The organism is Reichenbachiella sp. MSK19-1, from assembly GCF_003590315.1.
In the GTDB taxonomy this organism is placed as follows: Bacteria; Bacteroidota; Bacteroidia; order Cytophagales; family Cyclobacteriaceae; genus Reichenbachiella; species Reichenbachiella agariperforans.
Window position 1 is genome coordinate 1 of the sequence record NZ_MIER01000021.1, and the last position, 115343, is coordinate 115343.

Below are 115343 nucleotides of genomic sequence, written 5' to 3' on the forward strand. Positions count from 1 at the left end.
TATTTCATTAAGACATTATGGTGACTATTGCGAGGGTGTCCACCTCTTCCCATTCCGAACAGAGAAGTTAAGCCCCTCAGCGCCGATGGTACTCCGGTAATACGTGGGAGAGTAGGTCGTTGCCAGTTTTTATCAAAACCTTGATTACAGTGTAGTCAAGGTTTTTTTTCGTCTATACTTTTTGATCCATAAATATTAGCTCAAAGACTGGATCAGTCGGTAAAGTTGGAGGAATAAACTCGATAGACGGGTTCGATATTTTAGTCCAATCATTCAAATTAACCTCAAGGACTTATAAGAGATGGTTATTCACGAAAAAAATAATGAATTTCGAACAATGAATCTTGAATCACGAAGTGATCTACGACCTCTCCCCATGAATACGGAGAGATCTGTTTTATGTACGTTTATTAGCTATCTCATCAATGACATTCGTTAAATTTAAGCCCAAGTAACAATTATCATAATGGCAATAGATATTAAAACAGTTCAGAAGTTAGCTGATTTAGCTAGACTTGATTTGAACTCAGAGCAGGAAGAAAAGATGAGAGATCAGCTGGGTGACATATTGAATTGGGTGGAGCAACTGGATCAGATTGATACGAGTGAAGTAGCTCCGTTAGCTAGTGTAAACGAAGAAGTTTCTGAACTACGTGTGGATCGTGCGAGTAACTATTTTGAACAAGGAGAGGCAGTTGTAAATGCTCCTGAATCTGGTGATAACTACTTTATAGTTCCTAAGGTTTTAGGTTAGTTCTATGAGTGGGATTTTCTTTTGGAAGGGCTGGAGTTTTAGAGAAAGAGTTATTTTATTTGGTTGCTTTTCAGGCCTCCTATGTTTAATAATAGCAGTATTCGTTGTGGATTTCAACCAAGTGTCTTGGTTGTATGATTGGAATGTTACTGCGTTTTTGAATAAGATTCCAGAGGAAGTTTATTCAAAGCACTCAAATTTAATTGAGTCATCTGTGAATACCGATGTGCTTGTTTTGCTTCAAAAGGTTCACGGTACATTTTCGTCTTTGAATTCTATCTACACTGTTGTTTGGTCATTAGCAGTTTATTTTCTTTTGGCGGTTTGTGTTTCCGTTTTTACTTTTCTAAATCGTTTCTGGTTTATTGTATGCGCTGGCTTATTGATCCTTTTGGTGACTTTTAGTGGAGTCGGCAATGTTGCCTTGTTTGGGTTGTCTAGTCAGGTCATTATTTCATCTATAAGTATCATATTGATAAGCTTGGCTTACTATTGTCATGAAGTTAGGACTACAGTTTCTTTTTACCGACGCCTTTTACTTTTCTGCGCTGTTTTTTTTCTAATAGGAACGGTTATACACGTTTTTTCTATTCATGAATCAGCACTTTTAGAGGTTGCATATCAGAGTTATTGGCTTGGCATTATTCTGTCTGCTGTTTTTTCTCTATACGTAGGGCATGAGATAGTGTATGCTATTTTGGTGGTGTCAACAGGTACAGCTAGTGAAGGTTTATCTAAGGGAAATGGGCTTCATTTCATCGTATTTTCATTGCTATACTTGCTGAATGTCGCTTTGGTCTTTATGCGAAACTCGAATTACATCGATTGGGATATTTATTATTTTAATCCCTATTTGTTGTTGGGATTGTCAAGTGTTTTAGGTGTTTGGGGTTTGAGGGATAGAGAAGGGCTTTATCACCGGGTTATGCCTTTCAGACCCTTGGCGTTAGTGGTGTATTTGTCGATGGCAGTAGTGACATTTGGAACAATACTGTATTTGATGATTCAGAGTAATGACCCTGCTTTAGAGGCAATAGAAGATGCGATTGTCTTTGGGCATATAGGAATGGGAGGGTTGTTTTTTATTTATATTCTGATCAATTTCATTACCCTTTTACTCAAGGGACTTCCTATCTATCGCGTAGCATTTAAGGAAGATAATTTTCCGTATGCTACCTCCAAGTTGGCAGGAGTTATTGTTGTAGCTGCATTTTTCTTTGCTTCTAATTATGCTCCGTTTAACCAAGCGGTCTCTGGTTATTTCAATACTGTAGCAGACTTTAACCTCACGCAAGGGAATCGAGACGCTGCTAAGGAATATTACAGGAGAGGAGCGATATATGGAAATATATTAGCTCAGTCTAATACCAATCATCGATCCAATTATATGTATGCACAGCTGTTAGAAAAGGATGAGCAGAAGATGGTTTGGATGGAGAGTGCTACGAAGAAGAATCCCACAGAACAGTCTTATGCTAGTCTTGGCGTTTTGTATGAGCAAAGTAGTTTGTTCTTTGACGCAGTATTTACCTATCAGGCAGGATTGGAGCAGTTTCCGGACAGTTGGGCATTGAATAATAATCTTGGATTGTTGTATGAGCGTATTCAGTTATCTGATTCAGCGGATTATTATTTGAACCAGAACACTAATGCCGTGTTTTGGCAGAAGGATGTATTGATCGCGAATAAGCTTGCATTTCGGGCATTGAGTCCAGAGAGAAAGTCACAGGGCATGTTACAGAAAAGTGGTCGGTTGGATCATCAAGCGAATTGGATGGCTAATCAGGTAGATCGCGATTCGGTAGATGCTAGTATGGGGCTGATTGAGGAGATGAGTTTGCAGCTGAATATATTTTCTTATGCCTATTTGAAAAATTTAGGGTTGGTGTGTGCTAAAAACAGAACAACTGACTTTCTCAGTGTTATTGATCCTTTTTTAGAGTATTCAGGGAATGATGCTTTTAGGAATGAGTTATCTGTCACTAAGGCGATGAATCTATATGCTACTGGTGATGTGAGTAATGCATTTGTTTTGATGAATGATACTTTCGAAAAGTCATCTCAAGCTTTGCCAGATGTGAAGATGTTATTGGGGAAATGGTCGATGGAGCTTAATGCACCTAGATTAGCGGCGAGGTATTTTGAATCTGCCAGAGAATATGCGTATCCGCTGGCGACCGCAGATTTGGCTCAGGCATACGCTATGATTGGTCAACGGTCGGTTGCTCAATATTTGGTAGGGAAGGAATTAAATGAATTAGATTCGTCCAAGACGTCACTAAGGAGCCAGTTAGAGGTGTTGGTAGAGTCATTGGATAAAGAGCCAATTGTATGGAATCAGAATACTGAGGTTTTTGCGCAGGGGGAAGATTTGCTCAAGCATGCTGCTGAAGCTCAGAATAAAGGTCTAGTAGAAGATGCTACAATTTTATATGGGAGATTGGGAGTAAATAATCCTTTTTTCGAGAAGGGCGTTTTACAGGCAGCTAAATTCTTTAATCAGAAGGGAAATGATAAGGATCGAGCTTATGAAATCCTGCGACAGTCTATCGGGGTTAATGAGTATTCTCCTGAACTCATCATGGCGTATATAGACCAGTGTTTATCTATGGGCTTGATAAGTTATGCGGAAGGCACGGTCATTCGTTTGATAGATGTTCTGGATGCAGAAGCGTATCAGCGCTATGAATTAGATTTTGAAGCAAGAAAAAGCCAAGTTGAATCGGAGTTAAACTCCTGGGACTAGTTGATTTTCTTTTTCATAATCCTTTTCGCCTGCACGTACTTCGGTGTGGAGAAAATTTTCTTTTGGAGGTAGTGGGCAGGAGTATTCATGGTTGTAATTGCAGTATGGGTTATAGGCTAGGTTGAAGTCCAATGTGATTCTTTTGGCTCGGTTGAATTCTAAATCTAAATACCTACCTGCTCCATAGGTTTCTTCTGCACTGGTTTCATCAGCGAAAGCTGTGAACAGTTTTCCTTCTCCATCACTTAGATTTTTGAGCACTAGTAAACTATGTGTTTGGTCATTGAGGTCAAAAGTAAGAACGGCATATTTACGATAGGTGCTTGTACTCCCATCTGAATTGCCTAAGGTGACGACACGGTTTTCTTCGATGAGAGAGACCTTTGCGATGACCTTGTAGCTTTCGTCTATGGGGAAGTACTTGAGTTGTATGACGGTGTCTCCCCAGCTGTAGAATGGAGAATTCGATGAGGTACTCAGGAATTGGTCTTTGTCAATTCGCTCTTGGTTGATTTCTTCTATGTAGGCATCTTGAGATGGCGTCTTGTGGGAGTTACTTAGTAGATATATGAGAACAACACAAATGACCGCAATAGGGATAATTTTTTTCATGTCTACATCATGGCTTTATCTGAGAAGCTAAAATAATCATGATCAGTAAAGATCATGTGATCTAGTACAGGTATTTCTAGTGCATGCCCAGCAGTTTGAATTTTCTTAGTGAGTTTAATGTCTTCTTCACTGGGATTGAGGTTGCCAGATGGATGATTGTGTACCAGAATAATGGAACATGCGAGTTCTTCTAGAGCATGTTTAAAGATGATTTTGCTATCCACTACTGTGCCTGTGACTCCTCCAGTACTGATTCGTTCTTGTTTGATTACTTTGTTGGCTCGGTTGAGATATATAACCCAAAATTCCTCATGCATGAGATCCAACATGTGTGGTTTCATGAGTAGAAACAAATCTTCTGAGCAGGTGATTTTAGCTCTTTTCTCTGGTGCGGCTTCTTTTCTCCTTCTGCCTAGCTCCAGTGAGCTGATAATCGAAATTGCTTTGGCTTCCCCTATACCATTGAATTTCTTGAGTTCGTTGAGTGATAGTTTGGCAAGCTGATTAAGGTTATGGTTGACACTCGATAGTATATGCTGTGCCAACTCAACCGCAGAGGAATTTCTCGTGCCACTGCCTATCAAGATGGCTATTAACTCGGCATCTGATAATGCTGCTCTCCCTTTTAAAATTAATTTTTCTCTAGGCCTGTCTTCTTCTGCCCATTTTTTAATGGTCAGCTTGGTTGGATATTCCATAGAGATATGTTTTGCTGTCTCTAAAGATATCTTATTTGAGATCAATACAAAAGAGTAAACAAAAAAAGTCCTGACAGTTAAGCCAGGACTATAGTGTCTTGATAAGCGGAACTAATTAAAGTGCAGCGACAAATTTTGTCAACTGAGACTTTTGGTGAGCAGCTTTGTTTTTGTGAATGATATTGTTTTTAGACAATTTATCAATCATTCCAATCACCTTTTTTAGTAGTTCTTGCGCTTCAGCTTTATCAGTAGTGTTTTTCAACCTCTTTACAAAAGTACGAGTTGTTTTGTTCTGATATCTGTTTCTTAATCTCTTAGCCTCGTTGGACCTGATTCTTTTTAAAGCCGATTTGTGATTCGCCATTATATAAAGTTGTTATTTTCTAATTTCGGACTGCAAATGTAGGGATTCTATATATAAATAAAAATAGTACTTGCATTTATATTATTTATTAATCTAGCTGAATAGTAAGAAAATCAAGGGCTTATAAGCCAACTTTGACTTTCAAAAGTGAAGTGATATTTATGAAGAAATATTTTTTAATAGGATTGACTTTCTATTGCAATCTGATGTACGCACAAAATTTACCGACTATAGGGTTCGCTGATACATTGTCAATTATACATCCGGAGGTTCTGTGTATCGACTCGTTGGCTTTGTATCAAGGTATCGATTCGATTGCTACGGGTGCGATCGAGGCAGGGGCATTTCCGGGTTGTCAGATATTATTGGCTCAAAGAGGACAGGTGTTTTATCATCAATCCTTTGGTTTTCATACTTATGATAGTACTAGAATGGTCGCTAATTCAGATATATATGATCTGGCATCTGTTACCAAAATAACAGCTACGACGTTGGCTCTAATGAAAATGTATGATGAGGAACTGATTGATCTGGATCAGACATTAGGCTATTATTTTGCTGATTTGAAAAGGTCAAATAAGCGAGATCTTACTTTGAGAAAAGTCTTAGCACATCAAGCAGGTATAAAGAGCTGGATTCCATATTATCAGGTTTCTCAGCGGAGAAACGGGAGATACCGTCGAAGGACTATTAGTGCTGACTCCTCGGAGAATTATCCAAATCGCATCCCTGGCTCGGAGTTGTTTTTGTACAAGGATTATTATGATAAAAAAATTCGCCGTATGATCAAACGATCCAAATTGTATGAAGAAGAAGCTTATGTTTATTCTGGATTGTCTTTTTATTTGTTTCCTGAGTTGATAGAGCGAATTAGTGGATTGTCGTTTGATCAATATCTATCCTATACATTTTATAACCCAATAGGGGCAAGTACACTAGGCTTTGAACCCTTGGATAACTATCCTATAGATAAAATAGTCCCGACCGAAATAGATTCTTTTTTCAGAATGACCCCTCTACATGGAGTGGTGCATGACGAAGGAGCGGCTATGATGCAAGGAGTATCGGGAAACGCTGGTTTGTTTAGTAATTCGTGGGATCTCGCCAAAGTGATGCAGATGTGGCTAAATGGAGGCAGTTATGATGGCAAAGAATATCTGAGTGATTCGGTGATTGAAGAATTTACAAGATGCCAATATTGTGATTTGGATAACCGGAGAGGGTTGGGGTTTGATAAGCCGCTCATCACTTATGACTCTATCAAAAGCAGTGTGGCCAAAGCAGCTAGCCCGAGAAGTTATGGACACTCTGGGTATACGGGAACGTTTGTATGGATGGATCCTGAAAACGAGTTGTTGTTTATCTTTCTATCTAATAGAGTTTACCCTTCTAGAGACAATCGAAAAATATATGAACTGAATGTTAGGCCTAATATTCACACTTTGGTCTATGAATTGCTTGAAAAACAAAAATCCTGAACTGGCTTCAGGATTTTGCTTACTTGACTTCTGAGAAGTATTGTATAGGTAATTAATATGTCCGAATTAAAAGTAACTAAAAAAAGTGTAATAAAATAGTAAAGTGCAAAATTTCCTTCGAATAATTACAAAACAGAAAACTGTAACGGGGAGTCTAAATTGGAATTGATGAAAGAGAATGGCATTTTTACGGATTAACGGATTTGATTATGAGGAAAATTTTTGTTCTGGTGATAGGCATGATCCATGCGTTGATGAGTTCGGCTCAGATAGAAGTGTATAGTGATCAAATTTCTTTAGGTCCTATCTTGAACAGTTCCTATGATGAGTCATCAGTAGTCATGAGCCCCGACGAAAGCCAATTGTACTTTACGAGGAAAAATCACCCTGGAAATGTTGGAGGGATTGATGATCCAGGAGATGTTTGGGTGAGTGAACATCAGTTAGATGGGACCTGGTCCGAACCCGAAAATATTAGTGAGTTGAATACTTCAGGCCTGAACCAGATGATAGGCTTTTTGGATATTGAAAGACGTATTCTGTTGAATACCGATAAGGGGTTGATTTCTTATTTTAGGGTAAGTGGACGGTGGTTTGAGTCTGATCCTGTAGAGGTGGAGTATTTCAAGAATAATGGAGAAATATTTACAGCGAGCGTTTCTGATGACGCTAGGTATATGTTATTTGGGATGGAGTCTTTTGGAACGTATGGTGTTGAAGATTTGTACATCAGCCAACTGAAGTCTGACGGGAAGTGGTCATCTCCCAAAAACTTAGGTTCAGTACTTAATACCGCGAATCAAGAAATAACCCCATACTTAGCTTCTGATAACAAGACCCTTTTCTTTTCGTCCAACGGACACGGTGGAGAAGGGAGTTTTGATGTCTTTATGTCCAAGCGGCTAGACGATACCTGGCTCAACTGGTCAGCACCTGTAAATTTGGGCTCTCGTGTAAATACTGAAGGATGGGAAAGTTCTTTTGTGTTGCCTACTGAGAAGGAATACGCCTATTTGATCAGCACGCAGAACAGTGATGGGTACGGTGATTTAAAGCAGGTTCAAGTCGCTATGTCAATCGAAAAGGCTGCACCAGAAGAGAAAGAAGAAGCTCGAGTAATCGCAAAGGAAGAGAAAAGTATCCCGATCAAAGCTGAAGTGAGAGATGCGGTGACACGTCGAGTCATCGTGGGTGCAGAGATAGAAATCACGACTACTCCGATTAATGTGGTGAAAAAGGGTCGAACCAATCGCATGGGGCAGTATACCGCACATGCTCCAGAAGGTGAGCAGTATGATATCAAAGCGCGTGCGTTTCGATATATGACGGGGGAGTTGGAACTGAACATAACCGAGGCACTCAAGGAGGATACTTTGTATTCATTTTATTTACATCCAGTGATCGATGGAGCTACGGTCTCATTGGATCATGTATTGTTCAAACAGGGCAAGAGCGAACTCATTGAAGGCTCTGAAAAAGAGCTTGATCTCGTCGTAGAGATGATGAAATACAACCCTGAGATTACGATTTTCTTATCAGGACATACAGATAATCAAGGTAAAGCAGAGCTCAATTTGGAACTTAGTGAAGATCGTGTCAAGACTGTAGAGAAATACCTGATCGATCATGGCGTGTCAGTTGATCGTATCAGTGGAAAAGGGTTTGGAGGGATGCAGCCTAGAGCAAGTAATGCCAATGCAGAGTCGCGTAAACTTAACAGACGAGTAGAGTTTACGATCCATAAAAAGAATTAGTCCTGATCAGCTATTCGCTGGAATAGTTGATCTATATCACTAGTCTCCTGATATAGCCCAAACCCAAACCGCAATCGATCTTCCCGACTATCTGTGATGATATCTAGTTGTCTTAGTTTGTTTTGGATACTGAGTGCATCAGGTGTTCTAAAAGTTAAGAAATGTCCGTAGCTCGCACTTTTCTCTTGCACATGAATCAGAGCGTCAGTTGATAGACCAAACAAGCCCTGCTGTGTGACTTTCGACAAGAAGTACTCTTGTAACTGCTGAACGTAGGCATGAATTTGCGAAACCGAAAGTTGGTGTTCTTGCCAGAGGTTTAGGACACTGTGCATGCGGTAGAGCCCTGAGGGGTCAGTCGTAGCACCCAGAAACCTCCGTGCATCTGGGGCATAGTTGACGGATCGCTCGTGCTGATCTAGGGAATCAAACTCTGCGAACCAGCCAGTGTACAACGGTCGATATTGATTAGCGCTTCTCGGTACGGTCATGAAACAAACTCCTTCTCCAGATTGTAAGTATTTGTATCCTCCTGCTAGGTAGAAAATCCTGTCTTGGTAGAGAGATAGGTCGGTGGGGATTGCCCCAAAACCATGATAACCGTCCACGACTATCATGGTCTCCTCTGGACATGCCTCGATGATCTCTCCCAAAAAAAAGACTGCTAAACCTGAGTTGAAAAATACTTGACTGATATAGATCATGTTGTACCGCCGGTTTTGGATAGCGGCTAAGATTCGCTCTTTGAAGGACGCAAAGGGCAGCGTTGGGATTTCGGTAATATCGATATGTTCGTACTCCCCGAGACGCTGTGCTTGACGCGAGAAGCTATAGAACTCCGAATCGGTCGTCAGGATACGCAGTGGTGCTGTGAGGTCAAAGCAAGAGACCAAACGAAAAAACAGCGTATGTACATTCGGTGCAAAACAAATTTGGTTAGGAGAATCAATTGATAGTAGGTCTGCCAGTTGGGTTTGGAGTTTGGATTCCAATGGTGCTACAGCTTTACTCCACTTTTCGTCTGCCCATGTGAAGGCATCTAAAATATACTGGTTCTGAGCAGCCATTACACAGTCAGGCCATAGGTGATGACTGTGCGATGCAATATGCAGTTTAGCCCCTATGGCATCTAGGCTCTTGGAGTAAAGGTGTTTGTAGTTCATCGACTTGGGTTTGAACTCAAATTACTCAATGATCCTGTCATCTACCAGTCCTTGGTCAAGACTTTAATTGCAGGCCGTTAACCTGTCGAGGTAGTTTACTACGCAAACGCATTTTAGCCCTGTGATAGGATGGACAGCATGATGACAATGAGTGTACCTAGGATAATGATCTTTCTGAGCTCACGGAGCTCGTGTTCTTGTTGGGTCTTTGTTTTCATGGGCTTAGAAGTTGTATTTTAATCCAAAGGCAATGCCCAGGTTGGTAGGTTTGCCTTGGGTTGTGTTATTAGAGTTGGTGAAATTTGTTAGTGCCTGATTGTAATTCGGTTCTAGTGTGATTTGATACTTCCTAAAAACGACATAACCAAATTCGATACTGGTCATGAAGTTGAAATAGACCGATTCGTAGTTGCTACTGGTATCAAAATCGTTGCTTAATGCTTGGTCATTATTATGATCTCGCAGCGTTGCATCAATCAAGAAATTGGAAGACAGTCCTGTGTTCAGGATAATATTGAATCGCTGATCCAGTAGAATATAGCCCGCTTTGACAGGGATGCTCATGTATTGGTATGCGTTGCTCAACGAAGCTTCTTCTTCAGCTACATCTACGGCTTCCATACGAGACTGATCCAATAGCACAGCATCAGACTCACTGCCTGTCAGTGCATAGTAATCGCCCCCCTGTTGGAGTACTACTGTCTCTGCATCGGCTGTGTTAAAGGACTGGTAGTGAACCCCTGTACTAAGAATGATTCTATTTTTTAGGCGTTTGCCAACGTTCAGGCCAGCCGAGATGGAGTAGCCAGGGTCATACTGGAGCGGTGCTTTGCTGAGTGCGTTAGAGTTAAGTGCCGAAGAGGTGAATTGATTTTGACTATCCATAATAGGGCTGGACATGGCTTGGTTTGCAGTACTGCTAGATTTAAAGGCTGGGTCAAAACTGCCTGACGACATGCTCACTCCAGCCCAAAGCTGCTGCTTGGACTCTTCTTGCATAAATGCAGTGTTCGGTACGCCATAGAGATGTACAGGTAGTGCATTAGGTACTAGTGTAGGGTCCAGTTCCACTGGTATGTTGGTGAGCTGAACCATTTCATTTATATGGGCTGTTCGTGTTCTAAAACCGGCCTTCACTTCTGAACTAGGTATAGTTTCGTCTATGAGGGGCAATTGGATCGATGGGCTGATCGGCTTACTTGCTTTTGGGTTAGATTTTCCTCGTAAGGGTTCCAATACGAGTGGTTGCCCCACAGTGCGTGTGACACCTGTGGGTACAGGGTTTTCTGCTTGTGTAATGCTAGGGGTTGATCGAATAGCCGGGGTTGATTCTGGAGCGGGATCATGGGCTTGCATCGCTGCATTGTCCCAATCTCTTCCCCAGTAGCCTATACCTGATATGATTAGAAGGAGTACGGCTGCCGCTGCGGACCATTGGTAGACTACTAAGCGTTTCTTGTACTGGTTGGCTTCTGCATGGGCGAGCTGACCATCGATAGCCACCCATACGTGCTTAGGCGGTGTTTGTGCTGCTTGGTCAAAGGCAGCTCCCCACTGTTGCTCGAATGATTTATCAGCCTCGTCCATAGTTCTTTTTCGTTTCTTGCATTTTGTCTTGCAGGAGCTGTTTGGCTCGTGCATATTGGGATTTTGACGTCCCTTCGTTGATTTCTAGCATCTCTGCTATTTCTCTGTGTTTGTATCCCTCTATCGCATATAGGTTAAAAATTACCTGACTACTCTGAGGTAGTTCTTTTATCATCTGCAGCAATTCATCCATGCTGTATTCTGATAGATTGGTTGGAGTCGTTCTCGTCTGACTCAGATCCTCTATGTCCACCATGGGGTAGAGGTAGAGTTTGCTACGCTGATGATTCAGTGCAGTGTTGATGACGATTCTTTTGATCCAAAAAAAGAGAGACGAATTGCCTTTGAAATTCTTCAACTGTTTATACACTTTGATAAACGACTCCTGCAACACATCTTCTGCTTCTTGCTGAGCTTTGGTATAGCGCAGACAGATCACATACATCTGCGATGCAAACTGCTGATACAGGCTCTCCTGTGCATGTCGGTCACCTTTTAGGCAGCCTTTAATCAGTTGTTTTTCATCTAGCGTCATTCAAGCAGTCTTATGGATGTTTTTGGTTCGCTCTTAAGACACGACCATTTCTGTTTTGGTTGGAAGGACGACCTAGAAATAAATTTTTCTTCAGAATATTCCTCTTCAAGTCCAAGGCGTATTATCATTGGTGCATGATTCAGATTAGTAACCGAAGACATTTTACTCTTCATTTCGTACTGTTTTTGTGGTTCACCCTTCAGTGTTTTCATGGGGCAGCCCAAAATGGGGAAGTCTATGAAAATAAAAAATATGACAAAGCAGTAGGTGTCGTACAGCTCTACCCGATACTCAATGTCGGCAACCAGGAAATGCAACCTCCTATCGTTCATCTTCAGCAGACGACCGAACTGATGCTGCAGTTCGATATGCTCACAGAAGAGTATGACAATCTTCAAGCCAAAATTATCCATTGTAATGCAGACTGGACACAATCTGTTCTCAATGATATCGAGTTTCTGTACGATTATAACACTTTTGATCTTCGAGACTTTGACTACTCCGAAAATACGCTACAGCTCTATGTCAACTACTGGATGAAAATGCCAAAGGTGAAGGTCTCTGGTAATTATATAGTGCAGGTCTATCATGACAGCCGACCAGATGAGGTAGTTTTGACGAGACGGTTTATCGTCTATGAGCAGTTGGTCAATCTGGATCCAGGGCTACGTTCCTCGACAAGTGTCAGATACAGACAGACCAATCAGCAGATTGATTTTGCATTGTCTTATCCATCGTTACAGGTGAATAACCCTATGTCGGATTTCAAAATCGTACTGCTCCAAAACCACCGCTGGGACAATGCAGTCCAAGGCCTTCTGCCCACAAGTATCAATCAAGCAGCTTCTAAGTTAGAATACAGGCACTTCAATGCTGAGAATGATTTTCGTGGTGGCAATGAGTTCCGTTTTTTCGATATCCGAGTGTACAATTTTAGAGGAATGAATGTCGGGCGAGTAGACAAAGGGGCTCGTAGCATTGACGCTTATGTGATGAGGGACAAAAGCCGTAATCAGTCGGTGTATTCACACAGCATGGATATGAATGGGAGTTTTTATATCACCACCAATGAAGCAGCGGCGAGTTATCTGCAAGCGGACTATATCAATGTGCATTTTGATCTCGCAGTGCAAAAAATCCCAGAGGATATCTATGTGATTGGCGCGTTTAACAATTGGAGAAAGGATCAGTTCAGTCGCCTGACCTACAATGCACAATCGCAATCCTATCAAGCAGAGACACTACTAAAGCAGGGTTTTTATGACTATATGTATTGGGTGGATGGTGAGAATCCATACCGGTTTGAAGGGTCGTTTTACCAGACACAAAATGACTATGAAATCATCGTCTATTACCGTGGATTTACGGATTTGGCAGACCGTGTCGTTGGGTACACTTCCGTCGAAACCGAATTCTGATTGATCGGTTCGCGGTACTTTTGGAAGGGTATGGCGAGTAGGTTGCTTAGTTTTTCGTTTTCCTGAGGATCCATGTGTGTATCTATGCCGTAGCGTATCTGTGTCATCTCCTCTACATAGATGAATGTTCCGAATAACCTGTCCCAGATCGAAAAGATATTGCCATAGTTAGTATCTGTCCAAGGCTGCTGGTAATGGTGGTGAACCTTGTGCATGTTGGGTGTAACGAAAATGTAACTAAGTGCTTTGTCTATTTTAAGTCCGAATATCGGTGTGTTGGCATGTGTCAGGTGAGCAAATAAAACAGACAAGCTTTGGTAGAGCATCACCAACCCTATAGGTGCGCCGATAATCATGACAGCCAAAATAGTGAAAGAAACTCGGAAGACCGTCTCGCCCGGATGATGTCGTAGGCCAGATGTCACATCTATGGTCGTATCGCTATGATGTACGAGATGAAATTTCCACATCCATTTTACTTTGTGCTCTACTAGGTGTACCAGATAGGCACCTATTGCATCCATGAGTAGTATACCTACGATGACTTGTAGCCAGAGTGGCATGTCGAAGATATAGAGCAGCCCGATCTGTCGAGAAGCTACAAAATCAGCAGCCAAGAGTAACAGCCCAGCCATCCCGAACCCTACGATCATCGTTGTGAGTGTGAGGAAAAGATTGGTTCCAGCGTGTTTTATTTTTTGGTAGGGAAATTGAAAAAGAGGGAGAACTCCTTCGAGTATCCAAAATATCACTAGTCCTCCTATCAGAATAGAGGCTCTAAACCAGGTAGGGACCTGAGAGAAGAATTCCAATATTGCTTCCATATCAATGCTGTTTAGACAATAAATCTAACCATTTTTTGACTTGTTTTGTTAATGGGGATTTGATCTGGATGGATTTGTCTTTTCTGGGTTAATGCTTAACTTGAAATTTTCAAACCTCATGGTGTTAAAGCAATTTTTTTGAGGGAACAAACTTCTGTTTTGATCGTGAAAAGTATAGATGCAATAACTTCTATTTGAGGTTTTTGTGTCGAAATTGAATTATTAACCAGTTATTTTTAAACACCTGTAACATGTCAACTTTAAAAGTATACGCCCCGTATGATCAGTCATTGATCAAAGAAATTCCATTGAAATCTGCTGCTGAGATGCAAGCGGCCATTGACCGAGCGCATGACTTGTATGAAGACCGTTCGCAATGGCTCGCCAAGCATGAGCGAATTAAGATTTTAGAAGACATAGCTTTTCTGATGGAGGAGCGCTACGACGAAATCGTTTTTCAATCCGCGCAAGAGGGAGGTAAACCACTCAAGGATACAAAAGTGGAGATGGATCGAGCGATCAATGGCGTCAAGTTGGCGATAGAGAACTTGGGGCATCAGGGAGGACAAGAAGTGCCAATGGGACAGACTGCTGCATCGGTCAATCGAATGGCATACACCATGAGAGAACCGATTGGAGTAGTTGCTTCGGTTAGTGCTTTCAATCATCCCATCAATTTGTTTGTCCATCAGACGATTCCTGCGATAGCGGTAGGGTCACCTGTGATTATCAAACCTGCTTCTACCACACCGTTGAGTTGTCTGATGATGCAGGATATCTATGACGTAGCGGGGTTGCCTGCAGGATGGTGTACTACGATGGTTTGTGATCGTGAGGTTGCAGAACAGCTTGTGACGAGCCCAAAGGTGAATTTCTTTTCCTTCATCGGGTCAGCAAAAGTTGGTTGGGGCTTGCGCGCTCGGTTGGCACCAGGGACACGTTGTGCTCTGGAGCATGGTGGAGTAGCACCCGTGATTGTAGAGCCTGATACGGATGTTAAATCCATGATAACGGGCCTTACCAAAGGCAGTTTCTACCATGCGGGTCAGGTCTGTGTATCTGTTCAGCGCGTGTTTGTCCATGAGTCTATTATGGATGAGGTGGTCAACGAGATGGATACGCTTGCTAGAAGCTTGAAAATAGGTAACCCTGTGTCTGAGGAGACCGAAGTGGGGCCGTTGATTAAGCCTGAGGAAGTCGATCGTGTACATGAATGGGTCACGGAGGCCAAAAATGTGGGTGCAAAAGTAATCTGTGGTGGTGAGAAGATATCAGATACCTGCTATGCACCGACTATTTTGCTCAACCCTCCAGAGGACATAAGAGTTTCTACGGACGAAGTGTTTGGGCCTGTAGTATGTTTTTACAGTTATTCGAACCGAGAGGAGGCCATTGCTAGAGCCAATTCGCTCGATTATGCTTTTCAGGCATCGGTATATACTCAACATATCGATGTGGCATTAGATACAGTAAAGAAACTGAATGCAACCGCAGTGATGGTCAACGATCACACGGCATTTCGGGTAGATTGGATGCCTTTCGGGGGACGAGATAAGTCAGGGCTGGGGATAGGTAGCATACCACACTCCATGCATGACATGACTCGTGAAAAGCTAATGGTGATTAAAAGTGATGTACTATAATCTTTGGAAACTACCTAATCTGATACAGGATGAAACAGACCTTACTCATGATGTTACTATTGGTTTCTGTACTTTCCTTGGTAGCACAAGAGGACAATGTTCCAGAGCCTAACCTTCGGTATGGAGGGAAGGGGTGGGAGCTGAGCTATGGAGAAAACTACCTCATGACGCTGGAGTGGAGACTGCAGTTTCGTTTTGCTGGGATATCGGGACAGCAGACAGGTTTTTATGTCCAAGATGAAGATAACGTTAACAGTACGTTTGCATTGCAGCGGGCTCGTTTGAAAGTAGGAGGGCATGTCTATCAACCTTACTTGAAGTATTATTTAGAGTACGACTTCCCCTCTAATAATCTCATGAACTGGGTGATGACGATAGATAAGTACAAGGGGCTACAGGTCAAAATAGGCCAGTGGAAAATAAATTACAATACGGAACGATACGTGTCTTCAGGTAAACAGCAGTTTGTGGATCGTTCGATTGCCAACCGCTATTTTACATTCGATAGACAGATCGGTGCGATGATTCAGGGAGAGTTATTCGATGGACAGGTTGGTTCGAGCATGTATCACGTCGGGGTGTTTAACGGTACGGGTCGGGGAGCAGTCAACGAGAGCAACGATTACCTCTGGCTAGCACGTTATCAATGGAATTTTTCTAGGACACAGGCCAAGATGTCTTTTGGCGATTTGGAGCGGTCACAGGTGTCAAAGGGTTTTTTGGCAGTGTCTGCAGCGACTAATCAAAGCGCCTATACGAGCTTTTCCAGTTCTGGAGGTGGTGAGTTGCCAGGGTTTTCGCCGGGACTGTCTCGACAGTATCAGATCAATCAACTGGGTGTAGAACTGATGTACAAGTACAAGGGGTTTTCGCTGATGAACGAGAATCACATTAAGACTATCGATGATCAGGTCAATGGAGTACAGACGGATTTGTACGGAGGTTATCTGATGGCAGGGTATTTTTTGAGTGAGTTGATCTCGTTTGTGCCTGAGCCGCTCGAACTGATCGCACGGTATTCAATGGTGAGTTATAGTGACGCCTGGGAAGAAAAAACGACTGAATTGACTCTGGGGTGCAATTGGTTTTTTTCGGGACATAGAAACAAGCTGACCTTTGATTTTTCGTTCCTGAACAATATTGATTTCAATCCTAACGATGATGGACTCAGAGCTAGAGTACAATGGGATGTGTCTTTCTAGTTAGGCAGCTTCTCTTCGAAAAAATTGCGAAGCACTAGCTTCTGTTTTAATATCGCAAATCAATAGATAAGTAGAATCATGAGTGAACAAAAACTAACACACGTATTTTCGCATAGCGTATTATTTTGGTTAAAAGACCCAGAAAATCAAGAGGTCAGAACACAATTTGAGACGGAGGCCAAAAAACTAATTGCATCTTCTGAATATGCACATTTCGGGCATTTCGGTACACCAGCAGGGACAGACCGTCCAGTCGTGGACAATTCTTACACTTACTCGATGATCGTGACTTTTGAATCCAAAGAGGATCATGACAAGTATCAGGTAGAACCTGCTCACCTGCATTTTATCGATCAATGTAAGGTGCTCTGGACGAAGGTGCAGGTCTACGATGCGATTAGTCTGTAGATGCACGTATTTGATAAGAAATTATCGGAAGTAAAGCCTTGGGCAATATTGTGGTTACTAGCGGCTGTGTTTGGAAATCCCGTGTATAATGTGCTAGCCTATATGATTTGTGATGGTTTAGGTTACTCGGCGGAGGTTAGTACCAATGTGACCCAGGTTAGTACAGGGCTTTACATCGTGATATTGCTGATGATATTTGGTGTGCGTTATGTTGTGTACCGTATCGTCTATGTCGTTCGGTTCAAAGAGCAAATGACGACTCTATTTTTCATAGAAGCCTTCGCTGAGCGACATAAGTTTCAGCTCATCAGTTTGGTTACCTTCTTTATGTGGATGAGCGAAGTGGAAGGGAATGTTGCAGGGTTTTTCTATTTTCCGATCACGCTGGGATTGACTTTGACGGTGACTATTGTTACGATCAATCGACTCTTTAGAATGAGTAAATATCTGGCAAAAAATATCTAACGGAAGAGGTCATCAATTTTGTTGACAGGCTTGGTCAAGAACTTGGGTTCAGCAAAACGCATTCCGATGTATATTTTGAAATTATTGATGTTGCGTTGGACATAACTGTCTTCTTCTTTGAGGATCCCTGTGTAAGTGGTAAAAGCGGATATACCTGCAATATATTTTTTGCCATTGTAGCCTAACGCTACTTTTAGTGCTAAAAAATCATCGAGTGTTGTTTTGTTATACCCCTTTCGTAGGTCGGTAGCATGTGCTTTTTCTACCTCAGCGCCCAATCCTAGTGTAAGCGTAGAGGTTAGGAACATGTGTTTTAAAAAGACAAGGCTATACCCATAGCCGCCAGAGATCCCCATTGTGTAAAAATCAGAGTGTCTGAGGTCGTGACTGTAATCTTGGCCTACGAGTCTACTGGGTACAACTGTCGAGTCAGCGGAAAGAGAAAAGTAATTGAAATAGCCTCCTGTGACCCAGGATCCTGCATTTTTGATTTGTCGTTCGGTTTGGGTAAAGGCCGCTTTGTATGAAAATTTTTGATTGTTGAAAATGTATATTACCGCACCGCCCACGTTGACGCTATTGATGTCTGGGCGTTGTGGATAGTTGCGTGCGGAGTATCCAGGGATGTAGGTTTGGGGATTGCTGATATAAAATCCTTTGTAGTTCTGATAGACTAAGTCAAAGACATACTTTCGTAGAAAGAGATTGGACTGGATGCCAATACCGCTAGTTTTTCCATAGCGTTCCTCATCTTTGCTCAAAAATGGTAAGTTGAAAGCAAAGTTGAATAGGACACGATCTATGCTGAAAGCAAAGCCCATTTTTATGCTCTGGTTGGGTTTGTACTTGATGGACGCACCGGTCGAATCATCATGGAGTAGCATATATGCTGGCTGGAGAGTTGTGACCCATCTGAGAGAGACTTGATCAAAGTGATCCGTGATATAGTCAGGATTGTAGTTAAGCGCCGTAGTACTGCTGTCTTCTGCTGTTGATTGTCCCCACCCGATACACGGCACAAGGAGTAAGGGAAGCCATGCGATCAGCCGCCTCATATTATGTATATTGATGAGTTGAAACAAAGCCGGCACCTGATTATAGATACTGGGTCACGTCGACTACTTGCATCCCTGCAGTTTCGGCAGCTACCATGCCCGGTTTTCCATCTTCATATACTACACAGTCCACGGGATCGATACCGATCAGTTCGGCGCATCGGAGAAAGGTCTCAGGGTGCGGTTTGAACTGACTCACGTCGGTGGCTGTCACGACATGTTCGAAGTAGTCGCCTAGTCCGAACATCTTAAACATACGCGTGACGGTTTCCCTGTTGCTACCTGTACCTACAGCCATGGGGAGTTTGCTGTGGTAGGCACGGATGATGTTCATCATAGGCTCGATTAGCGTGATCTCATGGAGGTTGATGTCTACGTATTCACGCTTGCGCCGTAGTGCTGCTTCCACATCGAAATCCGTAATGCCATTTTCCTCTCCGATCATGTGCATAGTGTCTCTCGTCGGGATGCCTCCACGACTCAAGAAGACATCATGAGGATAGGTAATGTCCCAAGGTGCCAGACTATGGTTGTAGGCTTTGAAGTGAAGGGGCATGGAGTCAATGATGGTTCCGTCGAGATCAAAAATGAGACCTTTTACTCCAGCAGGTACTGGGATAGTCACTGTTTGCATATATTATTTCTTTGGAACAAAAATAGAGCTTTGCAGCAGTTTACAGATCGATCTGTTATTTTATTGAGCATAAATGATGAATTTTATCTTTCAAAGTTTAGTTATACTGTCATGTTAATCCTCAAAATACCCGTTGCGTTTCCCGAAAGAGCAAAATTAGAAGCACCTTTCAAAGAACTGTCCTTGGCATACCAAGTGGAGGAATCTCCTGGGCTTGTACAGCCCATGGCACTAAGCGGAAATAAAAGCTATGATGGTCAAGCAGGAATAGATACCCTGATCGCAGAGATGCAAGACTACTATGGGGATGACTACAACTGTAGCTGCGCTCGATGATGGGAAGCTATAGATATGAGGAAGGGTTAGAATCGAAGCGTTTAAGAACGAGGTTTTTGACCATAGAGGATGTGAAGTTATGGTCTGGATTTTATCTCCGAGACGGGAATTCCAAATACCTTTTGAATCTAGGTGGTGATACACCCGAAGACAATGCAAGATTGGCAGTGGAGCGGCAGCTCAAGCGATATGCAGACAATACTTACGGTCTACAGGGCATAATCGAAAAAGAAACAGGTCACTTGATAGGGCAATGTGGGTTGCTGCAACAGTCAGTACATGGCAAGACTGAACTGGAGATTGGTTATCAGCTGTTCAATGATTACTGGGGCCAGGGCTATGCGACTGAAGCTGCTATGCTGTTCAGAGATTACGGATTTAGTCAACTAGGGGCTAATTCGATTATTTCTATTATCGCTACGGATAATGTACCGTCACAGCGTGTAGCTGAGCGTAACGGTATGCAATGTCAGGAGCAAATTTCGTATATGGGTTTTGAGGTCTATATCTACCGCATCCAGCGAAAGGGTTGGGAGTTGCTGTAATAAACGAGCCCCACTCTGCACTAATGAGTCATGAGAACATTAGGAAATATTATTTGGTTCGTTTTTGGAGGTGTCTTTATCGCTATTGAGTATTTAGTGAGTAGTGTGGTTTTGATGGTGACGATAGTGGGAATACCTTTCGGGTTTCAGACTTTGAAAATGGCAGGGTTGGCACTCTGGCCCTTTGGTAGCGAAGTACGTGAGATACCGCAGGCTACTGGATGTCTATCTACACTGATGAATGTGATATGGTTTTTTATAGGTGGGGTATGGATTTGCTTGAGTCATCTAGGTTTTGGGATTTTGTTCGCAATCACGATTATAGGACTTCCTTTTGCCAAACAGCATTTTAAACTGGCCGCTTTGGCGCTGACCCCTTTTGGTAGAGAGGTAGTTGATAGGCGTATATGAGTAACCTGGATTACTTCTTCCAATTTCACGTTATGGTGGATCAGACCGTGACGTTGGGGCAAAAACCAACATCTGTCTGATTCGGAATCAATCCGTATTTCTGGGGGAGAGGTAGTAGATCACTTCGTGATTCAAGATTCATTGTTCGAAATTCATGATTGTTTTTTGTGAATAGCCATCTCTTATAAGTCCTTGAGGTTTTTTTGAATAAAAATATCGAACCTGTCTACCGAGTTTATCCCCCAACTTTACAGACTGATCCCTGATCCGAGACTATTGGTCCACGATGTAGAGTGATTCTAAATAGATTGGGGAGAAACAAATAAAGTATGCACGCATACTTTATTTGTTTGAAATCTTCTGTACTTTAGATGGTATAAAAAAAGGGTTTCTGTTAAGAAACCCTTCTGTTAATGATGTGGTGATGAGTGGGCTCGAACCACCGACTCACGGATTTTCAGTCCGATGCTCTACCAACTGAGCTACATCACCGCGTTAACGAGGCACAAAAGTAGAAAAGTTTAGCAATGCTGCAAACGTTTTGGATAATATTTGACAAGAAAAAACAACAAATTTTATGACCCTGATATCTCAGATCATCTTTGTGATCGTCTTGGCTGTTCCGACCTATTTGATAGTCAAGAGAATACGACAGATTCGTGCCAATATCCTGCGAGGGAAGGCACTCGATAGAAATGATAACTCTTCCCAAAGATGGAAGACCATGTTGCTGATCGCCTTTGGTCAGAAGAAAATGTTCAAGAAACCCATTCCTGCTTTTTTGCACTTACTCATCTATGTGGGCTTTCTTGTGATCAATCTAGAGGTACTGGAGTTTGTGATTGATGGACTCCTCGGGACACATCGTGTCTTTGCGCCTTATTTGGGTTCGTTTTACAATGTAGCGATGAATTTTTTTGAATTTTTAGCTTTGGGTGTTTTGGTGAGTTGTGTGATTTTTTTGATCCGAAGAAATGTGGTCAAAGTACCGCGCTTCACTATGCCAGAGATGAAAGGTTGGCCTGCCATGGATGGCAATTTGATTCTGATCATTGAGATCACCTTGATGATGGCTATTCTCAAAATGAATGCTGCGGATCAAGTCCTGCAAGCCAGAGAAGTAGCTGGCTATCATGAGACGGGCAAGTTGTGGATTTCATCCGCACTCGTACCGATCATGGAGATGTTCGATACGAGTTTATTGATCTTGACCGAGCGTGGAGCATGGTGGTTTCATATTGTTGGGATTATGGCTTTCGCGCTGTATGTGACCTATTCGAAGCACCTTCATATCTTTTTGGCCTTCCCCAATACCTATTATTCTAATTTGAATCCTAAAGGGAAAATTAACAATATGGATGCGGTGACTACCGAGGTGAAATCGATGCTCGGGATGCCTGTAGAAGCACCTACAGCGAGTCCTGATGAGATCGGGCGGTTTGGCGCGAAGGATGCGACCGACCTGAGTTGGAAGAGTTTGATGGAGTCCTATACCTGCACGGAGTGTGGACGCTGTACGTCAGAGTGCCCTGCAAACTTGACTGGAAAGACACTGTCCCCTCGCAAGATCATGATGGATACGCGAGACAGAATCGAAGAAATAGGCAAAGGTGAAGGAACTGAAAAAAGCTTGCTAGGTGACTACATCACCAAAGAAGAAATTAACGCCTGTACGAGCTGTAACGCCTGTACTGAGGCTTGCCCTATCAACATCGATCCGTTAGGGATCATCTTAGAGATGAAACGCTACGTCGCGATGGAGGAATCTGGCTCGCCTGCATCATGGAACGCCATGTTTGCTAATATAGAAACCAATTTTGCTCCATGGAAATTCGCGCCAAGCGACCGTTTCAACTGGGCAGATGATTTGAAAAACGACAAAAAATAAGACCATGAGTGATCAAACGATAAACGTGCCGACGGTAGCGGAGCTTCAAGCCAAGGGTGAAAGCCCAGAGATATTGTTTTGGGTAGGGTGTGCTGGATCCTTTGACGATAGGTACAAGCGTGTCACCGTTGCTTTTACCAAAATACTCCATCACCTCGGTGTGAACTATGCCGTGCTCGGCTCTGAGGAAAGTTGTACAGGAGACCCTGCCAGAAGAGCAGGCAATGAGTTTCTGTTTCAGATGCAGGCCATGTCCAATATCCAGTTACTGGATATGTACAACATCAAGAAAATTGTAACAGCTTGCCCGCATTGTTTCAATACCATCAAAAACGAATATCCTGATCTAGGAGGTAATTACGAAGTGGTACATCACACGACTTTCCTCCAAGGGATGCTCAACGAGGGCAAGCTTAAAATCACAGGAGGAGACTACAAAGGGCAGAAGATCACCTATCATGACTCGTGCTATCTCGGTCGTGCCAATGGCGTCTATGAAGCGCCACGTGAACTGCTACAGTCCCTAGATGCAGACCTGGTAGAGATGAAGAGATGCAAGACCAAAGGACTATGCTGTGGAGCAGGTGGAGGGCAGATGTTCAAAGACGCAGAGAAAGGAGACAAGGAGATCAATATCGACCGTACTGAAGAGGCGATAGGTACGGGAGCTAAGGTGATTGCATCGGCGTGTCCTTTCTGCATGACAATGATGTCCGATGGTGTCAAAAACAAAGAGAAAGAAACCGAGATGCAGGTCAAAGATATCGCGGAGATTATAGAGGAGTCCATGGGGCAGTAAGTTGACTCGCCTAGCCCTGTGAGGGTTAACAGTATTTTTAGTAGCTTCGGGTCTATGGGTTCGAAGCTACTTTTATTTTGTATGGGGAGTATCTGCTATGTGTGTTCAGGGTTTGCACAGAACTTGGATGCGGTTTTGGAACTGCACAGAGCTGCTGTGGGAGAGCAATCTCTGGCCGCTATGCGCTCGGTACAGGTAGAGATGATCGAGCGTGAAGGGGCTGCAACTCCACGAATCTACCATATCACCAAAAAGCGACCCAACAAAGTACGTAAAGAGACGGTATCAAAGGATCATCGCTTCGTCATGGTGTTTGATGGTGAGGAGGGACAAGTGCTGGAAAGTTGGAAGGAAGACTCGCTTCGGGAACTCACAGTCCAAGAACAGGCCTTGTTGGAGATAGAGTCTACGATTGGCTCGCCGCTACAGCTAGGTGAATTCGATGGACACGATTTGTTTTGGCTGGGGACAGAAACCATCGGGAGTCAAGAATTTGTAGTCATCAGGATGACTTTCTATGACAACTATTTCGTCGACTTCTATATCGATCGCGCAGATTACCTGCTGTACAAGTATGTCGTCTATGCAGACCTCAGTGCCAAGGTTGATTTTGAGTATTTCTACAAAGATTACAAGAAGCTCGGAGCTTTCGTTCTGCCCTACTCTTTTGAGAAACGCCGAAAAGGTGAGAATACCATCTACTATACGATCAAGGATATTGTATTCGGTGCAGGAGCCGCCGATACGCTATTCGTATTAGTCCGCTAGTGGTTCATAGCAATTGTATTCTTCGCCTCGTCATGCTCCGACGTAAGGTCGGGGTATCGTTGGATTTAAAAACAGAATAATACAATCCAAAAACAGATAAATCCTGAAATAGAATAGGGACCAGTGGTGTCATACAGATTTATCCAATTCGTAAAGAAGATACCTTTTATATATGGGAGGCTTTGCTTAATATTAACGTGCAGCACGAGAGGAACTAATTGTATAATCTTATAACTTAATTAACTAATTATTATGGCGACAATTCATGTTACCTTGGTCGTAGATACGGCTACTTTGACTTCTAACCCATCTGATGTACCAGGAGCTTGTTTATTGTATGATTCTACCGTGACTGATCCAGAAGGGTCGACAGATTTTCAGATCAATGCAAATGAAGGAGATGATATCATTTTTCACATCTCAGCCTATGACAATGCCACTCCTGTACTGTTAACAGGTATCACAGCCAAAGAAGGGCAAGCTAATTTGTTTAGAACCAACCCTGCTGCGCCGAGCTGGAAAGGAACGGTAGGCACGGCAAATGGCACAGAAGCATTTAATATTATGTTTTCGACTGGAGGCACTACTTATACTTTGGATCCAATTATTCGGGTTCCTGTATGACTCTTGTTAAAAAAAAAGCAATTTTAATAGCCTACATGTTAGGCTATTTTTTTTCTGGGGCTTTTGGTCAACAAAACTCCACCATTGCTGATAGTATAAAGAAGTATTTGGATTCTGATCAGATGATATCCGATTCTGTTAAATGTCACTGCTATAAACAGATCGCAAATAATTCATCAGCCCTAAAAGAGATCATTAAATATGGAAACAAGCTTGATACCTGTAGTAGGAAACTAGGGGTGAATAATCTTATCGGTGCAGCACAGATTGTGATGGGCGATGGTCAGAGGTTAAGTGGCAACCTAAAAACAGCTATTAGGCACTATGTGGATGCAGCAAAGTACTATCAGTTTGATGATGATTCTGTCGGTGTTTCAACGTGTTATTTAAGTTTGGGCGGAACCTATCACGTATTAGGAGATTATGATAAATCAATCGAGTACTATAAAAGGTCAATAGATATTTATTTGAGTTTAAATGATACTTTAAGACTGGCTTCTGCCTATCTAAATATAAGTGAGTCTTACAGAAAGGAAATGAATATTGATAGTGCTATAATCTATTTGGATGAAGCAAAATCATTCTATGATAAGATCAACTATACAATTGGTAGTGCATATGCATTGGGAAATAAGGGGTTAATTTATAAAAACATAAACGAGTCTAGCCTTGCAGTAAAATACTTGAGTGAAGCTATTCTTTTGCTTAAGGAAGTAGGTGATTCCTATTCAATATCTTATTTTTCGGTAGAGTTATCCCATGTTCTTGCCGAACAAGGTCATTTTAGAGAAGCTATAGAATTAGATATCGAAGCATTGAAATTGGCAAGGAAAGAAGGACTAAAAGAACAAATTCGAGACGCCAGTCTTCAGCTTTCGGAGCTATACAGCAGCCAGAGCAATTTTAAAAAAGCACATTATTTTCAAAGTCAGTACATCACCTATCGTGATAGCATCAACAACGAAGAAACGGTGCGTAAGATGGCAGACCTTCGTACGGAGTTTGAGGTGGGGCTGAAACAGGCCGAAGTAGATCTCAAACAAAAAGAAGTTGACCTCCTGCAAAAGGAAGCTTATATCAGCAGGGTGTTGCTCGCTGCGGGTGGGGTGTTTGTTATATTGCTGCTGGTGGTAGTGGTGGTGCTGTGGCAGCTCTACCACATGAAAGTACGTGCCGCGAATGTTGTTAGGCGTAAGCGACAAGTGATAGAAGGGCAGCACAGACGTGTCCTTCAGCTGAATGCCACCAAGGATAGGTTTTTCTCTATTATTTCACATGACCTACGCGGACCAATCTCCAATTTTAGTGGTGTGGCGGGGTTGATTCAGTTGTATATAGAGGACGGAGATTATGTGGAGTTGAAACGCATCGGTCGCATTTTGGAGAATTCTTCTCACGAGCTATCCACGCTACTAGACAATCTGCTAGACTGGGCGATGAACCAGCAGGGTGTGTTCCCGTATGATCCTGAGGAGGTTAGTGCCGAGGAGATTTGTAACCCAACCTTGCGTGTACTGAGCAACTCTGCCAATGCTAAAAATATCACGATGACGGAGGAGGTGCACTCCGAGTACATGGTGCACGTGGATGTGAATAGCGCGACCACCACCATTAGAAACCTCGTCAGCAATGCCCTAAAATTCACCCCAGAAGGTGGGACGGTTACGTTGACAGTAGAGCGAGAGGGAGACTATGCAGTATTCGTCGTAGAAGACAATGGAATCGGGATACCAGAAGACAAGATGAAGAACCTCTTTGGTTTTGATGGTGAGCGCAAGCGCTGGGGGACTGATGGAGAAAAGGGAGTTGGCCTAGGGCTTAACCTGGTCCGTGAGTTCGTAGAACTCAACAAAGGAAAAGTCACTGTGACCAGCAAGGAATCCCAAGGATCATGCTTTCGGGTGTACTTCCCGCTGTTTGTGGAAGAGTGATCTGATGTGTTTTAGGACTTCTTGATCTAAGTTCGATTTTAAATAGCAGTTTCTTCCTATGTTCACAGGTCAGTAGTCCTTTATATTTGACCGATCTTAGATTCTTAAAAAAAGCGTTATTACCTCTTTTCTCATTAATAGATATTGCACTTGGCGTTAACAAAATCGGTTCTCACCAATGGGGATAGCCCTGTCAAAGCAGGGCTATGACGGTGTGATTGAAGCCTATTCTTTCTCTAAGATTGCTTGGTGCAGCTTAAGGACTTGTGGGATAAGTAGGGATTTTTCGTCATTGGTGAGAGTGAAATCGGCGATTTGATTGCGCTCCTCGTCGGAGAGCTGCTTGTCTATGATACCTTGAATTTCCGTCTCGCTTCGAAAAGTGTCTCGGGTTTTGATGCGTTGGATGCGGAGGGTGATGGGAGCCGATACATTAACGACTACATCACAGGCTTGGTGAGATCCTGATTCGATCAGAATGGCAGCTTCTTTGATTACATAGGGGCTGGACTGTTCCTTGACCCACTGTTTGAAGTGTTTGGCTAGCGCTGGATGAACGATGCTGTTGAGTTGCTCTACTTTATTGCCATCTGAAAAAACCTGCTGCGCCATATAGTCACGGTTGAGTTGGTCGTTTAGATAGGCTTCTGTGCCGAATGTGGTTATAATCTGTTGCTTTACAGTATCTTCATGGATGAGTGCTTTCGCGTGGCTGTCCGCATCGTATATGGGGATGTTGAGGATTTGGAATATCCGACAAACAGTACTTTTGCCTGATCCTATTCCTCCGGTGATGCCTACGATTTTCATCTGAAGGATGCTGGAGGGAACTCTACGCTTAATTTGTCTAGTGCCAGTACGATATCTAGTGCTTTGTCGTGGGCATACATGAGTATGGGGGTAATGGTTGAATCACGATCATTCATCATCGTATAGTCTACGGTGACGCTAAAGTCCGATTCACTTACTTCGTCTTCGAAGTTTTCGTTGATCGTATAGTAGATTTTGATATCAGATTGACTGGCCACCGCAGAGGAGTCTTCAGGAAAATGCAGGAACTCAATGGGGATGGTGATGTCTTTGTAGAGGAAGCGTGCCACGTCGAATTTGACATTGGTTTCCTTCTGTGTAGACTTTACAATTTTGTCGAGTTGGTAGCCTAGTTCTTCGTCAAAGTTGCTGTCAATATTTTTGTCCGTGAATCGTATCAAGACTGACTGATCGAGACTGTCCATGTAGGACTTGGGGCCAGAGAAGGTTGCAGAGTCGTTGGCTATTCGAATGCGGGAGGTTAGACGATAGCTGTCCTTGAGCGGGATATTGATGCTGTCTACTTGTATGGCTAATTTTTTGGTAACTTTCTCTTGGATGTTGAAAAACAAGGTGTCCGTCACGACATAGGTGAGTTTGAGTCCGTCGAGCTGTTCAGAGATCATCGGTACTAAACTAGAACGGGTCAGAAAACGGATTTCTGTAGGATTGTCCAAGGGGACAAGTATAGGGGTGGCGTTGATACGGAGTGTTTTGCGCAGGAGGTTCCATCCACCACTGGTCACGACTATTTTTACGTTTTTGACGAGAGGGTCTACTACGACGACACTGTCTTGGTTGAACTCGTACGCAATGGGATAGTCCAGCCTAGTGCTGTAGCTTTTGTTCATGGCGTTAAAAAACCAGAAGGTAGTCGCTCCCAAGATTGAGAGTAAGACTACCTTCCAGTTTTCTTTTAGTCCAGGTGCAAAAAACCTAAATAAGCTCATTTACATGAATTATTTTTCGTTGGCTTTTTTGCTTAGCTCCATGGATAGCGAAGATTTTTCGATGACGATTTTAGTTCCTCTATCGATATCTAATGTCACAGTCGTATCAGTTACTTCTACGATTTTGCCATGTATACCACCGATAGTGATCGCTTGGTCACCTTTTTTTACCTCTTGGGTAAATTTCTTCTGATCCTTCTGCTTTTTTTGCTGGGGACGGATGAAAAAGATGAAGAACACTACGGCCATAACGCCGAGCATGATGAAGCTAGAATAGCCTCCCTCTCCACCTATTTGCAATAATATTTGATTGAACATCTAAAAGTATCTTATGAATGTTTGAATTAGCTATCGGTCGGCGCAGGCGTCACGTCAGCTTTGATTTTGATTCTTGTTTGTGTAGGGAACGTGTTCGCAGTGATGGTAACTGTTTTGTTCTGGATACCCGGCTTTTTACGGCTATTGAATTTCACTTTGATCACTCCTTTTTCGCCGATTCCGATTGGCTCTTTTGGCCACTCAGGTACAGTACATCCACATGATCCTTTGGCATCAGAGATGATCAATGGAGCATCACCTGTGTTCTCGAACTCAAATACATGCTCTACTACGTCACCTTCGTTGATGTTACCAAAGTCATGGTTCTCTTCTGCGAAAGCGAATGTTGGTAATGGGCCATCAGGCTTTACTTCTGGAGCAGCAGTAGTTGCTGGCTGTGCAGTAGCAGTAGCTCTAGAGTTGGCAGTTCCTTGTCCTTCGAGTTCAGCAACTCTACCTTCTAGTCTAGCAACTCTGCTTTCTAGGTCAGCACTAGAACAACCTACGATAGCTAGTCCGAATACAGCGACCATAGCAGATAATAATGTTATGTTTCTCATTTTTTAAAAATTGTTTGATTAATACATATACTGATTGTGTATAGAGTAGTCGTATATACACTACGCTATAACGGTAGCAAATGTAACAAAGACACTGGATTGATAAATATGCACTTGCTGGTTTAACAAGTCGTTAACAATCTGTGCTGAATTATGCTACTTCTTCGCCTTTGATTTGGTTGATGAGCCCGTTGACATCATCCAATAGTTTTTCGGCCTTTTCTTTGGCGTCATCTACGATTTTTTGTCCTTCGGTTTTGGCATCATTGGCTGAGAGCTCTTTTCCATCAACGAAATCTTGAATGGCTTCATCAAGTTTTTTTCGGTACTTGTCTAGGCGATAAGTAAGCTTGTCTCTGGTGTTCTCTCCCTTGTCAGGAGCGTAGAGAATTCCGAATAAGGCACCAGCTGCTGCGCCAGTCAAAAATGCTAAGAATGAATTTGAATTTTTACTCATGGTTATTTATTGTCTAGGAGTCCACGTCCACTTTTCTTAATGCGTCCTTGCTTCTGTAAATCTACAGAAAGTACGTCAAGCAATCCATTTACAAACTGTTTACTTTTTGGGGTACTGTATTGTTTTGACAGTTCGATGTATTCGTTGATCGTAACCTTGACAGGGATGGATGGGAAATGTGTCATCTCTGATAGTGCCATTTCGAGAATGATACGGTCGGTGATGGCCACACGGTCAATTTCCCAGTTTTTAGATTTTTCTTTGATCAGCCCCTCTAGGTCTGATTCATCGTCGATGGTCATGTCGTAGAGTTCTTTCAAGAAGGTGAGGTCCTCGTCCCAGTTTTTGGATAGTTCCATTAGTAGTGGTTCTGATCCAGTTTCGTCTATAGATTTGAGGGTTTTGAGTACCATGCTCTTTAGGATGGGTTTGTTCTCTTCCCAGCCTATATCTAATGCTTCGAAGTACTCATTGACTCGTTCGTTTTTGAAGATGATCGCCTTGTAGATCTTTAGACAGATCTCCTGATCGTCTTCGAACTTGGTAGGCGCCATGTTATCATACTCTTCATAAAACTCTTCAGGTTTCAAAAACTCCTTGTGCCATGACCGGATGAGGTCAGAGTCCCAGGCGATTTTCTTTTTGGATACTTCCACTTGAAACTCTTCACAGTTTTTGAGTGATTTGATTAGCGTGTTTTTGGCGAAGTTGTTATGCTCTATTCCTTTTTTGGATTTCTGCGCGCTAATTAGCTCTTCTATTTCTACGATGAGGTAGAGGAGCTTGATATAGTCGTCGTAGATAGTCGATAGGTCAGAGATCATTCTTTTGCGAAAGTGCTGTTTGTTTTCCTCCTGCTTGTTTTGCCACTCTCTTAGAAAGAATTTGGCTTCTTTGATGATTTCTGGCTTGATCCCTTCTTCTAGGCTATCTATGCCTGACTCGTGTATCTGATCGTAGGTTTTAGCCACCACCTCTCTGTCCTTAGCAAGCCCTTCTTTGTCTTGGACTTCCATGGAGTTGAGATCGGGCAAAAACTGATCTTGCGCTTTTTTCTTGCAGATGTTGTAGTCTGCTTCTTTGGTTGTATGGTATGCAAATATCGATTGCATTCCCTTGATACGTAAAGAACGTCTATTGAGCATTGTATCCTATCCTCTGTTTAATTGATTTATAAAGGCAATTTAATATTACCTATTGATTTAATTCTTTCTTCTGCGATTTTGATTGCTGCTTCGTGTGGTGTTTTTCCTGATTGTTGACTCAGGTCAAATACTCGACACGTCGTATCATAGATGAGTTCGGTCTGCTTCATGACGCGTTCTTGGCTATGGTTGCCAGCATATTCGTAGTATACGTTGGTAATCCCCCCTCCGTTGATTAAAAAGTCTGGGGCATACAAAATGCCTCTTTCGAGCAATTGGTTGCCATGTTTTAACTCATCGAGTAGCTGGTTGTTGGCTGCCCCTGCTACGATATCGCACTGTAGTTGGCTGATAGTCGTGTCGTTGAGTGTACCACCGAGTGCACAGGGGGCGTAGATATCTACGTTGGCATGAGCTACTTCATCAGCAGGTATGATGTCTACGGCGAATCTATCGGTGATTTTTTTTATTTTATCTTCGAATATATCGGAGACCGAAACTTTAGCCCCTTCTTTGGTGAGATAGTCTATCAGGTGTGTACCGACATTCCCAGTTCCCTGAACGAGGACTTTTTTACCACTGAGATCGTCCGAGCCGTAGGCTTTTTTGGCAGCCGCTTTCATACCCATATATACACCATAGGCAGTGTATGGAGATGGATCACCTGCTCCTCCCATGAACTCAGGTAGGCCAGTGACGTAGGGTGTTTCCATTCGGATGTATTCCATATCACGAGTCGTCATGTTGACATCTTCTGCGGTGTAGTACTTTCCCGCGACACTGTGTACGAACTTGCCAAAGCGACGCATCAGTGCTTCATTTTTGATTTTGCTAGCATCACCGATGATGACGGCTTTCCCGCCTCCAATATTCAACCCAGCGATAGCGTTTTTGAGTGTCATGCCACGAGAGAGTCTCAACGCATCAGTCATGGCCTCTTGTTCACTGGCGTAGTTCCACATCCGTGTACCGCCCATGGCAGGCCCTAGTACGGTATTGTGTATCGCAATGATGGCTTTCAATCCCGTCTCTTTGTCATGGCAGAGTACGACCTGCTCATGATTCATGTCTTCTATTTCAGAAAATAGGGAGACCACTTTCTCGTTCATTGTTTCTGTTAGTTCTATCATTTTTGGTGTCGAATTTTTATGGGTTAAAAATTACGGACGCAAATTTAGACGTTTTTTAATCACAATCTGCGTGGGAAAATGGTATTAATGTTATGCTTTTGTTTTGACTTAAGATAAGCAGTCAACTTTCCAAAAACAATGCCGTTTGAGTTGTAATATTGCATTTTGGACAAAAACGTTTTCAGTCTGCTGAATGAAGGAGCTCGCACATATCAATAAATACCTGTTTAAGTATAAGTATCATCTGCTATTGGGGACGGTTTTTATCATCATCGCCAATTTGTTCGGCGTGGTGCCTGCGGTGATCGTTCGTCATTCCTTTGACCTTATTCAGGAGAGCTTTCAGGTATATAATTTGTTTGATGGTATCTCATTGCAAAGCGATACTTATGACACCTTTGTTTGGAGTATTTTTGTTTTTGCGGCGATTATATTGTCTTCAGCTCTGTTGAGAGGGGTATTCATGTTTTTTATGCGTCAGACAATCATCGTAATGTCTAGACTGATAGAGTATGATCTCAAAAATGAAATATACGAACACTACCAAACTTTGCCGCTGAGTTTCTATCGTAAGAATAACACAGGAGACCTGATGAACAGAATCTCCGAGGATGTTAGTAAAGTTCGAATGTATGTAGGGCCAGCCATCATGTATGGTATCAACCTCGCGGCGATGTTCGTGATTGTGATTCCTTTCATGCTCTCGATCAATGTGGAGCTCACATTGTATTCTCTGATTCCGCTACCTTTTCTGTCCTTTAGTATTTACTACGTCAACAATATCATCAATCGCCGATCAGAGCAAATCCAAAGAAGTCAATCTAACCTTTCGACTTTCGTTCAAGAGGCATTTTCGGGTATCCGTGTGATTAAATCTTTCGTCAGAGAAAAGGACTATGATAAATCATTTACCGAAGCGAGTGATGATTACAAAACCAAGTCGCTCCGCTTGGCTTTTGTGCAGGCATTGTTTTTTCCGTTGATTATGAGTTTGATCGGGCTTAGCACGATATTGACGGTGTATATCGGGTCAGTAGGTGTACTGAGAGGCGAATTGTCTACGGGGAATATCGCGGAGTTCATCATCTATGTCAATATGCTGACCTGGCCGGTGACTTCACTGGGCTGGATTACGAGCATTATACAAAGCGCGGCTGCTTCTCAGAAGCGGGTCAATGAGTTTTTGAGTGTGAAAAATGATATTGTGTCAGAAAAAAATATTCGCCAAGACATTAAAGGAGAGCTGACTTTTGATAAAGTGAGCTTTACCTATCCAGATTCGGGTATCGAGGCGCTGAAGGATGTTTCCTTTCATGTAAAATCTGGGGATTCTATTGCCATCATCGGTACGACAGGCTCAGGCAAAAGCACCATAGCAAACCTGATCTGTCGAATGTATGATACCACGTCTGGAGGAGTGTCTCTGGATGGAGTGCCTATTAAGGATTTTGATTTGAAGTCTGTGAGGGGAGCGATAGGCTATGTGCCTCAGGACGTGTTTTTGTTTTCGGAGAGTATCCGTGACAACATCGCTTTTGGGAATGGACAGATGACTGATGCGCAAATCAAAGCAGCTGCCGACAATGCAGATTTGACTGAGAATATTGCCAAATTTCCAGAGGGGATGGCGACAGTCTTGGGTGAGCGAGGGATTACGCTATCAGGAGGACAAAAGCAACGGGTATCCATCGCCAGGGCTGTAGCTCGATCTCCGAAGATACTGATTTTGGATGACTGCCTTTCTGCGGTAGATACCAAAACGGAAAATAGTATTTTGAATAGTATGAAAAGAATCATGGTGGACAAAACGACCGTGATCATATCACATCGTGTTTCCAGTGCACAGTTGGCGGATCATATCATTGTTTTGGATGGAGGAACGATCCGCGAACAAGGCAGTCATCAGACACTGATCTCCCAAAAAGGTATCTACAAAAGCCTCTACGAGAAGCAAATTCAAGGAGAAGAAACTGTCTCATAAGACTCCTGTAAATGTTAAAAATGGTTTTTAACACTTTGTAATACATTGATAGTTAGCGCTTTGTGTTTCCGTTTCTTTTCAAGACCTAATTAGGGGCAACCAAAAAAATATTTAAGACATTCCCTTTCTGAACATAAACAATGCTTCGGATGAAAAAGGGGATGAGTAGATGCGCAGTAGTTAAACATGCGTTATTTGGCGTGGCGATTTTGGCTACCGTACTGGTGTCATGCACGGACAGTGAAACAGAGATAGGTTCAGATTTTTTTGATGATGTTTCGTTCGAGGTACTCTCATGGGATACACTGACGCTCAAAATGTCCACCGTACAGTTGGATAGTATTGTAACCAGTGATGCGGCTAGATTGCTAGTGGGGATCGCTGATCATAACCAGGCTGGCCGCTTGACCGCAGAGACATATTTCCAGGTTGGGAACGAGACCTATACCAACTTCCCATCAGGGGCAGATTTTTCCTTTACACATGCTAGTTTGATTCTGCATTATGACGGTTATTCTTTCGGGGATACCACGCAGTATATGGAGATAGAAGTACATGAACTAGCCGAAGATTTGGAATTAGATGATGACGATCAGTTGTACAATTTTTCATCTTTTACAATTAAAACGGAATCAGAGAATACACCATTCTTATTAGGAACACATACTTTCAGACCAGAGCCCTACACAGGCGACTCGATCGAAATAGATCTAGACCTGACCCGTGGACATGAGTTGTTTGATTTTCTGGGAGAGGACGAAGTGTTGATCGATGACTTTAAAGAATTTTTTAAAGGAGTTCATATTTCCCCGAGTACTGAGGGATGCATACTGGGTTTTGGTCTGTCTGCTGAGTTGCGTTTGTATTATAACGACTATGCGGATGAAGACCCAGAAGAACAATACCTAGGGTTTGAACTGGGGACAAGTGATTATTATTTTAATCACTTGTCAGCGGATCGTTCTGCAACCACTTTGGCTTCATTGAGCGGAGAGGAAATCTCTTCGGATGATGCTGGAGATCGAGTTTTTGTCCAATCTGGGTTGGGGTTAGCTATCCGAATTGACATCCCTTATATCAGAGATATATTGGCCAGAGATGATGAGTTGCTTATCAATAATGTAGAGCTGGAGTTAGCTGTAGGGAATGAACTGCCAGAAGAACTGTCCATGCTTCAAAACCTCGCCATCAATCGTGTGGATGATCACATGGATCTGCTTAGAAGTTATGAGATGCCAATTAGTCTGGACGTGAACTCAGAGTATGGCTATGACAGAAAATACACGCTGGATATCACCGATTTTATAGAAGAACAAATTGCCAACAATGTTGAGCTGAATGAAGACGGCTTACTGCTCCGGTTCGAAGACGAGTCATTTAGGAGTTCGGTCGATCACCTGATACTTTGGGATCAACATGGAGGGGATGAAAATAGCAAAATCAAGTTAAACGTAATTAGAATCAAACAATGAAAAGGAAATTAGAGATAGGGATGCTGGCACTGTTGCTAGGGCTGATTGCATCTTGTACTACGGATACAGACGATACAGTAGAGGATGGTAACTGGGTCAAGCGATCGTCCTTCGATGGTGTCGGGCGATCAGGCGCGGTATCCTTTGTGATAGGAGACAAAGCTTTTGTGGGATTAGGATTCGATGGAGATGACTACCTCACGGATTTTTGGACTTATGATGCAGAGAAGAATTTTTGGCAAAGGGTTAGTGACTTCCCAGGGCTTGGTCGATCGGGAGCAGTCGCTTTTAGCATCGGAGACAAAGGTTATGTCGGTACAGGCTACAATGATGACGAAATAGAAGAGGAGCTTGGTGATTTTTGGGAGTATGATAGCGGCACGGATACGTGGGCTCAGGTGTCTGATTTTGCAGGGCCAGCACGGTATCAAGCTGTTGGTTTTGCAGCGGGAGGCTATGGCTATGTCGGTACGGGTTATGATGGAGGACATTTGAAAGATTTTTGGCGATACAATGCTGAGAACGATGAGTGGGTACAGGTAGTGAGCCTGAAAGGAGAGAAACGCCGAAGTGCAGTGTCCTTTGTGATAGATGGCTATGGCTATGTGTGTACAGGTTCTAACAATGGGCTATATGAATCTGATTTTTGGGAGTTCGATCCGTTATCAGACGATTGGGCTCAGTTGACGGATATCGATGAAGATGATGACTATGATGATATTCTTAGAGAAAGTGCAGTAGCCTTTGTTCAAGGTGGAAAGGGGTATATCACCGTAGGCTCTTTGGGTTCTAACGTGAATACTACATGGGAGTATACACCAGGTTCTGATGTATGGGAGGAAAAAACCGCTTTCGAGGGGTCTGGTAGATCTGGTGCTGTAGGTTTCACTATCAACGGCAGATCCTATGTAGCACTTGGCCAGAGCGGCTCATATAGATATGATGATATATGGGAGTTTGAGCCTAATGAGACCTATGACGAGGATGATTGATCATAGTAGAGGTATTACTTATTGCATTCGAGGTGTGTTGGGGGGGATTCTCCTATTTCTATCCAGCCAAGTGAGTGGACAAAACGGAGCTGGTTCTGTTTATTCCATATTTGGTGTGGGGGAGTTGACTCCAGCATCCTCTGTGCAGTCTCGTGGTATGGGTTTTGCATCCATAGGACTTTCATCCCCATACTATCTCAATACCGTGAACCCTGCCGCCAATGATCTGGTGGGCAACTATTTTAATCATATAGGGAATGTCGGATTTTACTATGCCGCTACTCAGTATGAATCAGGGGATGCTACGGAGAGTGCAGGGCATGGAGGATTGTCTAGTTTGAGCTTTTGGTTCAAAATCAATGAGCGATGGAATAGTATGGTGGGGTTGAACCCCTACAGCAATGTAGGGTACAATATCAATGAGACCGATGTGAATTCGTTTCAGGAGGGAACCTATGATGTCCTCTACAAAGGGAGTGGAGGACTCAATGAATTCTATTTTTCTAATGGAGTGTCGCTGTTTAAGAACCTTTCAGTAGGGCTAAAGCTGGCATTTATATTTGGCAACATCGATCAGACCGAATACGTGACAAGTGATCAGAATATACAGCAGTTCTATATCCAAAATTCGGTTAATATCAAGGATGTATATGCAGAGTATAGTTTGAACTACCGGTTTCAGAGAGAGAAATATTACATCAATCTCGGCGCGGTGTATAAGCAAGCTAATTTGATGTCAGGCTCTACCCTGTCTCAGATTAGTGCGACGGATTTGAGTGATGGTACATCAGATGTGATTTTGGAAGAGGAGCTATATACTGATGACTACATGCTCCCACAGAAATTTGGCCTTGGGTTGTCCCTTAATACGGACAAACTCGTTTTGGCGGCAGATGTGGAATATAACCAGTGGAGTCAGGTCAGGTTGGACGGCTATGATAGTGACCTCAATGATACTTGGCGATATGCTGTAGGGATGGAAGTGACACCTGATCGATCCTCCTATAATTATATGTCTCGTATGAGTTATCGAGTAGGAGGTTACTATGAAAACTCTTATTTGACGATAGAGGGGGTGAGTTTTGGGAAAGTGGGCGTGACGGGAGGAGTTAGTATGCCTTTGCGGAGTGGTAGTGTGGTTAACATTGCATACTTACGCAAGTTTAATGGTACTAGAGAAAACAACCTGATCTATGAGTCAACGCATGAGGTGTCCGTCAATTTTAGTCTGCGCAACAAGTGGTTCAAGAAAAGACAGTATCAGTAATAATTATTTAGCAAATCGCTCTACCAATACAGAGTTGTCTGTGTAGTACACTTCTAAGCTTAAGTCTTGTAGACTGTCCTGTTGCAGCGCAGCATAGTCTACAAGTGCTTGTTTGACCTTGTCGGTGTTGGGCATGACGAGCGGATGCATGGTGAGCGCAGCTTTGTAGCTTCTAGCACTAGTGAGTGCGATGACTTGGAACTTACTAGGGATCGCAGTGATTTCATCGTCCAGCAGTACGCCGATAAATCGGTTGATCTCGTCCGATTCTAGTGTGTCAGATTCATAATCGATCATGCAGAGCTCTCCCTTTATTTTCTCGCTTTGGATCAGGTCACGCACTTCTTTGAAGATTTTACCTTCTTCGATATGCATGCGATGACCTTGGACATATTTGCCAGCGATGCTGTAAACATTATTGTTCGATTGTGCTAGTTGGATTTTGTCAAAACCGCCCAGTATAGCATATATGGAGATCAGTATCCCACCAATAAAGACGAGGGAAATGACCCAGTAGAGATATTTTTTGTTTACAGTTTTCAATGTTCTGACAACTATGTTGAGACCGCTAAATTAGCTAAGAATCCAATGGGAATGCTGTAGAGTTTAGAGTTTCTCTTCTTCTAGTAGCTTGTTGACTTTGGTGATGATGTGATCTAAATCTATCGCTTGCGAATGGACTTTGTCTAGGATGACTTGGAGATCTTCGGGAGTCATGTTGTTTTTTTGTGTCAGGTTGATAAGCCCTAGTAGGTTGGCTAGCGGTGCACGCACTTCATGCGAATTGGCAAAGGCATAGTCACGCAGTTTTTTGTTTTGCGTTTCTATTTTTTGAGTGCGTTCCTGAACCAAAACCTCCAGTGAACCATTCATGTGTTTCATTTCTGAATTGACTTTAGTGAGTTCTTCGGCCTGTGATGCGATTTGTTCTTTTTGCTGATTGATTTCAGAATTTAGAATCTGAAGTAGCTGAATTGTTTTAACTCTCCTGTTGTAGAAATAGTAGGAGAAACCCGCGACCACTACCGCAAAAATAAGGCAAGTAATGAGTGTCCATTGTATCGCATTTTGTCTTAGGATTTTAAGGTTTGAAGCCTCTAATTGTGTATCTCGTAGTTGATTCTCTTTGAGGAGGAGGAGGTTTTCTTGTTCGACTTTAGATATTTGATTTTGTGATTCTAATAGGGCGATGTATTCGACTTGCTCTTGATTAAAAAGACTGTCTTTCATAGAGATGTACCGTTGGGCATATTGATAAGTCCGCTCGCCATCCTCTAGCGTGCCGTATATTTGATATAGAAGTTCGTAAGCTTGGACGGCTTCTTTTAGTGCTCCTATTTGTTCAGCGATTGATAGCGCATTTTTGATGGACATGAGCGCCTCGTCAAATTGTTTTAGACCGAATTGACTTTGAGCCAATTCATGCCACGTCCTTGATGTTTCGAGTGGAGATTTAGTTTCTTTAAACGTTTTTTGAGCTTCTATGAGCAGTGGGATCGCATCAGAATAATGACCTCTTTTGTTTTGAGTTTTTCCCATAAGGGAGAGAATTACAGCCACATCTTTTTGAGCCTTGATTGTAGTAAAACCTTCGAGGGCTTGTTCGAAATAATGTTGGGCTTGATCATATTGTTGTTTTTCTAAATGTACCATACCAAGGTTTTCATAGGTATTGGCTTTTCCCCACCCGTCATTTTGTTCTAGGTCTAATTTTAGCGCAATGGCGAAATACTGTTCCGCTTCTTCGTAGTTTTTTAACAAAAGTTTGATCATCCCTAGGTTAGTATAGGATGAACCCAACGATTGGGGGTCTATTTTCTTTTTAATTTCTATCGATTTATAATAGTTGGTCATTGCGCTATCATACATGCCTACATGCTTGTAGAGGATCCCTAGGTTATTGTACACCATGGATTCTAATCTTTGGTTTTGACTCAATTTTGCAACCTGGATAGACTCTAGGTAGTGACTGAGTGCATGCGGGTACTGGCCGAGTCTTCTATATACACCGCCAATGTTGTTGTCTAACAGAGCCATTTCTGATGTTAAGCCGATCTGTTGGTAGATGCTCTTCGATTGTAGTAATAGTTCCAATGCTCGATTCGAATTTCCTTGGTTCTTGTATATGAGTCCCATTCTTCGATAACTCTCTGCTTCTCCTATTGCGTAATTAATTTGTTTGGCTATATGCAAAGCATGCTCCGCGTACCATAGTGCAGAATCAGTATCGTTACGATATGTGGCTTGAGCAAGGCCGTTTAGCCAGATGACCGTAGTAGAGTCCCCACTTATGTTTTTTAAGATGAGGTTTAGGCTGTCTGAGTTATTTGAAAAGGCACAGACACTGGATGTGATGACGCTGTACGATATCCAGGTTAGTAGGTGTTTGAGCATAGAACCTCATGAGTTAGATTTTACTAGTCAGTCAAAATGATGCTTGCTACTAGACTATGGGTAATATGATGTGGTGTTAAGTCTATTACTAGACAAGTTAGACAATATCAAGTAATAACTAAAAATATCAAATTATGAATAACCATATTTTGTTATTCATAATTTGATATGATTTGTGTTACGATTTTTTGATAGGTAAGAGTTTGAAAATGTAACCAGGCTGTTCGATTGCCACGTAGATATAGCCATCTGGCGCTACTTTGACATTGCGTATTCGTCCTATGTTATGGAGTAGGCGCTCTTCTTCTACCACTTTCTTTCCTTCGATTTTGCATAGATTTAGATATTTGAATCGCAAAGAAGCGGTCAGTAACTGTCCTTCCCATCCTGGGTATAGATCACTATCGACGAAATCCATGCCACATGGCGCAATAGAAGGTACCCAGTAGTGTACAGGTGATTGCATCCCCTGACGCGTGGTGTCACTGGTGAATATCGTACCGTCATAGTTGATGCCATACGACACTTCGGGCCAGCCGTAGTTTAGGCTAGCCTGGATGATGTTCAGCTCATCTCCACCACGTGGGCCGTGTTCGTGCTCCCAAAGGAGTCCATCCTGTGGGTTGAAAGCAATTCCTTGAGGATTGCGGTGGCCATAAGAATAGATACTAGGTACAGCAGTTGAGTCTCCAACAAATGGGTTGTTTTCTGGAATACTGCCATCGTCCAGAATCCGGTGGATTTTGCCACAGTGATTGTCTAGGTTTTGAGGATTGACGTCTCTGCTGCCCCTATCTCCCACGGAGAAGAATAAATATCCCGCGGCATCAAATTCGATGCGCGAGCCAAAGTGATAAGGTTTTTTGGAGTAGGGTGTTGCCACTATCAAGTCTTTCCCATCTGTCAGACTATCTCCAGCATATTTGTACCGAGCAATGGCTGTAGTGGCAAGGGTGTCGCTCCCCTCTATTTTGATTTTCGAATAGGAGATATATAAGATCTGATTAGCGTCGAAATCAGGATGTAGTTCAATATCCATAAGTCCTCCCTGCCCGAACTGTTGGGTACTAGGTACGCCTTTGATCTTTGTTTTTTCTTGTTTCGCATTGATTCTAAGTAGCTCGCCTTTTACCTCTGTGACTAGGAGATCTCCATTTGGCAAGAATACCATCCCCCATGGAACTTCACCTCCACTATATATTGTATCAAGCTTGAGATCAAAATCTACAGTAGCAGGAAAGGTGTCAGATCGTACGGTCTCTTCTTCAAATTCATATTGTCCAGTATTTTCTATCCCCGTACGGATGTAAGCCACCAAGTCATTAATTTCTTCGTCTGTGAAAGCTGCTTCAAAAGTTGGCATCCCTAAATCGCTTAATCCATACTTGATGGTTTTGAATAGGCTATCTGGCGCATTGCCGTGTTTCCATTTTCTATCAGTGAAAGCTTCCATTTGTGCGCCGTGGCAGCCGCTACAGTTTGTGGTGAAGCGCTCTTTGGCTGCACTAAAGTCTCTTTCTGGGCTTTTGTTAGACTGACAAGCTACCAACCATGCGCCCAAACATAGTATAGTGCCCCATAGTATTGTTTTTTTCATGGGATAAAAGTAAAGAAAGCAGTGCGAAAGATGGTACGTTGTGTGAATTTGGGACAGGAGTAATAGGGAATTGGTCTACTTGTCTATGTTTTTCAAGAGTGCTTTTACAATCAAGGGATGTATCGGACGGATGAAGGTAAAGTAGATTTTGCCGAAGAAGTTATTGATTTCTACTTGTGTGGTGACACTTATGTTTTGTGAGGAGGTGTTTTGATTGGTTATTAGTACTCGGAAGTTAAGATGGCTGTCATCTTCGCCTAAGATAATTTGATGATTAGAAAGTGAGAAGACTTTAAATAGTCCAATGGATGAGCCTACTTTTAGCTCTTGTGTTAGGTTTGGTGCTTTAGCTGTTTTGAGCCCAAAGAAGCTAACGATCTGGTTTCTCAGTTTAAATAGCAGGATGACCCATTTGGGACCAGACCCAAAGATGGCCTTGGCGATGGTTGAAAGAGAATCAAAGTGGTTAGTGATCCTGAAAGTGTCGGAGTAATCTATACGATCTAGTGATGGGTTCATTTTTTTTAGTGCAATTGTACTAATTAAAATTATATAGTGCAAGTGTACTATTTTGTATCTTTGATGAATGATCAATACAAAGGAGCGGATATTAGATACAGCCTTGGATATGTTCAATGAGTTGGGGATGTCGCAGGTAAGTCAGCGAATGATTACTGAATCAATGAAAATAAGCCCAGGAAATTTGACCTATCATTTTAAGAAAAAAGATGATATAGTGGTCGCACTCTACATGAGATTGGTGGATAGGTTTAGTGAATTGTTTGATCAGGTAGGTGTGGGAGAGGCATCTTTGCAGAAGATGTTTTTGCTATCCGAAGTGATGTATGATGTTATCTATTCGTACCGATTCTTTTTTGTGGATTTTGTTCAGCTGATGCGATTTGAAAAGATTGAACGGCATTATAGAGAGTTGCTTTTGATAAGAAAGGAACAATTTTCTATAGCAGTGGAAGCGTTGTGTCTGGAAGGAGTGTTGCGCAAAGAACAACTCTCGCAGGAGTATGATATGCTATTTGATCGCCTTAGATTGGTGACTGATTTTTTTCTCTTGACTTTGCCTCATCGTGTAGATGACTCTTTGTTGAAGCAGGATTTTTTGAGACAGATTAAATATACCATTTATCCATATTTATCACAGCGAGGTAGAGATGAGTTTCAAAAATGGATCTAAAACAACAAAGGCTACCGATGTGGTAGCCTTTGAGTGTGCACGCGGAAGGATTCGAACCCTCAACCCCCAGAGCCGAAATCTGGTATTCTATCCAGTTGAACTACGCATGCATTTTTTATATCAACAGTATGGTTCAGAAATTCTCTGCCTGTACCTGATTTAAAATACTTTTCTCTAGCCAGAGCTTCTTCTCTTGACTTTATTACCTCGTAATAGACAAGATCTAACGGTCTATAACCTTTTGTGGATCTTGTCTTTCCAGCATTGTGCTGTTTAATTCTAGATACTAAGTTCTGTGTTTGACCAATATAATGCCAATCACTTTTTTTACTTCTAAGAATGTAAACAAAAAACATTCTACAAATATAGCACACACAGGTAACAACTCGAACCCTCAACCCCCAGAGCCGAAATCTGGTATTCCCTGCCTGTCTGCAGACAGGTGTCCAGTTGAACTACGCATGCATTATTAGATAATAGTATTGAGCATCTAGTACTTAGACCAAAAGTCTCAATACTAGATGCTCAGTACTATTATATCAATTCCTTCACCTTAGCAGCAGCGTCTTTCAATACGATCGCTGAGTAGACTTTCAAGCCTGACTCTTCGATGATTTTGGCACCTTCTTCTGCGTTGGTTCCTTGTAGTCTTACAATGATCGGAATATTGATTTCTCCGATGTTTTTGTACGCTTCCACTACGCCGTTAGCTACTCTGTCACATCTCACGATACCACCGAAGATGTTGATCAAGATTGCCTTTACGTTTGGATCCTTCATGATGATACGGAAACCAGCTTCGACAGTTTGAGCGTTGGCTGACCCTCCTACATCGAGGAAGTTGGCAGGCTCTCCACCTGATAGTTTGATGATGTCCATAGTGGCCATCGCCAGTCCTGCACCGTTGACCATACAGCCTACGTTACCGTCTAGTTTGACGTAGTTGAGGCCTGATTGCGCGGCTTCTACTTCAGCAGGATCCTCTTCTGATAGATCTCTTAGCTCGGCTAGGTCTTTGTGTCTGAAGAGTGCGTTATCATCTAAATCTACTTTCGCATCTACAGCCAATATTTTGTTGTCAGATGTTTTCAACACAGGGTTGATTTCGAACATCGACGAGTCGGTACCGAGGTACGCTTTGTATAGAGAGAAGATGAATTTCACCATGCCTTTGAAAGCTTCGCCTTCTAGACCAAGTGCAAATGCTACTTTTCTAGCTTGGAAACCTTGTAGGCCAACAGCTGGATCGATCCATTCTTTGATTATTTTCTCTGGAGTATTTTCTGCTACCGTTTCGATATCCATACCGCCTTCAGTAGAGGCCATGATTACATTACATCCCTTGGCTCTGTCAAGAAGGATACTGAGATAAAATTCCTTCGGGTCAGATTCTCCTGGGTAGTATACATCTTGTGCGATCAAGACTTTGTTGACAGTTCTTCCTTCTGGCCCAGTTTGGTGTGTCACCAAAGTTCCGTTTAGGATATCTTTTGCTTTTGCAGGTACTTCGTCAAGGCTTTTTGCCAAAACTACTCCGTGAGAACCCGTTTCGTTTACGGTTCCTTTGCCTCTACCACCAGCGTGAATTTGCGCTTTGACCACATACCATTCCGTACCTGTCTTTGCGTTTAGTTCTTTGGCAGCTGCAGCAGCAGCTTCAGGAGTGTCAGCAACAATACCTTCTTGAATTGTTACACCGTATCCTTTTAATATTTCTTTAGATTGATATTCGTGAATGTTCATGTGCCTATAGTTTTTTGTTCCCTTTGGGATGCCTTCGGCGCGAATCTACTTCAATAGGATGGTATTTTCAAGAAACGAAATTCTAATATCCGATCTGAGCCCAAAAATCTCAACAACCATCAAGTAATGTGTGGCTCTCGGCGAGAAATATTGTGCATTGGCGAAAGCTTCATTATCTTTTCTCAAATTTTAGTTCCGACTTATTGATTTTATAAACCACACCCTTGCACTACAAAAAATTAAACATCCTACTGTTAGAAAGCTCTACCGAAGATGCCGAGCTCGCATTGTTTGAGCTAAATCGTGCAGGTTTAGAAAATGACTATTTGATTGTTAATAATCTAAAAGACTTCAAAGAGAAGCTATTTGATTTTTTGCCCCATGTGGTAATCTCGGACTATTATTTACCGACGTGTACGGCATTGGATGCTTATGAACTATTAGGGGATATTAATATACCTTTCATCATCATGTCAGGTGATGTGGGGGAGGAAAAGGCAGTCGAGGCACTTAAGTCTGGAGTGGCAGACTATGTCTCCAAGGCTCATATGTCTAGACTGCCGCTCGTAATCGAGCGTGCACTCAACGAGATGAAGGCGGGTCGTCATCGCAAAAGTGTCGAGCATGAGCTAGTACAGAGCAAGGAGCGACTAGAGCTGGCTTTGGAGGGGACTAATCTCGGCGTTTGGGATTTGGATTTCATGTCTAACACGATAGTGTATAATAAAAGGAGTCTCTCTATACTCGGATTGCCGCAGGAGGATGCGATCAAAGAGTTTGCTTACTTTCAGGGAGACGGTGTAGCAGCGCGTGATCACCTCAAAAGAGAGATGCAGGATCATATCGAGGGAAAGACGCCTATGTTTGATCAGGAATACCCAATCAAAAAGAGTGAATCGGGGGATCGGAAGTGGGTGTTGGTAAGGGGGAAAGTCATTCGCCGTGCTCCTGACGGTACACCGCTTCGCGCATCGGGTACGCTGCTGGATGTGACCGAAAAGAAAGAAAACGAAGAAAAACTAGCCAAGAACAAGGCAATATTAGAAAATGCGGAAGCGGTAGCGCAAATAGGTAGTTTTGAGTGGCAACCATTGTCTTCCCGCTTTATCTATTCGGATGGTTTTGCAGAGATATTTGAGATAGAAAAGGGGGATTATCGGCAGTCTATAGAGACACTATATAGGGAGAAGATGCATACTCAGGACCAACCCTACTTCAACGAAATCTTATTTGGTGGACGAGAGTTTTATGATATAGAGCACCGCGTGACACTTACGAATAGCGAAACACGGATTTTACGAAACTCTGGTAATATCAAACATGACGAAGAGGGTAAGATCATTTCTATTATGGGAATCGTACAGGATATCACTGAGCAGCGTGAGATCAGTAAGTCAATTTTTAACGCACAGCAGTATGAGCGAAGTAGAATGGCTCGTGATATCCATGATGGCATAGGGCAGATTTTGGTCGGGACTAAATTTAAAATTTCTTCTTTGGAGGCAGATGTGTCTGCGGAGGAATTCGAGCATAAAAAAGAAGAGATAGAGGACCTATTGGCCAGTACGCTAGAGGAGGTTCGGCGTGTGTCACGCAATATGTCTAACCGCCATCTGGAGGAGTTTGGTCTGCGCAAGACTATGGAGTATCTAGTAGAGCAGGTCAGTGATGCGGGAGATTTCGAAGTGAGCTCATCTATAGATATACCTGATGATTATAATATGGATCTGTCCAGTGCAATCTATCGTATCGCGCAAGAAGCCACCAGTAATATTGTAAAATATGCCAAGGCAAGTAATGTCTCGATAAAAGTGGAATCTACCAATCAAAATATTATCTTAGAAGTTACGGATGACGGAGTAGGATTTGATACAGAAAATAATTGGAATGGTATTAAAAATATGAAAGAAAGAACATCTTTGCAAAACGGGCATTTCGAGATTAGCTCGACCGTGGGCAAGGGTACTGTGATCAAATCTTGGTTTCCGCTCAATACTTAAGACCTCAAACCTATGTCAAAAATTAATATCCTAGTTGTCGATGACCATTCCCTTGTAAGAGAAGGGATCATTACCATGCTTTCCATCTATGAAGATTTTAATATCATAGGAGATGCAGAGAGTGGCGAGCAAGCACTCGAAAAAATAGCTGAAGAAAAACCAGATGTGATGTTACTGGACATTAATATGCCAGGGATGAATGGCATAGAGACTGCAAAGAAGGTGCTAGCTGACTATGAGGGCATTCGTATTATCATTCTATCTATGGAGGTGACACAGGATCATATTTCTGAGGCCATCAAGGCTGGGGTAGCAGGATATTTGGCGAAGGATACTAAAAAAGAAGTATTAGCCGAGGCGATCCGAAAAGTAATGGAGGGCGAGCAGTATTTTGGAGATAAAATATCTGAGGTGATTTTCAAAGGGTTCTACAAGCAAAGCAAAGGAGAGCAAGTAGCTAAGGAAAACAAGGATCTGAGCAAGCGGGAAGTCGAAGTACTGCGTCAGATCGCGTCAGGGCTTTCGAACCGTGAAATTGCGGATAAGTTATTCATCTCTATCCGTACGGTAGATGCACATCGTAATCATATCATGCAGAAACTGAGCATGAAGAGTACTGCTCAACTGGTAAAATATGCTATCAAAGAAAAGATTATCGATCTGGAATAGACTGATAGTCTGCATTTTCGTCTAAAAGCTAGGTAATTTTCTTAATACCTTTTCAGGCTTGGTTATATATGACTAAGCCTTTTCTATGTCTAGTGAGATAGCTTCAATCTTTCTTTTGTATAAGTTGTTTGTATTATTTTAATTAATATGTAAATAGTACAATTTTCAACCTCGTTTCTCATCTTTTTTCTTGTTTTTATTACTGATATTCCTAAAATATTTTTTACGAGTATCCTCTATTTTTTTAGGCTTGGTTTCCATCTACTTTTGAAATGTGGTTAAGATATAAACAAAGTCAAATCACAAACTCCAAACAAGATCTGGAGATTAGCTAGAAAGAATTACACTAGTCACAAAGGGGGCTTTTTATAAGATACGGGATAATACAGGTGGATTAAAAAGGGTCGTTGCAAAGCGATGACTCTTTTTTTACTCTTCCCTCATTATCAAAGACACGGGATAATACAGGTGGATTAAGAAGGGTTGTTGCAAAGCGACAACTCTTTTTTAAAACTCCTTGATTATCTATCCAAGATACGGGATAATACAGGTGGATTAAAAAGGGTTGTTCGATAGAATAGCCTTTTTTTATGTCCATACGCTAAAGTTCCTTGGCGATACATATATTTGTCCACTAACAAGTAACGCATGCTCCACGCCAAGAATATTCACAAATCTTACGGTGATCTGGAAGTCCTCAAGGGGATAGATCTACAAGTCAATACCAGCGAAATCATCTCCATCGTAGGAGCGTCTGGCGCGGGCAAAAGTACGCTGCTACAGATACTAGGGACACTAGATGTGCCAGATCAGGGCGTGGTGGAAATCAATGGCAAAAACGTAGTTGGATTGAAGCCCAAGGATTTGGCATCCTTTCGAAATACGCAAATTGGTTTTGTGTTTCAGTTTCATAATCTGCTACCTGAGTTCACGTTATTAGAAAATATTTGCATGCCTGCCTATATTCAAGGCAGGAGGAATCAGGAACTGGATGAGTACGCGGCGTACCTCATGAACTTGCTAGGAATACAAGGACGCAAATCTCACAAACCAGCACAAGTATCTGGAGGGGAACTACAGCGGGCAGCAGTAGCTCGTGCTTTGATCAACAAGCCTTCTTTGATTTTTGCTGATGAGCCGAGTGGGAATCTTGACTCTAAGAATGCCGAGGAGTTACACGGTCTTTTCTTCAAGCTACAAAAGGAATTTGGTCAAGCCTTCGTAATCGTGACGCATAATAAATCCCTTGCCGAAATGGCCGACCGAAAAATCACCATACAGGACGGTTCTATCCTCGGTTGATGCCCATGAAAATATCTAAGGGAGTTCAATATATGCTCATAGCAGCATTCGTCTTTTCGTTGATGAAGGTCTGTATCAAGCAGGTCTCACATATTCCAGCTGTGGAAGTGATCATGTTTCGTTCGGTGATTTCTCTGGTGTTAAGTGGTTTTTTCCTGTATCGGCAGAAGGTGTCATTTTGGGGAAACAATAAAAAGGTGCTGATCATGCGAGGAGCCTCTGGCGCGGTAGCCTTAGTGATGTTTTTTTCTCTAGTCCAACAGATACCACTTGCCGCAGCTGCCAGTATGCAATATCTCTCACCTGTGTTCGCTGCTATATTGGGTGTATTCATCGTCAAGGAAAAAGTCAGTTGGAAGCAATACCTCTATTTTGCCATATCGTTTGCTGGGGTGCTAGTGATACAAGGGGTCGATAGCAGGATCTCGGGGTTACATCTGGCGATGGGGTTGGGGGCTTCATTTTTTGCAGGATTGGCCTACAACTTCGTGCGAAAACTCAAGACCACCGAGCATCCTTTGGTGATTATCCTCTATTTCCCATTGGTCACGCTTCCGATGGCAATCGTCGCAAGCTACTTCGTTTGGGAAATGCCAGTGGGCTCTGATTGGTTTTATCTGCTGCTGGTCGGGGTGTTTACGCAGATTGCGCAGTATTATTTGACACGATCCTATCAGCTGGAGGAGATTTCCAAAGTCTCCATTATCAACTATACTGGGCTGTTGTATTCGATTGCATTTGGCTTCCTGCTTTTCGGGGAGACCTATAGCTGGATGAGCTACATCGGTATGTTACTCATTGTCATCGGAGTGGTGCTGAATGTTAGAGGGAGAGGGTAAGTAGGTTAGGGGGCTCTGGGGCTCTATATTTATCTAACCTTAAATCAGTTGCGTAATATTTCTCGTCAAAAAATGTAACGATTTACTTTTTGACGGACTAACATAGTATGCGAACTAGAACTACTTAAATTGGACAAGGAACCGAGGTTTAAGGAAATAGAGGCAGAGTTCAACGTCTTCTCAACTTATTATTTCAGGTATCTTCCTCTTTTTCCAAAATTCAGTATGAAAAAGTCCCCACCAGTTACTGAACCGATGGGGACTCTTATGAAAATGTCCTTTTTGCTTAAAATTCAGCGTTGCCTGGAGTCCTAGGGAACGGGATGACGTCTCTGATGTTGGTCATGCCTGTCACGAAGAGGATCATCCGCTCAAAGCCAAGGCCGAACCCACTGTGAGGTGCTGAACCGAATCTGCGGGTATCGAGATACCACCAGAGTTCTTCTTTGGGCACGCCCATCTCGTCCATGCGTTGCTCGAGTTTGTCGAGGCGTTCTTCTCGCTGCGAACCGCCTACGATCTCCCCGATGCCTGGGAAGAGGATGTCCATCGCTGCGACGGTCTTGCCGTCATCGTTTTGGCGCATGTAGAAGGCCTTGATGTCCTTAGGGTAGTCCGTCAGAATCACCGGCTTCTTGTAGTGCTTCTCGACCAAGTAGCGCTCGTGCTCTGACTGCAAGTCTGCTCCCCACTCATCGATCAGGTACTTGAATTTCTTCTTTTTGTTGGGCTTAGAATTGCGGAGCACTTGGATCGCCTCGGTGTAGGTGACTCTTTCGAAATCGTTTTCTACGACGAACTTTAATCTGTCCAAGAGGTACAACTCTGGACGCTCCGTTTCTTTCTTGTTTTTGTTCTCTTCGACTTCACGGTCGTGTAAAAACTGCAAGTCGTCCGCACAGTGCTCCAAAGCATAGCCGACGAGATACTGCAGCATTTCTTCGGCGAGATCAGCATCGTCATCGAGATCCGCAAAGGCCATCTCTGGTTCGATCATCCAAAACTCCGCTAGGTGTCGCGTGGTGTTTGAGTTCTCTGCTCGGAAAGTTGGTCCGAAAGTATAGATCTGTCCCAATGCCATCGCAGCAAGTTCGCCTTCTAGCTGACCGGATACGGTCAAGTTCGTTTCTTTCTCGAAGAAGTCCTGGCTGTGATCCACAGCACCTTCTTCGGTCTTCGGTACATTGTTGAGATCAAGGGTCGTGACTTTGAATGTTTCTCCAGCTCCCTCAGCATCCGAAGCGGTGATGATCGGCGTGTGCACGTTGACAAAACCTTTCTGGTTAAAGAAGTTGTGCACTGCAAAAATCATCGCATGACGAATGCGGAATATCGCTCCGAAGGTATTGGTACGGGGACGTAGATAGGCGATCTCACGGAGAAACTCCATCGAGTGCTTCTTGGGTTGTAGGGGGTATTTTTCTGGATCTGCCTCACCGAGTACTTCGAGCGTTTTGACGATGAGCTCGACGTTCTGTCCAGAGCCCTGAGATGCAACGAGTTCGCCCGTAGCAGCGAGACAGGCTCCTGTAGTGGAGGCTTTGAGGAGCGCCTCATCGATCAGGTTAGGATCCGCGACCAGCTGTAGATTATTGATGGTGGAGCCGTCATTCAAGGCAATGAATGCTACATTCTTGTTTTGCCTTTTGGTTCTTACCCATCCCTTTACAAGCGCACTGGTTCCAACCTCTCCCGATTGGAGTATGTCCAGTATTTTGGTGCGTTTTTCGCTGCTCACTGTGTTTGTTTTTTTGTTGAAATAAAAATTCTCTAAGACCTAGAGGAAGGCAAAAAAAAGGTTTTTTGCTCTGAATTATGCAATTCGGGAGTTAAAACTCAAAAGTTAATCCTAGATATGTAGGAAATGAGGAATTATAAGTGGGCCATCTGGTATTGAATGCAGTGAATCACTGCATTCAATACTCTGTCTCCCGGGCCTGTGACACAGACCAAAGCAAAAGAGGCTGCCCATAGTCGCAACTACTAGACAGCCTCAAAGGTGTTTTTTTATTCAATACGGCTACTTAGTCACAGTCGTAGGTGACGTCCGTAACATTCTTGCCTCCCTCATCGTCGGTTACTGTTATGATAATCGGAAGACCATCGTCATTGTACTCATATGAATAGTTGTACGTATAAGTCGCGTGATCATATATTTCTTTTTCTGATAGGATGTTGTTTTCATTGAAGTATTCATACCCCCCAATAAGTAGTGCTAATAATTCTCCTTTCATTGGATTGGTATTGGTGTCATAGGAATAGCTCACTTTTCCCACAGAGATGGATTCGTTCGTTCTGGCATTTATTACATGTTCCTTTTTGCCTAATTTCCTAGCATTGGCATTTTCTGATTCATAAAAGGATTCAACCATACTAATGTTGTTGCCAGAAAAAGTCACCTCATCATAACTATATATTGTAAGCTCGCTGGTTGACGAGTTGCTATAGTTGTCCCAGTTTTCAACTTTAGATAATTTGTCTCCAGAGTAGATGTATCGATATTCATCGATTTCTTTTTCTCCATTGTAAATTTCACTGGAGGTAATTTTTTCAAGCTTATCACCCGATATGAGAATTTCAATTTTTTCACCCTCATAGGAAGAGTTGGTTAATGTTATGACATCACCAGCATAAGATAAAAATATCTCGTTTTCATCCGTGCTTGTCTCACAATTGTTGTCGTAACACTCTGTTTCATTATCTACACTTAATATCGAGATTAGTTGATTGGCGTCATTGTACTCGAATGTGACGTCTGAAGCATAGCTGTACCCATAGTCATCCTCTGGATAACTAAAGACCATAGAAGTGATGTGACAGGAGTTGCTGTCGTCACCGTTGTCTGATTCTTCACACGAAGCTAGAGCGCCAAATACTAGGATCGCGGCGAATAATTTTGCATTTAATTTTAGCTGATTCATTATATATTAAGATTAGTGTTAACAAGGTTAAGGTAACCTTGTTTGATTTTTGAAGTTTTAAATTAGATAAAAAGAGACGGTTATTTACGAGCAATCGTGTGTTTATCATATTTTTCGTTCTCTTTGCTGAGTCAAAACAAAATCACTTTTTTGAATTATGAGTAAGTACGATATATACGGCATAGGCAATGCCCTAGTGGATTTAGTGTTCGAGGTAGATGAGAAATTTTTAACAGATAATCAGGTCGAAAAGGGGCTGATGACTCTAGTCGAAGAAGACCGTCAAAAGGAGCTAATAAGCCAAATAAAAGTTAGCGAGAATATGATGAAGGGTGGAGGCTCTGCCGCCAACACTGTCGTAGCTGCCAGTCAGTTCGGTGGATCTTCTTACTACGCGTGCAAAGTATCCAATGATGAGTTTGGTGCTTTCTATCTCAAAGACCTGGCAACCAATGGGGTCGACACCATACTGACAGAGGCTACTGCTCCTGAGGGACTTACTGGCAGGTGTCTCGTGATGACGACCCCTGATGCGGAGCGTACGATGAATACTTTTCTAGGGATCACGTCAGATTTTTCGGTAGCGGAGATCGACGAAGAGGCGATTAAGAATTCAACTTATCTCTATACTGAGGGCTACCTTGTCCCTTCTCAGTCGGGCAGAGATGCCATGAAGAAAGGAATGGAAATCGCCCGAGCCCATGGCGTGAAAGTATCCCTTTCTTTTTCTGACCCGAGTATGGTCAAGTTTTTCAACGACGAGATGAAAGAGGTCGTAGGAGAGGGAGTTGACTTGCTGTTCTGCAACGAGGAGGAAGCGATGCTCTATACTGCTACTGATAGTTTGCTGGATGCACGTGAGGCACTCAAAGCCATTGCTAAGAAATTCGTCATCACCCTGGGACAAAATGGTGCGATGATTTTTGATGGAGATACATTCGTAGACATAGAGCCTTATAAAGTCGAGGCGATTGACACCAATGGAGCAGGTGATATGTTTGCAGGGGCATTTCTGTATGGCATCACGCATGGTCACAGCTTTGCCGAGTCAGGCAAGTTGGCCAGTCTCGCTGCCTCCAAGGTCGTGTCTCAGTTTGGTCCAAGGTTGGAAAAAGCACAAGCACTAGAGGTTTTGAGCACTCTTTCTTAAAGTTAGTCATACAGAATCTACACTATGAAATTATCCATTTTAGTTACTGTTCTGCTTTGCCTTTTTTCAGTAGCAGTTTTTGGACAGTCTGATTTTCGTGAAGGGTATATTGTCAAAGTATCGAATGATACGATTTATGGTCTGCTAGACTATAAAAGTATAAAAGCTAGTACGAAAAAGTGTACGTTCAAGGCAAATCAAAAGGCATCCAAAGAGACATTTGGCTCTGACGAATTATTATCTTATCGGTTTATTGATGGCAAGTATTTCGTCTCGAAAACAATTGTTTTAAACAATGTCGAGGATCATTTGTTTTTAGAATACCTGATTGATGGTATTGTGGATATGTATTTTGTCAATGATGAATTTAGCAAGGATCATTATTTCTTTGACAATGGGGATGGTGTCTTGATGGAGCTTAAGAATGACAAAAAGGAGCTCTATAAGGATGGCGTTACATACAGACAAGAGTCCAAAGAATACATTGGACTCTTGAAGTACTCTTTTAAGGATAGTCCAGCCTTGGCCAGTCAAATGGATGACCTTAAACTGAACCATCAGTCTTTGATCAAAGTAGCAAGTGAATACCACGAGCAAGTTTGTTTGACCGAGGAGTGCATTGTTTTTGAAAAGAAGAGGAAAAAGGAAGGGCCAAAATTTGGGTTGATCGTAGGCTACAATACCGTTTCGGCGCGCTCTAAAAGTGAATATGTAAGATTCTTGGATGGTGTGAATTTTGAGACCTATACCTACCCACGTTTTGGGTTGTACCTAAAACAGAAACTCAGTTTTATTAATGAAAATATTTTTGTGCAATATGCGGGGACTTATAGCCAAACTAAGTTCGTATCAACAGACTCTGTGATTCATGTCACTACGAGAGTATATGGTTTGACTTTAGAGCAAAGTAGCCGATTCAATAATTCCCTTACTTTTAGATATGAATTTCCACAAGGAATAATTAGACCCACATTTCAGTTTGGAGGAATGTTCAACTATTTTGTCGAAACACATAATGTGAGAGGGCCTGAGTCTTTTTGGGATTTGTCTATTGGTCAAGAGGTGTATGAAATTGAAGAGTTTGCTAATCAAGAGGTCGGTTTTATGTGCGGAATAGGTCTATTGGGAGAGATCAAAGGGAAAGAAATATTTTTGGATTTCAAATACCAACGGGGTTTTATCAAAGGAGTCTTGTATTATGGATATCCACACCTGAATTACAATGTCATCACGGATACATTCCTAGTCAATCTTGGTTTTCAATTGTTTTAGTCTTTTTGTTACAAGCGGATAGCAATTTGCTGTTGGGTGAGATCTATGAACCGCTTGCATAATTGTTTCTTCTAAATTTCATCTGATGTCATATATTTGTTTGAAATGATATGACATTGCAGCGAATAGCTGTTGATTAAACTGATAAAGATGAAACAATTATTAACCATGCTACTTCTGATGCTAGGTGTGACTGCACTGGCACAGAAGAAAATTGCTGTCGAAGACTTTACCGAAAAGGGAACTTTTAGACAAGACTATCTATCGAGCCTCACTTGGATGAACAATGGGCTGTACTACTCAGCACTAGAAGACAACCAAATCCTACGCTACAACGTCACCACGGGAGCGTCAGATTCTATACTAGTAGACGGGGACGCACTCCATATCCGTATCTCAGACTATGAGTTTAGTAATGACGAAACAAAGATTTTGCTCCTGACTGAGCAAGAGTACATCTATCGCCGGTCGTATACTGCCGAGTATTATGTGTACACCTTCGAGGGGGAGCAGATGAGTAAGCTCTCGGATGGTGGTCGCCAGTCTTATGCGACCTTCTCTCCGGACAATTCCATGGTGGCTTTTGTTCGCGAAAATAATCTTTACTATGTCAAACTGGTCAACATGTCTGAGCATGCCGTCACGACTGACGGGGAGTTTGGTAGTATTATCAATGGTAGCACGGACTGGGTCTACGAAGAGGAACTGTACCTCACCAAGGCCTTTAACTGGTCTCCAGATAGCAAGAAGATTTCGTTTTTCCGTTTTGACGAAAGTCAAGTCAAAGAATACAATCTACAGTACTGGGATAATGGTGCGATCTATCCACGTGACTACCGATACAAGTACCCCAAAGCGGGACAAGACAATGCAGTGGTGGAGGTTTTCATTCATAACCTGCCTACCAACCGAAACGTGAAGGTTAAAACAGGTGAAGAAACGGATGTGTATTATCCTAAAATGCAATGGACACAGGATGCCAATACCCTGTCTCTGATGAAACTAAATCGTCTACAAAATAGACTGGATATCTACCATGTTAATGCAAAGACAGGCGGGATGGTACTGATCCTAACGGACAAGTCTAAGACCTACCTTGATGTGACCTATGCGCATGAGTTGATCTATCTGGATAACGGCACGCAGTTCCTCTACTCTACCGAGCGTGAAGGATACAAACACTATCACCTGCACCGCATCGATGGTCAGCTCAACAATCTCGTGACCAAGGGCAACTGGGAGGCAGAGGAGTTTGTCGGATTAGATCAAAGCGGTAGAACACCAGTACTCTACTATATTTCTACAGAGGGGTCTTCGATGGAGAGACATTTCTACAAGGTAGACCTGAAGGGAAAAGGAAAGACGAAGTTGAGCACCAAGGCTGGTATCAACTCAGTAGATATGAGCAAGGATTTCAAATACTATATTTCCTTTAATCACTCCGCGAATAGCCCTCGCGAGATCTCGCTGATGTCAACCAAGAAAAATGAGTTGGTCAAAGTCCTAAAAGATAGCAAGAAGCTCAAAGAGACTGCTGAGCAATATGGACTGAGCCAAAAGATATTTTTTGATATCGATGGAGCGGATAGCTATCAGCTAAATGCTTATATGCTACAGCCGATAGACATGGATAGTACTAAGCAGTACCCAGTTTTGATCTATCAGTATAGTGGGCCAGGTTCGCAGAACGTGACCAACGGATGGTCTGGTGGACACTACTATTTTCATCAGATGCTCGTACAGAAAGGCTACATCGTCGTATGTGTCGATACGCGTGGTACAGGAGGTCGTGGTGAGAAATTCAAGAAAATGACCTATATGAACTTAGGTAAAATGGAAGTGCAGGACCTGGTAGCAAGTGCAAAGTTCTTAGGTAAAATGAGTTTTGTGGATGCGGATAGAATCGGTGTCTGGGGCTGGAGCTATGGCGGACACATGTCGTCACTATCTATGATGACAGGCGATGGCGTTTTCAAAGCAGGTATCGCAGTGGCACCTGTCACCAACTGGAGATTCTATGATACGATCTATACGGAACGCTATATGAGAACTCCTCAGGAGAATCCAGAAGGGTATGATAGCAACTCTCCCAACACCTATGCGAATCAGTTGAAAGGAAATTTTCTACTGATTCACGGGACAGGCGATGACAATGTGCACTTCCAAAATGCGGTGACACTACAGGAGAGTTTGATTCAGGCCAACAAGCAATTCGATTCGTTTTACTATCCAGATAAGGCGCATAGTCTCTATGGAGGCAAGACCAGAACGCACCTCTATACGATGATGACCAATTGGATCATGGACAATTTGTAAAATCTAGCTACATTTGTAGTGCGAAAGCAATCCTTTGATGCTCAGGGGATTGCTTTTTTATTACCAATCTAACTCATGGACAGAAAGTTTTTTATCGTGGCGAACCCCTATTCTGGGGAAGGAAAAGCACAAGCTGCACTGATGCGTCTCAAAAAACGTCTAGATCAGCTTGATTTCTATTATGCGGTGTTCATCACGCCACAGAGCGAAATCCTAGATGAGTTCATAGAGGAAAACCTATTTACGGACACCACAGACCTGGTGGTGATAGGTGGTGATGGCACCATCAATGCCTCCCTGAATGCTATCCGAAAGTACCCCATGGTGATGAGTTTCATCCCTGTAGGGACAGGAAACGATTTCGTGAAAACGATCGATATTGGTAGCGATCTAGACGAGCAGATCGAAACGATCATACATGGCCGTGAGCGGCTCATCGACGTAGGTATCTGCAACAAACGCAAATTCATCAACGGAATAGGAATTGGCTTTGATGGACAGATGGTTTACGAAAATTTGCATACGAAGAGTATTTTTAGCGGTCATCTCAAGTTCTACATGCATGTTCTCAAAATTCTATGGACATACAGATCCAAATATTATGTGGTCAATATGGATGGACAAAGGTTGGAAATGAAACTCATCTTGATGGCAGTTCAGAATGGAACTACCTTCGGTGGAGGATTCAAACTCAATCCAGACGCTAAAATTGACGATGGGTTACTTAATATCTGTACGATAGGAAGAATGACCTCCTTTCGGCGATTTTTAAATATCGGTAGGCTTAATTTTGGAAAGCATGGTAAGCTGCCAGAGGTTAATTTTTTCCAGGCGAAAGAGCTAAGAGTAGAGCCTAATGATATGCTGCTTGCTCACCTAGATGGGGAGTACATTGGGTCTCCCCCCTTCAATATCTCGATTTCAGAGAAGTTTCTCAGGATTAGAGTCAAAAGCTAAGCCTAACTCAGGCAATGGCATTTAAACCAATATGCAGAAAACCCTTCAAGGGTTTAGCTATAAAATCAAGGCTATAGTTCGTACCCGTACTGAGCATTAAAAACACCTAGCCCTTGGAGGAGCTTACTTTTCTAGGTGGATTTATTTTTCCAAATATTATTTCGTCATGTGTGTTAATTTTTGTCCCTGAAAAATTTTATATCGTCCCGTTGCGCAGGAGTGCCCAAAAATGCTGCGGGAAGGGTGCTGTGTCTCGCAGGAAGGGCTATTGCAGCCGCAGGATGCCTGAAATCTTCGCGGAACAGAATAATGTTTTGCATGAGCTGATTAATTTTCACATGACAGAATATTATTCTTAATTCTGTGTATTGGCGATTATGGGGGCGTTCTAGAAAAAGTTGACAGAGTTTAGATATATACTAATATGAGTATACAATGATATCGTCTTAGGGTAGGGTATTGCCAGGCTTGTCCGTTTTATTTTCAGGGGAGGGATAGTTCTGTCCGATCTAACTTATAGATAATCAAAATATGGAAATGAGAAAAACGAAAAAAGGGTGGTGGCTGCCAGTAACGATGGGGCTAACTATCGGTATGATTAGCTGCGAGGCTGAAAAAGAAGATACTGGTACAGATGTGGAAGAGCCGATCACTTATACTCTGAGTATAGCGGCAGATCAGACGGCACTGACTGAGGGTAGCGACGAGGAGGTAGAGATTACGGTATCTATGGATCAAAGCAACCAAAGTGGAGAAGCCATTGCGGTGGCTCTCACGCTAAGAGGTAATGCCATAGAAGGGGAAGATTATGAAACAGTAGCGAACGAGGTAAGCATTGCTGATGGAGATGAGTCCGTATCTTTTGAGCTGAAACTGATAGATGATGAGGCAGTAGAAGAGGTCGAGCAGATTGAGATTATGATCAGTACCCAAGCAGCAAATGTGGAGGTGTCTAACGATAACAAAGTGACCTTGGTGTTGACAGACACGGATGAGGAAGATCCGAATGGAAGTACAGACAATGATATTTCTATACTGGCGAGCAAATTCTACCATACTGATGCGGTGACCGTGACCTATGATGAGGACTGGGTGACGATCACGACCAAAGATCTCCCTGATCATAAGAGTATGTACTACGGGGCGAACGATCCATTATACGAAGCATATAGAGAACCTAATAATCCTGACTTCAAAAAGAACCCAGGATCAATCGGTGAGCAAAATATCGTCTTCAAACTGCCGAGATACCCAGAAGAAGCGACTAACAAGGAATCTCCTGGACTCGGGCCGATGGGAGTCGCTATCAACAGTGTCGTGTTTTTCAATCAAGAGGCTGCACCTGGTGATGACATTTTTGAGGAGGTCAACACCTTTGATCAGTACGAAGGTCATCCAGCTGGAGACCAATATCATTATCATATCGAGCCCGTATGGCTGACCGAACTCAAGGGAAGTGATGCCTTCATGGGATTTCTCTTAGACGGATTTCCAGTATATGGCACGGTCGAAAATGGGGAAGAAATCACCAATGATGATTTGGATGACTACCATGGTCACTTTGGTGTCACAGCGGATTTCCCGAATGGGATTTATCACTATCACATCACCGAGGAGTATCCATGGATCAATGGAGATGGTTACTACGGCGTAGCAGGTAGCAAAACCCAATAATCTGAAGAATGCACAAATTATTTTTGATAGGGATGGGTCTGGTAGTCGCGTGTACGGCATGCACTACTCGGGTCAACAAACTTAGGTTACCAGACTTGTTTGTTTCAGAGACAGATTTGACTCACGATCACCGTGGGGTCTATTATTATGGGGAGAAGCCATTTAGTGGTTATGCTTTCGAACTCTATGAGAACGGAGAGATCAAAAAGGAATCGTCCTACTACGAAGGAAAGCTGGAGGGAAATATGATTGGCTACTACTCTACTGGAGATACGGCATACGTGCGCCCCTATCATCTTGGAGAGAAACAGGGGGATCATTTGTGTTTTTATCCCGACGGGAGACCCAAATTTTCTTATCAGTTTGAACAAGGGCTCAGCGAAGGGATACACAGAGCGTGGTACCCCACAGGTTTGCTCAAAATGGAACTCAATTATCAGAATGGTAAAGAGGCCGGTTTACAACGTGTTTGGCGAATGGATGGCAAGCTCAAATCTAACTATGTCGTCAAGGATAATGGTCGAAAGTATGGCATGTTAGGACTGAAACGCTGTTCCAAAATCGATAGTGAAACACAAAATATAGATCCATATCTCGGGGTACAGTTAACAGTGAGTAAATGATGAAGTATAGTATAATAATTAGCGTATGTACATGGCTGTTGGGCTGTAGTGCTCCTCAGCAGGAGCAGCGTATCAATGCTGAAATCGAGTTGCCATTTTATACTGAGGAGACTTTTACACCGACATGGATAGATGAGGACGATGATACTTATGATAGTATTCATCAGATTGCTCCTTTTTCGTTTATAGATCAAGAAGGCAACACGATCACTGATGAAACGATGAAAGGGAAGGTTTATGTGGCCAATTTCTTTTTTTCGATCTGTCCTGGCGTGTGTCCAAAGATGACGCATAACCTTCATCTCGTTCAGGAGAAGTATGCAACAGATGATCGTGTCAAAATTCTATCGCATACTGTGATGCCTTGGGTGGACTCAGTAGCACGGCTCCAAGAGTACGCTACGCTCAATCAGATCCATGCGGATCAGTGGCACCTGTTGACTGGAGATAAAACCAAGATCTACGAACTGGCGAGGAACTCTTATTTTGCTGACGAAGGGTTTGGCAAGACTGTCACGACCGAAGAAGATTTTCTCCATACGGAAAAATTGATTTTGATTGATAGTCAGCGTCGAATTAGAGGTGTGTATAATGGGACGCTCCCGTTAGATGTGAAACGCATGATGGAGGATATTTCGACACTATTGGATTAGCTTTGGGAGCATGAAAAGCTTCCAAAAAGAAATACAGCTTCGGGCTCGTTCTCGGGGCTTCCATCTGGTTACCGACGAAATCGTATCGCAGCTTACCGAATTGGCTGAGATCGAGATAGGAGTTCTTCAGGTATTCATTCAGCACACCTCGGCGAGTCTGACGATCAACGAAAATGCAGACCCAACCGTACGCTCAGATTTTGAATCTCATATCAACGAAATGGTGCCTGAGAACCAACCTTACTACCGACACACCTACGAAGGGGCGGACGACATGCCAGCACACATCAAGGCATCACTGATGGGTAGTTCGGTTTCTATCCCCATCACACGAGGTAGATTGAATCTGGGTACATGGCAGGGGGTTTATCTCTGCGAGCACCGAGATTATGGCGGATCACGCCGATTGATTCTGACGGCTATGGGGAGTTGACCAAGATTACTTTGGTTGGTATTGGTTTTCTTACATATATTTAGAGAAAAAATCATTCTAACCAATCTTATCACATGATTATCATTGGCATTTTTCTATTTCTCATAGGGGTTATTTTTTACTTTCTGCGCCCCCAACTATCAGAAGAAAATATCTTCGAAGGAGATCAAAAAGTACGGTCCAAAGCACCTCCATTTTTGCTCATGTTTACGCAGCGCCTAGCTGCAGCTATAGCAGCGATAGGCTTGTTCATTGCGTTGACGCCTTATTTATTCTTTTGGGCGGATGCCACGGAGCAATACTTTTTGGTATACCCCACGGGTAGCACCAGTGTCGTCACGACGCAGGGGATCAAGTTTAGAGGCTTTGCCAAAATTACACCTTGGCAAAAATACATCGATGTGAAAGTTATGGACGATGGGAAAAGAAATCAAGATATCGAGGGAGCCATGTCTCCGATCCCTATCCGGTTCATCGATCAGGTGACTGCCACCGTTTATATTTCGTGTCGATTTCAGTTGCCTTTGGATGAAAAAAGTTTTGAAACACTGGCGATTAAGTTTAGAAGCATGTCCAATCTAGTCAACAATACCCTCGTCCCAACAGTGCGAGAACAGACCAATAACACTGGTTATATGTTTGCAGCGCAGGATTATATCTCGGGGGAGGCACAGAGCTTTCGCCAGACACTCGACGAGCAACTCAAAGACGGTGCCTATGCCGTGGAGAAGCTAGAAAATAGAGACACGATCTATATGGATATCCAAAACGAAAAGGATCGTATGATCAAGGAAATACAGACGTCCTATACGGTAAACAAGATTTTGATCAATGGTGTCCCCAAAAGGATTTCTCATGAAATCACGGAAAATAACATCATCGTATCGCAGGTGATCGTCGATGATGTGGTGTTAGAAAGCACCTTTAAGAAAAGATTGGAAGCGCAGCGAGACGAATCGGCTAAGAGACAGCTCGAACAGCAAAAAATAGAAACAGCCAAGTCATCACAACAACGGATCATTGCCGAAGGCGAACGAGACAAGGCTGCCGAGCGCGTCACCCAAGAAAAAGAACAGGTCAAGCAACTCATCGCGATCGAGACGAAGCTAAAGCAGGAGAAAACTAATAAGGAGCTGGCGGCTATTGCGCTAGAGACCGAAAGGCTAAAATCTCAGCAAAGAAAAGTTGCAGCGGAAGCCATGGCTTATGAAAATGCCAAGTTGGTGTCAGCTGGACTCACGCCACAAGAAAAAGCCGAATGGCAGTACAAAACATCAGTAGGGGTAGCCAAAGAAATCGCTAACATTAAATTTCCAGCAACGATGATTACAGGAGGGGGGAGTAGCGGAGGTACTCCACTCGAGTCCTTGATTGGTGCGGCGATGGCCAAGCAACTTTTGGGGAATTCGAAGGAAAAAGGGTTCTAGTAGTTGGTGTTCAAATACAAAAAAAGGCGCAGTTAATGATTACTAACTGCGCCTTTTTTTGTTACTGGATTGTATTTAGTACAACCGAATTTTTTGGGTTGTGATGTTTTGTCCAAGCTGAATCTGAACGACATAGATACCAGGGCTTAGTCCTAGTTCTGAACTAGCAAATCTGATTTTGTTGCTTTCTCTCTCGGTACTGAGTTGGTATTGGAGATTGCCAGATAGGTCATAGATACGAGCATCTACCGTTTCGTTGGTCTCAGAATACTGCACATAGAAGTCCTGATTAGCCGCCAACGGAACAGGATAGACAGTTAGCTCAGTCGTTGACTTACCTATTTCTATTCTCTTGGTATCAAAGAATTCATTGACGCCATCATAGTCTACTTGCTGCAGCTTGTAGTAGTAAGTGCCAGCTACAGCTGGGTAATCAGTGTAGCTGTAGTTTTGAACTTCGTTGGTCGTGCCGTGTCCGTCTACCGTCGTGATGATCTCGAACGAGAGTCCATCGTCAGATCTATATAGATTGAAATAGTCGTTGTTGATTTCAGAAGCGGTCTGCCATGTGATGGATATATTGCTTTCGTCTGCAGCAAGATTGAAAGAGATGAGCTCTACGGGGAGGGCAGGACTCTCAGATACTTGAGGGGGACATCCTCCAGTACATGACCCTGCATTGATGGTGCCTCCACTATCTGTGTTTGAGCTGCCGTCAGTATTGTTGTACTCTCCGTCTACTTGAATTTCCCCGTTGTTAGTAGAACTAGTATTACCACCTCCAGTGTTGTTATAATCACCACCAACTGTTAGATTCCCATCGTCGACTGTTGTGCTTCCAGTACCTGAATTATCATAATCGCCATCCACTCTAAACACTCCTCCATTTGTTACATAAACATCTCCATCTCCTGCATTATCCAAATTACCATAAATGTGTAGTGTTGAGTTGTTTATATTTATTTCAGCACTATTTCCAGCATTAACGTTTCCATTTACATTCATCACTGCATTATTGATCATGTTGAGATCTGCACTACCACTCAACGTCATCGCCTGTGAAGTAGCGTCTGCATAACCTAACCCTACATTGAAAGTACTACCATCTAAGTAATGATCCTGTCCTCCAAAGGCTAAGTTTCCTTGAATATTAAACTCACTATTTATGTACTGATGATTGGACCCCTCACCACTTAAAGTTACATTTCCGCCAACATTTGCCGTAATTCCTTCAATGTTAACATTACCTGCTGTATTAAATACTCCAAACACATTATAAGTACCTCCGAATAACGTACTTTCAGCCCATTGTTCGGTGATTTGGTCTGCATTGATAGTACCTCCTGTTGCATTGACCGTTCCTCCGCTGATAGTCAAAGTACCTGTAATGGTAAGCGTTACTCCAGCACTTACATTCAAGGTGCCGCTACCCCCAACTGAGAGATTACCATTCACCGTACAGTCTGATGTTATATTAGTTGTACCTGATATGTATGCATTTGCACTTGGACATTGTCCAAACCCTAGATGTACTCCTGTAATCAGTAATAATATTGCAATAAGTAATTTTTTCATGATTGCTAAATGTTTATTGTTTTAAGAAGGATGCTCGACGCTCGAGTTCTACTTACGGGTTGGGAGTGCAAAGTAGATTCAAAAAAAGTAAAATATGGATAATATTTAGACGAATGAGTTGCTTTTCAAGGTGAATTCAGACAATGTTTCAGGGGTTAGGTGATTCTCTTATAGCTAACTATATGTCCGAAAGCGTATCAATTAAGTATAATTACCAATGGCGAGGGTGAAGTGAGGTTTATAGGGCACAACTATTTTCTTAAACACGTAAAATTAATGTTATTATAAATATTTTAAGAATTCTCTGCACTGTTTTAGGGTGGGCACTTAATGCGCTTCTAGCCAGTTGTCACCCACACCCATCCCGATCTCCATCGGGACGTCCAGTTGGATGGCGTTTTTCATGAACTCCTCCACTTTGGTTTTGAGCAGATCGAGCTCGTCGACGTGCGCATCGAAGACCAATTCATCATGTACCTGCATGGTCATCTTGGACTTGAGTTTTTCTTTTTTCATCCAATCGTGGATGTTGATCATTGCGACCTTGATGATGTCTGCCGCACTCCCTTGTATCGGGGCATTGATGGCGTTTCGCTCGGCATAGCCGCGCACTGTAGCATTGCGAGAGTTGATGTCTCTTAGGTAGCGTCTACGCCCCATGATCGTCTCGACGTACTCGTGTTCCTTGGCCTGATTGACGGTATCGTCCATGTAACGCTTGATCCCTGGAAACTCCGTGAAGTACGCATCGATGATCTCCGCAGCTTCTGTACGGCTGATGCCTATGTTTTGGGATAGCCCAAACGCAGAGATGCCGTAGATCAGGCCGAAGTTGATCTCCTTGGCCTTGCGGCGTACGTCGGGTGTCATCTCCTCCATTGGTACTTTGAATACCTTGGAGGCAGTCGTCGCATGAATGTCTCGACCGTTTTTGAACGCATCGATCATGCTTTCGTCTTTGGCGAATGCCGCAATGATACGCAACTCAATCTGTGAGTAATCCGCTGCGAATATTTTGTAGTCCTTGCTCCTCGGTACAAATGCCTTGCGGATTTCTTTGCCCTTGGTGGTTCGGATGGGGATGTTCTGCAGGTTGGGGTTGTTGGAGCTGAGGCGACCCGTCGCTGCGACTGCTTGGCGGTAGTCTGTATGGATCAAGCCATCCTTTTTGCTGATCAGCAGTGGCAATGCATCCACGTAGGTGGATTTGAGTTTTTGGTATTCTCTAAACTCCAAAATGCGCTCGGCGATCTCATGTTCGCTGGCGAGTTTGGACAGAATTTCTTCTCCTGTCGCATACTGTCCTGTCTTGGTCTTTTTGGGTTTCTCGACCAATTTCATTTTCTCAAACAATACTTCGCCCATCTGCTTGGGAGAGTTAATGTTGAACTCCTGCCCCGCCAACTCAAAAATCTTGTCTTGCGCATTGATGCTGAGTTCGTTGAGATCCTTGGACATCACGCCGAGTACTTCAGTATCGATCTTGACACCTGCATATTCCATGTCGGCAAGCACAATACTGAGCGGTTCTTCGACCTCATGCAGCAGTTTGCCCAAATTTTGCGCTTCTATGTCTGCTCCGAGTATTTGTCTGAGTTGCAGTGTGATATCAGCATCCTCTGCCGCATAGTCTACGACTTGCTCGACAGGAATGTCGCGCATGTTGAGCTGTGACTTGCCTTTGCCGATCAGTGCCTCGATCGGAATACAGGTATAATTTAGATAGTTCTCCGCCAGCACGTCCATCTTGTGTCGAGAGTCTGGGTCGATGAGATAGTGAGCAAGTAGGGTGTCAAACAATTTTCCCTTGACCTCCACGCCGTAGTTCTTCATCACCTGAATGTCGTACTTGAGGTTTTGTCCGATCTTGACGATGGATTCAGACTCTAGTGCTTCGCGCAGCTCCTCTACGATGGCTTGTGCTTCTTTTTGATCCGCTGGGAACGGCACGTAATATGCCTCATGGGCCTGATAGGCAAAAGCAATCCCCACGAGTTCGGCTTCTTCAGGATTGATACTGGTCGTCTCTGTGTCAAAACAAAACTCCTCCTGCATCAACAGGTATTTCGTGAGTGACTTTCTGAGGGCTGGCGTATCGATGAGGTGATAGTCATGCGCTACTGTGGTGATATCTTGCTTTTCGACGGGCAAGCTCTCCGCTACTGGGTCGGTTGTATTACTACTGTCCACCGCACCAAATAGCCCCAACTGTGCCGTCGGAGCAGCAGCTGCTTTCTTTTTGGGTGTGGTGGCAGGTGTAGGGGTCGATTGTCCATCGTCCCCGAAGAGCCGCTTGAGCATTGTACGAAACTCCAGTTCTTCAAATATCTTTTTGACGGCCTCCTCGTTGGGTTCGCAGTGTTTGAGGTCTTCTTCGTCAAAGGCTACTGGTACGTCGATTTTGATGGTGGCAAGCTCCTTGGACAATACCCCTTGCGCACCGAACTCATCGACTTTTTCTTTCATCTTGCCTTTGAGGTCCGCCGTATTTTCGAGTAAGCCCTCTACCGAACCGTATTGCTTGATGAATTTGATGGCGGTTTTCTTTCCGACCCCAGGGATGCCTGGAATGTTGTCTGCTGCGTCTCCTTCTAGTCCGAGCACATCGCGTACCTGATCTACGTTATCTATCTCGAACTTAGCGAGTACTTCGGGGATGCCGAGTACATCTACGGCATTGCCCATATAGGCGGGCTTGTAGAGATAGATATGCTCCTCTACCAGTTGCGCATAGTCCTTGTCAGGGGTCATCATGAACACTTCGAAATCCTGGCGCGCAGCTGCTTTGGCAATCGTACCAATGACATCATCCGCCTCAAATCCGTCCATCAGCAGGATCGGAATATTCATGGCTTTGAGTATGTCCTTGATCAGTGGAGTGGCCGTACGGATATCCTCTGGCGTCTCTTCGCGATGCGCCTTGTATTCGGGAAACTGAATGTGGCGAAAGGTCGGCGCACTCGTGTCAAATGCAACGCCAATGTGAGTAGGTTTTTCCTTTTTCAAAATCTCCAACAGAGAGTTCATGAAGCCAAAAACTGCACTGGTATTGACTCCCTTTGAGTTGATACGCGGGTTTTTGCTAAACGCAAAATGGGCACGATAGATCAGTGCATAGGCATCCAGCAGGAATAATTTCTTCTCAGGTTTACTCATGAGGTAAAAGTAAGCAACCTAGCCAATGCAAGTCGGCGGATACTGGAAAAAAGTTGTGTTTAATAGGAGCCCTTGATGTCCGTTATTTTAAGAAGTATTAATTATGAATGTTGATCTTGGGATTACTAGTGGTGCCTGAGAATATTTTAGTAGCGAAGAAGCAAGTAATGTTATACTAGGCCAACACGGTTTCAGGTGTTTTTTGAGCTACTTTGGTCTTTTTCTTTCCTCTGGCTCGTTTCTTTTTGAGTTTGTTGATCCAAATGATCGTGCCCGTCACGGGGAGTGAGGTTGCGATCAAACAAGAGATGAAATAAATGATCTTAGAGAAGGTGCCGAATATCTCACCTGTATGTATCGACCGGATCGAATGCATGATCTGGTGATTGAGCGGTTCGTCGGAGAACAGTTCCTTTTTCTTCACCGCTGCGGTCATTTTGTCAAGGGTCAATTCATCTCTGCCCGATACGGCAAAGAACCCTACTTTGGACTTGGCGATGGAGACAGTGGGCTTGTTGTCAGTAGGTAGGTTGATTCTCGTGTCGCCTTGGTAGTTTAGCTCGGCGTGGGCTACTTGTAGGTAGTCTTCTAAGGTTAAAGTGGTGACTTGTACAGGTTGCTTTTCTTTTTTCTTCTCACCACCACCTCTAGGTCCACGCGTAGGTCGTTCTACACCGAAGGTAGCATAGAGCCCATCTCGGTACCAGTCAAATGACCAGTAGAGTCCTGTCAGTGACATGATCAGCAGGATAAAAGCGGAGTAAAAACCAAGGGCATTGTGGAGGTCGTGATTGACCCGCTTCCAGCTGGCTGACCATTTGATTTTCAAGCCTTGCTTCCATGCCTTTACTTTTTGGGGTATCCAGATGATCAGACCTGTGAGCGTGAGCAGAGCAAAGATGACGGTAGACCAGCCGACAATCGGACGACCAATCTCAGTGTCTAGCATCAACCAGCGATGCAGTCTAAATATAACCATGAAAAATTCGCTCGAAGCAGTTTTGCTAGTACCTTGTACTGTTCCTGTGTAGGGGTTGATTAGGTAGTTGGTGCCGCGGCGTTCCCCTTCCTTGCGTACAGAGATGGCGTAGGCTTTTTCTGGATCAGCAGGGATGCTGATCGACGAGGCTTTTCCGTCCTCTACGGTTTTTTCGACGCTAGACACCAAGTCTTTTAAAAGTAAAGTAGAGGCTCCTTGTGGAACCTCTACTTGGTAAATGTCAGCGTTGATAGTCTCCTCGATCTCATGATAAAAGGTGTAGATCGTACCCGTGAGACATACCACGAACAGAACCAGACCAGCACCTATACCCAACCACAAATGAATGTCGTTGAAAAACTTTCTCGTCTTCTTCCAAGGGGTGTTTTGGCCTTTCGTCATGATCTGATGTTGTTTGTGGTCTTTTTGATACTTGTTTTACTTCTTAAAATACACCGATGTAGTGACTACCGTCGACGTTGACTAGTTCTGCACCTTTGGTTACATCACCCGTTTCAGTCTCTACGACGTATATGTTTCCGTTTTTCCCTACAGGAGCTTGAGTGAGGTAAATCTCCGTTCCGTCTACTACAAAGCCTTGGTACTGGAACAAGTAAAAGTCTGCTTCGTAAGGGATGTCTTCAATTTTTTCAGCTGTTTTTGCCTCTAAGTCTACCAAAGCAAAGAACCCTTGTGCTCCAGCCACACCTTCAGCAGAACTAGCATCTCGGTATGCCACTACGGCTTTTCCATTGGCAGCAGGCCTCCAAGCTAAGACATAAGCCTCTTCTACACCTAAAGCATCGTCCAAACTAAACACATAGGAATCGTCGTATTGGTTGTTTGCACCAATTTTCAAGATGTGAGAACCATTTGGGTCTCCTTGGTTCGCCTGGTACACATCTCCGTTGTATTCGAAAGAATTGATGCTACGGTAACCATTCGTGTTGCCGTATCCTACCCCAGATGAAATGACCGTTGGGTTCAACAAAGAAGGATAGTCTAGTACAATAGTTTTTGATCCCAATATTTCGAAATCGCTATCGGACTCTCCTGTGGCAGGGTCTACTTTGCTCAAGCGTGCGCCAATATATAGTTTGTCACCCGCGGTGTTCAAGGTAGGCATGTCTATTCTTGAAATATAGTAGCCATTAGCTTCTTCTTCTTCACTCAAAGGAATTGAGCTTTCCTTGAAACCCGTGATCCAAGAATTCTGCAAATTGATAGTCACCACACCCATGGTCGCTTCAGTATGGTAAATATCGTCTTTTACATCTTCTGGTGTGTCATTGTCATCAACAACACTTTCTGTATTTACATATACAGCAGCCCCTGTTTGATCCCCATCAAACAATTTAATCCATCTTGGTGCTGTGCCTACGTAAGGGGCTATATTGATACCAGAGCCATCTGGAGTGAAAGTTTGTCCACCTCCCACAGTGTATTTCGAATATTGCCCACCCGTATCACCAGCATAGCTGATGTTGAATATGGTGCTGCCATCTTCAGAAGACTGTAATCTGGCTGTCCTGTTAGATGGTACAATAAATCCATTGTCAAAAGGAGCTATAGATACCGTAGGGTCCTTGGCTTCTTCACTGGATAGGGAGTAAATCAATGTTCCTCCGTTACCGTCACCAGGATTGTCTCCCATTCTTGCTGCTGCTACAGTGATCCATCTATATTCAGTTGGTTCTGGTTCTGGCCCTGGATCTACGCCATTGTCGTCTGTAGTACAAGCTGTCGTTAGCCCAACTGTTAGCAGTGCAATGGAGCTCAACGTTTTATAATTCAAAAAGCTTCGTTTCATATGTAGATGTATTAATAGAGTTAAAATTTATTGATTCTGTAATTTATTTTTAGATAAAAGGCTCTACCTGGTTTTTGCACAGACAGGTTGTCGTATACGGGTTTGTCAAATATGTTTTTGATGTCAAAACTTGCCACAAGTTGGTTGCTTGGGAAGACATAACTCATCCCGAAATCTTGCGCCAATTGCACGGGGATATCAAAAAACTCATCTCCAACCGTATTTGCCCCTTGAGGCACCAAGTATGAAAATTCATCAGTGAAGTACACGGTGTAGAATAGATTTAACCTTGCGTTTTTCTGAATCAAATCCTTGAAAGAGTAGCGCAAGCTGCCATTCATGGTAAAGAAGGGCGTATTGGGTACGTCTATTTCTACACCTCTGTTGATTACTTTCAATTCGAAGTGAGAAACATTGAAATTGAGTCCAAAATTGTTGTTGTATTTGTACTCCAATTGTGCCTCTACTCCTTTGGATGTCCCATTGCCCTGGTTTTCGTAGAGGATGGTTTCATCGTTGATATTCGAAGATGTTTCAATAGGCAAGCCAATTCTGTCTTTAAGCTTTCGTGTAAAGAAATTGGTTGAGACAGTAAAATCATGCTTTTTGATTGTAAATGTTCCAAACCTAAACCCTAGGTTATAGTTGTTGCTTAGCTCGGGTCTGATACTGGGGTTGGCGACTACATTGTCACCATCGTTACCAAACACTTCACTTTCATTGGGTAACCTGACCGCTTTTTCTGCAGAAGTCAACAGAATTATATTTGGAAGGATAGCATAGGAAAGCGTAAACCCATAGCCTTGGTCTTTTGTGTGGGCACTTGTAATCTCATCTTCTATTTCCTTGGTATCTTCATTAATCTCAGGGTCTATATTTATCGTTTTTTGTTCGTAGTATTTTCCAAACACATTGGTTTTTAGCTTGTCATTAAAGGCATTGAATTCATAGGTCGCAGAAATTATGTTTTTATGCAAATCCCTTGTTCCCTTGAATGTATTTTCCAAAACTGATCGTAAAGCATCACTATCTTCCCTGTCAATACCGCTATACACATGGTTGAACAAAATTTTATGATGGGCGTTGATGGCATAGGACAATCCTGTTCTAATGGATGCTACGTTTCTCTTTATTTTTGCCAGAGTAGGGCCGCCTTCTTGTTGAGACCCCCAAGTATACTTGCGTTCATTGCCTTCAAAGTCTATAGCTCTTTCTCCATTCCAGCTATATGCCCAAGCCACTGTGTCGTTTACCATACGATTTCGTTTGCCATACAGTCCATGTATGTTTACATCCAGTCCTTTTACAAAGAGATCTTTCTTTTGGTAGGAGAGGCTTGCCAACATGGCATCTGATTCCATAAATCGACCCTTATAGGGCGTGATGGTCATAAAAGCGCCATGTTGAATCTCTTTGTAATCACTAGACCCTGTAAAGCCAATGAAAGCTTGGTCAGCCCATTTTACATTGGTATAGCCTATTTGTGCCATTCCTCCTGTCGATCTATAAGCATCGTTGAACCTCCTGGCAGTAATATATGTAGGCACGCCTCCTAGACCCGTAACGGCCACACTGCGCCCTGAAACCTTATAATCATTGTCAGAGTAATTATAAAAAGCAGATGCTTTGACGGTCAGTCCAGATTCCTTGTAACGGTACAAGCCATTGACACTGGCCTGAAAGGTGTTGAACGATCCGTAAGAAACCGAAGCGTTGAAATTGGTTTTGGTTTCTTTGTGCAGAACTATATTGATCGCACCACCCAAAGCATCGTCAGCCAGGTGTCCAGGAACTACGCCTTTATAGACCTCAATATTCTTAATCATTGAAGGGGGAATACTATTGAGGTTGAATGAATTGCCATACGTAGAGATAGGAATGCCATCGATAAATACGCGCACAGCGCTTCCTGACAATCCGTTGAGACTATAGCTGACATCAGAGCCTAAACCACCATTTTGGCGGATTTTAACACCCACAGTTGTGTTTAACAATTCGTTGGTTTGAATGTTTCGTAGGCTCGCTTCTTTTGTTTCGATCACGTTGACAGCAAAACCCTTTTCTTCGATAATTGTCGATTCTGACTTTCCATGAATGACAACTTCGTCCATCTCGGTAGCATCCTCTTTCATTAGGATATTTAGTTTGACCTTTTGATTGTCGGAGATGTGTTGTTGGATGATTTGCTTTTTGTATCCTAGCCCACTGATGTGAAAAGCATGGGTTCCTGGTTTTAGACCTTCGATTAGGAAATTCCCATCTATATCTGTAGCAGCACCCTTGCCACTATTTCCGAGTCGGATACTCACCCCTGGGATCGGGGAATTGTTTTCGTCTAGAACCTTTCCTTGTACACTTGCATGCTGTGCCAGTGTAGCATGTGTCAGCAATAGGAAGCTGCTGATAAGGAGAAGGTGAGACGTGAGTTTCAAAGCTTATTTAGACTTGTTAAAAATAACGAGCCGCAAACTTAAGTTTGAATAGTGATGAATACAATCACTACTAGTAGTGAATTTTATCGTGTTAAATGATCGTAAAAGCGCATCGAAGGGGCTTTTTCCTAGCGAGAACTTCGCTCTAACTGCACATGGTTTAACTCAAAAGTTACAACCACTTTTTTACCCGTTAATCCTTCGAAGAGGGGGACGAGAATGTCTTGGGCATTGTTACGAGTTTGGTCAAGAATGCCCATCTCCATGGCGGATTGATGGATGCTAGATTCTGCCTCTTGGTATAGCTGCTCCATAAACTTGGCCTTTTCTTCTTTGTTCATGTAGTCAATCTGGAGATCATAGATACGTGATTGATCTAGATCAATTTTGAAATAGCAGAGTTCTGGCTCGGGCAGACGAATGTACAAAGTATCGTTCTGCTGGTGAATGTGATCTTTGGTCAGCTGGACTAGGTTGATACAGCCTACGGCTGTACCGCTGCTGATGAGCACCGCTTTGGAGTCTGGTACAGGTTTGTACTTGAATAGTTTGAGATCGATGTAGTCTGCAACTTTTTTGATCTCAGTGACTTCTTGAAAGTTGTATTTGACCAGTTCCAGTTTGCCGATCTGTTCGGTTCTCGTGAGAATACTGGATTGATGAATCTCTAGCGTGTCATCCGTATGGTCCGTAAAGAATTTTTCCTCGACCAGCATCCAAGAGATAATCCCTAGTAGTAGAAGCCATGGCAATACGGTTAGTATACTTTTCAACAGTCGAATCATGGTGTCAAATTAGACATTTTCTCGAAAAGAACACCAATGAGGGGAGGATAGCGCAAAGAAGGTCTTATTTAAACAGAAGTCCTGTTTAAATAAGACCTTCTCAAGGAATGATTGTTGATTGAAATTTTTGTCAAACTATAGAGATACACCTCTTTTCCAAGGGATGAAATCCTCGTGACGCATCAGTACTGCTTTGGAGGCGACTGTACCACTGGCAATGTTGATGATGTACTCTAGCATTTCTTCACCCATTTCGGCGATGGACTTTTTCCCCTCGATCACTTCGCCAGCATTGAAATCAATGATGTCGGCCATACGTTCAGCGAGTTTGGTATTAGAAGATACTTTTAATATCGGAGCAATAGGGTTACCTGTAGGTGTACCCAGTCCTGTGGTGAATAGCACCACATTGGCACCTGACCCGACTAGACCCGTGGTAGATTCTACGTCATTGCCAGGAGTGCAGAGAAGACTGAGTCCAGACTGTTCGGCATACTCTGTATAGTCAAGTATATCCATGACGGGTGAAGTACCACCTTTTTTTGCTGCTCCTGCGGATTTCATCGCATCAGTGATTAGCCCATCTTTGATGTTGCCTGGTGACGGGTTCATGTCAAAGCCCGAACCTACATCTTCTGCTGCCTTGGCATAGGCGCGCATTAGTTGGATGAATTTTTTAGCATGCGCTGGGTTTTCAGTACGGTTGATTAGCTCTTGCTCTACCCCACATAATTCTGGGAATTCTGATAAAATCGCTTTGCCCCCCAATGCGGTGATCATATCAGAGACATGTCCCAGCGTAGGGTTGGCAGAGATACCAGAGAAGCCATCTGATCCACCGCATTCTAGCCCTATGGTCAACTTAGAAAGAGGAGCAGGCTTACGCTCTATTTTGTTGGCCTCTATCAGTGCTTTGAAGGTGTCTTTAAGTGCACTTTGAACGAGATCATATTCGGATCCCGTCTCTTGCTGATCAAAGATCAATAGCGGTTTGGTGAGTTCTCCGACACTGTTGGCGATGGCGTCTTGCAGGATGCTGACTTGTGCATTTTGACATCCTAAACTGAGGACAGTAGCGCCTGCTACGTTCGGGTTGCGGAGGTATCCAGCGAGTAGACGACATAGTGTATCGCTGTCTTCACGTGTCCCGCCACAGCCTGCTTGGTGTGTGATGAACTTAATTTCTACGTTCTCAAATAGTCTTTTATTTGACTGTTGTGATGACTGTCCGAGGGTCGCATCATCCAGTGATTCACCTGTTTCCAGTCGGCGAACGAGATCGCTAGCTAGTTCGTTATACGGGTTGGCCTCTTCGTATCCTAGGGCTGTTTCGAATGCTTTTTTGAGAGTCAGGATATTTCTGTTTTCACAGAAAACTAGGGGAAATACTAGCCAATTGTTAGCAGTACCTACCTGACCATCTGTACGGTGATAGCCGTCAAAGGTGCGCCCTTCGAATCGGCTGACGTCTGGAGCCGTCCAGTGAAACTCCCCTTCTTTTTGATCCGAAAACTCGGTTGCCTTGTGTGCTGTGTTCTCGACAGTGATGGCTTGTCCCGATGCAATGGGTGTTTTGGCTGTCCCGACGACCAAGCCGTACATGTACATTTCGTCCCCTACTGCTAGGTCTTCTAGCGCAAATTTATGTTTGGCCTGGATGTCTTGCTGAACAGCTACTGATTTCCCGTTGATTTCGGCAGTTTCTCCTGCGGATAGATCTGTGAGTGCTACGCCGAGGTTGTCCGTTTCGTTAATCGTGATTGCCTTTTTCATGCTTTTTTGGATAGAAATGAAGAGATAGTTGCGCCGGATTGGAGTTGGTCTAGGTGCTCAGTCATACGTGCTGCCAACCCTTCGGTTTTAGTGAGGTCTTGATCCCAAAAACCTGTATTGGATAAGACTGCTGTAATGATGTCTTGTGCTGATTTTCCTTTCAATTCTCCGAAGAAATTTTTGACTTCTTCATTGTCTTGAATCTCAAAATCACGGGTATATAGATGAATCAAATGCGTAAATGCCACGACCAAACCACTCGGCAAAGTGCCCTGAGTCGCTAAACTATCGAGCAGCGAGGGCAGTACTCTTACTTTGAACTTTGAGATGGAATTAAGGGCGATAGATTTGAGCTCATGACGGATGTATGGGTTTTTGAATCGCTCTAAAACTTCCTCGGCATATGCTTCTAGCTCTGTCTTTGGTAGGTCGATGGTTGGTGCGATTTCTTCGAAGATGATTTGTCTTACGAATTCTCCTACTGTATCGCTTTCTACACTCTCCTTGACGGTTTCTAATCCATTGAGTAGACCAACAGGCACCATGGAGGTATGCGCGCCGTTTAGGATTCTGACTTTTCTCGTTCTGTATGGAGACAGGTCTTTGGTATAGATGACATTGAGACCACATTTGTCCGCAGGGAATGCTTTTTGGATGGTTTCATTGCCTTCGATCACCCATAGATGGAATATCTCGGATGATACAATGAGGTTGTCTTCATAGCCTACTGCTTCTTGGATGGTTTTGACTTCATCTCTAGGATAGCCAGGGACGATACGATCCACGAGAGTGTTTGCAAAGTGACAGTTTTGCTCTACCCATTGTACAAATTCGTTTGATAATTTCCAGCTAGCGGCATAATTCAGAATGGCCTCTTTGAGCTTCTCGCCATTCTTGTCGATAAGCTCTACTGGGATGAATTTTAACCCTTTGTCGGCTTGTCCACTGAAGTGCTCAAACCTTTGCTGCAAGAGTTGTGTGACTTTGCCGGGGAAAGTAGCTGCGAGTTGTCCGTTAGTTGGTTGGTCGTCTGCTTGAAAAACGATACCAGCCTCGGTCGTATTAGAAATCACGATTTCCAGCTCGTCTAGTGTGGCAAGTGCGTGATATGCATCAGGCATCGTGAATGGATCGATGGATTGCTGGATGCAATTGATCAATCGCGTTTCGCTGATGGCTTTGCCGTCTTGAAGTCCACGGTAGATGTGGTGATAGAGACTGTCTTGTTTGCGGAGCATATCTGTCATTCCCTGAGCGATGGGCTGTACGACTGCTACCCCATGGTTGTACCCATGCTGCTCATTCATGAGGTCGATCATCCAGTCTGAAAACGCACGGAGGAAGTTTCCTTCGCCGAATTGGAGCACTTTGATAGGGAGTGCTGGAGTCTCTGCTGTTGTTCTGTTTAGTGCTTTCATTTTTTTGTCTTCTAAAGTTGATATATCGAATGTCAATACGGTCTTAATTCTTTGAGTGGACGTTAACGCAGATTGTATTTAAAAAAACCTTTTCTCATCAAGGTTCTATAGCGTGTACGTTAACTCATTGCGCAAATGTAGTATATTGCAATCAATATTGAAGAATAATTTTTTGATTTAGTCAGATGGCAAAAAAGATTACCATTAAAGAAATCGCCAAGAAAGCGGGTGTGTCAATCGGTACGGTGGATCGGGTGTTTCACAACCGAGGTAGGGTGGCAGAGGCCACACGTCAGCGGGTACTACAGATTGCGGAGGAAGGCAACTATTCTTCGAATGTCTACGCGAGGAGTTTACGGCTCAACCGGGCTTTTACCATAGCGGTGTTATTGCCAGAGGATAATTATTACTGGAAAAAGCAGAGTGAAGGCATACACGAAGGAATCGCCGAACATGCAGCGTTGGGGTTTGAGGTCAAAGAATACAGCGTACAACGAGAAGCGAGTACCGATGTGACTACAGTGCTCCAAACGGTTCTAGAGAGTGAACCTGACGGGTTGATCCTTACGCCTATTTTTCTCAAAGCAGGTGACGAAGCGCTACACCAATTGCAGGATAGCGGGGTGCCATTTGTGTTTGTGGATTCTAATATCCCAGAGGTGGGGCAACTTTCTTTTGTGGGACAGGATGCATATCAGAGCGGAATGCTGGCAGGTAGTTTGCTGGATCGAGGCTATATCAAAGACTATGTTTGTTGTGTCGTGACGGCTACTGCCAATGACCTGAAAAATCAAGCGATCCAAGAGCGGGTGGCAGGGCTCAGGGCATATTACGAATCGGTAGGGAGAGCAAAGGACTCCATCAGAGAGGTGAATCTAGCGCGTGACCAAGTGACAGTGGAGATGTTGAGGAGGCAGTTAGTAGAAGAGCGGCGGCCTGTTCATGTTTTCGTCCCAAACTCTCGTTCTTATTTAGTAGCAGCTGCGCTGGCTGATTATAGAGAGCAGTTGCAGTTGAGGATGGTGGGCTATGATTTGGTTGATCCGAATATCAAACTGATGGAGGATGGTACGATAGATTTCGTGATCCACCAAAAACCGAAAATGCAAGGGTATCTGGCAGTACAAAGTCTCTATAAACACCTAATGCTGAAAACCAGTGTGCCCATGGAGCAGTACATGCCGTTGGAACTCATTACTAAACAAAATATCGAATACACTGAGCGGTAGTTGTTACAAAATCACCTTCTGGAGATTGGATAGAATATCAAGTAAAATGGATATTTTAGCGGTGATAGTTGAACTTTAACCTTGCCAAACCGCAATACATGAGAACTTTTGTTGCCCTCCTACTGATCCATTTTTTGTCATTGTCCTCCTATGCGCAAAAAACATTTAAGCTCTACTCTTTCGATGTAAAAGGAGATGAGGGCGAAAACTACTACGAGCGAGAAGCCAAAAGAAACTTTGACTCTGGAAAAAGTGCATTCGAAGATGCGGACGTCCCGGAGCGTTTTACGCCAAGCCTAGGGTTGATCAATGCTGCGACAGGACTCAAAATAGCGAATAGAAAAGGCTCAATCTCTGATCTACAAGAGTTGCTTCGGATCAACTATGAGTGGGTCACCAACAGCAATCTCTTGACGATCGATGAGTTGAAAAAGTCAAGTGCAGTGTTCGTCGATGACGAAACGGTTAATCAGCGTGCGGAGATTGTGAATTTTTATACTGTCATCAAAAAGTATAACATGGTGCTCAAAACCACCAATCCTGAGAAGTTTGAAGCAGCGAAAAAGAAGGATTCCGATTTGGATTTGGATCTCAAAGATGTGAGTGCCGACCTCAAGGCTGCTGAAGAGGCACTGGACGAAGCGATCGAGGCTGCTGCGGCGATGCATTATGCTAAGGGGCGAGAACAATCGCAAGGGCAAGATCTAGTTTCTAACAAAGAAGCCGCAAAGAGCTTTCGCTATGCCTATGAGTATGTGGACAACTATAGAGATGCAAAGGATCGCTATGCGACGACTAGAAAGCTAGGAACGACACGACTGGGGTTGTCTGATTTCGAGAATATCGCCAATAGTGGCAATAACGTAGCGGGGAGTATTACCTATGATATATTGTCTTACTTTTCGAGTCGCGGAGATGTGTATGAGTTTTTCGAAGTGCTGGATAGAGATGCTTTGAACCGAATATTGGAAGAGCATAAATTAAGTATCTCAGGTCTGATGGCCGAAGGTACGACTGCCGATCTCGGAGAACTGGTTGGGGTTAATTCGATCATGATCGGCAAAGTGACCCAGGCTACTTTTGAGAAGGAAAGGTTGGATGGAGTATCTCGTAGCTACTCTAAAAAGGTGAAAGTCGGTGAAGAAACATATACTGAAGATGGCAAAGAGAAAACGCGAGATATCAAAGAAGAGGTGACCGTCAAGATGAGCGAAGAGAATAAGATTGCACGCTCTACGGTTTCGGCGACTTTCAAGATTGTAGATGTCACAACGGGGCGCATTATCGCAGTAGATGAGGTCTCTTATACTTCCAAATGGTCTGGTACTTGGTACGCCTATGAATCTGGGGACAAGCGAGCGATTCCTAGAGTGAACCAAAAAGAGGTCGAATACGTGAGCGAAGCAGGGCTGACCAATACTGCCGCGAGTAAAGTGGCGTCTATCATGATTGATAGAGTCGCTAAATATGCTACAGAAGTTTCGCAGTAATTAGAATCAAGAACCTAGAATCAAGAACCTAGAATCAAGAACCTAGAATCAAGAATGAACTTTAGAGGTATCAATGGAGTTAAAGTCCCCTTGGTAAGACAGGTGTGGGTTCCTAAGGGATCCAAATTAACGCTTGTATTCTAGGTTGTAGGTGATGTCATCGACGATTTGAGTCTTTGCTCGTTGAAATGCTTTGGCCTGTGCATCATCATGGGTAGCACCTATGCCCTTGATGTCAAAAAAGGAGTTTTTATAGATTTCTTTTCCTGTCAATTTATCTATCAGAGATACCGTAGCATCGATATAGGCGAGGGTGGCAATCTCGCCAGTTTGACCTTTGCGCGCGATGGCTTCTATGATGAGGTCATAGTCTGATGACGCATCGTCGTTGACAAAGGAGTAGTGTAAATCCGACAATCCACTTTTGATGGCGGGTTCGATTACCTTGATGCGGAGTGGGCTACTAATGCCGACTTCACTGCTTTGAACATACACTGTAGGACTTTTGATTACAAGCTCTGTACTGGTCTCAGGTGTCTTTTGATTGGATTGTACTTCTTTTAGAAAACTGTTTTGAGGAGAAAGCGACAGGTATTGTCCTAGGTTCAGAGCGATTTTTGCCAAGTAGGTTTCACCTGGAACGACCATCGAATTGTCCAGATTGAAATGGGCTTGACCCATTGAAGAAGTTGTGATCTGGTAGATTTTCTGTTTACCACTTTTTTCCAAAATGATATCGATAGGCACGTTGGGTATTAATTTTCCATCCAGCGAACAAGACACAGTTAAAGGGTGACTTACATATTCAGCTGGTTTGATAGCCAAGCGCTTAGGTGCTGACAACTGTATGTTGGATAGATTAGGAATCACCTCAAAATGAGTAGGCAGGAATGCCAGCCCTTGCGTGTCGATCAGGTCGGTCGCTACAGCAAATGTAGTCGTGGAGATGATGTCTTGATTGGGAGCCGTGATAGTGGCCGAAAATACCGTTTGGGTCGAATTTTGAAAAAAGCGACCAACCAATTGTCCTTTCCCCTCAGGAGAAAAAGTGATTCGTTTGTCTTCTGACAGGGCATTTTTGAGCTGGTGATTTAGCGCGTCACTGTATGGACTGGTGATGGTAGAACTACTATATGAGAACTTGGAAGCCCTCACCAGAGGCAAACTGCCCGTAGGGAGATGTAGGAGCAGCTCACCATGGAGGCGTGTTACGATATCCGTGGCGGTCACAGTTCCAGAGCCAAACAACTGATCTAGTTTTTGGCTGTTATCAGATGCGGTGATTTTGAGTTGGTGGATCTCTGCGCCGTGTGGTTTGGATAGCGCATTGAGGACATTGATAGATTTTTGTATGCTTTCGAGGAGTTGTTTGTTGTTGATTAGCAAACGGATTTTTTCAGGTTTCTGGCTTGTGGAGGTATATTGTTGATTGTTTTGTTGGATTTGTAGACTGTTTTTAGAGATGATCCCTTTGTTGTATTGAGTTAGTTCGTCTATCGATACATAGCCAAATGCGTAGAGAGATTTTTTACGTTTGTCGTAGTAATTGTCGAGTTTGAGTCCGACTAAATCCATATCAGACACGGAGGTAGATCGCTGCTGGAGACGCTCGTTTGTGGCAGTATTTTCTATAGATATATTGAGCTCAGTCTTGGTGTTGATAGAGACGAGTATGCCATCAGATAGCTGTGATTTGATCATCTGATACAGTTTTTCTTGTGCATCCGATTGGCTTCCATTTTTGGGAATTTCTTCTGTCGCAAAAGCGGTCAAATAGATGGATTCTTGCCACTGAGAGGCTCTACTGATGGGATCCATCCATACAGGCTCCTGAGCCCAAGTAGTTGCGAATGTACAGGTAGCTAGAAGTAGAAGGATGGTTTGTTTCATGACGTATGTTTTGCAGCTAAAATACATAAGACCGCCAGTAATGACGAATTTGTCAGTTTTGTTTTATACATTAAAAATCACTTTCTTTGGATGTCACTGTTCAAAAATCTAACAATGCCCAACTTCCCCACGGGCAGTCGATAATCAACCGAATCTTCCTTTGATTGTCGTTTCTATAATTCACGATATAAACGAGTTTCTTTTCTAGTGAAAGGAGAAAACTTCTCTGTCTAGGCATGGTAGGGATTTAAATGAGATATTATGAACAAAAGACTATTTATAGCTGCTTTAGCAGTGTGGGACAGTGCCGTGATGGGCTGTCGTCAGCCAAAGCAGGCTGCTAAGCAACCACAGCGACCTAACATCATTTTTATCATGTCGGACGATCATTCACAGCGCGCTATTAGTGCGTATGGTTGTCTACTGATGCGCACGTCCAATATCGTTGGAGTCATCAGGAGTTGTACGACCTAACATTAGAATTGAACGAAATCAACCTGTAGCACTAGGGCAGGGAGCTGCCGATGGATCAAGATGAATAAGTCTAAAATTTTGTAAATTGAAAAAGAACAGCAATATCCGGGAATTGAATAGCGAGCATCATTTTACCAAATGGTTTGAAGAAGTGTACGACGTTCATTTTGAACGCTTGTTTCGGTATGCTTTTTCGATCACTAAGAACAAGCAATTGGCAGAAGATGTCGTTTCTGAAGTTTTTACCAATATATGGAAGAACAAACCCGACTATGACAGCATCCGTGAGCTCAATTCGTATCTACACGTTTCGGTTAAGCATCTGGCCATTCGACAAGTGTCCAAAGATCCGCAGCGTTTTAGCTACAGCACCTATGATGAGACCTTGCAGATCTCTGATAGTATCGATCCAGAGAGTCTGCTACTCGGCAAGGAACTCGGCAAAATCATTGAGAGAATATTGGATACGCTATCGCCACATAGCCGATTGGTCTACGATATGGCTAGGACGGAGGGCAAGTCCTACCAAGAGATCGCTGATGAGCTAGGTATCACCAAAAGAACCGCCGAGACGCATGTCCATCAGGTACTCAAGAAGCTGAAAGTTCAACTGCGCGAACACTTCAAAGACACAGATAATATATACCACTTTTTTACCCACCTAGGGTCTATAGCGGGGCTACTTATCAGTCTATGGTTATGCTTTTATAGGTAACCACAAGAAAATCGATATTGAAAATCCGTCTATCGAAACAGTTGTTTTGTTAGATGGATTTTCTTTTTTGGGTCAAATAGTTAAAAATATTGTAAATAATTCGAGGAGTCTACGTGCAGTATAGTGTATTTGGCTCTTTGTATATGTAAGGATAAAAACACAAATGGAGCAACTCATATCAAAGTATTTAAAGAATGAATTGACCAACGCAGAGGCACAAGAGCTAAAGCGTTGGTTGGAGAAAGATGCGCTTAACCGAAAAGTGTTCGAAAACATAGTCAGTGAGTGGCACTTGTCTGCTGCGGATGTTTCTTCTGCCAAGGATAGGGTCATGCAGCAAGTTCGTCAGACCGCTGTTGCAGAGCCAGTCCAGCACCGTACCACGGTGCGTAGATGGATGAGTTATAGTGTGCGCATAGCTGCGGTGTTGGTGTTAGCGGCAGGGCTTGTTTTTATCTGGTTGACACGGACAGGCATCCGTCAAGATGACGCTATGATTGTGCAGCAGGAGATCGTGTACATCGAAAAGGAAGCGGCTTATGGCCAAAAGCTAACCTTTGAACTACCTGATGGTAGTGTGGTCAAGCTCAATGCGGGTAGCAAGTTGACCTACCCGAAAACCTTTGCTAGTAAAACGAGAGAGGTTAGCCTGACAGGAGAAGCATTCTTTGATGTGGCGCGAGATGAGAAGAAACCGTTTCGGATCAGCTCCAACGACGTGATGGTACAGGTACTGGGCACTTCGTTTAACGTCCGATCCTATCCCGAAGAAGACAACATCGCTGTAGCGGTGAAGACAGGGAAAGTAGCGGTGAGCAGCCGTGTGAACCAAAACCAAGTGATACTAAAGCCAGCAGAAATGGCATTGTATAGCGCTGATGATCAGTCGCTCAATAAGAAAATAATAGATGATAATGAACTGTCAGTGTTTGGATGGACAGATCAAAATTTGGTTTTGGAAGACGCCAATTTTGATGTGATCCTCACAACCCTGTCTAGATGGTACGGTGTAGAATTCGATGTGGCGCAATTGCATGGTGCGCAAAAACAATTCACCGCCAACTTTAAAAACCCGTCACTCACCAAGGTGATGGAGAGTTTATCATTTGCTTATGAATTTGACTATGAGATAGATGGAAAGAAAGTGACCATTTACTAAAAAAGGAGAGAGCCAAGTGCACTTTGGGGAAAGAATCTCGGCTCTCTGGTATTATTAATTAACTACTAAATTATTATTTTATGCATGAAAGGCTACTAAAAATTATTATTAGCATGACAAAAGTTGCAGTATACGCGACCATATTGTGTTGCTCGCTGACGATGGCACTTGCCAATGAGTCGTCAGCTCAGCGTTATGCTCTCAGTGAGATAACGGTCGAAGTAAACTATGAAGGGAATAGTTTATTGGGGCTTTTGACAGAAGTCGAAAGCGCTAGCGAATTTACTTTTGCGTACTCTAAAAAAGAGTTGAGAAACAAAACAGTGAGTCTATCTAAGGGCGAATGGAATATGAGCGCCTTGCTCAAGGAGATTTCTGTTCAGTCTAGAGTTTCATTGCGTCGAATCAATGAGATCATTACCATCAAAAACGTAAGTTCTGAGGAGCGCCTACCCAAAGTGACCGAGTCTATCAATGTAGACATCACAGTCACGGGAACAGTCTCTGACGAAACAGGAGAGCCACTACCTGGTGCTACTGTTTTGGCAAAGGGCACTACAGTCGGTACAGTCACCGATCTGGATGGTAAGTTCACGATCAATGTGTCGGAGAGTGCTACGCTAGTGGTTTCTTTTGTCGGATATGTGAGTCAAGAAGTGCAAGTATCAGGCAGGTCTACTATTAGCGTGCTATTGGAACCAGACTTTACCAGTCTCGATGAGATCGTAGTAGTAGGGTACGGTTCGGTTAAGAAAGCTGATTTGACAGGATCTGTCACTCAGGTGAAGTTGAAGGAGGTCAAAGATATACCGTCTAGCTCTGTAGAGGGAGTACTCCAAGGACGTGCAGCGGGTCTTCAGATTATCAGCAACTCACAGGAGCCAGGTGCGAGTTCTACGGTACGAATCAGAGGAAACAGTACACTGAGTGGTTCGAATGATCCGCTCGTAGTAGTAGATGGTTTTCCGATTGGCGGAGCTGGAAATTTGACACAGATTAACCCCGCGGATATCGAATCTGTAGAGGTACTCAAGGATGCATCTGCATCTGCGATCTACGGTTCCAGAGGAGCCAATGGGGTGATCATTGTGACGACACGCAAGGCTGCGGATGGCGAAACACACATTAGCCTCAGACAGCAGGTGACTGTATCGGAGTTTACCTCTGATCTCAACCTATGGAGAGACCCAGTACTGATGACTCAGCTCAACAATGAGTCGCGTATCAATGGTGGTTTTCCACCGTTATATATTGGGCAGACTGTGAATGGTGTCTACTACCCATCTGTGGAGGAACTCTCTGATGGTTCTTGGCCGCACAATACACGATGGGATGACATTACGTTTAGAGACGCACCAGTGTCTAATAACACTACGCTGACGATCTCCAGCTCTAACGAGAAAACCAATTTCAATCTGAGCGGAAACTACTTCACCGACAAGGGGATGTATATCGAAAATGATTATACCAAATACAATTATAATCTCAATATCAGTCACAAGGTATTTGATAACCTGAAAGTCACCTTTTCTAACATTTTGACGAGAGGCGAGCGAAACAATAACGGAGGTTTGGCCTACTGGAGAAATCCATTATTCCCAGTCTACAATGAGGATGGGAGCTATTTCTTGTCAGGCAACAATGATTTCGGTCATCCCGTGGCGATCACAGACAATCAGCTAAACAAATCAAAAAGCTTGGACGTGATCTCATTTGTGGATATGCAGTGGAAGATCATTCCTACGCTGACATTCACGTCGAGGTTCAACTATAAGTATGGTAATTCAGTGGATGATCAGTATTTCCCAAAAGTCTATACCCAATCGGGACAGTTCAACAACGGCGCAGCACATATCAACAACTGGTCGGAAAACAACCTCGTCTCAGAGTCTTTCTTGAACTACAACAAGGCACTGGGTAGACATGAGTTTGGCGTGACACTAGGTCACTCGTATCAAAAAAGTGTGGTACGAACTTCGAACCTAGGTGCATTCGATTTTGTGAATGAAATCTTGAAAAATGAGAGCCTCGAAGCAGGTAACCCTGAGAGAAATACGGTTACCAATGGCTACAATGAGTGGGAGTTGGCCTCTGGTATTTTTAGAGCCAACTATACTTTCAACAACAAGTATCTCTTCACGTTCACGTCAAGAGCAGATGGGTCATCTAAGTTCGGTGCAAACAACAAATGGGCATTTTTTCCATCGGGAGCGATCAGTTGGAAAGCCCATGAGGAGAGTTTCATCAGAGGACTCAACCTATTCGATGAGTTGAAATTCAGAGCCAGTTATGGTATTTCGGGTAACCAAGGAGTTAGTCCTTATGAGACCCTCAGTAGATTTGGCGTGAGCAACTACTACAACGATGGTCAATGGATCACAGCGATCGGGCCAGGTAGACAGGTAGGCACTACAGGTCAGGATGGTATCGAAGTGTTGTGGGGAGGTATGCCCAGCCCCGATTTGAGATGGGAGACTACTGCGCAAGTCGATTTTGGAGTGGACTTTGGGATGTTCAACAATAGGCTCCATGCGACGTTCGATTACTACGAAAAGTACACAGATGATCTCTTACAGAGCAGGTATCTGCCCGTATCCTCAGGTTATGATCTGATGACCATCAATGACGGATCGATTACCAATAAAGGGGTAGAGCTGACTTTGGATGCAAAAATCATCGAGACGACAGATTTCCAATTTGGAGCGACTTTGATCTACTATAGAAATCGAAACGAAGTGACGGATCTAGGTAGAGCAGAAGAGACAGGAGTGATCACTGACCCTAATTCAGGGATGCAATACAGAGTCTGGGGTAATTCCATCGAGGCATTCCGTGCTTCGCCAAACATACTCGCACTCGGTCAGCCGACCAATGTATTCTACGGATACAAAACGGACGGTATAGTTCAGACCTTGGAAGAGGGGCTACAGGCAGGACTTGAAGGAGACCTAGCCCAGCCAGGAGAGTTCAAATATGTCGATATCAACGATGACGGAGTGATAGATACAAACGATCGTGTGTTGATAGGAAATCCAAATCCTGATTTTATGGCCAGTTTGAATCTAAATATGTCCTACAAAAACTTCGATGCAAGTATCTTTTTCAACGGAGTATTCGGCAATGATGTCTACAACACACAGGCGTTTAACCAGCCGAGCAATCAGCCGCTGAGATGGACACCAGACAATCCGACTAACGATTTCCCTAAGTTGATGGATGGTAGAAATACCAAGGTGTCAGACTGGTGGATCGAGGATGGGTCTTTTGTAAGAATACAGAATGTGAACCTCGGCTATACCATGAATCTACCGAAGCAGATCAAGGCGAGATTGTACATGAATGCATCCAATCTTTACACCTTCACCAAGTTCAAGGGCTATGACCCAGAAGTCGGAATGGATGGTCGCTACTGGGGTGGATATCCGCGTTTGAGAAAGTGGACACTTGGTTTGAATGTTACATTTTAAAGAAAGACAAAGATGAAAATTAGATATTATATATTCATACTATTCGGTCTTTTGATGGCCAATAGCTGCGATCTGACCGAAGAGCCGTATGGTTTTTATTCAGAAGATAATTTTTATAAATCCGAAGCAGATGCTGAGTCAGCAGTTAGTTATGCCTATGACGCATTGACCTATCTAGAGTATTCTAGAGGTGTGTTCATGCTGGGAGATATGCCGACCGATGAGGTAGGACCTAAAACGGACGAAGGAGCAGATGCTCAGGCGCTCAACAATTGGACTGTAGACAACTTCTCTAACAACAGGAGTTTGTACAACTACTTCAAATACGCCTACATCGCGATCAATAGAACGAACGGTATTTTGGAAGCAATCCCTGCGTCTGACATTCCTGCTGATGCGCAGAAGAGATATTTGGGAGAGGCCTATTTCCTCAGAGCATGGAATTACTTCAACCTCGTCAGAAACTTCGGTTTGGTGCCTGTGCACAAGGAACTCGTCGCGGAACTGGGACAGACTGCAGCACCGATGGCACAAGACCTGGATGAGCTATATGACTTGATTATTGGTGACTGCCGTAGAGCCATCGAGTTGTTAGAGGTATTGCCAGCGCTAGGGCGTGCAGATGAGGTGTCGGCACAGGCTTTGGCAGCCAAAGCGTACATCTATATGGCGTCTTCCAAAGCCAGCAGTGTACCGCTGTACACGGATTTGGCTTTGAATGCAGCGACATTGTATGATAGTGCGGCTTATTTTTCTGGTCAGGTCGTCAATGATCAAGCGACCTATGGGTTTGATCCAGACCTGATGCATATCTATGATGTAGAAAGCCCAAGAGGTCCAGAGCACATCTTTTTGATGTCTATGGATAGAACGGGAGCGATAGAGGGAGATTATTCCAAAATTTCTAAGCTTTTCATTCCATACATCTCAGGAGGAGATATCTATATCGACAATGGAGATGGGACATACGATAAGTCGCACGATGGCTGGAGTGTCTTCCAGACCAAGGAGACTTTTTACAATACCTATGATGGCGCAGATGCCAGAGGGCAGGTGCTATTGGTGGATGCCGTATATGACGAAAATGGAGTAGAATCAGCTGCTTTCCCAGGAGCAATTCCATACCGTTTTTGTAGAAAATATGTGGATCCACAGTTCATTGCGGACAAGACGAGTACGAGACCGTTCTTGATTCGCTATACAGATATCGCACTGACCTATGCAGAGGCAGTAGGTCCGACTGCAGAGGCTTACGATTTGGTCAATTATGTGAGAAACAGAGCAGGATTGGGTGATTTGCCGGCAGGTCTTTCGGTTGTAGACTTTAGAGACAGGATTATAGAAGAGAGAAGCTGGGAACTGGCTTTCGAGGGGAACAGGCTCTATGACCTACGTCGAATCAATAAAGTCACAGAGATGGTAGATGAGGCTGCAGGTATTACCGACGAAGAAGCCGCTTTTTACCCTATCCCACAGTTAGAAATAGACCTGAATCAAGGACTATAATTCGCGCACATCAAAAAGACTAAATATGAAAAAGATAACATATATACTTTTCAGTATACTGCTAGTGGCCAATATGGCCTGTATCAAGGATCCGCTAGAAGATATCGAAGCGGGTGATTGGAACAACGAACGTAGTGTCATCAATCTCAAATTTGAGAACCAAGTAGGGACACCTACGATCACGAGAGTAGATGAATCAACGGGAACGATCGAATTGACGATCAATGTCAGTGAGATCCCTGATCTAAGCAATATCGTGCTACAGAGTATTCAGACTTCTTATGGGGCTACCTCGAGTGTGGAGCAGGGCGAATCACTCAATTTCGAGAACTCCGATCAGACTGCACTGTTGACAGTCACATCGCCTACTGGTAAGTCCAGAGACTACACCATCAAGGTCTTTTCGTTCGAAGAGACCCTGCTAGGAACCTATGACATCACGGACTTGATCGTCTATGGTGGTACGGGCCCAGAGTACGGTGGCGGAGGCGTATTGCCTATGACATCAAAACCTTGGATATGGCCTGAAACGGGTGGCCCAGAGGCAGAGTTAGACAATACGCTTACTTTCGAGATGACGGGGATTACGGCCGAGGGAAATACCTATGGTGCCATTACCAACAATGAAGGTGCTGATGGCCTCTATGCGGATTTTCAGTATATATTGGATCCTGCGACGGATGTCAACCCGTTCTACCGCACTGTGCCAAAAGCAGCGGGTACTTGGGAGCGAAACTACGCCTTGGATAGAATCATTTTCACCTTCGCAGATGGGAGTACGAGTACAGCCGAGTTGGTGGCTGCAGGTACTGAGGATCTCGGAAATGGACTGTCCAAAGTGACCACAGAGCAAGCACTGGCCTTTGATATCAACGGTACGGATGACTGGGACAACATCTACAGTGACTATGACAAATTCGTGAAGAAACCGAGGAGGTTTTGGATTGATTTGACCAAACAATAAACGATATGAAAGCAGGTCTCCATCATGATTTTAATATATGATGGAGGCTAGCTTTATTCACATTTACTCGAAGAAGAACACCGATATGACAAAGTTTACTTATAGCCTTTTGATCTTAGCTTCAGCCTTTTTGATGGCTTGCTCGACAGATGAGTCTACCGTCGATCCTGATGGAGACGGGGATGGTGGATCAGTAGAACCTGTGACGCTCCAGTTGGTAGATAAGAGTGCCACGGACGAGACCAAAGCGCTCTATGCCAACCTGTGGGATGTGCAAAGTAGGGGAATGATGTTTGGGCACCACGATGACTTGCTCTACGGTCGCGAATGGTATGCAGAGTCAGGACGATCCGATACCAAAGAAGTCTGTGGTGACTACCCAGCCGTATTCAGTGTGGATTTTGCGGAGGTCATGGACGAAAGGTATCTGACCAGTGATCTCAATGATGATAGAAAACGCACGATCATGGAAGCAAGAGCGCGCGGAGAAGTGATTACAGCTTGCCTTCATCTCAACAACCCTAAAACGGGTGGAGACTCGTGGGACAACTCTGACAACACGGTCGTCAAGAGTATCTTAGAAGAGGGCAGTGAAGTCAATATGACTTACAAAGTATGGCTGGATAGATTGGCTACTTTTGTGACGAGTCTGAAGGATGAAAATGGGAAATTGATTCCGATCATTTTTCGTCCCTATCACGAGCACACGCAGAGTTGGTCATGGTGGGGTAGCAGCTGTACGACGCAGGAAGAATTTATCTCTTTTTGGAAGTTTACGGTTGACTATCTGACACTCGAAAAGGGTGTACATAATCTGATTTTTGCGATCTCGCCACAGATAGATAGTGAAGGCACGGTGGACAATCTGCTCTACAGGTGGCCAGGAGATGACTATGTCGATTTTATCGGGATGGACAGCTACCACGGTACCAATACCAAGTCACTTGCTACCAACTCTAGAAATCTCGCTACGCTATCCAAAGAAAAACTTAAACCATGTGGTGTGACCGAAACCGGGATAGAAGGGGTGAGAAAAGATGGTAAAGAATACACGGATTATTGGACACAGGAGATCATGTCTGCCATGTATGGCAAGGGGGTGAGTCTTGTCGTGATGTGGAGAAATAAGTATGATCCGACAGGGTCTGGGTACCACTACTATGGTCCATGGATAGGGCATAGTTCTGCCAATGACTTTGTGACATTCTATGAGAGCGACTATATGCTATTTAGTTCAGACTTGCCTGACATGTATGAGGCAGTCGAGGGGATTACAGTGCAATAGTACGCCTACAATGATGTCCATGAGTGGTTTTGGTGATGAAAGACCTCTTGCATTGCTTTTTGATCCTTCGGGAAGAGCGATCTAAACCGGTCATGGATTAACACACGCATGAGCCGAATCAATAGGGTTCGGACAAAGACCAAATTACTATGATTAACTATTATGAAAGCATTAAAACTTTTTATTGCACTGATACCACTATGTCTGACGCTCAATGCGCAGACACCCTTTGAATCACTGAATTATTTGTACAGTATTCAAGGGACGAAAACGATAGGTGGGATGCACAACCGTCAACCTAATGCTAACCCGAATGGCTACAGCCAGCAGCTCAACGGGATTATCGGGCAATGGCCGGGTTTGTACAGTGCGGATTTTCAATTCGAACCTAATGAAATTGCTAACAGACAAACGATGATAGATCAGGCCATCCAAGAATGGAACAATGGCGCGATGGTCAACATCATGTGGCACGCCTGTAACCCTGCCAAAGGAGAACCTTGCTATTGGGACTCAAATGGTGTGCTCAGTCAGATGAGTCAGTGGGAGTGGGATCAGTTGCTTACCGATGGTACTGCCATCAACAATTCTTGGAAGAGTCGCATGGATGATGTGGCCTATTACCTGCAGCAACTCGAAGATGCTGGGGTGGAAGTCTTCTTTAGACCGTTGCACGAGATGAATCAAGGGATGTTCTGGTGGGGCGGACGGCCTGGGGCAAATGGTACCGCGAGACTTTACCAAATCACCCATGACTATATGACCAATACGAAAGGGTTGTCAAACCTGATTTGGGTGTGGAACATGCAAGACTACAGCGGCCTGGCTAACGATCTATACAACTACGATCCGGGATGGAACTACTGGGACGTACTGACGATGGATATGTATTGGAGTGATGGTCAGGGATACAGCACGGCCAAGTACAATGCCATGGTGGCTAAAGCGGGCGGAAGACCGATAGGTATCGGAGAATGCGAAGATTTACCTGCTGTCAATTTGCTCAACAATCAGCCCTTGTGGACGTTCTTTATGGGCTGGTCTGAGTTGACATTTTCTGCGAATAGCAATCAAAAAATACAAGACATCTACTGGTCGAGCCGTGTGCTCACACTCAACGAGATGCCTGGCTGGAATGGCACAGGCACTTGGCAAAATGGAGGATCAGGTGGAGGCGGGACACAGTACATCCAAGCCGAGGACTATGACAACATGAGCGGAGTGCAGACCGAAACAACGAGCGATCCCGGTGGAGGAAATCTCAACGTCGGATGGATCGATAACGGAGACTGGATGACTTACAACAGCATCACAGTGCCTTCTTCGGGTGCTTATACGATAGCTTATCGCGTAGCGAGTTCAGCTGGAGGAACGATTCAGTTCGAGCAAGCTGGGGGTGCGTCTTATGGCTCTGTCGCTGTGCCTTCAACGGGTGGATACCAGTCATGGACGACTATTTACCAGACCGTCAACCTCAGCGCAGGTACGCAGAACTTTGGAATCAAAGCCCTCACTGGTGGCTGGAATATCAACTGGTGGTCCTTGACTCCCAATAGCGGGGCAAGGAGAGCTGAAAAAACAGATCTAACCCTTGAATTGGGCGCATACCCTAATCCATTCGGTGACCAAGTACGGATACCAGTGGTGGGAGAGGGGGATTTTGAGCTAAGTATCTATGATATGAGTGGCAGTGAGCTGAGGAGGTTCACCGCAGCGGATAGACGGGATGCGCAGGATTTTATAGTCTGGAAAGGCTTAGATAGCCACGGAGCTGCTATTGCACCAGGGATATATCATTTTAGATTGGTGAGTGCGACGCAGATACTTTCGGGCAAATTGTTAAAGGAGAAGTAATAAATAGACAGAGCGAGAGAGGTTGGGTTTTGTTTTAGTTCCCGACCTCTTATCCTCCCATAAAAATACAGAATGAACAAAGGAAAAATAACCCTACTCATGATGCTCCTCTTGGTAGCATCCTCTATGTCCGCACAAAAGTCAAAAGTGATGGACTACCTCTACGAAATATCTGGAAAGAAAACTTTGGCGGGTCAGCACAACAAAGAGCCCAATGCTGATCCAGATAGGTGGACAGAATTTATCTATGAAACGACTGGCAAGTACCCTGCCCTATGGAGCGGTGATTTCCTGTTTCAGCAAGACAACATCGATGAGCGAGCTACCATGATCGCAGAGGCCAAAGAGCAATGGGACAATGGTGCCATGATCAATCTCATGTGGCACGCATGTCCTCCTGATCAGGGTGAGCCATGTGGCTGGGATCCAGGACTGCTCAATGCCCAACTGACAGATGAGCAGTGGCTAGAACTGACAACTGACGGTACTAAACTGAATCAGGCGTGGAAAAAGCGTATGGACGAAATCGCAGTGTATTTGCAAGATCTAAAAGACCATGGAGTGGTCGCGATGTTTCGTCCGCTGCACGAAATGAACCAAGGGCTGTTTTGGTGGGGAGGACGTCCTGGAGCAGAGGGAACTGCCAAGCTGTACCGTATCACACATGATTATTTCACGGATGTGAAAGGGCTTGATAATCTCATCTGGGTATGGGACATGCAGGACATGAGTTGGGATTTTGAAGAGTACAATCCTGGAGACGAATACTGGGACGTATTTGCCTTTGATGTTTATGACCAGGGTTTTGATCAAAAATGGTATGAGTACATTTTGCCTATCGCGGGAGACAAGCCCATGGCCATCGGAGAGTGTTCTAAGCTGCCCACGTCGGCGCATCTCAAAGCCCAACCTAGGTGGATTTTCTTCATGCCATGGGCAGAGCTGGTCAAGGAAAGCAACTCGATAGACGACATCAAAAAATTATATAAGAACAAAAGAATAGTGACACGCGATGAAATGCCTGGATGGTAATTTTCCGATATGAAAATGGGGTTAAGAAAGAATAAGATGAGTAATATGAAAAGATGGAGAAAAACACTGCTGACTGGCCTTGTCATGGTCAGTATGGTGTTGTTGCAGGGCTGCCCTGGAGGCGGGCTGATCGATAGCTATCGATTGATTAGCGGAGATATCAAACAATATGAAAAAGCAGAATTTGAGATCATAGTCAATACCCAGTATGTTAATGCCTATGATCAAGACGAGGTGATGTTGGACATGATTCTCACGACCCCTTTAGGTGAGGATTTGATTTTGCCTTGTTATTTTGAGCGAAATAGCGGTGAGCAGCAGTCACTATGGAAGGCGAGGTTTGCCGCTGCAGAGGTGGGGAGCTATAGTTATTACTTCAAGCTGACGCAGGCTGATGTGTCATTGTCTAGTGCTAAATCAACATTTGAAGTATCTGGTTCAAGCTCTGACGGATTTCTTCATGTCAATGATTTTTGGACGTTGAAATTTGACAGTGGAAAGCCTTTTCGTGGCATTGGAGAGAACGTAGGCTGGGAGTCTCGAAACTATGAGAATCCTAAACATACCTATGATTATTTGCTCCCGACATTATCCGAAAATGGTGCCAACTTTTTCCGTACTTGGATGTGTGCTTGGGATCTGCCGATAGAGTGGCCCAAGGTGTCCAAGCACACAGATCGCTACACGGACTCAGATGCCTACTTTCATCCTCAGGGAATCCAGCGCATGGACGAACTGGTGGATATGATTGATTCGTTGGATCTTTACATGATGCTGGCGATGAATACCCACGGTCCCTTGATCGATGGGGGTGGCTGGGAAAACTACCGCTACAATACCGCCAATGGAGGTCCCGCCGAGACGCCAACGGATTTCTTTACCAATGAGGACGCACGCAAGATGTCCAAAAACAAGTTTCGTTTCCTCGTGGCGAGATGGGGCTACAGTACGCACATCGGGGCATGGGAGTTTTTCAACGAGATCGACAATTCGGTTTTTACGCGTACACCGCATGATAGCATCAGAATACCTCATGAGCATGTGACGGCTTGGCATGAGGAGATGAGCAACTACATCAAGTCCATTGATCCATATGGTCACATCGTGACGACCAGTGTGTCGCATCGAGAGATTGACGGGATGTTTGATGTCAAAAATATTGACATAGCCCAGCGTCATATCTACAAGAAGACGGATCAAATCCCTGCTCTGACCAATCAGTATGCCGAGGAGTATGGCAAGCCTTTCGTGTGGGGAGAGTTTGGGTATGAGTGGGACTGGAACTTGGACTTTTCTACCATCGCAGAGGAGTCTGACTATGACTACAAGAGAGGACTGTGGTATGGTCTGTTCAACCCGACACCCATCCTGCCGATGACTTGGTGGTGGGAGTTTTTTGATGACCGAAACATGACGCCTTATTTTCAGAGCGTGCGCATGATTAGTGACATGATGCTGGCGGCAGGCGACGGAGCATTCAAGCCCGTAGCGGTCGCGTCCAAAGGACTAGAAGCCTACAGTGTGCAGTGCGGGGAGAAAATTTTTGTCGGAGTACTCAATAGCCAAACGGAGCGACTCCAATCGGATTTGGTGATGGATCTGCGAGTGGGTAGCTACGATATCAAACGTTTCAATCCAGACGATCGATCTTTCATCACGAATGGTAGTATCGCCGCAGGAGAGTCAGGTTTGGTCATCCCCAAGGTATCGCTCCAGAGCTGGGACGAAATGATCTACATCTTGACGCCAAAGAAATAGTATAATTAGTAAACGTATAGGGAATGCTTACTTCTTGTGAGCGTTCCCTTTTTCTACTTGAATCAAACGAATAGCATATAAACAAATGAGTGCAAGCATAGAACAGGTCAAGAAACTACTGGCCAACCACGATACATTATTGAGTCAAAAAAATGAGCCACAGATCGAAACCAATGGCGTTATCAAGCGCTATAAAAATCCCGTTTTGACGCATAAGCATACGCCGATTATCTGGCGTTATGATCTCAACCCAGAGACCAACCCGTTCCTCGCCGAGCGTCAGGGCGTCAATGCGACTTTCAACGCTGGGGCCATCTTTTTTGAAGGAAAGTACTGTGTGGTCGTCAGAGTAGAAGGAGATGATAGGAAATCTTTCTTTGCGATAGCGGAAAGTGAAAACGGGATAGATAATTTCCGTTTTTGGGATCATCCCATCACACTCCCGGAGACAGATGAGCCTGATACCAATGTCTACGACATGCGGTTGACTCGACATGAGGATGGCTGGATTTATGGACTGTTCTGCACGGAGCGTAGAGATCACACTGCCTCAGAGGCAGATCAGTCAGCCGCTACAGCCAAGTGTGGAATTGCTCGTACCAAAGACCTAGTGACTTGGGAGCGATTGGCCGATCTCGATTCAGGTGGCAGCCAGCAACGCAATGTTGTGTTGCACCCAGAGTTCATTGGCGGTAAATATGCATTATACACCCGGCCACAGGATGGGTTCATCGATGCAGGAAAAGGCGGAGGTATTGGCTGGGGATTGACCGACAGCATGGAAAACGCCAAGGTCAGCGATGAGCAAATCATCGACCCCAAAACCTATCACACGATCAAGGAAGTAAAGAACGGTCAAGGCCCAGCGCCTATAAAAACAGAAGAAGGGTGGCTGCACCTCGCACATGGCGTGCGCAATACTGCAGCGGGATTGCGCTATGTGCTTTACATGTTCATGACTGCACTGGATGATCCGTCTAGGGTGATTCATAGACCCGCTGGGCATTTCATGTCTCCACAAGATGAAGAACGGGTCGGTGATGTATCCAATGTGCTATTTACCAACGGATGGATTACCAAAGACAATGGGGAGGTACTGATCTACTATGCATCGTCAGATACGCGATTGCATGTAGCAACCTCTACAGTCGCACAGTTGGTAGACTACTGCAAGAATACACCAGAGGATGGACTCAGAACTTATGCTAGTGTCCAAACTAGAAATCAATTGATAGACAAGAACCTGGCTTTCCTAAAAGCCAACGGTCTTAAATAAATCAGAATGTCAGAGATATCACACAAGTTAAGTTTTAGAGAAAAAGTCGCCTACAGTTTTGGCGACTTTGCTTCGTCTATGTTTTGGAAGCTATTCTCCATGTTTTTGCTGTTTTTCTACACAGATGTCTTTGGGATATCTGCGGCAGCTGTGGGGACTATGTTTCTAGTCACTCGTGTATGGGATGCGCTGAATGATCCGATTATGGGATTGGTGTCCGATCGCACCAAAAGCCGCTGGGGTAAATTCAGACCGTATTTGCTCTATGTGGCGATTCCTTTTGGGATCATTGGCGTACTGACTTTTACAACTCCTGATCTCTCCTCTGATGGCAAACTCATCTATGCGTACATCACTTATTCGCTGATGATGATGGTGTACACAGCGGTCAACGTGCCCTACGGTTCGCTGATGGCGGTGATGACCAACGACAGTGTGGAGCGGACTTCTTTGGCATCATGGAGGTTTATTGGTGCATTTTCTGGTGGGTTGTTTGTGACTGCCACAGCCAATGCGCTGGTGGCTTACTTTAGTGAGACGACCAATCAGGCAACTGGATTTCAGTACACGATAGCGATCTATGCGACGGTAGCAGCGATTTTGTTTTTTCTTACTTTCCTGTGGACGAGAGAACGACTCGCCCCACCCAAAGACGAAAGCAACAGCCTCAAAGATGACCTCAAGGATTTGAGCAAAAACACGCCTTGGTTTATCATGCTGGGAGCCAATATTTCCATTCTGATATTCAATTCGCTCCGAGATGGGTCTATTCTCTATTATTTCAAATATTACATCAAAGACCAAAGCCTGTCATTTTTTGGGACCAAATATGAGCTGACTTCTACAGTGCTTTCGTCGGTGTATATGTCTGTGTGGTTGGCGACTAACATTGTCGGGGTACTATTAGCCAAGCCGATTGCTGCGCGACTGGGCAAGAAGACCACTTTTAGTTATGCCGCTTTGTTGTCAGCAGGGTTGAGTTTCGTTTTCTTTTTGATTCCATCAGACCAGATTTTTTTGATTTTCGGATTGAATGTATTGATAGGGATCACTGCGGGGGTTATTCTGCCATTGGGTTGGTCGATGTATGCGGATATTGCTGATTACTCGGAGTGGAAAACAGGACGAAGAGCCACAGGACTGGTATTTTCGTCCTCGTCCATGTCACAGAAATTTGGTTGGACGATCGGTGGTGCCATCACAGGCTGGTTGCTTGCAGGGTTCGGGTTCGAACCCAATGTGGAGCAGAGTCAGGATGCATTGCTGGGCATACGGCTCATGATCAGTGTGATTGCTGGCTTGGGCGCTTTGGCTTCTTTTGGTTTTATGCGGATGTATAAACTGGATGAAAAATTCATGGCAGACGTTAAAAATGAATTGAACGAAAGGTGAGTCGGGCGAGGGGATAAGCTAGTGTAGATCGCTCAAAAAACAGGGAGGTTTGTATCATAGTTCCATACATGCCAGCATTATTTACCATCTTTAGGAAAGTGATGATTTTGAAAAGTGAAACGAGGGGTTTGATCACAGTCAGAAAACGTCATATAGACATTACATCAATGATTGATCGGTATTTATGAAGTATAAATTGAAGGGGAGTTGGAAACAGATATTATTCCCAATAGCAGTGTTGTGTGTGTGGGTGTTAGGGAGTTGTGAGCAGCAGTCTTCGCTTTTAGTCGTGCGAGCAGATGTCGCTTCGCAAACTCAGGAGCCAGGGTTTGATTCGGTGATGGTGGTGACTCAGTTGCGACCCGATGATTTGGTCATGGCGAGTCATTTGTTGGTAGCGTCAGCTCCTGCTACTTTGGATTTTAATGAGCGAAACAGCATCGAGCGTTATTTGGAAGCGGGCGGTGAGGTGACATTTGTATGTCAAGACACGATCTACAATTGGGGGCAATTGTTACCTTTCTTTGCGTCAGAGCAAGTCCTAATCAACTGCGATGAGCAGAATCTAAGTTTGCGTCAAGCGGATTTGGATTACAGCCAAGTCACCACGCCTGAAAAACCTGCACCGGATCGGTTGAAAAGACAAGTGCTGGTTGCACCGTTGCGTGAGCCCATGTGTATCGCCGTGACGGAAGAGTCCTTGGTCTACTGGATCGAACGAAAGGGGACCATCAATCTCTACAATCCGCGTACCGATGATTACCAAGAGATTGATAGTTTGGAAGTTTATACGGGCGAAGAAGACGGTCTTTTAGGGTTCGTTTTAGACCCTGATTTCAAACACAACCAGTGGGCTTATGTTTTTTATTCTCCTCCCGGAGATGAACCCAAGCAGCATGTGTCTCGTTTTCGCTTGACGCCAGAGGGCTTGGATCATGAGTCAGAAATCGTGATAATCGAGATACCTACACAGCGAGATGAGTGCTGTCACTCGGCGGGAGATTTGGAGATAGACTTAGAAGGAAACCTATACCTGAGTACGGGAGATGATACTTTCTCTAGAGATTCAGATGGGTTTACGCCGCTGGATGAGCGTCCCGGTCGTTCGGCTTGGGATTCACAAAAATCTTCCTCGAACACGCTTGACCTGAGAGGAAAAATATTAAGAATCCATCCTGAAGCTGATGGCAGTTATACCATTCCTGATGGCAATTTATTTGCCAAAGATGGTTCAGAGGGTCGCCCAGAAATCTACGTGATGGGTGCTCGAAATCCTTTTACCCTTGGGATGAACAAAAAGAAAAATTGGTTGTTTTGGGGAGATGTCGGGCCGGATGGCAATGTCACCAGCGAAAGAGGCCCATCGGCACATGACGAGATCAACATCGCCAAAGCACCGGGCAACTACGGCTGGCCTTATTTCAATGCTGACAACAAAGCCTACGCAGACTATGATTTTGAGACAGGAGACTTGGGAGCAAAATTCGATCCGCAGCATCCAGTCAATACTTCCGTGAATAACACAGGAGCAAAGGATTTGCCTCCTGCGGTACCAGCAATGCTGTACTATACTTTTGATGAGACGGAGCAGTTTCCAAGAGTTGGCAAGGGCTCGCGCTCTGTTGGGGTGGGTGATGTCTATGACTATTACGAGATGAAACGAAAGGGATTTCAATTCCCACTTTACTACCACAACAAACTCTTTGCTTTTGATTGGGCCAGAGATTGGATCATGGTGATTTCTCTCGATGAGGAAGGTAACTTCCTGTCCATTGAGCCATTCTTGGACAAGTCCGTTTTGGCATCCCCGATCAACATGACCTTTGGTCCTGATGGGGCACTCTATGTACTGGAGTATGGGATAGGCTACTTTACGGACAATCATGATTCGAAGCTCATTCGTCTGGATTTTACGTATGGCAACCGCGCACCAGAGGCGAACATAGAGCTGTCGGCGACCAATGGGAGCGTTCCTTTAGAGGTGAATTTTTCCGCCAAGGGTAGCTCAGACTTGGATGAGCAGGACGAGCTAGAGTATATATGGCTCATCGAAGGGCCAAAAGAAATTAACCTGACGGGAGTTGAAGCCACTGCGACGCTGACTGAGCCAGGAGAGTACGAAGTACTGTTGGTCGTCAAGGACAATCACAATGCCAGTGCGACCAGTCGAGCCAGCTTGATTGCAGGGAATGCTAAGCCAGAGTTAACTTTCGAATTTGCAGACAATAGCAGCTTTTACTGGCCGGGTCGTTCGATCAAATACAACTTAGTGGTGAATGACAAAGAAGACGGCACGATAGGAAGTGGGGTTAATGAAAATGAAGTGGCGATTAGTCTGACGCATTACGAAGGCAGTGACAACCGTGCGCCGGCTAGTTTGGCCTTATTGGATGGAATGAGTCAGGATGGAATCGCTCCGGGATTGCGGCTGATACAGTCGAGTGATTGCCGTAGCTGTCACAAAATCAACGAGAAGTCAATCGGACCAAGCTTCCATGAGGTAGCGGAGCGCTATGACAAAGACTACATTGCCAAAGAGGTTCTCGCAAAGAAAATAATTGGTGGAGGTGTGGGCAACTGGGGAGATGGTGCCATGCCAGCGCACCCAGATCTCACGGTCAAAGCGGCCAAGGAAATTGTAGATTTTATCTTCTCCGTCAACGATGCACCTGCGCAAGAAGCAGAGAAAATTAAAACGAAAGGGTCGATTTCGACTCCTAAAGGTAGCCAAGCCAATTATCGTTTTGAAGCAAAATATACGGATCACGGTGGGGTGAAAAACACCGCTTCGTTGACGGCTCTCATGGAAGTGACCCTGACACTGCCAGTCAAACAAGCCGAAGCGGCGGATCATAAGAGTGGTTTTGTGGTGGAAGGAAGCATTGAAGAGGGAGACCGTCGCTTTTTGCGCAGAGAAGGCAAGGAGAGCTATTTTGCATTTGAGGACATTGACCTTACTAATATTAAGCGGTTAGAATTAAGCTATCAGATCACCGCAGCTACGGGAACTGATGAATCAGTGTTGATAGAACTACACCGAGGCAGTGTAGATGGAGAACTTCTTTCCACTTGCGAATTGAGTGCTAAGAATAAACAAGCAGATATGCGTTTGGAGGCTAAAGGAGCCAGCGATATCTATTTTGTACTGAAACCTCAAGAGACTTCAGTGCCAATAGGAATAGATCAAATAAAATTTCACCTCAACTAATAAGCATCAATGATGAAAAACGATAGAAGAAAAGCGATCAAATTGATCGGAGCAGCAGGTACAGGCTTGGCCTTGTTTGGCGGGATGAATATCCTGAATTCCTGCAGTCCTTCTGCGCAAAAAGGAAGTGCTGAAGAAGAAACGGCAGAATTGTTTTTCAATATCTCACTGGCACAGTGGTCACTCAATCGCTCGATTTTTGGCAAGAGCCGTGAGTTGAGTTGGGAGGATTTTGGGAAGCGGTTGAAATCTGACCCTGATTCTCTCTTGCAGGGAGATATCGCTGCGGTTGACTTTCCTCTTGTGGCGAGTCGTGATTTCGGGATCAATGCAGTAGAGTATGTCAATACATTTTACTTCTCCAAAGGAACTGATGAAGGGTTTTGGAAGCAAATGAAAACCCGCTGCGATGATTTGGGCGTGAGTAGCCAGTTGATTATGTGTGATGCGGAGGGTAGCCTAGGGGATTTAGATGAAGCAGCTAGAATTCAATCTGTCGAGAACCACTATAAGTGGATCAATGCAGCCAAGATACTAGGCTGTCATAGCATCCGTGTTAACGCGGCAGGCAACGGCACAGCCGATGAAGTGAGGGCGGCAGCTGTCGATGGGCTCGGTCGTCTCACAGAATACGGTGCACAAAATGGTATTCATGTCATCGTAGAAAACCATGGCGGATACTCGTCGGATGGCAAGTGGCTATCGAACGTGATCTCACAGGTGAGCAGCGAGTACTGCGGTACATTGCCTGACTTTGGCAACTTCTGCATCGAGCGTGGTGCAGATGGCTGTGCTAACGAGTATGACCGATATCAGGGCGTGAAGGATTTGATTCCCTTTGCTCAGGGGCTGAGTGCCAAGGCGCATGATTTTGATGCGGAAGGAAATGAGACACACACAGATTTTGCCAAAATGATGCAAATCGCTAAGGATGCTGGGTTCACAGGCTACATTGGTGTAGAGTACGAAGGAGATGTGCTGTCCGAGGCAGACGGTATCAAAGCCACCAAAGCGTTGTTGAAAAAAGTAGGTAGAGTTTAAATTAAGGTTGTTGAGTTTAGACCTGTCAGGTCTAGTTTAGCATAAAGCATTACATTTTTATGATCACAAAGGAAGAAGCACTAGCGGTGCTCAATGAAAATATATTGTCGTTTTGGCAAGAGAAGATGGTGGACGAGACCCGTGGCGGGTTTTATGGTCGTATCGATGGACAGGGGCAGTTGCATGCAGATGCAGACAAAGCCATCATCCTAAATACACGGATTCTATGGACTTTCTCTGCTGCCTACCGGCAGACGAATGATGCTACACACCTGACGATAGCTGACCGAGCGTATGATTATCTGACCAGCTACTTTTTTGATACCGAACAAGGAGGAGTGTATTGGTCTCTAGATTGTGAGGGGCAGGTGACCGAAGACAAGAAGCAGGTGTATGCACAGGCTTTTGCGATTTATGCTTTGTCTGAGTACCATCAGGTGAGTCCGCAGCGCGATGCGTTGAAGTTGGCCCAGGGCTTGTTCGAGCTACTGGAACAACATAGTTATGATGCCTCTCGCAATGGATACTACGAGGCATTTGATAGGGAATGGGGCGTGATCGATGATGTGCGTCTCAGTGAAAAGGACATGAATGCAACCAAAACTATGAATACGCACCTTCACATACTGGAGGCATATACCAACCTGTATCGTGTATGGAAGGATGACCAATTGGGGCAGCGTTTGAAAAACCTCATAGAGCTGATGAGCAGTACTTTTATTAGTGCGAGTGATCACTTCAACCTGTTCTTTGATGATGACTGGACACTGCTATCGGACGAGATATCTTATGGACATGATATCGAGGGGAGTTGGTTGCTGGCGGAGGCTGCCGAGGTACTGGGAGACGATGTACTGACAGAGCAAACCAATCTGCTGGCACTGAAAATGGCGGACGCTGCGATGGAGGGGTTGGATAGCGATGGAGGACTGATGAACGAAGCATCGCCGCATGGACTCACCGATACGGACAAGCACTGGTGGCCTCAAGCTGAGGCGTTGGTAGGACTCGTCAATGCTTGGCAGGTTAGTGGTAAGGACAGTTATTTGGAACAAGCCAATCAGATATGGACATTCACCAAAGCCAATATCATCGATCCGTCAGGCGAATGGTTCTGGAGAGTCAAACGACAAGGAGAGCGTGTAGAATCCGAAGACAAAGCGGGTCCCTGGAAGTGCCCCTATCATAACGGTAGAGCAATGCTGGAGCTGATAAATAGGTTGGAGAAGTAGAAGAGGATGGTGGTTACTTCGATATTCAAGATTCATTGCTCGAAATTCGTTATTGTTTTTTGTGAAAAGGAAATGTGTTTATGTTCTTGAGACATTGTTCCAATGATTGGAAAAATGAATATCGAATGCTCAATGTCGAACCTGTCTGCCGAATCAGGCAGGTATTGATTTTTATCCCCAGCAATACAGACTGATCCTAAACGACGAAGGAGCTATCAGGGAGCCCACTTGTGGTAAGAACTGTTAGTATGGGACGGGAAACAAAAAGGAGTAAGTAGATCGTCTACTTACTCCTTTTTGTTTTGTGCTTAAATGCTTTCTGCGATCAGTTTTTGTCTTCTCGATCCTTTAGCTTTTTATCTTCCACATTCTCATTTAGGAACTCGTTGAGCTTGTCGATGTTCATGCTGGATTTGATCTCACCAAAACTATTGATGTTCATCTCCAGTCCTTCGAGTGCTGGGTTTACTTTGGGCTTGGAAGATTTTTTGTTTTTCATGTGGCTGCAGTCATCGTATCAAAACTCTCTACTGCCTTTTTTATACGATGTGAGACTTCTTTTGTTCTTAAGACTTCCATGATCTTCATGAGGTCTGGACCACCAGCCTCTCCAGTCACTGCTACACGCAGGATCTGCATGACCATCCCCGCTCCTGCTTCATTGTCGGCGAGTACTGCGTGGAAAGCTTCCTGTATTCCCTCGGCAGTGAGTGTCTCTTCGGTATCGAGTTTATCCGCTAGCTGTGGGAGTACGGCTTGTGCGGTTTCCTTCCACTTTTTCTTCACCGTCTTGGCGTCATAGTCTGTAGGCTGACCAAAGAAATAAGCTCCTTTGGTAGACAGCTCAGGGATGAAATCAATGCGCTCTTGTAGCAACGTTGCAATGGCTGTAGCCTTGTCAGCGTCGCAAGTAATACCCGCGGCTGTGGTTTGCGCTAGTAGCAGTTGCCCCAGTGCACTAGGTGACATACGACGGATGTATTGTTGGTTGTACCAGATGGCTTTTTGGATGTCAAACTTAGCCCCTGCTTTGGTGATTCGTTCTAGCGAAAATTCTTTGACCAGCTCTGTGAGCGAGTAGATTTCGTTTTCCCCTCCTGGGTTCCACCCTAGGAATGCCAGAAAGTTGACAAAGGCAGGAGACAAGTAGCCCTCTTCTTTGAACCCTTTCAGCTCACCATCTTCTCCTTGACCTTGCCATGCTAGTGGGAATATCGGGAAGCCATGTTTTTCAGCATCTCTCTTACTCAATTTGCCATTGCCGTCAGGCTTGAGGAGTAGTGGCAAGTGAGCAAACTCAGGTATCTCATCACCCCATCCGAGGTACTGATAGAGCAGGACGTGTAGTGGTGCAGACGGTAGCCATTCTTCCCCACGGATCACATGGGTGATCTCCATGAGGTGGTCATCCACGACGTTGGCGAGGTGGTAGGTCGGCATGCCGTCAGATTTCATGAGGACTTTGTCGTCCATGGTAGAGGTGTGGACGTTGACCCAGCCTCTGACGATATCTTTGAGCCTTACTTCTTCTTTAGCGGGGACTTTGATGCGAATCACGTAGGGTTCGCCAGCGTCTAGTTTTGCCTGTACCTCATCGGCTGATAGCGTCAGAGAGTTCTTCATAGTGTTTCGGCTGATGGAGTTGTAGTTGAGCGAATTCGCTTTGGCTGCTTTGAGCGTCTCGCGCATTTCGTCCAGTTCTTCGGGCGTGTCAAAAGCATAGTATGCCTTGTCCTCTGCCAACAGTTGGTCTACATAGCCTTTGTAGAGGTCTTTGCGATCGGACTGTTTGTAGGGGCCAAAGTCACCTCCTTGATCGGGTCCTTCGTCAGGTATGATGCCACACCACGCCAGAGAATCTTTGATGTATTGTTCTGCTCCCTCGACGAATCGAGACTGGTCCGTGTCTTCTATTCTGAGGAGGAACTTTCCGTTGTTTTTCTTCGCAAATAGGTAGTTGTATAGGGCAGTTCTGATACCACCAATGTGTAAAACGCCCGTAGGGCTAGGAGCGAATCTTACGCGTACTTCTTGACTCATCTTTGTTTAATTCTATTAAAAAATACCGGATCAAATCCGGTAGGGGCAAAAGTCGATATTTATACTTGATTTTTTGCCGTAGCGTTCAATAATATCTATAGCCCTGTGGCTACAGGATAGCTATACAAGAGATCTCTACATTGACATTCTTGGGCAGTGCACTGACCTCTATCGTTTCTCTAGCGGGCGGGTTTTTGAGGAAGTACTCTCCATAGATCGCATTGATTTTAGCGAAATCTCCCATGTCCTTGACGAATATACTACACTTCACGATGTTGGAAAAGTCCGCTCGGGCAGCTTTCAAAATTGCCTGAATATTCTTCATCACCTGACGGGTTTCGTCTTCTATGTGGCCTTGTACCACTTCGCCCGTTGCAGGGTCTATAGGGATCTGTCCAGATACATAGAGGGTGTTTTCTGCGAAAGTCGCTTGGCTATAAGGCCCGATTGGCTCTGGCGCGTTGGGGGTGTAGATTACTTTGTGCATGACACAAATTTAAAGCAAACTGAAATGCATTTGGGTATGTTGGATGGGATAGTGTGAGATTTGGAGGCATAATATAGAATGGTTTTGTAGGAACTATGTGTCTCACGGGAGTGTTGGGCATAATTTAAGTCAAGCCATTAACATGAAAATTAGTAGATGAGGGAATTGGGCTCACAGTGCTCAAACTAAACCTTGTCAATAGAGTGAAAAGCCCCTTAAAAAGGTGTTTTTTTGTATATAAGTGATGAGTTAAAGGTTGCTCAGAAAGAACAGAATGAGCTTTACGAGTGTTTTCCCAATTGCTACTAATGTTTAGTATTTTAGAATTTAGAAAATCACATGTTGTATAGAGATATTAAGAAGTGTTTTAAGATTTACTTCATCATAGGATTTGTTTTTTTGGTACTGTCTGTTTTTAGTAGAGTGGTAGTTGCTGAATCTTATAATGTTTCACATCAAGAAATTAACACTATAAGATCTTTCGGGGAATATAAATTCTCCTTTCTGATAGTATTTACAGGGGCTTTTTTACTTGCAGCTTTGTCAAGTATGCTGGATGTTTTACTAGTAAAAAAAATGATGAAAAACAGATCTCTTGGCACTATCCTACTTACAGGTATTTTAGTACAGTCGGCCATGATTGTTTTAGTGATCCATTTTATGACAGGTTTTTATCAAAAGCTTATGTATGCGATCTCTGGAAGTCCTGCTAATCAGTTGAAGTTTACAGATGTATTGTTTGTCCTTATTCATTTAATCTTGGCTATTGTGTTGTCCAAATTCGTGATTGAAATGGAAAGAAAAATAGGTTCAGGTAATCTTTGGAAAGTGCTTATTGGTAAATTTTTCAAACCACATGTGGAAGAGCGGATATTCATGTTTATTGATATGAAGGACTCTACCACTTTTGCAGAAAAAATCGGACATTTAGAATTTAGTAAACTTCTTCAAAACTGTTTTATGGAGTTTGCAGTTGTGCACCAATTTCATGCAGAGATTTATCAATATGTGGGAGACGAAGTGGTCATTAGTTGGTCTCCAGAAAAGGGGTTCAAAAACAATAATTTTCTCAAGGCATTTTTTGCCTTCTCGAAAATCATGCAGGCTAAATCTGATTATTATGAAAAACAATTTGGCATTCGTCCCTACTTCAAAGCCGGAGCTAACATTGGTCCTGTGGTGATCACCGAAGTAGGAGACATAAAACGCGAGATTGTCTACCATGGAGATACTTTAAACACTGCGTCTAGAATCCAAGATATGTGCAATAGGTTAGGCGCTCAATTGCTTATTTCTGAAAAGCTTCATGATCAAATGACGAATCAGGATAATTATGAAATTAACAATGTAGGCTCCATTTGTTTAAAAGGTAAAGAGCATGAAGTTGATCTTTATGAAATAAAACTATCATGATAAAGGTGATGCGTATGACCGTGTGCTTATGGCTTAGCTCTATGACTATTCAGTGTAATAGTCAAAATCTAGACTATGATCTCAATAATCCAAATCACCGTGTTCGGCTTTCGGGTGAGCTTGATGAAATATCTGGAATGACGACACTGTCCGATTCAATAATTGCAGCTGTACAAGATGAAAAAGGTCGAATCTATTACCTAGATGCACGTACAGGAGCCGTCATGTATCAAATAGACTTTGGTAAAGATGGTGATTTTGAAGGGATTACATATGGTCAAAAAATGTTATATATGCTCAGGAGTGATGGGGCGATTTTTCGATTCGACGAAAAGGAAAATATTCAGGAATATCAATTCAAACACAGTAAACATTTTGATTTTGAAGGGTTATGTTTTGATGGCCAAAATCGCAGGATATTGGTAGCCTGCAAAGAGCATGGAGACAAAGATGAACGAGATCATTTTTTTATTTATTCTTTCTCACTTGAATCAAATAGATATGAAAAAAAACCTGCCTATAAGATCAAACGAAATCAAGTGCATAAAAAATTTAAACCATCCGGTATTGCAATACATCCCAATGGGAATATTTATATAGTAAGTTCATTTTCAAAGACCTTACTTGTATTAGATGTGGAGGGCGTTATTCTCCACATTGTTCAACTAAATGAACAGCTATTTTCTCAACCTGAAGGTGTCGCTTTCGATACATTTGGCAACCTTTTTATATCTAATGAAAAACAAGATCGTGCATCTGATATTCTAAGATTTAACTTTTTGCATTGAAACCTATGGGGGCATAGGTGTTAAAATTAAGCCGTCACTTATATCGATAGGGGGCATTTTTTTGTTTAAGGTTTATCTAATCTTTTTTATCATGAGTAGTGAAATTATAGAGAATAGCAAGGGATATGTGCAGAGCATTTATGAAAAGTGCGAAGAAAAATCCTTATATTATCATAATTGGGAGCACACCTTGGAAGTTTATAAGGCAGCTTTAGAAATAGCGAATCATACGGACGGAGTTACCAATGAGGATAAGGAATTGTTGTCAATAGCAGTACTGTTTCATGATATAGCCTATACAATGGGGAGCCAAGATCATGAAAGAGAAAGTGCGGAAATTGCTGCTAAATTTTTGACAGATCAAGCTTACGATGAGGATAAGATCACGATCATCCAGCAATTGATTATGGCGACTAAATTAGGGCATACTCCCTCGACTGTCTTGGAGGGAGTCATTCAGGATGCTGATCTATCTCACCTGGGTAACCCTGACTATTTGACTACCTCATATGGGAAGCTCTATGATGAAATAAAAGCTAAGATCCAAGCTGATATCACTCAGCATCAATGGATGGGTATGTGTAGTGTGTTTTTACGCAAGCATCAGTATAACACGGCCTATGCCAAGGCTAACTATAGACCTGTGAAGAAAGAAAATATTATCAAAATAGATCAAGCGAAGAAAGAGTTAGAGTCCATGAAAGCGCCGATAGAAAATGAATTGGACAAGGGAAAAAGGAGTAACAAGAAAGGTGGGAAAAAGTCTAAGAATGATCTTCCTGAAAAGGGAATCGAGACTATGTTTAGGACGGCATTGAGAAATCATATGAGTCTTAGTCAAATCGCAGATAATAAAGCAAATACTTTAATCAGTGTCAATGGTATTATTATCTCTATAGCACTGTCTATTCTGTTTCCTAAACTAGACAATAATGCTTATTTAATCTACCCTGGCTTGAGCCTCTCTATTTTTAGTATTACGACGATTATATTGTCCATTTTGTCTACGATACCCAAAACGACTAATGGGAGCCTATCCAAAAAGGAGGTGGATGAGAAAAAAGGGAATCTTATATTCTTTGGCAACTTCCACAAAATGTCTCTTGAAGATTATGAGTGGAGTATAGGAGAACTCATGAAGGATAAAGATTATTTGTATAAAAGCTTAACAAGGGATTTATATTTTCTAGGAAAAGTACTGAATCGGAAATATCAACTATTAAGATGGAGCTATTATGTTTTTGTATCAGGGCTTATTATCACAATGCTATTATTTGCAGTTCATACACGTTCCATTCTTGAATAAGTTTATACTGTCATAAATCAATCGATTTTTGAGTCACTACAAGCGCTAGCAAATGATGCTAATCAAAAGGAAATTAAGTAGCATATACATTGTCGTCATTACATTACTACTACTGGGATGTTCGGGAGCAAAGGTCTTTTATGGGTCAAAAAATCATGACTGGGACAATACCTCACCAGCGGAGAATAATGACCTTATGTACAGCCTCTATCTAATCGGTGATGCAGGGGAAGATAGCATTCGGTCTAGTTCTGTTCTAAACAATGTGTCCAAGCACCTTAAGAATGCTGATAGCAATAAGTCAGGTATTGTCTTTCTAGGGGATAATCTTTATCCAGAAGGTCTGCACAAAAAAAGTAGTGAACATAGACTGAAAGATGAAGCACGATTAAACCCTCAACTAAACATAGTCAAAGACTTTGATGGAGAGATTGTTTTTATCCCAGGTAATCACGATTGGAAGGGTGGTAAAAGGAAAGGGATAAAATATGTCAAGAGGCAAGAAAAGTATATTAGCAAGTACCTAAACAAGGAAAATGTATTCCTTCCTGAAAATGGATGCCCAGGTCCGACAGAGGTACAGCTGTCTCCAGGCTTGATGCTCATTGTGATCGATACGCAGTGGTGGTTGCATCAGTTCGAAAAATCCATTGGAGAAAAGAATGACTGTGATGTTAGAAGTACCGAGGAGCTCAAGGAAGCATTGTACGATATGTTGAAAAAATATCGTAATCAAAACATTATTGTAGCGGGGCATCACCCACTATATAGCAATGGGAAACACGGAGGGAATTTTAAAATGAAGGACCACATCTTTCCGCTGACTGCCTTGAACAAAAAGGCGTACCTCCCATTACCAGTTCTCGGGAGTATATATCCATTTTATAGAAAATTCATTGGGATCAATCAAGATATAGTCAACCCTGTATATACCGAAATGAAAAATGAATTGGAAGGAGAGATGAACGAATTTTATAATATCATCTATGCATCAGGTCATGAACACAACCTCCAATACGTCCAAGAAGAGAATATACATCATATAATCAGTGGTAGTGGCAGCAAGGTAACACCTATGAAGTTTAACAATGCGATTGATTTTGGTGCAGAAAACAAAGGTTACTCCAAAATATCCTATTATAAAAATGGAGAAATATGGCTGGAATTCATAGCAGTTGATGAGGCAACCAACCAAGAGAATGTCATTTTTAGAAAGCTTTTGTATGTCAAAAAAGCCGTTGAAGCGAATAAGACAGGGAGGCTCAATAAAATATCCTATGAAGGAATGTATAAAACGGTATCTCCTGATAGTCTGAAAAAAGCAGAAGGTGTTAAAACCATTTTGCTAGGCAAACTCAATAGAGATCTATGGGGCACCTCGATCAAAGTACCTTATTTGGATATTCATTATGAAAAAGGAGGTCTGACGCCTATCAAAAAAGGAGGAGGGATGCAGACCCTTTCACTACGGATGCAAGGTGGAGATGGCAAACAGTACACTTTGAGAGGAGTCAAAAAAAGCCCCGAATTCATCATCACACATAAACTAAGAAATACCATAGCGCAAGAGTTAGTATACGACGGGTTTGCAGGATCACACCCTTATGCTGGAGTTGTCATTCCTTATCTCTCAGAAGAGGTCGATGTATATTACTCTAATGCAAAGCTCGTTTATGTGCCTCAGGATTCAATATTGGGGGATTATATGGAGGAGTTTGGAGGGATGTTTTGTTTGCTAGAGCAAAGACCTGATGATGATGTATCCGATCAAGCGAACTATGGTTATAGTGACAAAGTCATGAGTTTTACCAAAATGCTCGAAAAGACACATAGCAAACCGACTCACAAAGTGGATAAAAATTTTGCGGTAAGATCACGAGCTTTTGATATGCTCATTGGAGATTTTGATAGACATGATGATCAATGGCGATGGGCGAGATTCAAAGAGGATGACTATACGCTTTATCGTCCGATCCCTAGAGACCGAGATCAAGCTTTTTTTAGAGCGGATGGGATCAGTATGAATGTTGCCAAATGGAGGTGGCTCCTCTGGTATACACAGGATTTTTATGGTGGTGCGGAAGATGTGCTAGGTCTCAATACACAGGCTCGACATTTTGATCGGAGCTTCTTGACCGAGGCAACACTGGAAGATTGGGTGACCCAAGCCAAGTATATCCAATCTAATCTGTCGGATCAGGAGATCGAAGAGGCCGTTCGTCAATTTCCTCCTGAGATGTTTGCTATCAGAGGCCAAGAGATAATTGGGAGTCTACAAATACGCCGAGATGAGTTGGTTGATTATGTCACGGAATACTACGAGGCATTAGCCAGAGAAGTAGATGTAGTTGGTAGTTATAAGGATGATTTTATCTCGATCAAGAGAAAAAAAAATGGAGACGTAGAGGTTAATGCTTATCCACGAAAAGACGGAAAGAAAGTCAAGGATGAAATCTACTATCATCGTGTATTTAAAAAAGATGAGACCAAAGAAATCAGAATATTTGGACTAGAGGGGCATGATGAATATCAGATCTCAGGAGATGTCAAGAGTAGCATTTTGGTTCGAATCATAGCTGGAGAGGACAAGGACAAAATAGAAGATAAATCGAGTGTAAATGGTCTCAAAAAGATGACTCGAGTATATGATCAAAAAGGAAAAAGAGATGTAGAGCCAAGTAAAGAGACCAAGCTGAAAGTCATGAGCTCAGAAGACATGTATGATTATGACAGATTAGAGTATGAGTACGACAAACTAAAGCCAGCCATATCATTTGGCTTCAATCCCAACGATGGCTTCTTCATTGGACCAGGGTTTGATCAGACGATTCATGGTTTCAAAAAAGAGCCTTATAAATTCCATCACAAATTTTTGACCAACTATATGTTCGGTATCAATGGCTTCAATGCATACTATGATTTTGAACTTATTGATGCCATAGGCAATGTAGATTTTGGTGGTTCTCTGACTATTAATCATCCTTTGGCTTATTTCTACTATGGAGACGTCAGTGACCCGAATATCAATGACGCATCAGCTTTCAATGTTCTAATGGATAATTATGAATTTGAGCCGACACTGACCTTTTCATCAGATAATCGAGCCAATAGGCTAGTTTTTGGGCCGCAGTATCGCTATGTAAACTTCGAGTCAACTGCTGTCCCTAATGTAGGGGGCGAAGAACTCCAATCACAACATTTTTTGGGTGGGCAATTAGGCTATCAGTTTTTAAATAAGGATAACGATCTGCACCCACACAGTGGTATGGAATTTAAAATCGGTGGAGAGTATGTCAACAGTTTAGGAAATGACAAAGTGGATTATTTCAAAGTCAATAGTTCTTTGAGCTTGTTTATTCCGATCAATTTTATCAAGAAGCAAACGACAGTTGCTTTTCGGTCAGGTATTTCTACTAATATCGGTGATTATGCTTTCTTTCAGTCCAATTTCCTCAGTGGTTATGAAAACTTTAGAGGAGTCAGAAGAAATCGGTATGCAGGAGAATCCATAGGGTTTAGCAATTTGGAACTAAGAATGAATCTGCTAGAAGTTCAGAACTATATATTACCTTTTGAACTGGGAACCCTTGGGCATTTTGATTTTGCAAGAATTTGGACAAACGCTACCGAAGACTGGCATAGCTCATATGGAGGAGGAGTATTTGTCAATGCGATAGACTCTTTTATGCTATTCGGCACATATTCTATCTCTAATCATGACGGACTATTGGTGATTGGTAGCCAATTTTTGTTTTAAGAGGGGTTTAGTTACTATCTCTTTTTTGTGCTAAGCAGGGGATATGCGATGTTAGCGTTGCTATGCTGGCAGTCAATGTTTTTGAAAAATGAATAAATTGCTGTCAGATGATTTTGACAAGGCGGACACTTTCTAATATCACATGAGTTGCAATATAAACACGCATGAAAAAACACATACTAATACCTGTTTTACTTTGCCTTTTTTTTTCGTCTTGTATTGAAAGGCTTGGGACTTTCAAGGGCAAAGCCGGCGTATTGGTAGTCTCTGGCAATATCAATAATCAACCCGGTCCTTATACTGTTAATTTATCTCCGACTAAAGTATTCGGAGAGGGATTTAATTATCAGCTTGTAGAAGGAGCTATTGTTCGGATTTTATCAGACGATGGAGAAGAAATATCTTTGACAGACAGGTATAGAGGCAAGTATACTACTCCTGAGGATTTTGTAGGAGAAGTGGGGAAATCATACCAACTGATGATTACGCTAAGGTCAGGCGAAAGCTACGAATCAGACTGGACAGAAATGAAGCCAGCCATCCCCATCGATACAGTCTATTACACATTGGAAGAGCGGCCTATATTGACTGATGCTGATGTAGTAGTTGATCAGAGCACTTTGGTCTTTTGGTTGGAGTATAATAACGTTAAGGATCAAAGAGATTACTTTAGGTGGAGTTATGTCGAGGATTTTAAAGTGATGTCTCCTTTAGCGATAGTAGTAGGGCCAGAGACTTTAGAAGATTTTCCTGGGTATGGTATTGGAGATGCACCGTATAAATTTTGTTATGCACGGACTTTTGGTTTTGAGTTTCTGAAAGTAGCGGATGATTTGTTAACTGACGGGCAGAGCCAAAAGATAGAATTGACCTATTTTCCTTTTAATAGGAAGTTGGATCTAGAATACTCGATTGAGATCTATCAGCATACGGTCAGTGAAAAGGAATATAACTATTGGGATGCTTTACAGACGCAGTACAATAACGTGGGTAGCATATTTGAAACGAGTAACTACCAAATCCAAGGCAATCTAAAAAGTATAGATGACCCTGACGAATTGGTGCTAGGTTACTTTGGAGTCTCTGCAGCTTCTACCAAACGAGTGTTTTTAGTAAAAGGGGAGATTCCGTATGAACATTATTACGCCTGTGGAGGAGAAATACCACCTAGTTGGTGTTTTGATTGCAGATCATATTCTACTAACGCCACGATAGAGAAACCCTCCTTTTGGCCGTAGAACAGTTTTTAATGCTTTGTTCTTGTGCTTTTTTAAAAATTAAACCCAATACTTACATAGAAATTTCGAGGGTTGGCTGGAATGATGCCTGGCCCTGGATATCCTGCTGCCCTGCGAGTGAAATAGGATTCATCCGTCAGGTTATTGATTCCTGTTTCAAGCCTCATGAATCGATAAGTGTAATCCAGAGATATATCCATGACATGATAAGCGGGTATCAATCCTTCCACAGCGGTAATGGTTTCGACCGCATTAGATGCATCGGAATACTGCTCTGACAGGTATGTATAGAGATAGGATATGCCTAAGGACTTGTATCTGTATGTAAGTCCTGTTTTGAGATTGGTGAGTGGTACCAACTCTACCTCATTGCCTACGATTCCACTGCGCTCACTTCGGACGTATTCGGACTTGATCAAAGCCAAATTAACAAAAGCAGTCAAAGACTGCTGCTCACTGCCTGGTTTGAGCCATTTCAATAGGTCTCCTTCTATGTAGGATTCAAACCCGTATATGTTGGCATCA

The 115343-nt window shown here is 43.5% G+C and carries 93 protein-coding genes, 2 tRNA genes, 1 rRNA gene and 1 pseudogene (1 of these 97 running past the window's edge); 58 read left to right on the plus strand and 39 right to left on the minus strand.

What is annotated here, in order from left to right:
• Positions 1 to 16 precede the first annotated feature (16 nt).
• The 3 genes from rrf (at position 17) to BGP76_RS17925 (ending at position 3500) form a co-directional block, all read left to right on the plus strand.
• Positions 17 to 128 (plus strand): 5S ribosomal RNA (gene rrf / locus BGP76_RS17915).
• 338 nt (positions 129 to 466) lie between these two features.
• On the plus strand, positions 467 to 754 hold the full coding sequence (gene gatC / locus BGP76_RS17920; RefSeq protein ID WP_073125423.1) for an Asp-tRNA(Asn)/Glu-tRNA(Gln) amidotransferase subunit GatC: 288 nt from the start codon (positions 467 to 469) through the stop codon (positions 752 to 754).
• Between the two features lie 4 nt (positions 755 to 758).
• Entirely contained in the window at positions 759 to 3500 is a 2742-nt protein-coding gene (locus BGP76_RS17925; RefSeq protein WP_119845708.1) for a M48 family metallopeptidase, read from the plus strand.
• Here BGP76_RS17925 and BGP76_RS17930 read toward each other — a convergent pair.
• From BGP76_RS17930 to rpsT, 3 genes are all read right to left on the minus strand, one after another.
• Positions 3483 to 4112: a DUF1684 domain-containing protein gene (locus BGP76_RS17930; protein ID WP_119845709.1), complete on the minus strand. Its 630-nt coding sequence runs from the start codon at positions 4110 to 4112 to the stop codon at positions 3483 to 3485. The genes BGP76_RS17925 and BGP76_RS17930 overlap by 18 nt on opposite strands.
• Before the next feature lie 2 nt (positions 4113 to 4114).
• Positions 4115 to 4810 (minus strand): DNA repair protein RadC, encoded by a 696-nt coding sequence (gene radC, locus BGP76_RS17935; protein WP_073125414.1) that lies wholly within the window; start codon positions 4808 to 4810, stop codon positions 4115 to 4117.
• A gap of 115 nt (positions 4811 to 4925) precedes the next feature.
• The gene (rpsT, locus tag BGP76_RS17940; RefSeq protein WP_073125411.1) at positions 4926 to 5177 is read right to left on the minus strand and encodes a 30S ribosomal protein S20; all 252 of its coding nucleotides are present in this window, start codon (positions 5175 to 5177) and stop codon (positions 4926 to 4928) included.
• Between the two features lie 161 nt (positions 5178 to 5338).
• On the opposite strand from rpsT, the gene BGP76_RS17945 reads away from it, so the two are divergent.
• Together BGP76_RS17945 and BGP76_RS17950 are read left to right on the plus strand one after the other, a co-directional pair.
• Positions 5339 to 6655: a serine hydrolase gene (locus BGP76_RS17945; RefSeq protein WP_119845710.1), complete on the plus strand. Its 1317-nt coding sequence runs from the start codon at positions 5339 to 5341 to the stop codon at positions 6653 to 6655.
• A gap of 209 nt (positions 6656 to 6864) precedes the next feature.
• Entirely contained in the window at positions 6865 to 8409 is a 1545-nt protein-coding gene (locus BGP76_RS17950; protein ID WP_119845711.1) for an OmpA family protein, read from the plus strand.
• On the opposite strand, the gene BGP76_RS17955 is transcribed toward BGP76_RS17950, so the two are convergent.
• The 3 genes from BGP76_RS17955 to BGP76_RS17965 all read right to left on the minus strand — a co-directional run bounded on the left by BGP76_RS17955 (position 8406) and on the right by BGP76_RS17965 (position 11694).
• A complete protein-coding gene (locus BGP76_RS17955; protein WP_119845712.1) occupies positions 8406 to 9572 on the minus strand; it encodes an aminotransferase class V-fold PLP-dependent enzyme in 1167 nt (388 codons plus the stop codon). The two genes, BGP76_RS17950 and BGP76_RS17955, sit on opposite strands and share 4 nt — an antisense overlap.
• Before the next feature lie 222 nt (positions 9573 to 9794).
• Complete coding sequence (locus BGP76_RS17960) at positions 9795 to 11159, minus strand: hypothetical protein (protein WP_119845713.1); 1365 nt, start codon at positions 11157 to 11159, stop codon at positions 9795 to 9797.
• The gene (locus tag BGP76_RS17965; RefSeq protein WP_119845714.1) at positions 11146 to 11694 is read right to left on the minus strand and encodes an RNA polymerase sigma factor; all 549 of its coding nucleotides are present in this window, start codon (positions 11692 to 11694) and stop codon (positions 11146 to 11148) included. The genes BGP76_RS17960 and BGP76_RS17965 overlap by 14 nt, the downstream gene beginning before the upstream one ends.
• 134 nt (positions 11695 to 11828) lie before the next feature.
• Here BGP76_RS17965 and BGP76_RS17970 point away from each other — a divergent pair, with 134 nt between their 5' ends.
• Positions 11829 to 13112: a type IX secretion system plug protein domain-containing protein gene (locus tag BGP76_RS17970; protein WP_119845715.1), complete on the plus strand. Its 1284-nt coding sequence runs from the start codon at positions 11829 to 11831 to the stop codon at positions 13110 to 13112.
• On the opposite strand, the gene BGP76_RS17975 is transcribed toward BGP76_RS17970, so the two are convergent.
• Positions 13046 to 13936 carry a sterol desaturase family protein gene (locus tag BGP76_RS17975; RefSeq protein WP_119845716.1) on the minus strand — a complete coding sequence of 297 codons (891 nt, stop codon included), beginning with the start codon at positions 13934 to 13936 and terminating at the stop codon, positions 13046 to 13048. The two genes, BGP76_RS17970 and BGP76_RS17975, sit on opposite strands and share 67 nt — an antisense overlap.
• 251 nt (positions 13937 to 14187) lie before the next feature.
• On the opposite strand from BGP76_RS17975, the gene BGP76_RS17980 reads away from it, so the two are divergent.
• The 4 genes from BGP76_RS17980 (at position 14188) to BGP76_RS17995 (ending at position 17654) form a co-directional block, all read left to right on the plus strand.
• Complete coding sequence (locus BGP76_RS17980; RefSeq protein ID WP_119845717.1) at positions 14188 to 15579, plus strand: aldehyde dehydrogenase family protein; 1392 nt, start codon at positions 14188 to 14190, stop codon at positions 15577 to 15579.
• Between the two features lie 29 nt (positions 15580 to 15608).
• Entirely contained in the window at positions 15609 to 16781 is a 1173-nt protein-coding gene (locus BGP76_RS17985) for a porin (protein ID WP_119845718.1), read from the plus strand.
• A gap of 78 nt (positions 16782 to 16859) precedes the next feature.
• Complete coding sequence (locus BGP76_RS17990) at positions 16860 to 17189, plus strand: Dabb family protein (RefSeq protein WP_119845719.1); 330 nt, start codon at positions 16860 to 16862, stop codon at positions 17187 to 17189.
• Positions 17190 to 17654 (plus strand): hypothetical protein, encoded by a 465-nt coding sequence (locus BGP76_RS17995; protein WP_147407514.1) that lies wholly within the window; start codon positions 17190 to 17192, stop codon positions 17652 to 17654. It begins immediately after the preceding gene.
• Here BGP76_RS17995 and BGP76_RS18000 read toward each other — a convergent pair.
• Both BGP76_RS18000 and BGP76_RS18005 read right to left on the minus strand, forming a co-directional pair.
• Positions 17651 to 18709: a DUF4421 family protein gene (locus tag BGP76_RS18000; protein ID WP_073125373.1), complete on the minus strand. Its 1059-nt coding sequence runs from the start codon at positions 18707 to 18709 to the stop codon at positions 17651 to 17653. The genes BGP76_RS17995 and BGP76_RS18000 overlap by 4 nt on opposite strands.
• Positions 18710 to 18749: 40 nt before the next feature.
• Positions 18750 to 19343 carry an HAD family phosphatase gene (locus tag BGP76_RS18005; RefSeq protein ID WP_119845721.1) on the minus strand — a complete coding sequence of 198 codons (594 nt, stop codon included), beginning with the start codon at positions 19341 to 19343 and terminating at the stop codon, positions 18750 to 18752.
• Between the two features lie 111 nt (positions 19344 to 19454).
• On the opposite strand from BGP76_RS18005, the gene BGP76_RS18010 reads away from it, so the two are divergent.
• The 3 genes from BGP76_RS18010 to BGP76_RS18020 are packed head-to-tail and all read left to right on the plus strand — an operon-like array spanning position 19455 to position 20635.
• Positions 19455 to 19679 (plus strand): hypothetical protein, encoded by a 225-nt coding sequence (locus BGP76_RS18010; RefSeq protein WP_147407515.1) that lies wholly within the window; start codon positions 19455 to 19457, stop codon positions 19677 to 19679.
• Positions 19679 to 20224, plus strand: coding sequence for a GNAT family N-acetyltransferase (locus tag BGP76_RS18015; protein ID WP_255416161.1), 546 nt, complete (start codon positions 19679 to 19681; stop codon positions 20222 to 20224). Before BGP76_RS18010 ends, BGP76_RS18015 begins: the two co-directional genes overlap by 1 nt.
• Before the next feature lie 30 nt (positions 20225 to 20254).
• Positions 20255 to 20635, plus strand: a complete 381-nt coding sequence (locus BGP76_RS18020) for a YccF domain-containing protein (RefSeq protein WP_119845724.1) — start codon at positions 20255 to 20257, stop codon at positions 20633 to 20635.
• 419 nt (positions 20636 to 21054) lie between these two features.
• Here BGP76_RS18020 and BGP76_RS18025 read toward each other — a convergent pair.
• Positions 21055 to 21127, minus strand: a tRNA-Phe gene (locus BGP76_RS18025).
• An 85-nt stretch (positions 21128 to 21212) separates the two neighbouring features.
• Here BGP76_RS18025 and BGP76_RS18030 point away from each other — a divergent pair.
• The 5 genes from BGP76_RS18030 (at position 21213) to BGP76_RS18050 (ending at position 26645) form a co-directional block, all read left to right on the plus strand.
• Positions 21213 to 22523: a (Fe-S)-binding protein gene (locus BGP76_RS18030; protein ID WP_119845725.1), complete on the plus strand. Its 1311-nt coding sequence runs from the start codon at positions 21213 to 21215 to the stop codon at positions 22521 to 22523.
• A gap of 4 nt (positions 22524 to 22527) precedes the next feature.
• Positions 22528 to 23322 carry a (Fe-S)-binding protein gene (locus BGP76_RS18035; RefSeq protein ID WP_119845726.1) on the plus strand — a complete coding sequence of 265 codons (795 nt, stop codon included), beginning with the start codon at positions 22528 to 22530 and terminating at the stop codon, positions 23320 to 23322.
• 81 nt (positions 23323 to 23403) lie between these two features.
• On the plus strand, positions 23404 to 24090 hold the full coding sequence (locus tag BGP76_RS18040; protein ID WP_119845727.1) for a hypothetical protein: 687 nt from the start codon (positions 23404 to 23406) through the stop codon (positions 24088 to 24090).
• Positions 24091 to 24342: 252 nt separating this feature from the next.
• Positions 24343 to 24714 (plus strand): hypothetical protein, encoded by a 372-nt coding sequence (locus BGP76_RS18045; RefSeq protein ID WP_119845728.1) that lies wholly within the window; start codon positions 24343 to 24345, stop codon positions 24712 to 24714.
• A 239-nt stretch (positions 24715 to 24953) separates the two neighbouring features.
• Positions 24954 to 26645 carry an ATP-binding protein gene (locus BGP76_RS18050; protein ID WP_158584328.1) on the plus strand — a complete coding sequence of 564 codons (1692 nt, stop codon included), beginning with the start codon at positions 24954 to 24956 and terminating at the stop codon, positions 26643 to 26645.
• Positions 26646 to 26870: 225 nt separating this feature from the next.
• Here BGP76_RS18050 and coaE read toward each other — a convergent pair whose 3' ends face one another.
• The 7 genes from coaE to BGP76_RS18085 all read right to left on the minus strand — a co-directional run bounded on the left by coaE (position 26871) and on the right by BGP76_RS18085 (position 32015).
• Positions 26871 to 27455, minus strand: coding sequence for a dephospho-CoA kinase (gene coaE, locus BGP76_RS18055; protein ID WP_119845730.1), 585 nt, complete (start codon positions 27453 to 27455; stop codon positions 26871 to 26873).
• Positions 27452 to 28405, minus strand: a complete 954-nt coding sequence (locus tag BGP76_RS18060) for a hypothetical protein (RefSeq protein WP_073125345.1) — start codon at positions 28403 to 28405, stop codon at positions 27452 to 27454. Before BGP76_RS18060 ends, coaE begins: the two co-directional genes overlap by 4 nt.
• 9 nt (positions 28406 to 28414) lie before the next feature.
• Positions 28415 to 28723 (minus strand): preprotein translocase subunit YajC, encoded by a 309-nt coding sequence (yajC, locus tag BGP76_RS18065; protein WP_073125342.1) that lies wholly within the window; start codon positions 28721 to 28723, stop codon positions 28415 to 28417.
• Positions 28724 to 28749: 26 nt separating this feature from the next.
• Positions 28750 to 29283, minus strand: a complete 534-nt coding sequence (locus BGP76_RS18070; protein ID WP_073125340.1) for a DUF1573 domain-containing protein — start codon at positions 29281 to 29283, stop codon at positions 28750 to 28752.
• A 151-nt stretch (positions 29284 to 29434) separates the two neighbouring features.
• Complete coding sequence (locus BGP76_RS18075; RefSeq protein WP_073125338.1) at positions 29435 to 29740, minus strand: YtxH domain-containing protein; 306 nt, start codon at positions 29738 to 29740, stop codon at positions 29435 to 29437.
• Between the two features lie 2 nt (positions 29741 to 29742).
• Positions 29743 to 30852: a transcription antitermination factor NusB gene (nusB, locus tag BGP76_RS18080; RefSeq protein ID WP_158584329.1), complete on the minus strand. Its 1110-nt coding sequence runs from the start codon at positions 30850 to 30852 to the stop codon at positions 29743 to 29745.
• A 59-nt stretch (positions 30853 to 30911) separates the two neighbouring features.
• Positions 30912 to 32015, minus strand: coding sequence for a Glu/Leu/Phe/Val dehydrogenase dimerization domain-containing protein (locus BGP76_RS18085; protein WP_119845732.1), 1104 nt, complete (start codon positions 32013 to 32015; stop codon positions 30912 to 30914).
• A gap of 193 nt (positions 32016 to 32208) precedes the next feature.
• Between BGP76_RS18085 and BGP76_RS18090 the strand changes: the two genes are divergently transcribed.
• The 4 genes from BGP76_RS18090 to BGP76_RS18105 all read left to right on the plus strand — a co-directional run bounded on the left by BGP76_RS18090 (position 32209) and on the right by BGP76_RS18105 (position 37727).
• On the plus strand, positions 32209 to 33996 hold the full coding sequence (locus tag BGP76_RS18090) for an ABC transporter ATP-binding protein (RefSeq protein ID WP_119845733.1): 1788 nt from the start codon (positions 32209 to 32211) through the stop codon (positions 33994 to 33996).
• Positions 33997 to 34157: 161 nt separating this feature from the next.
• The gene (locus BGP76_RS18095; RefSeq protein WP_158584330.1) at positions 34158 to 35468 is read left to right on the plus strand and encodes a DUF4270 family protein; all 1311 of its coding nucleotides are present in this window, start codon (positions 34158 to 34160) and stop codon (positions 35466 to 35468) included.
• Complete coding sequence (locus BGP76_RS18100) at positions 35465 to 36460, plus strand: kelch repeat-containing protein (protein WP_119845735.1); 996 nt, start codon at positions 35465 to 35467, stop codon at positions 36458 to 36460. Before BGP76_RS18095 ends, BGP76_RS18100 begins: the two co-directional genes overlap by 4 nt.
• Positions 36444 to 37727, plus strand: coding sequence for a hypothetical protein (locus BGP76_RS18105; protein WP_147407517.1), 1284 nt, complete (start codon positions 36444 to 36446; stop codon positions 37725 to 37727). The genes BGP76_RS18100 and BGP76_RS18105 overlap by 17 nt, the downstream gene beginning before the upstream one ends.
• 3 nt (positions 37728 to 37730) lie before the next feature.
• On the opposite strand, the gene BGP76_RS18110 is transcribed toward BGP76_RS18105, so the two are convergent.
• The 4 genes from BGP76_RS18110 to BGP76_RS18125 form a co-directional block, all read right to left on the minus strand.
• Positions 37731 to 38270, minus strand: a complete 540-nt coding sequence (locus BGP76_RS18110; RefSeq protein ID WP_073125317.1) for a hypothetical protein — start codon at positions 38268 to 38270, stop codon at positions 37731 to 37733.
• 63 nt (positions 38271 to 38333) lie between these two features.
• Positions 38334 to 40121, minus strand: coding sequence for a tetratricopeptide repeat protein (locus tag BGP76_RS18115; RefSeq protein ID WP_119845737.1), 1788 nt, complete (start codon positions 40119 to 40121; stop codon positions 38334 to 38336).
• A 178-nt stretch (positions 40122 to 40299) separates the two neighbouring features.
• Positions 40300 to 41718 (minus strand): PQQ-dependent sugar dehydrogenase, encoded by a 1419-nt coding sequence (locus tag BGP76_RS18120; RefSeq protein ID WP_073125311.1) that lies wholly within the window; start codon positions 41716 to 41718, stop codon positions 40300 to 40302.
• Between the two features lie 75 nt (positions 41719 to 41793).
• Positions 41794 to 42237 carry a DUF2867 domain-containing protein gene (locus BGP76_RS18125; RefSeq protein ID WP_073125307.1) on the minus strand — a complete coding sequence of 148 codons (444 nt, stop codon included), beginning with the start codon at positions 42235 to 42237 and terminating at the stop codon, positions 41794 to 41796.
• A 67-nt stretch (positions 42238 to 42304) separates the two neighbouring features.
• Between BGP76_RS18125 and BGP76_RS18130 the strand changes: the two genes are divergently transcribed.
• Positions 42305 to 42910, plus strand: a complete 606-nt coding sequence (locus BGP76_RS18130) for a TetR/AcrR family transcriptional regulator (protein ID WP_073125304.1) — start codon at positions 42305 to 42307, stop codon at positions 42908 to 42910.
• Between the two features lie 36 nt (positions 42911 to 42946).
• Here BGP76_RS18130 and BGP76_RS18135 read toward each other — a convergent pair.
• From BGP76_RS18135 to sucC, 3 genes and pseudogenes are all read right to left on the minus strand, one after another.
• A tRNA-Arg gene (locus tag BGP76_RS18135) sits at positions 42947 to 43020 on the minus strand.
• Between the two features lie 48 nt (positions 43021 to 43068).
• A pseudogene (locus BGP76_RS18140) lies at positions 43069 to 43266 on the minus strand (GIY-YIG nuclease family protein); the annotation flags it as partial.
• 178 nt (positions 43267 to 43444) lie between these two features.
• Complete coding sequence (sucC, locus tag BGP76_RS18145) at positions 43445 to 44653, minus strand: ADP-forming succinate--CoA ligase subunit beta (protein WP_119845738.1); 1209 nt, start codon at positions 44651 to 44653, stop codon at positions 43445 to 43447.
• 224 nt (positions 44654 to 44877) lie between these two features.
• Between sucC and BGP76_RS18150 the strand changes: the two genes are divergently transcribed.
• From BGP76_RS18150 to BGP76_RS18165, 4 genes are all read left to right on the plus strand, one after another.
• On the plus strand, positions 44878 to 46653 hold the full coding sequence (locus BGP76_RS18150) for a PAS domain S-box protein (protein ID WP_119845739.1): 1776 nt from the start codon (positions 44878 to 44880) through the stop codon (positions 46651 to 46653).
• A 12-nt stretch (positions 46654 to 46665) separates the two neighbouring features.
• Positions 46666 to 47322 carry a response regulator transcription factor gene (locus BGP76_RS18155; RefSeq protein WP_119845740.1) on the plus strand — a complete coding sequence of 219 codons (657 nt, stop codon included), beginning with the start codon at positions 46666 to 46668 and terminating at the stop codon, positions 47320 to 47322.
• Positions 47323 to 47970: 648 nt separating this feature from the next.
• The gene (locus BGP76_RS18160) at positions 47971 to 48624 is read left to right on the plus strand and encodes an ABC transporter ATP-binding protein (protein WP_073125292.1); all 654 of its coding nucleotides are present in this window, start codon (positions 47971 to 47973) and stop codon (positions 48622 to 48624) included.
• 5 nt (positions 48625 to 48629) lie between these two features.
• Positions 48630 to 49463 carry a DMT family transporter gene (locus tag BGP76_RS18165; protein WP_215978323.1) on the plus strand — a complete coding sequence of 278 codons (834 nt, stop codon included), beginning with the start codon at positions 48630 to 48632 and terminating at the stop codon, positions 49461 to 49463.
• Positions 49464 to 49749: 286 nt separating this feature from the next.
• Here BGP76_RS18165 and asnS read toward each other — a convergent pair whose 3' ends face one another.
• Positions 49750 to 51201: an asparagine--tRNA ligase gene (gene asnS, locus BGP76_RS18170; RefSeq protein WP_073125289.1), complete on the minus strand. Its 1452-nt coding sequence runs from the start codon at positions 51199 to 51201 to the stop codon at positions 49750 to 49752.
• 286 nt (positions 51202 to 51487) lie between these two features.
• Complete coding sequence (locus BGP76_RS18175; protein WP_119845741.1) at positions 51488 to 52384, minus strand: hypothetical protein; 897 nt, start codon at positions 52382 to 52384, stop codon at positions 51488 to 51490.
• A 157-nt stretch (positions 52385 to 52541) separates the two neighbouring features.
• Between BGP76_RS18175 and BGP76_RS18180 the strand changes: the two genes are divergently transcribed.
• The 9 genes from BGP76_RS18180 (at position 52542) to BGP76_RS18220 (ending at position 62889) form a co-directional block, all read left to right on the plus strand.
• Positions 52542 to 53534, plus strand: a complete 993-nt coding sequence (locus tag BGP76_RS18180; RefSeq protein ID WP_119845742.1) for an adenosine kinase — start codon at positions 52542 to 52544, stop codon at positions 53532 to 53534.
• A gap of 24 nt (positions 53535 to 53558) precedes the next feature.
• Positions 53559 to 54806, plus strand: coding sequence for a hypothetical protein (locus BGP76_RS18185; protein ID WP_119845743.1), 1248 nt, complete (start codon positions 53559 to 53561; stop codon positions 54804 to 54806).
• A 150-nt stretch (positions 54807 to 54956) separates the two neighbouring features.
• Positions 54957 to 57122 carry a S9 family peptidase gene (locus tag BGP76_RS18190; protein ID WP_119845744.1) on the plus strand — a complete coding sequence of 722 codons (2166 nt, stop codon included), beginning with the start codon at positions 54957 to 54959 and terminating at the stop codon, positions 57120 to 57122.
• A gap of 75 nt (positions 57123 to 57197) precedes the next feature.
• Positions 57198 to 58079, plus strand: a complete 882-nt coding sequence (locus tag BGP76_RS18195; protein WP_073122968.1) for a diacylglycerol kinase family protein — start codon at positions 57198 to 57200, stop codon at positions 58077 to 58079.
• 537 nt (positions 58080 to 58616) lie between these two features.
• Entirely contained in the window at positions 58617 to 59753 is a 1137-nt protein-coding gene (locus BGP76_RS18200; RefSeq protein ID WP_158584331.1) for a YHYH protein, read from the plus strand.
• Positions 59754 to 59761: 8 nt separating this feature from the next.
• Positions 59762 to 60376: a toxin-antitoxin system YwqK family antitoxin gene (locus BGP76_RS18205; RefSeq protein ID WP_147407518.1), complete on the plus strand. Its 615-nt coding sequence runs from the start codon at positions 59762 to 59764 to the stop codon at positions 60374 to 60376.
• Positions 60373 to 61029, plus strand: a complete 657-nt coding sequence (locus tag BGP76_RS18210) for an SCO family protein (protein WP_119845747.1) — start codon at positions 60373 to 60375, stop codon at positions 61027 to 61029. Before BGP76_RS18205 ends, BGP76_RS18210 begins: the two co-directional genes overlap by 4 nt.
• Before the next feature lie 10 nt (positions 61030 to 61039).
• On the plus strand, positions 61040 to 61462 hold the full coding sequence (locus BGP76_RS18215; protein ID WP_073122965.1) for a secondary thiamine-phosphate synthase enzyme YjbQ: 423 nt from the start codon (positions 61040 to 61042) through the stop codon (positions 61460 to 61462).
• Between the two features lie 74 nt (positions 61463 to 61536).
• Positions 61537 to 62889: a hypothetical protein gene (locus tag BGP76_RS18220; protein ID WP_119845748.1), complete on the plus strand. Its 1353-nt coding sequence runs from the start codon at positions 61537 to 61539 to the stop codon at positions 62887 to 62889.
• Between the two features lie 75 nt (positions 62890 to 62964).
• On the opposite strand, the gene BGP76_RS18225 is transcribed toward BGP76_RS18220, so the two are convergent.
• From BGP76_RS18225 to BGP76_RS18260, 8 genes are all read right to left on the minus strand, one after another.
• A complete protein-coding gene (locus tag BGP76_RS18225) occupies positions 62965 to 64464 on the minus strand; it encodes a T9SS type A sorting domain-containing protein (RefSeq protein ID WP_119845749.1) in 1500 nt (499 codons plus the stop codon).
• 327 nt (positions 64465 to 64791) lie between these two features.
• Positions 64792 to 67620, minus strand: coding sequence for a DNA polymerase I (polA, locus tag BGP76_RS18230; protein WP_119845750.1), 2829 nt, complete (start codon positions 67618 to 67620; stop codon positions 64792 to 64794).
• 175 nt (positions 67621 to 67795) lie between these two features.
• A complete protein-coding gene (locus BGP76_RS18235) occupies positions 67796 to 69001 on the minus strand; it encodes a PepSY domain-containing protein (RefSeq protein ID WP_119845751.1) in 1206 nt (401 codons plus the stop codon).
• Positions 69002 to 69044: 43 nt separating this feature from the next.
• The gene (locus tag BGP76_RS18240; RefSeq protein WP_119845752.1) at positions 69045 to 70409 is read right to left on the minus strand and encodes a hypothetical protein; all 1365 of its coding nucleotides are present in this window, start codon (positions 70407 to 70409) and stop codon (positions 69045 to 69047) included.
• 20 nt (positions 70410 to 70429) lie between these two features.
• Positions 70430 to 72841, minus strand: coding sequence for a TonB-dependent receptor (locus BGP76_RS18245; RefSeq protein WP_119845753.1), 2412 nt, complete (start codon positions 72839 to 72841; stop codon positions 70430 to 70432).
• Positions 72842 to 72969: 128 nt separating this feature from the next.
• Positions 72970 to 73626, minus strand: coding sequence for a DUF4230 domain-containing protein (locus BGP76_RS18250; protein ID WP_119845754.1), 657 nt, complete (start codon positions 73624 to 73626; stop codon positions 72970 to 72972).
• Positions 73627 to 73761: 135 nt separating this feature from the next.
• Entirely contained in the window at positions 73762 to 75399 is a 1638-nt protein-coding gene (locus BGP76_RS18255) for a UxaA family hydrolase (RefSeq protein ID WP_119845755.1), read from the minus strand.
• Entirely contained in the window at positions 75396 to 76817 is a 1422-nt protein-coding gene (locus tag BGP76_RS18260) for a tagaturonate reductase (RefSeq protein WP_119845756.1), read from the minus strand. The genes BGP76_RS18255 and BGP76_RS18260 overlap by 4 nt, the downstream gene beginning before the upstream one ends.
• A 185-nt stretch (positions 76818 to 77002) precedes the next feature.
• On the opposite strand from BGP76_RS18260, the gene BGP76_RS18265 reads away from it, so the two are divergent.
• Positions 77003 to 78046: a LacI family DNA-binding transcriptional regulator gene (locus BGP76_RS18265; protein ID WP_119845757.1), complete on the plus strand. Its 1044-nt coding sequence runs from the start codon at positions 77003 to 77005 to the stop codon at positions 78044 to 78046.
• A 98-nt stretch (positions 78047 to 78144) separates the two neighbouring features.
• Positions 78145 to 79536, plus strand: a complete 1392-nt coding sequence (locus BGP76_RS18270; protein WP_119845758.1) for a CsgG/HfaB family protein — start codon at positions 78145 to 78147, stop codon at positions 79534 to 79536.
• Positions 79537 to 79662: 126 nt separating this feature from the next.
• Here the strand turns inward: BGP76_RS18270 and BGP76_RS18275 are convergent, their stop codons facing one another.
• Positions 79663 to 81426 (minus strand): hypothetical protein, encoded by a 1764-nt coding sequence (locus BGP76_RS18275; protein WP_119845759.1) that lies wholly within the window; start codon positions 81424 to 81426, stop codon positions 79663 to 79665.
• A gap of 261 nt (positions 81427 to 81687) precedes the next feature.
• Between BGP76_RS18275 and BGP76_RS20190 the strand changes: the two genes are divergently transcribed.
• The 15 genes from BGP76_RS20190 to BGP76_RS18345 all read left to right on the plus strand — a co-directional run bounded on the left by BGP76_RS20190 (position 81688) and on the right by BGP76_RS18345 (position 103789).
• Positions 81688 to 81900: a hypothetical protein gene (locus BGP76_RS20190; RefSeq protein WP_147407519.1), complete on the plus strand. Its 213-nt coding sequence runs from the start codon at positions 81688 to 81690 to the stop codon at positions 81898 to 81900.
• An 85-nt stretch (positions 81901 to 81985) separates the two neighbouring features.
• Complete coding sequence (locus tag BGP76_RS18280; protein ID WP_073122953.1) at positions 81986 to 82615, plus strand: RNA polymerase sigma factor; 630 nt, start codon at positions 81986 to 81988, stop codon at positions 82613 to 82615.
• Between the two features lie 163 nt (positions 82616 to 82778).
• Positions 82779 to 83774, plus strand: a complete 996-nt coding sequence (locus tag BGP76_RS18285; protein ID WP_119845760.1) for a FecR family protein — start codon at positions 82779 to 82781, stop codon at positions 83772 to 83774.
• Between the two features lie 113 nt (positions 83775 to 83887).
• A complete protein-coding gene (locus BGP76_RS18290) occupies positions 83888 to 87241 on the plus strand; it encodes a TonB-dependent receptor (RefSeq protein WP_221409907.1) in 3354 nt (1117 codons plus the stop codon).
• A 12-nt stretch (positions 87242 to 87253) separates the two neighbouring features.
• Complete coding sequence (locus BGP76_RS18295; protein WP_119845761.1) at positions 87254 to 88747, plus strand: RagB/SusD family nutrient uptake outer membrane protein; 1494 nt, start codon at positions 87254 to 87256, stop codon at positions 88745 to 88747.
• 25 nt (positions 88748 to 88772) lie between these two features.
• Positions 88773 to 89711, plus strand: a complete 939-nt coding sequence (locus tag BGP76_RS18300) for a hypothetical protein (RefSeq protein WP_119845762.1) — start codon at positions 88773 to 88775, stop codon at positions 89709 to 89711.
• Between the two features lie 85 nt (positions 89712 to 89796).
• A complete protein-coding gene (locus BGP76_RS18305; protein WP_221409908.1) occupies positions 89797 to 90996 on the plus strand; it encodes a glycoside hydrolase family 26 protein in 1200 nt (399 codons plus the stop codon).
• Positions 90997 to 91158: 162 nt separating this feature from the next.
• Complete coding sequence (locus BGP76_RS18310; RefSeq protein WP_119845763.1) at positions 91159 to 92850, plus strand: glycosyl hydrolase; 1692 nt, start codon at positions 91159 to 91161, stop codon at positions 92848 to 92850.
• 72 nt (positions 92851 to 92922) lie between these two features.
• Complete coding sequence (locus BGP76_RS18315; protein ID WP_216011342.1) at positions 92923 to 93882, plus strand: glycosyl hydrolase; 960 nt, start codon at positions 92923 to 92925, stop codon at positions 93880 to 93882.
• Positions 93883 to 93918: 36 nt separating this feature from the next.
• Entirely contained in the window at positions 93919 to 95640 is a 1722-nt protein-coding gene (locus BGP76_RS18320) for a cellulase family glycosylhydrolase (protein ID WP_158584332.1), read from the plus strand.
• Positions 95641 to 95725: 85 nt separating this feature from the next.
• Positions 95726 to 96916: a glycosidase gene (locus tag BGP76_RS18325; RefSeq protein ID WP_119845765.1), complete on the plus strand. Its 1191-nt coding sequence runs from the start codon at positions 95726 to 95728 to the stop codon at positions 96914 to 96916.
• Between the two features lie 6 nt (positions 96917 to 96922).
• Entirely contained in the window at positions 96923 to 98308 is a 1386-nt protein-coding gene (locus tag BGP76_RS18330) for an MFS transporter (RefSeq protein WP_119845766.1), read from the plus strand.
• 184 nt (positions 98309 to 98492) lie between these two features.
• The gene (locus tag BGP76_RS18335; RefSeq protein WP_119845767.1) at positions 98493 to 101516 is read left to right on the plus strand and encodes a PQQ-dependent sugar dehydrogenase; all 3024 of its coding nucleotides are present in this window, start codon (positions 98493 to 98495) and stop codon (positions 101514 to 101516) included.
• 9 nt (positions 101517 to 101525) lie between these two features.
• Complete coding sequence (locus BGP76_RS18340; protein WP_255416156.1) at positions 101526 to 102557, plus strand: sugar phosphate isomerase/epimerase; 1032 nt, start codon at positions 101526 to 101528, stop codon at positions 102555 to 102557.
• Between the two features lie 59 nt (positions 102558 to 102616).
• Complete coding sequence (locus BGP76_RS18345) at positions 102617 to 103789, plus strand: AGE family epimerase/isomerase (RefSeq protein WP_119845768.1); 1173 nt, start codon at positions 102617 to 102619, stop codon at positions 103787 to 103789.
• A gap of 325 nt (positions 103790 to 104114) precedes the next feature.
• Here BGP76_RS18345 and BGP76_RS20400 read toward each other — a convergent pair whose 3' ends face one another.
• The 3 genes from BGP76_RS20400 to BGP76_RS18355 all read right to left on the minus strand — a co-directional run bounded on the left by BGP76_RS20400 (position 104115) and on the right by BGP76_RS18355 (position 106316).
• Positions 104115 to 104288 (minus strand): hypothetical protein, encoded by a 174-nt coding sequence (locus tag BGP76_RS20400; protein WP_170863800.1) that lies wholly within the window; start codon positions 104286 to 104288, stop codon positions 104115 to 104117.
• Positions 104285 to 105829: a glutamate--tRNA ligase gene (gltX, locus tag BGP76_RS18350; RefSeq protein WP_119845769.1), complete on the minus strand. Its 1545-nt coding sequence runs from the start codon at positions 105827 to 105829 to the stop codon at positions 104285 to 104287. Before gltX ends, BGP76_RS20400 begins: the two co-directional genes overlap by 4 nt.
• A gap of 109 nt (positions 105830 to 105938) precedes the next feature.
• Positions 105939 to 106316 (minus strand): RidA family protein, encoded by a 378-nt coding sequence (locus BGP76_RS18355; RefSeq protein ID WP_119845770.1) that lies wholly within the window; start codon positions 106314 to 106316, stop codon positions 105939 to 105941.
• Between the two features lie 339 nt (positions 106317 to 106655).
• Between BGP76_RS18355 and BGP76_RS18360 the strand changes: the two genes are divergently transcribed.
• The 5 genes from BGP76_RS18360 (at position 106656) to BGP76_RS18380 (ending at position 114818) form a co-directional block, all read left to right on the plus strand.
• Complete coding sequence (locus BGP76_RS18360) at positions 106656 to 107729, plus strand: adenylate/guanylate cyclase domain-containing protein (protein ID WP_119845771.1); 1074 nt, start codon at positions 106656 to 106658, stop codon at positions 107727 to 107729.
• Entirely contained in the window at positions 107726 to 108517 is a 792-nt protein-coding gene (locus BGP76_RS18365) for an SdiA-regulated domain-containing protein (RefSeq protein ID WP_119845772.1), read from the plus strand. The genes BGP76_RS18360 and BGP76_RS18365 overlap by 4 nt, the downstream gene beginning before the upstream one ends.
• A 91-nt stretch (positions 108518 to 108608) precedes the next feature.
• Positions 108609 to 109823, plus strand: a complete 1215-nt coding sequence (locus BGP76_RS18370) for a Pycsar system effector family protein (protein WP_119845773.1) — start codon at positions 108609 to 108611, stop codon at positions 109821 to 109823.
• Positions 109824 to 109875: 52 nt separating this feature from the next.
• Complete coding sequence (locus BGP76_RS18375; RefSeq protein ID WP_119845774.1) at positions 109876 to 113580, plus strand: metallophosphoesterase; 3705 nt, start codon at positions 109876 to 109878, stop codon at positions 113578 to 113580.
• 164 nt (positions 113581 to 113744) lie between these two features.
• On the plus strand, positions 113745 to 114818 hold the full coding sequence (locus BGP76_RS18380) for a DUF4249 domain-containing protein (RefSeq protein WP_119845775.1): 1074 nt from the start codon (positions 113745 to 113747) through the stop codon (positions 114816 to 114818).
• Between the two features lie 32 nt (positions 114819 to 114850).
• On the opposite strand, the gene BGP76_RS18385 is transcribed toward BGP76_RS18380, so the two are convergent.
• Positions 114851 to 115343 carry the final stretch of a TonB-dependent receptor domain-containing protein gene (locus tag BGP76_RS18385; RefSeq protein WP_119845776.1) on the minus strand. 1904 nt of this gene lie beyond the right edge of the window, so only the last 493 of its 2397 coding nucleotides appear in the window; the start codon falls outside the window, past its right edge — the gene reads right to left on this strand; the stop codon is at positions 114851 to 114853.

Bases quoted from the DNA above. Each gene is read 5' to 3' on its own strand.
- BGP76_RS18300 (WP_119845762.1), top strand. From the start codon at position 88,773: ATGAAAAAGATAACATATATACTTTTCAGTATACTGCTAGTGGCCAAT.
- BGP76_RS18120 (WP_073125311.1), bottom strand. From the start codon at position 41,718: ATGAAAAAAACAATACTATGGGGCACTATACTATGTTTGGGCGCATGG.
- BGP76_RS17965 (WP_119845714.1), bottom strand. From the start codon at position 11,694: ATGACGCTAGATGAAAAACAACTGATTAAAGGCTGCCTAAAAGGTGAC.
- BGP76_RS17980 (WP_119845717.1), top strand. From the start codon at position 14,188: ATGTCAACTTTAAAAGTATACGCCCCGTATGATCAGTCATTGATCAAA.
- BGP76_RS18215 (WP_073122965.1), top strand. From the start codon at position 61,040: ATGAAAAGCTTCCAAAAAGAAATACAGCTTCGGGCTCGTTCTCGGGGC.
- BGP76_RS18315 (WP_216011342.1), top strand. From the start codon at position 92,923: ATGAACAAAGGAAAAATAACCCTACTCATGATGCTCCTCTTGGTAGCA.
- BGP76_RS18175 (WP_119845741.1), bottom strand. From the start codon at position 52,384: ATGAATCAGCTAAAATTAAATGCAAAATTATTCGCCGCGATCCTAGTA.
- BGP76_RS17990 (WP_119845719.1), top strand. From the start codon at position 16,860: ATGAGTGAACAAAAACTAACACACGTATTTTCGCATAGCGTATTATTT.
- BGP76_RS17960 (WP_119845713.1), bottom strand. From the start codon at position 11,159: ATGGACGAGGCTGATAAATCATTCGAGCAACAGTGGGGAGCTGCCTTT.
- BGP76_RS18105 (WP_147407517.1), top strand. From the start codon at position 36,444: ATGACGAGGATGATTGATCATAGTAGAGGTATTACTTATTGCATTCGA.
- BGP76_RS18015 (WP_255416161.1), top strand. From the start codon at position 19,679: ATGGGAAGCTATAGATATGAGGAAGGGTTAGAATCGAAGCGTTTAAGA.
- BGP76_RS17985 (WP_119845718.1), top strand. From the start codon at position 15,609: ATGAAACAGACCTTACTCATGATGTTACTATTGGTTTCTGTACTTTCC.
- BGP76_RS18345 (WP_119845768.1), top strand. From the start codon at position 102,617: ATGATCACAAAGGAAGAAGCACTAGCGGTGCTCAATGAAAATATATTG.
- BGP76_RS18320 (WP_158584332.1), top strand. From the start codon at position 93,919: ATGAGTAATATGAAAAGATGGAGAAAAACACTGCTGACTGGCCTTGTC.
- BGP76_RS18190 (WP_119845744.1), top strand. From the start codon at position 54,957: ATGAAACAATTATTAACCATGCTACTTCTGATGCTAGGTGTGACTGCA.
- BGP76_RS20400 (WP_170863800.1), bottom strand. From the start codon at position 104,288: ATGAAAAACAAAAAATCTTCCAAGCCCAAAGTAAACCCAGCACTCGAA.
- radC (WP_073125414.1), bottom strand. From the start codon at position 4,810: ATGGAATATCCAACCAAGCTGACCATTAAAAAATGGGCAGAAGAAGAC.
- BGP76_RS18125 (WP_073125307.1), bottom strand. From the start codon at position 42,237: ATGAACCCATCACTAGATCGTATAGATTACTCCGACACTTTCAGGATC.
- BGP76_RS18165 (WP_215978323.1), top strand. From the start codon at position 48,630: ATGAAAATATCTAAGGGAGTTCAATATATGCTCATAGCAGCATTCGTC.
- BGP76_RS18355 (WP_119845770.1), bottom strand. From the start codon at position 106,316: ATGCACAAAGTAATCTACACCCCCAACGCGCCAGAGCCAATCGGGCCT.
- BGP76_RS18330 (WP_119845766.1), top strand. From the start codon at position 96,923: ATGTCAGAGATATCACACAAGTTAAGTTTTAGAGAAAAAGTCGCCTAC.
- BGP76_RS18070 (WP_073125340.1), bottom strand. From the start codon at position 29,283: ATGAGAAACATAACATTATTATCTGCTATGGTCGCTGTATTCGGACTA.
- BGP76_RS18085 (WP_119845732.1), bottom strand. From the start codon at position 32,015: ATGATAGAACTAACAGAAACAATGAACGAGAAAGTGGTCTCCCTATTT.
- BGP76_RS18075 (WP_073125338.1), bottom strand. From the start codon at position 29,740: ATGAGTAAAAATTCAAATTCATTCTTAGCATTTTTGACTGGCGCAGCA.
- BGP76_RS18180 (WP_119845742.1), top strand. From the start codon at position 52,542: ATGAGTAAGTACGATATATACGGCATAGGCAATGCCCTAGTGGATTTA.
- BGP76_RS18060 (WP_073125345.1), bottom strand. From the start codon at position 28,405: ATGAGCTTATTTAGGTTTTTTGCACCTGGACTAAAAGAAAACTGGAAG.
- BGP76_RS18360 (WP_119845771.1), top strand. From the start codon at position 106,656: ATGTTGTATAGAGATATTAAGAAGTGTTTTAAGATTTACTTCATCATA.
- BGP76_RS18005 (WP_119845721.1), bottom strand. From the start codon at position 19,343: ATGCAAACAGTGACTATCCCAGTACCTGCTGGAGTAAAAGGTCTCATT.
- BGP76_RS18090 (WP_119845733.1), top strand. From the start codon at position 32,209: ATGAAGGAGCTCGCACATATCAATAAATACCTGTTTAAGTATAAGTAT.
- BGP76_RS18235 (WP_119845751.1), bottom strand. From the start codon at position 69,001: ATGACGAAAGGCCAAAACACCCCTTGGAAGAAGACGAGAAAGTTTTTC.
- BGP76_RS17995 (WP_147407514.1), top strand. From the start codon at position 17,190: ATGCACGTATTTGATAAGAAATTATCGGAAGTAAAGCCTTGGGCAATA.
- BGP76_RS18200 (WP_158584331.1), top strand. From the start codon at position 58,617: ATGAGAAAAACGAAAAAAGGGTGGTGGCTGCCAGTAACGATGGGGCTA.
- BGP76_RS17955 (WP_119845712.1), bottom strand. From the start codon at position 9,572: ATGAACTACAAACACCTTTACTCCAAGAGCCTAGATGCCATAGGGGCT.
- BGP76_RS18000 (WP_073125373.1), bottom strand. From the start codon at position 18,709: ATGAGGCGGCTGATCGCATGGCTTCCCTTACTCCTTGTGCCGTGTATC.
- BGP76_RS18365 (WP_119845772.1), top strand. From the start codon at position 107,726: ATGATAAAGGTGATGCGTATGACCGTGTGCTTATGGCTTAGCTCTATG.
- yajC (WP_073125342.1), bottom strand. From the start codon at position 28,723: ATGTTCAATCAAATATTATTGCAAATAGGTGGAGAGGGAGGCTATTCT.
- BGP76_RS18285 (WP_119845760.1), top strand. From the start codon at position 82,779: ATGGAGCAACTCATATCAAAGTATTTAAAGAATGAATTGACCAACGCA.
- BGP76_RS18375 (WP_119845774.1), top strand. From the start codon at position 109,876: ATGATGCTAATCAAAAGGAAATTAAGTAGCATATACATTGTCGTCATT.
- rpsT (WP_073125411.1), bottom strand. From the start codon at position 5,177: ATGGCGAATCACAAATCGGCTTTAAAAAGAATCAGGTCCAACGAGGCT.
- BGP76_RS20190 (WP_147407519.1), top strand. From the start codon at position 81,688: ATGAACAAAAGACTATTTATAGCTGCTTTAGCAGTGTGGGACAGTGCC.
- BGP76_RS18380 (WP_119845775.1), top strand. From the start codon at position 113,745: ATGAAAAAACACATACTAATACCTGTTTTACTTTGCCTTTTTTTTTCG.
- gltX (WP_119845769.1), bottom strand. From the start codon at position 105,829: ATGAGTCAAGAAGTACGCGTAAGATTCGCTCCTAGCCCTACGGGCGTT.
- coaE (WP_119845730.1), bottom strand. From the start codon at position 27,455: ATGAAAATCGTAGGCATCACCGGAGGAATAGGATCAGGCAAAAGTACT.
- BGP76_RS17930 (WP_119845709.1), bottom strand. From the start codon at position 4,112: ATGAAAAAAATTATCCCTATTGCGGTCATTTGTGTTGTTCTCATATAT.
- BGP76_RS18045 (WP_119845728.1), top strand. From the start codon at position 24,343: ATGGCGACAATTCATGTTACCTTGGTCGTAGATACGGCTACTTTGACT.
- BGP76_RS18240 (WP_119845752.1), bottom strand. From the start codon at position 70,409: ATGAAACGAAGCTTTTTGAATTATAAAACGTTGAGCTCCATTGCACTG.
- BGP76_RS18040 (WP_119845727.1), top strand. From the start codon at position 23,404: ATGGGGAGTATCTGCTATGTGTGTTCAGGGTTTGCACAGAACTTGGAT.
- BGP76_RS18010 (WP_147407515.1), top strand. From the start codon at position 19,455: ATGTTAATCCTCAAAATACCCGTTGCGTTTCCCGAAAGAGCAAAATTA.
- BGP76_RS17950 (WP_119845711.1), top strand. From the start codon at position 6,865: ATGAGGAAAATTTTTGTTCTGGTGATAGGCATGATCCATGCGTTGATG.
- BGP76_RS18205 (WP_147407518.1), top strand. From the start codon at position 59,762: ATGCACAAATTATTTTTGATAGGGATGGGTCTGGTAGTCGCGTGTACG.
- BGP76_RS18155 (WP_119845740.1), top strand. From the start codon at position 46,666: ATGTCAAAAATTAATATCCTAGTTGTCGATGACCATTCCCTTGTAAGA.
- BGP76_RS18100 (WP_119845735.1), top strand. From the start codon at position 35,465: ATGAAAAGGAAATTAGAGATAGGGATGCTGGCACTGTTGCTAGGGCTG.
- BGP76_RS18225 (WP_119845749.1), bottom strand. From the start codon at position 64,464: ATGAAAAAATTACTTATTGCAATATTATTACTGATTACAGGAGTACAT.
- BGP76_RS18325 (WP_119845765.1), top strand. From the start codon at position 95,726: ATGAGTGCAAGCATAGAACAGGTCAAGAAACTACTGGCCAACCACGAT.
- BGP76_RS18260 (WP_119845756.1), bottom strand. From the start codon at position 76,817: ATGAAAGCACTAAACAGAACAACAGCAGAGACTCCAGCACTCCCTATC.
- BGP76_RS18020 (WP_119845724.1), top strand. From the start codon at position 20,255: ATGAGAACATTAGGAAATATTATTTGGTTCGTTTTTGGAGGTGTCTTT.
- BGP76_RS18265 (WP_119845757.1), top strand. From the start codon at position 77,003: ATGGCAAAAAAGATTACCATTAAAGAAATCGCCAAGAAAGCGGGTGTG.
- BGP76_RS18310 (WP_119845763.1), top strand. From the start codon at position 91,159: ATGAAAGCATTAAAACTTTTTATTGCACTGATACCACTATGTCTGACG.
- BGP76_RS18130 (WP_073125304.1), top strand. From the start codon at position 42,305: ATGATCAATACAAAGGAGCGGATATTAGATACAGCCTTGGATATGTTC.
- gatC (WP_073125423.1), top strand. From the start codon at position 467: ATGGCAATAGATATTAAAACAGTTCAGAAGTTAGCTGATTTAGCTAGA.
- BGP76_RS18250 (WP_119845754.1), bottom strand. From the start codon at position 73,626: ATGATTCGACTGTTGAAAAGTATACTAACCGTATTGCCATGGCTTCTA.
- BGP76_RS17945 (WP_119845710.1), top strand. From the start codon at position 5,339: ATGAAGAAATATTTTTTAATAGGATTGACTTTCTATTGCAATCTGATG.
- BGP76_RS18095 (WP_158584330.1), top strand. From the start codon at position 34,158: ATGAGTAGATGCGCAGTAGTTAAACATGCGTTATTTGGCGTGGCGATT.
- BGP76_RS18295 (WP_119845761.1), top strand. From the start codon at position 87,254: ATGAAAATTAGATATTATATATTCATACTATTCGGTCTTTTGATGGCC.
- BGP76_RS18370 (WP_119845773.1), top strand. From the start codon at position 108,609: ATGAGTAGTGAAATTATAGAGAATAGCAAGGGATATGTGCAGAGCATT.
- BGP76_RS17975 (WP_119845716.1), bottom strand. From the start codon at position 13,936: ATGGAAGCAATATTGGAATTCTTCTCTCAGGTCCCTACCTGGTTTAGA.
- BGP76_RS17970 (WP_119845715.1), top strand. From the start codon at position 11,829: ATGATTCAGATTAGTAACCGAAGACATTTTACTCTTCATTTCGTACTG.
- BGP76_RS18275 (WP_119845759.1), bottom strand. From the start codon at position 81,426: ATGAAACAAACCATCCTTCTACTTCTAGCTACCTGTACATTCGCAACT.
- nusB (WP_158584329.1), bottom strand. From the start codon at position 30,852: ATGCAATCGATATTTGCATACCATACAACCAAAGAAGCAGACTACAAC.
- BGP76_RS18160 (WP_073125292.1), top strand. From the start codon at position 47,971: ATGCTCCACGCCAAGAATATTCACAAATCTTACGGTGATCTGGAAGTC.
- BGP76_RS18290 (WP_221409907.1), top strand. From the start codon at position 83,888: ATGACAAAAGTTGCAGTATACGCGACCATATTGTGTTGCTCGCTGACG.
- BGP76_RS17925 (WP_119845708.1), top strand. From the start codon at position 759: ATGAGTGGGATTTTCTTTTGGAAGGGCTGGAGTTTTAGAGAAAGAGTT.
- BGP76_RS18195 (WP_073122968.1), top strand. From the start codon at position 57,198: ATGGACAGAAAGTTTTTTATCGTGGCGAACCCCTATTCTGGGGAAGGA.
- BGP76_RS18220 (WP_119845748.1), top strand. From the start codon at position 61,537: ATGATTATCATTGGCATTTTTCTATTTCTCATAGGGGTTATTTTTTAC.
- BGP76_RS18270 (WP_119845758.1), top strand. From the start codon at position 78,145: ATGAGAACTTTTGTTGCCCTCCTACTGATCCATTTTTTGTCATTGTCC.
- BGP76_RS18210 (WP_119845747.1), top strand. From the start codon at position 60,373: ATGATGAAGTATAGTATAATAATTAGCGTATGTACATGGCTGTTGGGC.
- BGP76_RS18185 (WP_119845743.1), top strand. From the start codon at position 53,559: ATGAAATTATCCATTTTAGTTACTGTTCTGCTTTGCCTTTTTTCAGTA.
- polA (WP_119845750.1), bottom strand. From the start codon at position 67,620: ATGAGTAAACCTGAGAAGAAATTATTCCTGCTGGATGCCTATGCACTG.
- sucC (WP_119845738.1), bottom strand. From the start codon at position 44,653: ATGAACATTCACGAATATCAATCTAAAGAAATATTAAAAGGATACGGT.
- BGP76_RS18035 (WP_119845726.1), top strand. From the start codon at position 22,528: ATGAGTGATCAAACGATAAACGTGCCGACGGTAGCGGAGCTTCAAGCC.
- BGP76_RS18255 (WP_119845755.1), bottom strand. From the start codon at position 75,399: ATGAAAAAGGCAATCACGATTAACGAAACGGACAACCTCGGCGTAGCA.
- BGP76_RS18340 (WP_255416156.1), top strand. From the start codon at position 101,526: ATGATGAAAAACGATAGAAGAAAAGCGATCAAATTGATCGGAGCAGCA.
- BGP76_RS18030 (WP_119845725.1), top strand. From the start codon at position 21,213: ATGACCCTGATATCTCAGATCATCTTTGTGATCGTCTTGGCTGTTCCG.
- BGP76_RS18305 (WP_221409908.1), top strand. From the start codon at position 89,797: ATGACAAAGTTTACTTATAGCCTTTTGATCTTAGCTTCAGCCTTTTTG.
- BGP76_RS18115 (WP_119845737.1), bottom strand. From the start codon at position 40,121: ATGCTCAAACACCTACTAACCTGGATATCGTACAGCGTCATCACATCC.
- BGP76_RS18335 (WP_119845767.1), top strand. From the start codon at position 98,493: ATGAAGTATAAATTGAAGGGGAGTTGGAAACAGATATTATTCCCAATA.